Here is a 115,343-nt window from a genome sequence, read left to right on the forward strand (position 1 = left end):
CTTCAAGCTTCGGTATTCAGGCGGCGGTGTGTCTGCATTTAGTCACGCAGCAGAAACCGGACATTCCGGTGATCCTGACTGACACCGGCTATCTGTTCCCGGAAACCTATCAGTTCATCGATACGTTAACCGAACAGCTGAACCTGAATTTGCAGGTGTTCCGCGCGGAGCATTCTGCGGCGTGGCAGGAAGCGCGCTACGGCAAACTGTGGGAGCAGGGCGTCGAAGGCATTGAGAAGTACAATCACATCAACAAAGTCGAGCCGATGAATCGTGCGATTCAGACGCTCGGCGTGCAGACCTGGTTCGCCGGTCTGCGTCGCGAGCAATCCGGCAGCCGTGCGCATCTGCCGGTGCTGGCGGTGCAACGTGGTGTGTTTAAAATCCTGCCGATCATCGACTGGGATAACCGTCAGATCTTCCGCTATCTGCAAGACAACGGCCTGAGCTATCACCCGCTGTGGGATCAGGGCTACCTTTCCGTCGGTGACACGCACACCACGAAGAAGTGGGAAGAAGGGATGAAAGAAGAAGATACGCGATTTTTTGGGCTTAAACGCGAATGCGGGCTGCACGAATAAATCCCCGTCATACTTCGGGTTGCAGATGCGTTGGCTGCGCGCTCTTCCCCCGGTCACATAGTAATCTATGCTCCCGGGGATGCGTTTGCTTGCCGCCTTCCTGCAACCCGAATTATTTAGGGGATTCCTGTTATTAGCGTCTCAACTCCCCCTATTCGGGTTGCAGATGCGTTGGCTGCGCGCTCTTACCCCGGTCACATAGTAATCTATGCTCCCGGGGATGCGTTTGCTTGCCGCCTTCCTGCAATCCGAATTATTTAGGGGATTCCTGTTATTAGCGTCTCAACTCCCCCTATTCGGGTTGCAGATGCGTTGGCTGCGCGCTCTTACCCCGGTCACATAGTAATCTATGCTCCCGGGGATGCGTTTACTTGCCGCCTGCCTGCAACCCGAATTATTTAGGGGATTCCAGATAAGAATCCCTTAAATTGTCCTCTTAATCAGGCGTGTTTCGCCGGTTTCGCCAGATCCCTCAGCAGCGGATAAAGCACTTTCACCGTATCGCGTGAGCGTTTTTCAATGCGGCCCGGCAGGGCTTTATCCAGATATTGCAGATTGTCGAACTGGCTTTGATAACGCGTGGTGCCCAGCGGGAAATGGCGGGTGATGGCACGTTGCTGTTCGCCGTCTTTTTTACCCAGCGCAAAGTTGGTTGCGGTGACGTTCAGCAGGGGCAGACGGGCGTTATCCAGCGCGCTGATGCCGTCACAGCAATGCGCGCCTTCGTGGCTTTCCGCCGGGATCCCCAGACTGCGTGCAATGGCCAGTGCCCGTACGCGGGTCAGTTTCGCCACCGCGGCGGAGGTGTTTACGCCGCTGTTGAAATACAACCGGTCGCCGGTGATCAGCGAATTCAGGTTGATGACCAGAAGGGTGTTTTTCTTCTCTTCGGCGCTCATGCGGTTCACAAAATCTTCCGCCCCTTTTGCGCCGGTCTCTTCCGCACTCAGCGCCACGAAACGCAGACTGTAATGCGTCGGGATGGCCTGCATCCGCTCCGCCAGTTCCAGCATCACACCGACGCCTGAGGCGTTATCATCCACGCCCTGCAAGGTCAGGCCGCCGAGATTATGGTTGGTGTCGTTATCGCTTTGCGGCACGTAGGTATCAAAATGCGCCATCACGATAATTTGCTGCGGCACCTCTCCGGCGCGGGCGGCAATCACTGACGTGGCATGAATATTCTGCCAGTTCTTTTTGCCTGCGTTGTTGGTGTACAGATAGCGGGTATCGAAGCCGCGTAAATCGCTCTTATAGCCTAATTTATTGAATTGCTGATTCAGATAATCCGCCGCGATAAGTTCTGCGGGACTGCCGGCCATGCGACCGGGAAAGTAGGTGGCGATATGGCGAATCTGCTGGCTGGCGATCATGCCCATCGCCGGAAGCGGGGCGGACGCCGCCAGCGCATGACCCAAACCGGCACAGCTGAGGCTCAGGGCCAGCAGTGTCCGCGTCATGCGTGAAAAAGAAAACATAGCCAAAAATCCTTATTTGCTGGTCAAAACGACCGGAAGGCAATCAAACAACAGGCCGCGTGGGGCGGTCTTACTGGGGCTACAGTATGCGATTGTCTGCGTCATTAGACAATTTCCCGTTATCCCAAACCGCTCTTTTTGCCGGGCTATATTCCATTTAGTAACTATTCATTCCTTTTCGTCATTTCAGATCAAATATTGCCTGCACGTATAGTTTGTTTATTAATCCTGATAATCAATTAAGGCTTTTGTGGACTATCTACCAATATTTGCCGACCTCAAACAACGCCCTGTGCTGGTTGTGGGAGGTGGCGAAGTCGCTGCTCGCAAAATCGATCTTCTCCTGCGGGCGGGTGCGCAAGTACGGATAGTCGCACAGGCACTTTCTCCCGAACTGGAACAACGCAGACAGGCCGCTGAAATCAGCTGGTCAGCTCAGGCTTTTCTGCCGGAACAGCTCGATGATGTGTTTCTGGTGATTGCCGCCACTGATGACGCTGCGCTGAATGCAGAAGTGTTTGAGCAGGCGAACCGCCGTCATCTGCTGGCTAACGTCGTGGACGATCAGCCGAAGTGCTCTTTCATTTTCCCCTCGATTGTCGACCGTTCGCCGATCGTGGTGGCGATTTCGTCCAGCGGCAAAGCCCCCGTGCTCGCCAGAATGCTGCGCGAAAAGCTGGAAACCTTGCTGCCAACCAGTCTGGGACAAATGGCCGATATCGCCGGACGCTGGCGCGACAATGTCAAAACGCAGTTCAGTTCCATGCGTGCGCGCCGTCGTTTCTGGGAACAGCTGTTTTCCGGGCGTTTTGCCAGCCTTGCTTCTTCGGGAAAGCTCGCAGAAGCCGAACAAGCTCTGCAACAACAGTTAGAAAGTGCGGAAGACATCTCGCACAACGGCAATGTCACGCTGGTCGGCGCGGGACCGGGTGATGCAGGATTGCTCACCTTACGCGGGCTGCAGGTGATGCAGCAGGCCGATGTGGTGCTTTACGATCATCTGGTCAGCGAAGACGTTCTGGATCTGGTTCGCCGCGATGCGGACAAGATCTGTGTGGGTAAACGCGCGGGCAGTCATTCTGTCGCGCAGGAAGAAACCAACCGTCTGCTGGTCGAACTGGCGCAGCAGGGGAAAAAAGTCGTGCGCCTCAAGGGCGGTGACCCGTTTATTTTCGGTCGAGGCGGCGAAGAATTACAGGCGGTGCAGGCCGCGGGCATTCCTTTCCAGGTGGTGCCGGGCGTGACGGCAGCGGCGGGCGCGACGGCGTATGCCGGGATCCCGCTGACGCACCGTGATTACGCGCAGAGTGTGATATTCGTGACCGGCCATTGCCGCCCGGAAAATAACGGCGTGCAGTGGGAAACCCTCGCGAAAGGCCAGCAAACATTGGCGATTTACATGGGTACGCTCAAGGCCGCTGACATCAGCCAGCAACTGATCGCCCATGGTCGCGCAGCAAATACGCCCGTCGCGGTTATCGGACGGGGAACGCGTTCTGATCAGCAGGTACTGACCGGAACACTCGATAATCTTGAACATCTGGCTCAACAGGCGCCGACGCCGGCGTTACTGGTGATTGGTGAAGTGGTATCACTTCATCAGCAACTGGCCTGGTTTGGGCATCATCCTGAGACTGACGGCACTCAACGTCCGTCGGTTGTGAATTTGGCTTAAAGGATCTGTTATGGACGAAAAACGACTGACTCATTTGCGGCAACTGGAGGCGGAGAGTATCCATATCATCCGTGAAGTGGCTGCTGAATTCGCCAACCCGGTGATGATGTACTCCATCGGGAAAGATTCCTCGGTGATGCTGCATCTGGCACGTAAAGCCTTCTTCCCGGGTACCTTGCCGTTCCCGCTGCTGCATGTGGATACCGGCTGGAAATTCCGCGAAATGTACGAATTCCGCGACCGCACGGCGAAGAACTACGGTTTTGAACTGCTGGTGCATAAAAACCCGGAAGGCGTGGCAATGGGCATCAACCCGTTCGTGCATGGCAGTGCCAAACACACCGATATCATGAAAACCGAAGGTCTGAAGCAGGCGCTGAATAAATACGGCTTTGATGCGGCTTTCGGTGGCGCACGCCGTGATGAAGAAAAATCCCGTGCCAAAGAGCGTATTTATTCGTTCCGTGACCGCTTCCACCGCTGGGATCCAAAAAACCAGCGCCCGGAACTGTGGCACAACTACAACGGCCAGATTAACAAAGGCGAAAGCATCCGCGTGTTCCCGCTCTCCAACTGGACTGAGCTGGATATCTGGCAGTACATCTATCTGGAAAACATCGAGATCGTTCCGCTGTATCTGGCCGCGCCGCGTCCGGTTCTGGAGCGCGACGGGATGCTGCTGATGGTCGATGACGATCGTATTGATCTGCAACCGGGCGAAGTGATCGAGAAGAAAATGGTGCGTTTCCGCACATTAGGTTGCTGGCCGCTGACCGGTGCCGTTGAATCCGGGGCGCAAACGCTGCCGGAGATCATCGAAGAAATGCTGGTGTCGACCACCAGTGAACGTCAGGGACGCGCGATCGACCGTGATCAGGCCGGTTCGATGGAACTGAAAAAGCGTCAAGGGTACTTCTGAGGAGCCGCAGCTAATGAATAACGCAATTGCACAACAAATCGCGGAGCAGGGCGGCGTCGAAGCTTACCTGCACGCTCAGCAACACAAAAGCCTGCTGCGCTTCCTGACCTGCGGCAGCGTCGATGACGGCAAAAGTACCCTGATCGGTCGTCTGCTGCATGACACTCGTCAGATCTACGAAGATCAGTTGTCTTCACTGCATAACGACAGCAAACGTCACGGTACCCAGGGCGAGAAACTGGATCTGGCGTTGCTGGTGGATGGCTTACAGGCCGAACGCGAGCAGGGCATCACCATTGACGTGGCTTACCGCTATTTCTCTACCGAGAAACGTAAGTTCATCATCGCTGACACGCCGGGGCACGAACAGTACACCCGCAACATGGCGACCGGTGCATCGACCTGTGATCTGGCGATCTTACTGATCGACGCCCGTAAAGGCGTGCTGGATCAAACCCGCCGTCACAGCTTCATTGCGACCTTGCTCGGGATCCGCCATCTGGTGGTGGCCGTCAACAAAATGGATCTGGTGGATTACAGCGAAGCGGTTTACGAGCAATTTAAACAGGATTATCTGGATTTCGCTCAACAACTGCCGACCGATCTGGACATCAAATTTGTGCCGCTGTCGGCGCTGGAAGGCGATAACGTCGCCACGCCAAGCGGGAAAATGAGCTGGTACACCGGCCCGACGCTGCTCGACGTGCTGGAAACCGTCAACATCATTAACATCCGTGAACAGCAGCCGATGCGCTTCCCGGTGCAGTATGTGAACCGTCCGAACCTCGATTTCCGGGGTTATGCCGGTACGCTGGCGTCCGGCTCCGTGCGTGTCGGTCAGAAAGTGAAAGTGCTGCCGTCCGGTGTGGAATCCACCGTGGCGCGCATTGTGACTTTCGATGGCGATTTGCAGGAAGCCTGGGCAGGCGAAGCGATTACGCTGGTGCTGGCCGATGAACGTGACATCAGCCGTGGCGACACGCTGGTGGACGCAGAAGAAACCGTCAAACCGGTACAGAATGCCAAAGTCGATGTGGTGTGGATGGCTGAACAGCCACTGAGCGTGGGCCAGAGCTACGACATCAAAGTCGGCGGAAAAAAAGCCCGTGCGCGGGTGGAAAATATCGAATATCAGGTCGAGATCAACACCCTGACGCAGCGCGTGGTGGAAAACCTGCCGCTCAACGGTATCGGCCTGGTGGAACTGACTTTCGACGAACCGCTGGTGCTGGATAACTACCAGAGTAACGCGGTGACCGGTGGCATGATCTTTATTGATCGCCTGACCAACGTGACGGTCGGTGCCGGTCTGGTGCGTGAAGCCGTTGAACAGGTTTATCAGGAATCGGATAAATACAGCGCATTTGAGCTGGAACTGAACAGTCTGGTACGCCGTCACTTCCCGCACTGGGGCGCACGCGATTTACTGGGTGGCAAATAAGATGGCCTCACCGGACGGCGCTTTACGCAAAGATGAGAACGTTGTCTGGCATCCGCACGCGGTGACGCGTGCGGATCGCGAAAAGCAACATGGTCATCGCGGCGCGGTGTTGTGGTTCACCGGGCTTTCTGGCTCGGGGAAATCCACCGTCGCCGGTGCACTGGAGCAGGCATTGCATGCTCAGGGGGTCAGCACCTATCTGCTGGATGGCGACAATGTCCGCCACGGACTTTGCCGCGATCTGGGCTTCACTGACGATGACCGTCGTGAAAACATCCGCCGTGTGGGGGAAGTGGCAAAACTGATGGTGGATGCCGGACAGGTGGTGCTGACCGCGTTCATTTCGCCACACCGTGCCGAGCGTGACATGGTGCGTGATTTGCTGGAAGACGGTCAGTTTATTGAAGTGTTTGTGGATACGCCGCTGGCGATCTGCGAGGCGCGGGATCCGAAAGGGTTATACAAGAAAGCCCGTGCCGGAGAGCTGAAAAACTTCACCGGTATTGACTCCGAATATCAGCCGCCGGAGACCCCGGATGTGCATCTTGATGGTGAACAATTGGTAACACAATTGGTGCCTCAATTATTAGAAGTGATGCGCCAGCGCGCTATTATCAATCCCTGAATGTTGCCGGCCAAACGCCACAGAGCGTGCCGGTTTACACTGAAATACAGGGATCATCTATGCAGGCATTACTCAGCAGACTTGTCAGCCGGATCCGTGTGGATCGTCGCGGGGAACTCAGCCCGCGGACACACGTGCTGGCACAGACAACTGACAATCCGGATACTGAAGAACCGTCTTACTCCATGCAGGGCGGGTTTATCGGTTTCGTCTTCTACTGGCTGGCCTTTGCGATCCCTTTTCTGGTTTACGGTTCCAATACCCTGTTTTTCCTGCTTTACACCTGGCCGTTCTTTCTGGCGCTGATGCCGGTTTCCGTCCTGATAGGTATTGCGTTCAGCATGTTCTTTCGCGGTTGCTGGTTTAAAAGCGCAGTGGCGAGTGCGATCTGCGTCATTGGCATGTTCTGGACGGTCTTCTCCTTCCTGTCTGGCTGGTGATTTTTTCTGGCGGTTTTCCCTGCAAATTCCCTTCACGATGTAACCCATTGTGTCATTCTCACCCATAATTGCGTGCGTAAGTCTGATTCTCACCGGCATTTGCCCTGCCATAGTGGAGTCAGAGGGAAAGTTGTGGGATGATTGTCCAGCTTTTTTAGGGGGCGGGGATGGGCAAACTAACACTGCTATTACTGATTTTACTTGGCTGGCTACAGTATTCGCTGTGGCTGGGTAAGAATGGTATTCACGATTATGTACGTGTAAATGATGACGTTCAGGTGCAACAAGTTAATAACGGCAAACTGAAATCACGTAATGATCAACTTTTCGCAGAAATCGACGATTTAAATGGTGGTCAGGAAGCGATCGAAGAACGCGCGCGCAACGAACTGAGCATGATTAAACCCGGCGAGACTTTCTATCGTCTGGTGCCTGACAACAAACGTGCGCCGGGCAGCACCGTTTCGCAAAACAACCTGAATCAATAGCCATGAGTCATACCGCAGTTTCCCTTCCAGAGGTCATTGCCGTGTTACCGGCTGCCGGTATTGGCAGCCGTATGCAGGCAGAATGCCCCAAGCAGTACCTTTCTGTCGGCGGTAAAACGCTGGTAGAACATTCCATTCTCGCTTTGCTGCAAAGCGGCAAAGTCAGTCAGGTTATCGTGGCATTAAGCCCGCATGACACGCACTTCCATCAGCTTCCCATTGCCGGTGATCCGCGTATCCGCGTGGTGACAGGCGGTGCGGAACGCGCTGAGTCGGTGATGGCCGGACTGGACGTCGCCGGAGACCACGGCTGGGTGCTGGTGCATGACGCCGCGCGGCCATGCCTGCACCCAGATGATCTCAATAATCTGCTGGCGATTGCGGCCACCAGTAAAGTGGGCGGCATCCTCGCCGCGCCGGTGCGTGACACCATGAAGCGGGGCGAACCGGGCATTGCAGCGATTGCCCATACGGTTGACCGTCAGGATCTCTGGCATGCGCTGACACCGCAATTTTTCCCGCTCGAATTACTGAAAACCTGCCTGCGCCGTGCACTCAATGAAGGTGCGGTGATCACAGATGAAGCCTCGGCAATGGAATATTGCGGTTTTCATCCTATGCTGATCCCGGCACGGGCCGATAATATTAAAGTCACCCGACCAGAAGATCTGGCGCTGGCTGAATTCTATTTAACCCGCTTATCCCAGGAGGAGAACGCATAATGCGTATCGGTCACGGTTTTGATGTACATAAATTTGGCGGCGAAGGCCCGCTGGTGATCGGTGGTGTGCGTATCCCTTATCCGCAGGGTTTACTGGCGCATTCTGACGGTGACGTGGCGCTGCACGCGGCCACGGATGCACTGCTCGGCGCGGCTGCGCTGGGGGATATCGGCAAGCTTTTCCCGGATACCGATCCGGCCTTCAAAGGCGCTGACAGCCGTGAACTGCTGCGCGAAGCTTATCGCCGTATCCGTGCGAAGGGCTACAAGCTGGGCAATCTGGACATCACGATCATTGCCCAGGCACCGAAAATGGCGCCGCACATCCCGCAGATGCGTGTGTTTCTGGCCGAAGATTTGCAATGCCATATGGATGACGTCAACGTAAAAGCCACCACCACCGAACAGCTGGGTTTTACCGGCCGTGGCGAAGGTATCGCCTGCGAAGCCGTTGCCCTGCTGATTAAGGAATAATGTTGTGGAAGATTACCGCATGATAGATATGTCCCGACTCACCTGGTTACTGGGTGAGCCTGTTGCCACCGGCCAGCTGAAAGCCAATCCCGAAGACTTTATTGTCGAAGAGGATCTGGGTTTTGAGCCGGACGGCGAAGGTGAACATCTGTTGGTGCGGATCCGCAAGAATGGCTGTAACACGCAGTTTGTCGCAGAGCAGCTGGCGCGGTTTGCCAAAGTGCATCCGCGTGACGTCAGTTACGCCGGTCTCAAAGACCGCCATGCGGTCACCGAACAATGGTTTTGCCTGCATCTGCCGGGCAAGGCTGATCCGGATTTAAGTCAGTTTGACCTTGAAGGCTGCGAAGTGGTGCGTGCCTCACGCCATCGCAAAAAAATGCGTATCGGTACCCTGAAAGGTAATGCGTTTACGCTGGTGCTGCGTCAGGTCAGCGATATCGCGGATATTGAAGCACGTCTGGAAAAAATCACCCAACAGGGCGTACCGAACTATTTCGGCACCCAGCGCTTTGGTCGTGGCGGCAATAATCTGGTGCAGGCGAAACGCTGGGCAACCAACGAAGCCCGTCCGAAAGAACGCGCCAGGCGCAGCTTCTATCTTTCCGCCAGCCGCAGCGCGATGTTCAATATCGTCGCCAGTCAGCGTCTGGCCGACGGCACCGTGCGTCAGCCAATGCTGGGTGATGCCCTGCAACTGAGCGGGCGCGGCAGCTGGTTTGTGGCGAAAGCCGAAGAGTTTGCATCGCTGCAGCCGCGCGTTGAAAGCGGTGAACTGCTGGTGACGGCACCTTTACCCGGTGACGGTCCGCTGGGCACGCTGGAAGACGCCGAAGCGTTCGAGCAAACCTGTCTCAGCGACCAGACGGATTTGCTGTCACTGCTGAAACGCGAGCGCGTCGAACCGGCACGTCGTGCCATCATGCTGCAACCTTTGCAGATGCAATGGCAGCGCTGGGATGACGTCACTCTGGAACTCAAATTCTGGTTACCGGCCGGCAGTTATGCCACCAGCGTGGTGCGTGAACTGATGAATCTGGATGAAGCTGATGCGGATATTACTGAGTAACGACGACGGCGTTCTGGCTCCCGGCATACAGGCGCTGGCGTCCGCGCTGCGTGAGTTTGCCGACGTGAAGCTGGTGGCCCCTGACCGTAACCGCAGCGGCGCATCGAATGCGCTGACGCTGGACGGCCCGTTGCGTATTCAGTCTTACCCCAACGGCGATACTGCCGTAATTAATGGTACGCCGACCGACTGTGTGTATCTTGGCGTCAATACGCTGATGCGTCCGAAGCCGGATATCGTGGTCTCCGGCATTAACGCCGGACCGAATCTGGGCGACGACGTGATTTACTCCGGTACGGTCGCCGCCGCGATGGAAGGCCGTCATCTGGGCTTTCCTGCGCTGGCGGTCTCGCTGGACGGTCATCAGCATTACGACACGGCGGCGATCATCACTTGTCGCATTCTCAGGGCGCTGGCGCGTGAGCCTTTGCGTACTGGCAAAATTCTGAATATTAACGTCCCGGATCTGCCGCTTTCGCAGATTAAAGGGATCAAAGTGACGCGTTGTGGTAGCCGTCATCCGGCCGAGCAGGTATTTTGTCAGCAGGATCCGCGCGGTCAGGACTTGTACTGGATTGGCCCGCCGGGCGATAAGTTTGATGTCGCACCTGATACCGATTTTGCTGCCGTGGCACAAGGTTATGTTTCAGTGACGCCACTTCAGGTGGATTTAACTGCCTATGCGGCTCAGGATGTCGTGGTCTCATGGTTGGAAAAGGCCGGGGTGAGCGCGAATGGTGAATAAGCCGATGTACAACCTGCTGGAACAACTGCGCCAGCAGGGCATTCATGATGAAAAACTGTTGCATGCCATTGAATCTGTGCCGCGTGAGCGTTTCGTGGACGAGGCATTTCAGCACAAAGCTTACGAAAACACCGCGTTGCCTATTGGCTCCGGCCAGACGATTTCCCAGCCTTATACGGTGGCGAGAATGACCGAACTGCTGCGCCTTGAGCCTTCTTCCCGCGTGCTGGAAATTGGCACCGGTTCAGGCTATCAGACCGCCATTCTGGCGCATCTGGTCGGGCATGTTTTCTCGGTTGAACGCATCAAAGGCTTGCAGTGGCAGGCGAAAAGACGTCTCAAGCAGCTTGATTTGCATAACGTTTCTACCCGTCATGGCGACGGCTGGCAGGGCTGGCCTTCACGCGGTCCGTTTGATGCCATTATTGTCACCGCCGCACCCCCTGAAATACCTCAAGATTTACTGCAACAACTCGATGATGGCGGGGTTTTGATCCTGCCCGTGGGTGAAGAAAACCAGACATTGCAACGGGTCACCCGGCGTGGTGATGAGTTTGTCGCAGAGACTATCGAAGCCGTTCGTTTTGTCCCGCTGGTCAAAGGCGAACTGGCCTGAACAGCAGCCCGCAGGACTAACCCCTTAAAATTTAAATACAACTGTTATATGGTGCTGTACTGGCGATGTTGATAGCATCCACTACAGTTTTTTATGGCACAGCGGCATTCGGGCGAAGACCTGAGTGAGCGTGTTGCCTGCCCGCACCGTGTCCGATGACACGTAAAGCGCCAGCTGGCGCGGTGTGCGAGGTTAAAGAGATATTCTGAGATTGCCGTAACGGGGGAAATATGAGCACGGGAAGCCCAATAAAAACACTAAGCCGCATTGCAGTGTGTACTTTTATCAGTGCCTGGATGGCGGGATGTACGAACAATTCAACCACGTCCGCACCTATCAGCAGCGTCAATGGCGGTGGTAGCAGCGGCAATAGTAGTCAGAATACTCCGAATTCCGCTCCGCAAATGGCACCTGCCGTGGGGCCTGGTGGACACATTGTCTACAACCGCAGCTACAACTCTATTCCTAAGGGAAGTTACAGCGGCAGCACCTATCAGGTGAAGCGTGGCGACACCCTGTTCTATATTGCCTGGATCACCGGCAATGACTTCCGTGACCTGGCCGCGCGCAATAATATCCCTGCGCCATACAGCCTGGAAGTGGGGCAAACCGTCCAGATAAATAACGTCTCTTCGGCGGCCAGTACGAGCAGCACGACGGCCGTCACAGATGCGACAAATGGCGGTGTTCCGAAAGTACCAACCGGGGGAATGCTCACAGGTTCTGTGGTTGCATCTCAACCAACTACCACGTATTCTGACTCTTCTGGTAAACAGAATGTAGGCAAGATGTTGCCTTCATCAGGTGCAGTTACCACCACAACACCTGTTGCTGTAGCCAGCACTCCCGTCGCCACTTCAACAAATAATGGCGGTCCGGTTTCCTCCTGGAAATGGCCGACTGACGGGAAAATTATCGATAATTTCTCAGCTTCTGAAGGGGGAAATAAGGGGATCGATATTGCTGGTTCGCGTGGACAATCTGTCGTAGCAACCGCCTCGGGGCGTGTGGTTTACGCGGGTAATGCTCTGCGCGGTTACGGTAATCTTATCATCATCAAACACAATGATGATTACCTGAGCGCCTATGCACATAACGATACAATGCTGGTCCGGGAACAACAAGAAGTGCAGGCGGGACAAAAAATAGCGACTATGGGTAGCACCGGAACCAGTTCAGTAAGATTGCATTTTGAAATTCGTTACAAGGGGAAATCCGTAAACCCGCTGCGTTATCTTCCGCAGCGATAAATCGGGGCAGAGCATTGATTCTGCCCTCGGGACCACGGGTAGGAGCAGCTTATGAGTCAGAATACGCTGAAAGTTAACGAGTTACATGATGATGTAGATTTCGACGAGAACAGCGCTGAAGCCTTTGACGAGAAAGCAATAGTCGAAGAGACTGCCGACAACGATGCTGAAGAAGAATTGTTGTCGCAGGCTGTAAGCCAACGAGTGCTGGATGCCACTCAACTGTATCTCGGTGAAATCGGTTATTCCCCTCTGCTTACCGCAGAAGAGGAAGTTTATTTCGCACGACGCGCGCTGCGGGGAGATGTGCCTTCCCGCCGCCGTATGATTGAAAGTAACCTGCGTTTGGTGGTTAAGATTGCCCGCCGCTACAGTAACCGCGGTCTGGCACTGCTGGATTTGATCGAGGAAGGTAACCTGGGTCTGATCCGTGCGGTTGAAAAATTCGACCCTGAGCGCGGTTTCCGTTTCTCTACCTATGCAACATGGTGGATCCGTCAGACAATCGAACGGGCGATCATGAATCAAACCCGTACTATTCGTCTGCCAATTCACATCGTTAAAGAACTGAACGTTTACCTGCGTACCGCACGTGAACTTGCACATAAACTGGACCATGAACCGAGCGCGGAAGAGATTGCAGAGCAACTCGACAAGCCGGTACATGACGTCAGCCGTATGTTGCGCCTGAATGAACGCATCACTTCTGTAGATACCCCGTTGGGTGGTGACTCAGAGAAAGCGTTGTTAGATATTCTGGCGGATGAAAAAGACAACGGCCCGGAAGACACCACACAAGACGACGATATGAAACAGAGTATCGTGAAGTGGTTATTCGAGTTGAATGCAAAACAGCGTGAAGTGCTGGCGCGTCGTTTCGGCCTGCTGGGCTATGAAGCGGCAACGCTGGAAGATGTGGGCCGCGAAATTGGCCTGACACGTGAACGTGTTCGTCAGATTCAGGTAGAAGGTTTGCGTCGCCTGCGTGAAATCCTGCAGGGACAAGGGCTGAGCATTGAAGCGCTGTTCCGCGAGTAACTGACGCGTAAAACAGTCGCTGCATCATGCATGATCAGTAAGAACGAAAATAAAAACGGTGAGTTAATACTCACCGTTTTTTTATGCGCGCTGATCAGGCCAGCGTACGCTTACACCATGTCTTTCAGACGATAAATCCATTCCAGCGCCTGACGTGGCGACAGGGAATCGGCATCCAGTGCTTCCAGCGCTTCGACCGCCGGAGACACCTCTTCCGTCAGCAGGGCCAGCTGCGGACCGTCCACTTTGCTGGCTGCCGCATTATTCGATAACGTTTCCAGCTCTTTCAGTTTCTGACGCGCACGCTTAATCACATCGCGCGGCACACCGGCCAGTGCGGCCACGGCCAGACCGTAACTTTTGCTGGCGGCACCGTCCTGCACACTGTGCATAAAGGCGATGGTGTCACCGTGTTCGATGGCATCCAGATGCACGTTGACCGTGCCTTCCATTTTCTCTGGCAACGTGGTCAGTTCGAAGTAATGGGTGGCAAACAGCGTCATGGCCTTGATACGGCTGGCGAGATTTTCCGCGCAGGCCCATGCCAGCGATAAACCATCGTAGGTGGAGGTTCCGCGCCCGATCTCATCCATCAGCACCAGACTGTTTTCAGTGGCGTTATGCAGGATATTGGCGGTCTCGGTCATTTCCACCATGAAGGTCGAACGTCCGGATGCCAGGTCGTCTGCCGCCCCGACGCGGGTGAAGATGCGATCCACCGGCCCGATGACGGCGGCTTCTGCCGGTACATAGCTGCCGATATGCGCCATCAGAACAATCAGTGCCGCCTGACGCATGTAGGTACTTTTACCGCCCATGTTCGGACCGGTGATGATCAGCATGCGTCGCGCCGGAGACATGTTCAGCGGGTTGGAGATAAACGGCTCACTCAGCACCTGTTCCACTACCGGATGGCGGCCGCCGGTGATGTTGATTCCCGGTTTTTCGCTCATGGTCGGACAGGCGTAATTCAGTGTGTATGCGCGTTCCGCCAGATTGCTCAGCACATCCAGTTCGGCCAGCGCGCTGGCGCTTTGCTGCAACGCAGACAGGTGCGGCATCAGCAGATCGAACAGCTCTTCATACAGCGCTTTTTCCAGAGACAGGGCTTTGCCTTTGGAGGTCAGCACTTTGTCTTCGTACTCTTTCAGCTCAGGAATAATGTAGCGTTCAGCATTTTTAAGCGTCTGGCGACGGACGTAATGAATCGGCACCAGATGGCTCTGACCCCGGCTGACCTGAATGTAATAACCGTGAACGCCGTTGAAACCGACTTTCAGCGTATCCAGCCCCAGCTTTTCACGTTCGCGGATCTCCAGACGATCAAGATAATCCGTCGCGCCGTCGGCCAGCGCGCGCCACTCATCCAGCTCGGCATTATAGCCCGGGGCGATCACGCCACCGTCACGCACCAGCACCGGTGGGCTTTCGATCACAGCGCGCTCAAGCAGTTCCACCAGTTCGGTAAAGTCACCGGTTTGCTCAACCAGCGTTTTGACATGTGCGGCTTCGGTTCCCTGCAAGATCTCACGGATTTCCGGCAGTTGCTGCATCGCATGGCGCATACGGGCCAGGTCACGCGGGCGGGCGCTGCGCAGGGCGAGACGTGCAAGAATACGTTCGAGATCGCCGACCTGACGCAGCACCGGCTGTAAATCGGCGGTGATATCCTGCAATGCGCCGATGGCCTGCTGGCGATGGGTCAGCAGTTTGATGTCGCGGCTGGGCATGTGGATCCAGCGTTTGAGCATACGGCTGCCCATCGGGGTGACGGCCTGATCCAGCACGGCGGCCAGTGTGTTCTCGACGCCACCGCCCAGATTTTGCGTCAGCTCCAGATTCCGGCGCGTGGCTGCATCCATAATAATGCCGTCCTGCTGGCGCTCCATGGTGACACCACGGATATGCGGCAGGGCGGTGCGTTGCGTATCTTTCACATATTGCAGCAGGCAACCGGCGGCGCGTAATGCCTGCGCAGCCTGTTCAACCCCAAAGCCGCTTAAATCGCGGGTACCAAATTGCAGGTTCAGCTGCTGTTTGGCGGTTTCCAGTTCGAATTCCCACATCGGGCGACGACGCAGGCCACGGCGGGAGGCAATCAGCGGCATGGCTTCAAAGCTTTCCGGATAGAGCAATTCCGCCGGATTGGTGCGTTGTAATTCCGCTGCCATGGTTTCGAGATCGTCAGGCTGTGCGACGCGGAAACGGCCGGAACTGATATCCAGCGTGGCGTAACCAAAACCACGGCCATCCTGCCAGATTGCGGCCAGCAGATTGTCATGACGCTCGCTCAGCAGAGCTTCATCACTGACCGTCCCCGGCGTGACAATACGCACAACCTTACGCTCAACCGGCCCCTTGCTCAGCGCCGGATCACCAATCTGTTCCGCAATCGCGACAGATTCACCGAGTTGCACCAGTTTCGCCAGATAGCCTTCTACCGCATGATAAGGCACGCCCGCCATCGGGATCGGCTCACCGGCAGATGCGCCACGTTTGGTCAGGGAGATATCCATCAGCTGCGATGCGCGTTTTGCATCGTCATAAAACAGTTCGTAAAAGTCACCCATGCGGTAGAACAACAGAACCTCCGGGTTCTCTGCTTTGAGACGCAGATACTGCTGCATCATCGGCGTGTGGGCATCCAGGTTTACATTATTTGTCATAGACTTAATCTTTTTAATCCATTTTTCGATGCGATGGGTTTAAGGATTTTTTCTGTTGCGTATCTTAGCCCAGCGGGCAAGAAGCTGTCACAACTAAAACTGGAAAGCATCGCGCAAAGCTGACATGTAACATGCCCCTCATTTGCAGAGCGTAGCGTTTTGTGAATTTGAGCATGTCGATATGGCGTATTAATACCTTTTTTATTTTTTATGAGAATAATAATAACAGGCATGATAATCATAAAATTGTGCCGTTATATTAATGCGATTGTTGTCAGGTGATATTAATAATAACAACTGCATAAAATGAATTAAGTGTTTCGATGAATGTTTTACTCCTCTGCTAGGGTGATGGCTGTTCCCGGATGACCTTATTAATACGGGATTTTTCACACTGTTTACCCATCTTTGCGGAGAAGTATTATGCAATTGCAATTCAAATTAAACATGACCAACGATGCGTGGTATCCCACTCTCGATTTGAATGAAATTAAATCAACGTCAGGCAACGCGGTTGATATTAAAGAAAAATTAGTGATCGTATTTTCAGCACCGGGAAAAATCACTGCCGGTGATATTAACGTCGAAACTAATCCGTGGAAACCACTCGGTATTAAGGTGGAATCAACAGACGTTGGCGGCGGAATTTTCGATGTCAAAGTGATCGTCGAACCGACTGACGGTCAGCCTGTCGGCGACGCTATTCAGAAAATCCATATGGGGCTGAACGTCTCTTCTGCCGATTCGCCTGCCTGGTCTGATTTCCGTGAAACCTTTGCGCTGGCCGCAGACGAAGAGCCGGGTGTGACCGGTGAGCTGTCAGTCAGTTGCCCGCCGCTGCCCGCCGGATTAAAAAATACCGCAGTCGAACTGCGTCTGGTACGCGGCGACAAGACTCTGCGTGTTTTGCCGGGGTTTGGTCACGTGTCTACTTTCTCCGTCAACGCCGGGAATTACACTGTCATTGCGACAGATTTAAGCACGGATGACGGCACGATCCGTGTTCCTGTTAATATTGGTCAGGCAGAAATCACCATTGATAAAGGCCGCACCACGTCGCTGGCCATCACCTTCGGCGCAGTGGACCGCAGTACGACCATTGATGTCGCCCTGAATTTCTCAGGTCTTGCCGGTTTACGCGATGAAGAACTGACGCTGATTTGCAGCGAGAATGGCACGGATAAACTGAGCCTACCGGTACGTTCCGGCCAGCAATATCGTCTGGAACATTTACCTGTTTCAGGCCGGTTTGAAATCCGCCTCGCCGATTTACGTCTGAACAATGTTCATTATCTGTTTGATGATTACGACGGTCAGTTCGACGGTCAGTATCACAGCATTAATTACACCCAGGCACAGGTCAGCCAGCGTGGCGATTCACAGTCCAATGCGGCGAAGCTGACGGTCAGTGTGAAGGCAGATGCTGCGGTCAGTAAATCCCTGACACTGCGATTGACGGACAATTCCGTTCCGCCACGTCAGTACCGCTTTGATGCGATTGCCGCGCAAAATGGTAACATTGAGCAGGCGGTTCTGGTTGCGCCGGGTGCTTATACCGTGGTTTCCGACACCTTTATTCTCGATGGCGTCGTGCATTACGTGGATGTCAGCCCTCAGCCTTTACTGGTCAGCGCGAATGCACCGGCACAGCTGAATGTGGCGGTAGTGAAAGGGGCGAATCTGCGCGTGAAAGGTTTCCCTGAGTACCTCACCTTTGGTGCCTGCGCCAATATGGTACCGACTAACGTGGATGATTTTGCCGCGGCGCGCGTCTCTTCAATTTTCAAATATTCCGGTGATGACGGCATGGGCGATGCGGGCGATTATCTGTCACCGTCTAAAGAACCGACGCTGCAAATTATTAAAATGGCGCGTGACGTTTCCGCCAAACTGAATGAACCCGTGTTGCCGCTGATGGTGTCTTATACCTGTAACCTGTCACTGGGCGATGTCACGAATATTATTGCCGATCCGGTTCGCCATAAATTCAGCTTCGCTAACTTTATTCAGTCTCTTCAAATGGCACAGTCGCAGCAGGATGCGGAACATCCGGTGCCAGCCGGTTACATTGTCAATCCGGATTATCTCGGCGAATGTCAGAAATACGGTTTCCTGCCGACGTATGAAATTCCGGTACGTCAGCCGCTGAGCGAGGCACTGGCTCATCATAATATTCATGTGCAGGTTCCGGCGGGCATTACCAACAGCCTGAAAGGTTATATCCGGGCAGTGAACTGGCTGACGCGCGTGGTTGCGCCGGATGTGGTGCTCGGCTGGCAGGTCAACCTGTGGGGCGTCGCCGGTTCCCAATGGGTGTACAAAGATTTCAGCTATGACGATGTGTTTGATGCCGCTGACGGGCAACATAAAAAAATGACGGTTGATCCGTTCACCGCAGGCAGACTGACGGCGCAATATGCGCTGCTGGTCGGCGTGTTTGATGACATCGAATATATCCGCGCAGACGGTTCGCCGGATGTAGCAAAAGGCGCGGATTTTATGGCGGCCGACCGTTACGAAGCGGATGATTTCACTATCCGTTCATATGCCAATGGCTATTGTTATTCGCCATACGAATGGGAACGCACCTTTGATTTCTGCGCTTCGTTAAGCCGCCATCTGCGTCAACCGGTTCTGCCTTGGCAGATCCCGGCCAGCCATCTGCCGACTTCTGCTGATGAGGTGAATGCTGATTTCAATACGCAGAACTGGGGCAGCGGCGGCAGCTACCTGATGGGGCATGCTGAAATTGGCACCTTAGTTGAGGCGATCAACGGGCGTCTTCTTGCGTTGCCGTTTGATGCCGCATATGTGGCTACGATGAGCAACAACACCCGTGAACTGTTCTCGCGCCATTCCTGGGATCTTTCCGCGCCAAAATATCTGGATTTCCCGTCACGGGGGATTTTCCATGTGCAGCTGGGCGGTGGCGCCACCACCGGGGTGATCAGCGGCGTGGGCGATACCAGCAGCTGGATGCGCAACAAACTGAAAACCTATCGTGATAATCCGGTGAAATTTGAGGAAAGCAGTGCGCTGAAATCAGGCAGCCAGTGGCGTTCTAAGTCGCCAGTGACGAAGTAATCTGACGGCGTTTTTACCGCAGGCGGGTCCGGTACAGCGGGCCCGCCCCCCGGAATCATTGTTCCTTGTAAAGACGGTGATTTTCAGTTTTTTCGGCTCTGATAATGCTCTACCATATCCGTACCTCTTTTATTGCATGGTTACGGATATCCGATGCGCCACCTGGCAGTCATTCTTCCCCTGGTTCTTACACTTTCTGCATGTAGCAGTCACAAGCCCGCGCCACAGCCTGAAGGCCCGCGCAACCCTTTCTCCGATGGAAGAAATGCCAGCGCGAATACGGTTCCTGACGGCGGTTTTCTGCTGCAACCTGAGCATACCGGTGCGGTTCAGACCGGTGATTTCGCCTATGATCCGGCCATGAATCAGTTCGTCGACAAAATGGTGCGCGAGCACGGATTTGATCGTCAGCAATTGCATGATGTCCTGTCGCAGACCAAACGTCTGGCCTTTGTGTTAAGGCTGATGGATCAGCAGGCGCCTTCCGGCCCGCCATCGACGGTGCCCAACGGCGCGTGGAACCGCTATCGCAGCAAGTTTATTACGCCGGATAACGTCCAGAACGGTGTGGTGTTCTGGAATCAATATCAGGATGCGTTGCAGCGCGCCGAGCAGGTTTACGGCGTGCCGCCGGAAATCATTGTCGGCATTATCGGCGTGGAAACCCGCTGGGGACGCGTGATGGGCAAAACTCGTATTATCGATGCGCTGGCGACCCTGTCCTTTGCTTATCCGCGCCGGGCGGAGTACTTCTCCGGCGAGCTGGAAACCTTCCTGCTGATGTCACGGCGTGAAGGCGATGATCCGCTGAGCCTGCGCGGTTCCTTTGCGGGTGCAATGGGGTATGGTCAGTTTATGCCATCCTCTTATAAAGATTATGCCGTCGACTTCAACGGTGACGGTCATGCCAACCTGTGGGATCCGATTGATGCCATCGGCAGCGTCGCCAATTATTTCAAGGCGCACGGCTGGACGAAAGGCGCGCCAATCGCAGTACCGGCGGCAGGGCAGGCACCTCTGCTTGAGAATGGCTTCAAAACCAAATATCCGTTGTATACGCTGAAAGCGGCGGGACTGAGCCCGCTCGGTTCGCTGGGTAATTATCAGGAAGCCAGCCTGCTGCGCCTTGATATGGGCACTAATTACCAGTACTGGTACGGGCTGCCGAACTTCTACACCATCACCCGTTATAACCACAGCGTGCATTATGCGATGGCCGTGTGGCAGTTGGGCGAAGCAGTCAAAGCCGCACGCTAATCCCGGTTGCGTTGATGTCTGAAGGGCCGCAGCGAGTGGCCCTTCTTTTTTCATGCCAATTCTGAATACATCGCGCAAAACGCTTCGCCGGGACTCACAGACCGGAAGAGAAATGCTAACATCGGGTCTGGTTCAGATGACCCGTCAGGAGGGGATATGAGCGAAAAACGTTTACATGAACTGAGTGTGGAAATCGGCGTCGCGCTGAAAGCGAAAGGGGAGTGGATCACCTGTGCAGAATCCTGTACCGGCGGTCTGATTGCCAAAGCCATCACCGATATTGCGGGCAGTTCTGCGTGGTTTGATCGCGGATTTGTCACCTACAGCAATGCCGCCAAACATGAACTGCTGGGTGTTTCCGAAAGCACACTGGAGCAATATGGCGCGGTCAGCGAGCAGGTGGTGCATGAAATGGCGCAGGGCGTCCTGCATGCAGCGGGCGCGGATATTGCGGTGTCGGTCAGCGGTATCGCCGGCCCTGACGGCGGTTCAGCAGAAAAACCTGTCGGCACTGTCTGGTTCGGATTTGCCGGAAAAGACGGCCGGGTTCTGACGGCAAAACAGCAGTTTTCCGGCGATCGCGAAGCAGTGCGTTTGCAAGCTGCTGTTTTTTCGCTACAAACTGCATTGCGCGAGTTTATTAAAAATTAGTCTTGATACTGTATGAGCATACAGTATAATTACTGCCAATTACCTGTACATAAATTATATTCAGTGATGCAGGCGGGATGTTCCCCTGTATCAGACGAGGAGTAAAAATGGCTATTGATGAGAACAAGCAAAAAGCGTTAGCTGCAGCACTGGGCCAGATTGAAAAGCAATTCGGTAAAGGCTCCATCATGCGTCTGGGTGAAGATCGCTCCATGGACGTTGAAACGATCTCTACCGGCTCTTTGTCTCTGGATATCGCGTTAGGTGCCGGCGGTTTGCCAATGGGCCGTATCGTTGAAATCTATGGCCCGGAATCTTCCGGTAAAACCACGCTGACCTTGCAAGTTATCGCGGCTGCACAGCGTGAAGGCAAAACCTGTGCGTTCATCGATGCAGAACACGCCCTGGACCCGATCTACGCTAAAAAACTGGGCGTGGATATCGATAACCTGCTGTGTTCTCAGCCAGATACCGGCGAACAGGCTCTGGAAATCTGTGACGCGCTGACCCGTTCAGGCGCTGTTGACGTGATCATCGTTGACTCCGTCGCCGCACTGACACCGAAAGCGGAAATCGAAGGCGAAATTGGTGACTCTCACATGGGCCTCGCGGCACGTATGATGAGCCAGGCGATGCGTAAGCTGGCCGGTAACCTGAAAAACGCCAACACCTTGCTGATCTTCATCAACCAGATCCGTATGAAAATTGGTGTGATGTTCGGTAACCCGGAAACCACCACCGGCGGTAACGCCCTGAAATTCTACGCTTCTGTGCGTCTGGATATCCGCCGTATCGGCGCGATCAAAGAAGGCGATGTGGTTGTCGGTAGCGAAACGCGTGTGAAAGTGGTGAAGAACAAAATCGCTGCGCCATTTAAACAAGCTGAATTCCAGATCATGTACGGCGAAGGCATCAACATTAACGGCGAGCTGATTGATCTCGGCGTGAAGCACAAGCTGATCGAAAAAGCCGGTGCATGGTATAGCTACAACGGTGAGAAGATTGGTCAGGGTAAAGCGAACTCCTGCAACTACCTGAAAGAAAACCCGAAAGTGGCTGCCGAGCTGGATAAAAAACTGCGTGATATGCTGTTGAGCGGTACCGGTGAACTGAGTGCTGCGACCACGGCTGAAGATGCTGACGACAACATGGAAACCAGCGAAGAGTTTTAATTTCGCGGTTGTCTGACAAAGACATTTGAAGGGCAGGGGACTTTGTCCGTAACTTTCAAACGTCGCTAAAATGCCAGTCTGGTTCCCAGACTGGCATTTTGCATATAAGGGGAAAACCTTATGTCCGATGAAAACTTACCTGATAAAAAAATCATCGACCTGAAAAGGCTGCTGGAAGAAGTGGCGCAAAACAGCGAGTCCACACTGTTTGAGCCACAGAAAAAGGACGGCGATGCCGCGAAAATCAACACGCTGATTAACCGCGCCATGCGTTTGCTGTCTCAGCGTGACCACGGCGAAGCCGAATTGCGCCGCAAATTACTCATTCCGCCAATGCCGTTCGTCAAACCTCAAAATAAGAAAAGCAGCTGGTCTTCGCGTAAAAAACCGGAACACAATGAGTTTGCCGACGAAGAGACGGTGCGCGCTAAACCGGCTCCGCGGCCGGTGCCGGAAGAGATCCCGGAAGAACATGTGCAGACCGTCATCGATTATTGTTATCAGCATCACTGGCTTGATGATGCCAAATTTGCCAGCCGCTATATTTCTGGCCGAAGCCATAAAGGTTACGGCGCGCAGCGCATCCGTTCGGAATTACTGCAAAAAGGTGTCGATAAAGAAACCATCCAGGTGGCGCTGGAAAATACGGAAGTCGACTGGTGTGTTCTGGCGAGGGATCTGGCGGTCAGAAAATTTGGTGAAAATTTGCCGACTGACTGGAAAGAAAAATCAAAAGTTCTGCGTTATTTGCTCTATCGGGGCTTCTTTCAGGAAGAAATACAGTCTATTTATCGCGATTTTGACGATTGACCGCATACGGTATTTTACTTCCCCGCGCAGAAATTTTATCTTATCCGCACTTTTTCGTTCGTGAGCTGTACAGATTGCTGCCATATGCAGCGTTATCCGGCTCAAGAGCCGTTCTTCCAGCATGATTCCGGGATATTTATGAGCAAGAGCACCGCTGAGATCCGTCAAGCGTTTCTCGATTTCTTCCATAGTAAGGGACACAACATTGTTTCAAGCAGTTCGCTTGTCCCGACAAACGATCCGACACTGTTGTTTACCAATGCCGGGATGAACCAATTTAAAGACGTTTTCCTCGGTCTGGATAAGCGCGATTACAACCGCGCTACCACGTCTCAGCGTTGTGTCCGCGCAGGCGGTAAACACAATGACCTCGAAAACGTCGGTTATACCGCACGTCACCACACCTTCTTCGAAATGCTGGGTAACTTCAGCTTCGGCGATTACTTCAAGCACGATGCCATCAACTACGCCTGGGAATTACTGACCGGCGAAAACTGGTTCAATCTGCCGAAAGAGAAGCTGTGGGTTACCGTCTACGAGACCGATGACGAAGCTTTTGAAATCTGGGAAAAAGAAGTCGGCGTTCCTAAAGAACGTATTATCCGCATCGGCGATAATAAAGGCGGCGCCTTCGCCTCTGACAACTTCTGGCAGATGGGTGATACCGGTCCTTGCGGCCCTTGTACCGAGATTTTCTACGATCATGGCGATCACATTTGGGGCGGCCCTCCGGGTTCTGCTGAAGAAGATGGCGACCGTTATATTGAGATCTGGAACCTGGTCTTCATGCAGTTCAACCGTCAGGCTGACGGTACCATGCTGCCGCTGCCAAAACCTTCCGTTGATACCGGGATGGGGCTTGAGCGCATCACCGCGGTGATGCAGCACGTGAACTCAAACTACGACATCGATCTGTTCCAGAAACTGATCGCGGCTGTCGCGGAAGTTACCGGTGCGACCGATCTGACCAGCAAATCCCTGCGCGTTATCGCTGACCATATCCGTTCCTGTGCGTTCCTGATTGCCGATGGCGTGATCCCATCCAATGAAAACCGTGGCTATGTGCTGCGTCGTATCATTCGTCGTGCGATCCGTCACGGCAACATGCTGGGTGCGCAAGACACGTTCTTCTACAAACTGGTTGCTCCGCTGATTGAGGTGATGGGCCCGGCGGCGACAGAACTGAAAGAACAGCAGGCGATGGTTGAGCAACTGCTGAAAACCGAAGAAGAGCAGTTTGCCCGTACTCTGGAACGCGGCCTGGCGTTGCTGGACGAAGAATTGTCCGCTCTGAAAGGCGATACGCTGGACGGCGAAATTGCTTTCCGTCTGTACGACACCTTCGGTTTCCCGCTGGATCTGACCGCGGATGTTTGCCGCGAGCGCAATCTGAAAGTTGACGAAGCCGGTTTCGAGAGAGCGATGGACGTTCAGCGTCGTCGTGCTCGTGAGTCCAGCGGCTTCAGCGCAGATTATAACAGCATGGTTCGCGTGGATGGCGTCACTCAGTTCTCCGGTTACGAACATCTGCAACGCCATTCCAAAGTGATCGCGCTGTTTGTTGATGGTCAGCCAGTGAATGAGATTGAGGCTGGCGTTAACGCGATTGTCGTGCTGGATGACACGCCGTTCTACGGTGAATCCGGTGGTCAGGTGGGCGATAAAGGCATCCTGAAAACGGCATCAGGCATTTTCTCCGTCTCGGATACCCAGAAATACGGCAAAGCGATTGGCCACCAGGGTTCCCTGAACGCCGGTAAACTGAGCATCGGCGACAGCGTCGAGGCGGAAGTTGACGCCGCGCGCCGTGACCGTATTCGTCTGAATCACTCTGCGACCCACTTGCTGCACGCCGCGTTGCGTCAGGTTCTGGGCAAACATGTGGCTCAGAAAGGTTCTCTGGTTAATGACAACTATCTGCGTTTCGACTTCTCGCATTTTGAAGCCATGAAACCTGAAGAGATCCGCCAGGTCGAAGATCTGGTGAATGCCCAGATCCGCCGCAATTTGCCTGTTCAGACCACCATCATGGATCTGGAAGAAGCGAAAGAGAAAGGCGCCATGGCGCTGTTCGGTGAGAAATACGAAGACAGCGTTCGTGTGCTGAGCATGGGTGATTTCTCTACCGAACTCTGTGGTGGCACGCACGCCAGCCGTACCGGTGATATCGGTCTGTTCCGTATTCAGAGCGAATCCGGTACCGCAGCAGGTGTTCGCCGCATTGAAGGGATTACCGGTGAAAATGCCATCAATGCCCTGCATCAGCAAAGCGATTTGCTGCAGGATGTGGCACATCTGGTAAAAGGCGATGTGAACAGCATTACCGATAAAATCCGTACCCTGATTGAACGTTCACGTGTGCTGGAAAAAGAACTTCAGCAGGTGAAAGGTCAGCAAGCCGCGCAGGAAAGTGCATCACTGTCCAGCCAGGCGAAAGAAGTGAAAGGCGTTAAGCTGTTGGTTCGTCAGCTGGATAACGTAGAGCCTAAGATTCTGCGTACGATGGTTGATGATCTGAAAAATCAGTTAGGTTCAGTGATTATTGTTCTGGCGACCATTGCGGATGACAAAGTCAGCCTGATTGCCGGTGTCACGAAAGATCTGACCGATCGCGTTAAAGCAGGCGAGCTGATTGCCTCCGTTGCCCAGCAGGTGGGCGGCAAAGGCGGTGGTCGTCCTGATATGGCGCAGGCTGGTGGTAGTGATGTGCAGGCGTTACCTGCTGCTCTGGCAACGGTAGAAGCCTGGGTTGAATCTAAGCTGTCATAAGAAATAAATCGCTCACCCGGAAAACGCCATAATCTGTTGTGCTGTATGGCGTTTTCAGTCTTAATGGCAGGGTGGGCTTCGCGATTAAAGTCGCGACAATGATGATATCGGCTAAACTTAAAGTACTCATGGCTGAAGTTGCAGGCTGCTTACATTTTATGTAGGGGTCATGGCTTACGTTTTACCCGCTTATGATCGATAATGGCCGGGAAACTGAGAGACCCGACTCTTTTAATTATTCAAGGAGCAAAGAATGCTTATTCTAACTCGCCGAGTTGGTGAAACCCTCATGATTGGCGATGAGGTTACTGTTACCGTTTTAGGTGTTAAAGGTAATCAGGTGCGCATTGGTGTGAATGCGCCAAAAGAGGTCTCTGTTCACCGTGAAGAGATTTACCAGCGTATCCAGGCTGAAAAGTCTCAGCAGACGAGTTACTGATTTACGAGGCGTCTCGTCAATGGCGAGGCGCTGATCCTCTTTTGTGCGCGTTATTGATTTTCCTTTCCCTGTTTTCCTGCTTTTTTCGTTTTTTCATTTCCCTCCGTGATGTGTTCCTGATCTGCCATTCCTGAAAATGAAGACGTTTTTTCTGCGTTTACGCCCTGTCTTTGTCTTCAAACTGCGCAGGTTGCGCGTGAAATGTCCAAACGGGTGATTGTTAGGAAAAAAGGGTTTGACTTATAAGGGCCAGAAAGTAATATGTGCGCCACGCAGTGCCGATGAGCTTGAACAAAGTTAGTCAGCACACTCGCAAGAGGCGTATGGTGAGGTGGCCGAGAGGCTGAAGGCGCTCCCCTGCTAAGGGAGTATGCGGTCAAAAGCTGCATCCGGGGTTCGAATCCCCGCCTCACCGCCATTTAAAATGCACCCATAGCTCAGCTGGATAGAGTACTCGGCTACGAACCGAGCGGTCGGAAGTTCGAATCTTCCTGGGTGCACCATACTTTCCTGAACGTATGTTGATTTGCAATCAAATGAGCGTGACGGGCAAAAGCGAAAGCGGATGCAGTACGGAAAAATGGTCAGGTAAATCTGCAGTAAGAATCAAAATGCACCCATAGCTCAGCTGGATAGAGTACTCGGCTACGAACCGAGCGGTCGGAAGTTCGAATCTTCCTGGGTGCACCATTCTTTCTCTTAGTATTTCCCGAAAAACTCAGCACGACCCCAATGCACCCATAGCTCAGCTGGATAGAGTACTCGGCTACGAACCGAGCGGTCGGAAGTTCGAATCTTCCTGGGTGCACCATATTCTGAACATGTTTGAGCGACGACTTTCGTATAAGGTCCTCCGGCATGAAGGTAGCACGAATGAAGATAACGTTGCTTTAGCAACGGCCCGCAGGGCGAGGCCCCGCCGAGTCATCTTCCTGGGTGCACCCTATTTTGTGTATGTTGAAGATGTATTTGTCGTTCAGCATGAGAAAAACCCGCTTCGGCGGGTTTTTTGCTTTCTGCATTTTGCCTCCTGATTTTACCTCTTCCTTTTCATTTCCCTGATGTTTCCTACGTGTTCGGATGTGCTGTAGGTGTGGACAAAATGCGACTTTCGAAAGACTTTGCGCTAAAGTAGTTTTCCTGTTTTTTCGTGATCATGGAGCTTTCGATGTACGATCGATACGAAGGGCTAATATTTGATATGGATGGCACCATATTGGATACCGAACCTACGCACCGTAAGGCATGGCATCAGGTATTGACCAAATACAGCATGCAGTTTGATGTCGAATCCATGGTTGCTCTGAATGGTTCTCCGACCTGGCGCATCGCCAAGTTTGTTATCGACAGCAATAATGTCGATATGGATCCCCATCTGCTGGCCGCAGAGAAGACCGCTGCCGTGCAGGAAATGCTGCTCGATACCGTCCGGCCTCTGCCTTTGGTGGATGTCGTCAAAGCCTATCATGGCCGCCGGCCGATGGCAGTCGGGACGGGCAGTGAGCACTGGATGGCGGATGCCCTGTTACGGCATTTAGGGCTGCGTGATTGCTTTGACGCCATTGTGGGCGCGAATGACGTGCAGAACCACAAACCTGCGCCAGATACCTTTTTGCGTTGCGCTGAGCTGATTGGCGTGCCTCCTGAAAAATGCGTCGTCTTTGAAGATGCAGATTTCGGTATTGAGGCAGCGAAACGCGCCAATATGGATTTTGTGGACGTGCGTACGCTGTGAGTAGCGCCGTGGCGCTGGCTTCCTTATTTGGCAGCAGTTTTTTAAGCGCCACATTATTGCCCGGAAATTCAGAAGTCTTATTAGTGGCTTTATTGTCAGCTGGCAGCGCAATGCCAGCGGCACTGGTTTTGTCTGCATCTGTTGGCAATACCTTAGGTGGCATAACCAACGTCATCATCGGACGCTTTCTGCCGCAGCTTAAGCCTCAGCGTGGATTACACGTTGCACAGGGCTGGCTGAAGCGCTTTGGACCTGCCGCGTTATTGCTGAGCTGGTTACCGGTGATAGGCGATGTGTTGTGCGTGTTAGCAGGTTGGCTGCGAATGCCGTGGGGGTCTGTGGTCTTTTTCATGTTTATCGGAAAGGCCGTGCGTTACGTCCTTTTGACGGTTGTTACGCTGGAAGGGCTCTCATGGTTCAGTTAGATTGGCATCAGCTATCAATTATGGTCACATCTATGCAGACTCAGTATGCTTGCAAATTAATGGTTTCACCGAGCGGGAGGTCAATTTGATCCCGGATGTATCTCAGGCGCTTTCCTGGCTGGAAGCCCACCCTCAGGCATTAAAAGGTATTCGTCGCGGTATTGAGCGTGAAACATTGCGGGTTAATCCCGATGGTTCATTAGCGACAACCGGACACCCGGAATCTTTAGGTGCGGCACTGACGCATCGCTGGATCACCACCGATTTTGCTGAAGCCTTATTAGAATTCATTACGCCCGTCGATGACAATATTGAGCATCTGATGGCGTTTCTGCGTGACATTCACCGTCACGTGGCCCGTGAGCTTGGCGACGAGCGTATGTGGCCGTTCAGCATGCCGTGCTTTATCGAATCCGGACAGGATATCGAACTGGCACAATATGGTTCGTCGAACGCAGGACGTTTCAAAACGCTTTACCGCGAAGGTCTGAAGAACCGCTACGGCGCGCTGATGCAGGTCATTTCCGGTATCCACTATAATTTCTCTTTGCCACTGACTTTCTGGCAGGAGCGGTTAGGTGTGACCGATGTTGAAAGCGGCAAAGAGGCCATCTCTGCTGGCTATTTCAAACTCATCCGTAACTATTACCGTTTCGGCTGGGTGATCCCGTATCTGTTCGGGGCGTCGCCTGCGATTTGTTCTTCATTCCTGAAAGGGCGTGAAACAGATTTGCCATTCGAATATACCGAAGGCGGATTGTGTTATCTGCCTTATGCCACCTCGTTGCGTCTGAGTGATTTGGGGTATACCAATAAATCACAGAGCAATCTGGGCATCACCTTTAACGACCTTACGACGTATGTGAAGGGCGTGAAAAAGGCTATCCGCACGCCATCGGCGGAGTATGCGGAAATGGGCGTGAAAAAGGACGGGAAATATCTTCAGCTGAACACCAATGTGTTACAGATTGAGAACGAACTTTATGCGCCAATCCGTCCTAAACGTGTCACCAAATCGGGTGAAACGCCTTCTGATGCACTGATGCGCAGCGGGATCGAATACATTGAAGTCCGCTCGCTGGATGTCAATCCGTTCTCTCCTGTGGGCATTGATGCAACCCAGGCACGTTTCCTGGATCTGTTTTTGGTATGGTGTGCATTAGCCGATGCGCCGGAAATGAGCAGTGATGAACTGCTTTGTACGCGCAAAAACTGGAACCGGGTGATCCTTGAAGGTCGTAAACCGGGGCAGACGATTGGTATCGGCTGTCACGATGAACGTCAGCCATTAGCCAGCGTCGGTAATGCTTTGTTTGCCGATCTGAGCCGTGTTGCGCAGGTCATGGATAAACAAAACGGCGATAATCAGTATCAGGATGTTTGCAAAGAGCTGGTCGCGGCGTTTGATGATCCGGAACTGACGTATTCGGCCCGTATCCTCAGGGATCTTAAACAGCAAGGCGTGGGGAATCTCGGGCTGGAACTGGCGGAGAAATACCGTCAGATGCTGGTGAGTGAACCGCTGGAAGTGTTGGATGAGAGTGCTTTAATGGCTGAGCAGGACGGTTCCTGGCAGCGTCAGCGCGCACTGGAAGCCGGCGATAAGCTAAGCTTTGAAGAATACCTGGCTGCGAATGCAGGCAGTAGCGTTGAGTAGAAAAGAAAAAGGCCACAATTAATGTGGCCAAATAAACATCTCTGTTTACAGGGATGATGATAACAAATGCGCGTCTTTCACTAATTAAGACCCGCGTGCTGGGAAAAGGTTTCCTGAGTTCGTAAAAAAAATTAATTTATTTAGGAGAGGTGACGATATGCCACTGTTGGATAGCTTTACCGTAGACCATACCCGTATGGTAGCACCTGCTGTTCGCGTCGCAAAAACCATGCATACCCCGCACGGTGACACCATTACCGTGTTCGATCTGCGCTTCTGCCGCCCGAACATTGAAGTAATGCCTGAACGTGGTATTCATACCCTTGAGCACCTGTTTGCAGGGTTCATGCGTAACCACCTGAATGGCAGCGGTGTTGAGATCATCGATATTTCTCCGATGGGCTGCCGTACGGGTTTCTACATGAGCCTGATTGGTGTGCCGGAAGAGCAACGCGTGGCGGATGCCTGGAAAGCCGCGATGGCGGACGTTCTGAAAGTGAAAGAACAGCGTCAGATCCCCGAGCTGAATGAATATCAGTGCGGTACTTACGAAATGCATTCCCTGAAAGAAGCACAGGAAATCGCGCAACACATCATCGATCATGATGTTGTCGTAAACCGTAACGATGATCTGGCTCTGCCAAAAGAGAAACTGTCCGAACTGCACATCTAGTCGTTTTTGGTTGGTGCTGAAGACAAAAAAGACGCGAAATTCGCGTCTTTTTTATGTCTGAAATTCAGAGGCTCAGCGCTGATTTACGCTGCTTTGCAACGGTTGCAAGGGGCGAACCTGCACCTGTTTGATCATGTTGTCCTGCACATCGAGAATTTCCACTTCATAATCTTCAATACGCAGGCTGGTGCCGATGGTCGGAATATCCTCCAGCACTTCCAGCAGCATACCGTTGATGGTTCTCGCTTCCTCTGCGGGCAGATGCCAGTTAAACGCTTTGTTCAGCTCACGGACGTTCGCACTGCCTTCAATCAGCACGGACCCGTCGCTTTGCGGCGTGACTTCTTCAGCTAGCGTCGGTGACATCGACGTCGTGAAGTCGCCGACGATTTCTTCAAGGATATCCTCAACCGTTACCAGCCCCTGAATATCACCGTATTCATCCACCACGATGCCCACTTTCTTTTTATTCCGCTGGAATTTTACCAGCTGAATATTCAGCGGCGTGCCTTCCGGAATGTAGTAAATCTCGTCGGCGGCGCGCAGCAGGTTTTCTTTGGTGAACTCTTTTTTCTCGGTCATCAAACGGTAAGCTTCACGCAGGCGCAGCATACCGATCGCATCATCGAGCGAGTCGCGGTAAAGCACAATGCGGCCATGCGGCGAGTGGGTGAGCTGGCGAATGATCGACTTCCAGTCGTCATTGATATCAATGCCGACGATTTCATTGCGCGGCACCATGATGTCATCAACTGACACTTTTTCCAGATCCAGCACGGAAAGCAGCATGTCCTGATTACGGCGTGAGATATTCGAGCGTGACTCGTTCACGATGGTACGCAGTTCTTCTTTGCTGACGGCATCGCTGAGGCTGGCAGTGGTCTTGATGCCGAACATTCTCATCAGCAGACGCGAGAGACTGTTCAGGATCCACACCAATGGCATCATGATTTTTTGCAGCGGACGCAACAAAATGCTGCTCGGAAACGCGATGCGCTCAGGATTCAGTGCGGCAAAGGTTTTGGGCAGGACTTCTGCAAACAGCAGCACAACAAAGGTCAGCACACCGGTAGCAATCGCCACGCCGGCATCGCCATACAGACGGATGCCCACAATCGTTGCCAGAGCGGAAGCAAGAATGTTGACCAGGTTGTTGCCGATAAGCACCAGACTGATCAGTTGATCCGGGCGTTTTAACAGCTTTTCGACGCGACGCGCCGCGCGGTTACCCTGTTTGGCCAGGTGACGTAACCGGTAACGGTTGAGTGTCATCATACCGGTTTCGGAGGCTGAAAAATAAGCCGAAACCACCACCATGATGATCAATGTGATGATCAGGGTTGTTGTTGAGACGTGCTCCAACGGGTATTCCTTTTAATTAATGAACCATGATTTGCTGGATCAGGCGACTGCCAAAATAGGCAAGAGTCAGGAGGATGGCGCCCGCCATGCTGAACCATACCACGCGGCGGCCACGCCAGCCTTCGTGATAATGGCCCCATAACAGGACGATATAAACGAACCATGCCAGTATCGATAAAACGGCCTTGTCGATATTCTCCGGGCTGAACAGGTTGTTCAGATACAGTAATCCGGTGCACAGCGTCAGCGTCAGTAAAATGACACCAATCTGGGTGATGTGAAAAAGTTTGCGCTCGATGCTCATCAGCGGCGGCATGTCAGCCGTAAACGTCAGGCGCTTATTCTTCAGCTGATAATCGAGCCACGCCAGTTGCAGCGCGTAAAGTGCGGCGATCATCAGTGTGGCATACGAGAATAATGCCAGACCAATGTGAACCAGCAGGCCTTTGCTTTCTTCAAGATGAGTGATGAACTCGCCCGGAAGAAAGGTCACGAACGCCAGATTAATCAGCGAGAAACTGTAAACAATCGGCAGGACAAACCAGCCACGATTGCGCGAGGCGACGATGGTCATCACCGTGCCAATGATTAAACTGACGACCGATCCAATGTTCACCAGACTGAGGTTCTGGCCGGTGCTGACATCGAAAATACGTTGTTGCAATGCTACGGCGTGGCAGATCAGGGCCACCACCACGGAAATCAGTGCTAAACGCCGGTATGCGCTGTTCTTCCGGATGATGCTCGGAATTATCAGTGCAAGGCTGAGCAGATAGGCCAACATGGCGACGAGAGCAAAAACTGACATAGCGTTTCGGTAGCATCGAAAAGTGAATGAGAACCGCAGTATAACGTTACCCGCGTCACGCTCCAACCTATCTGAGATGCCAAAGCAGAGATCGTCCGCGCTTCGTGTTATAATCCCGCAATTACGTCGCAAAAGCGGCCTGTCATTACGTTGAGCAAGAGACGATGTTTGAGAATTTAAGCGATCGATTGTCGCGCACACTGCGCAATATCAGCGGCCGCGGGCGGCTGACCGAAGAAAATATCAAAGAGACATTACGTGAAGTGCGTATGGCGTTACTGGAAGCGGACGTTGCGCTGCCGGTCGTGCGTGACTTCATCAACCGGGTGAAAGAAAGCGCTGTTGGCGTTGAGGTCAATAAAAGCCTCACCCCGGGTCAGGAATTCGTCAAAATTGTCCAGAAAGAGCTGGAAACCGCGATGGGCGAGGCTAACACCGAGCTTAACTTAGCGGCGCAGCCTCCGGCTGTGGTTCTGATGGCAGGTTTACAAGGTGCCGGTAAAACGACCAGCGTCGGTAAACTGGCGAAGTTCCTGAAAGAAAAGAAAAAGAAAAAAGTGCTGGTGGTGTCCGCCGACGTTTATCGCCCTGCGGCGATCAAACAGCTGGAAACCCTGGCGCAGCAAGTTGAAGTGGATTTCTTTGCGTCCGATGCGCAGGAAAAACCGGTGGATATCGTCAGCCGCGCACTTCAGCAAGCCAAACTGAAATTCTACGACGTTCTGATTGTCGATACCGCCGGCCGTTTACACGTCGACGAAGCAATGATGGACGAAATCAAACAGGTTCATGCCGCGATTAATCCGGTCGAAACCCTGTTTGTTGTCGATGCCATGACGGGTCAGGATGCCGCAAATACCGCGAAAGCGTTTAATGAAGCGCTGCCGCTGACCGGCGTGATCCTGACTAAAGTCGACGGTGATGCCCGTGGCGGTGCTGCGCTGTCGATTCGTCATATCACCGGCAAACCGATTAAATTCCTGGGTATGGGTGAAAAAACCGATGCGCTGGAGCCCTTCCATCCGGATCGTATTGCCTCCCGTATTCTGGGCATGGGCGACGTTCTCTCGCTTATCGAAGATATTGAGAGCAAAGTTGACCGCGCACAGGCTGAAAAGCTGGCGAGCAAACTCAAGAAAGGCGACGGCTTTGACCTGACCGACTTCCTCGAGCAGCTCAAGCAAATGCGTAATATGGGCGGCATGGCGAGTATGATGAGCAAACTGCCGGGTGTGGGTCAGCTGCCGGATAACGTCAAATCCCAGATGGATGATAAAGTGCTGGTGCGGATGGAAGCGATCATCAACTCGATGACGCTGAAAGAGCGCGCCAAGCCGGAAATTATTAAAGGTTCCCGTAAGCGTCGTATCGCGATGGGTTCCGGCATGCAGGTGCAGGACGTCAACCGCTTACTTAAGCAGTTCGATGATATGCAGCGCATGATGAAGAAAATGAAGAGTGGCGGCATGGCGAAAATGATGCGTGGCATGAAAGGTATGATGCCACCGGGTTTCCCTGGCCGTTAATCGACGTCACTGCCTATATATCAGCCATATAGGCGGCTCATGCAAAATGGTGGCTAAGGTTTCTACGCTTTAGATTGCTTTTTGCGCCAAAATGAGTAAAATTTTCGGGCTTTTTATATTGCAACCAGACCCCGTTCCCCGATGGGGTCTGGTTGTTTTATTAACTAAAGAGGATGTTATGGTAACAATTCGTTTAGCACGTGGCGGCGCAAAAAAGCGTCCGTTTTATCAAGTAGTAGTGACCGACAGCCGCAACGCTCGTGACGGTCGTTTCATCGAACGCGTAGGTTTCTTCAACCCATTGGCTTCTGGCCAGGCTGAAGCACTGCGTATGGATCTGGACCGTGTTGCCCATTGGGTTGGTCTGGGTGCTACCGTTTCTGATCGCGTTTCTGCGCTGATCAAAGACGCTAAGAAAGCAGCTTAATCTGTCGCGGTGGTGGCAATGAGCAAGCAATCCAATCCAGTGGTACCCGCTGAGCCGTTAGTACTCGGCAAAATGGGTTCAACATACGGCATTCGTGGTTGGCTCAGAGTGTTTTCATCCACCGAAGACGCTGAAAGCATCTTCGATTACCAGCCCTGGTTTATCCAGCGTGCCGGTAAGTGGCAAGTTGTCGAGCTGGAAGGCTGGAAACGCCACACTCAGGATCTGATTATCAAAGTCAAAGGCGTTGATGATCGGGATGCTGCGAATCTTCTGACCAATTGCGAAATTGTCGTCGATTCAAAGCAACTGCCTCCACTGGAAGACGGTGACTACTACTGGAAAGACCTTTTTGGTTGCCAGGTAGTGACAACTTCCGGTTACGAACTGGGCAAAATCATCGATATGATGGAAACCGGTTCTAACGATGTGATGGTAGTGAAAGCCAACCTGAAAGATGCCTTCGGACTCAAGGAGCGGTTGATTCCGTTCCTCGATGGGCAGGTTATCAAGAAAGTCGATCTCGCTACTCGCACTGTTGAAGTAGATTGGGATCCTGGTTTTTGACCTCCGTAGTGTTTATTCATGTAAAACATGTAAACAAGGTCTGGTTGAGCGGTCAAACATTTGGAAGGGGTAGGCTATGTGGATCGGTATAATTAGCCTGTTTCCTGAAATGTTCCGCGCAATCACGGATTACGGGGTAACTGGCCGGGCAGTTAAGAATGGCCTGTTGAGCGTAAATTGCTGGAGTCCTCGTGACTTCGCATACGATCGACATCGTACCGTGGACGAACGCCCTTACGGCGGGGGTCCCGGAATGCTGATGATGGTGCAACCTTTACGGGAAGCGATTCATGCAGCAAAAGCAGCGGCAGGCGAAGGTGTGAAAGTGATTTATCTTTCACCTCAGGGTCGCAAACTGGATCAAACCGGTGTTTGCGAGCTGGCGGCGCATCAGAAAATTATTCTGGTTTGTGGCCGTTATGAAGGGATCGATGAGCGCATAATCAAAACCGAAATTGATGAAGAATGGTCAATTGGCGATTATGTTCTTAGCGGTGGAGAGTTGCCGGCAATGACTCTGATTGATTCAGTCTCCCGCTTTATACCGGGCGTTTTGGGTCGTCAGGCTTCAGCAGAGGAAGATTCTTTTGCTGACGGATTGTTGGATTGTCCCCATTATACCCGCCCTGAAGTGTTGGAAGGCATGGAGGTACCGTCAGTTTTACTGTCGGGAAACCACGCTGATATACGTCGCTGGCGCCTGAAACAGTCGCTGGGTCGAACCTGGCTTAGAAGACCTGAACTTCTGGAAAACCTAGCTCTGACTGACGAGCAAGAGGTGTTGCTGAGAGAGTTCCAAAAGGAACATCGGCTCAGTCAACAAAACTATGAAGGGAACGCCAAAGCGTAACGCGAGGCCGTCCCGATATATCAGTTTACCTAGGGTAAGAGACATATTATGAGCAATATCATTAAACAAATCGAACAAGAGCAGATGAAGCAAGACGTACCTGCATTCCGTCCAGGTGATTCCCTGGAAATTAAGGTATGGGTCGTTGAAGGTTCTAAAAAGCGTCTGCAGGCATTCGAGGGCGTGGTTATCGCTATTCGTAACCGCGGTCTGCACTCTGCATTCACTGTTCGCAAAATTTCTAACGGCGAAGGTGTTGAGCGTGTATTCCAGACTCACTCCCCAGTAATCGATAGCATTACTGTTAAACGTCGTGGTGCCGTTCGTAAAGCTAAACTGTACTACCTGCGTGAGCGTACTGGTAAGTCTGCTCGTATCAAAGAGCGTCTTAACTAAGGTATCGCTAACGCGACATCTACTAGTTAATATAGAACAAGGGGTTAGCCATCGGCTAACCCCTTTTTTTGCATCAATGACCCCATATTGACTACGCAGCAGCAGGCTGGCCACCCGGTTTTGAGATAACCCGGGCGACAGATTCATGTGTTGCGAAAGTACAGCTGCACTCGATGTTCTGACACTGGTGATAGCGTTCTTTCGTGGATTCACTCAGATAACGGCTTGAACGTGTATGGGCAACCTTTCCACAAAGCGGACAATGCATCATAAAAACCTCCGGCATGACAAGTAAGCGATAAGGTGATTATGAAACCCATAACTCGCAAAAGCAAGTTTAAATTATGTTATTGAGGATTCGTAAGTGATATCTGCAATGTAAATCTTCAGATTCAACGTGGTAGTAAAGCCTTTCTCATTAACATTATGCACTGCGGACTCAATCACCCAGCGTTGACTGTCGATCTCATCTTTAAAACCCTGGACGTTTACCGGCGATTGCGCACTGAGATCGGCGCGTCCCAGGGCAAGTTTGATGCTGAAGGAGGACGAATCAGTTTGTATCTGACTAAACACAGAGTCTGCAGCCCGTTTTGCCGTGTCCTCGTCAGGAAAGATTTTGGCGAGCTGCAGGATATTTTCTGCCGTTCCGGCGGTATAACTCTTATCAGCGGTGCGGTTAAGCGCAATATTACTGCTCGTCGCCGTTTTAACATCGTGCCATTGGGCCTTCACGCCGCTATAGGCCCAGGTATCTGTCAGCTTATAGGTATAGTTATCTCCGTCACTGCGGATCAGGGTCTTCCAGGGAAGCGCCTGGCCCGACGCGGTGCGACCTGTTCCCGCTTTAAAAAATAAGATTGACCCATTTTTCACCGTGACCTGAGCGCCGTAATTTTGCGCCAGACGACTCAGGAAATAGGCATCTGTTTCAGTCGTCTGATCGATATGCGGTATCTTAATGCTGTCGAGTTCCTGCGGGATCACCGGCAACGATAAGGCATTCCGCCCAGAAATAATCCGCACAATTGCACCCAGTGTGTAATCGTCATAGGACTGGCTGCGCCTGGTAGCAAAAGAGCCACGAAAATCTGCACTGCGGGCGGTCACGTCAATTTTATCGGGGGAGCCGGAGTAGACCACTGTATCGACCGTAAAATAGCCGCAATCGTATAAAGCTTGTTTTGACCACCCGAGATGCAGGTGCAAGATGGCCCCCCTGACAGGCATCTGCAACAGACCATCACTGTCGTCGAATGTCAGGCTTAGCATGTCCGCCTCAAAACCGCTTTTATCTGTTACCGACAATTTAATAATGCGGTCGGAGATATTTTCCTCGAGGACCTTATTTTTAATCGCCAGTGTAAATACCGGCGCAATCCTTGCCCCGGCAGGTATTTGCAAATCGGTCAGCATAGTCAGACTCCCGCAACGAAGTTGCTGATTGCAGAACTGGCCTTGTTATATAAACCTTCGGCCTGGGTGAGTAAATCGCCGAACATCGCCGCCTGAGATTCATCGACACGCCTTAACACCAGGCCAAAACTGATACTGCGTGCCTGACCGATGGAGTTAAGTTCCGTGTTGGTATTGTTCATACTTTCAATAATATACATGCCGTAGATTGTTCCGTTGCCTTCAATCAGCGGCCATGCCCGTCCGGAATCCGCCATCCCCTGAAGTGTCTGAAGATAGCTGACTCCCCCGGTGACTTCGGGAAGCAACTGTCCTGACAATGTGATGGTTTCTTTTCCCAGCCCGAGAAATTGCGAAACAGGGCGTTGTCCGAAGCGGGGGTTATCACCCCAGCTGTAATTTGTCTGTCGGGCAAGCGTCTGATAGGGAAGGGTATTTAATTTAAAAACGAATAAACCCAGCGACATCATCATGAGTAGATCCCTCCGTTAGCAAACCGGTTGTAGGAATTATTGGTGGCATTCCATTCACGTTCATTGAAGACATCGTTGACCAATGATTGGATCTGCTGCTTATCGGTGTCGGGTGTGGCTGTAAAGCTGACGTTGACCGTCGTTGCCCGGTTATCTGTCAGATTATTGGCCACGCTGGTTTTGGCCGGCTGATACAGGTTCAGTGCTCCGCCGGTGGGGGAAATGCTGTCAACCGGCGGTGTCGTCATATCCGCGCCTGCATCAGAACTGTCATTGCTAAAAATGGAGTCCCATCCTTTTTTCGCCCAGATAAAGAGTTCTCCGATTTGCGAGACAGCTTTATTGAGCGTGACAAAAACCTCTGCGATCGCTTCCCCGACCTCTTTGCCTATATTGCTGAAACCGCTCAGTTGATCCTGACTGAATTTAATCGGTTCAAATAAGTCGGTGATCCAGCCCAGCGCCGTGCTGAACGGGGCAAACGCCTCACTGACCGGCCCCATCACCGACGTAAATCCTTCGATCACGCCCCCGACAAAGGCACTGATCGGCTCCCAAAGTTTGACCACTGCCACTCCGATCCCGGCAATCAATGCGATGACCGGCAGAAGCGGTAGCCCGATGGCGGTAAACGCCGCGGCAATCATGCCGCCGGTGCCGGTGAACAGCGTGCCCAGCAAACCGGCGCCAGCCATCAGCATATTGATCCCGCTGAGCACCGGCACTATGACTGTGCCGAGAGAGCCCAGCCCGCCGATAATGCCGGTGATGCCTAATGCCAGGCCGAGCAGTGTATTCACCAGCAGCGGATTATCGGCGATCCAGGTATTCAGCGTACCCAGCCAGCTTGTTGCGGTTTGCGTGAGTTCGCGCAGGGCGGAACTTTGCCCGGCAAACAGATTGATGCGCAGGGTGTCCCAGGTCGCAAACAGTTTGCTGATGTCGCCATCCAGATTATCGCCTTTGACGGTAACGGCCATTTGCGCAGCGGGTGTCGCGCCGTTCAGTGCCGCAGATGTCTGGGTCAGCACCTGACCGGCATCCATTCCTGTATTGGCCAATGCCTGCTGTCTGGCGACAACGTCGGCGGGAGAATGGCCTGACGCGGCCATCGACAGGCTTTGCTGACGCAATGCGGCCAGCTGTGGATCATCATTTTTCAGCCTGAGCGTCGCCTGAACTTCAGAAAGCCCGGCTTCGAGATCAGACGCCGGTTTGAGGAAGTTTTTCGCCAGCTCTAATTTCGGTTGTGCGAAGGCGACAAGTGAAGAGCTGGTATTTTTCAGCCGGTCAATTTTCTCTCTACGCTGCTGGTATCGTTGTCCTGCTTCCCGTCCTTTTTGTTCCAGAACCTGCGGGCGCGATGGCTGAATGCTTTCCGAATAGGACGTCCTGATTGTTTCTGTCATCTCGTCATAAGCCTGTTTTTCAGCCGGGGTAAAAAGAGACCCGCGCAGCCGTAACGAGGCGTCAGTCATGTCTTCCGACATCCCGGTGAAAACATTCTTTTTGGGTACTGTCGTAAATTGTTGCCAGATATTGGCCGTCGCCTTACGTAGCGGCCCCAGCTGTTGGTTCATTTTCTCAAGCGTGGTGGGTAACTGTTCGAGATTACTCATCTGTTTTTACTCCGCTGCGTTGCAGTGCCTTATGACGCCAGTTCAACAGATCGGTAAGTGACATGCCGTCCATCTCGGACGGCGGCCAGTGAAAGATCACCGCGATATCTGCCATCAGATCATCGACAGTGAGGCGGGGCGCAATGTTTACGCCTCCGGTTTCTGCGATAAAAAACCGATCACCTTGCCTGCCAGCGCAATCAGGTCAGGCAGTTCCAGACGTGAGCACTCTTCTTTGGTCAGGTTCGGCGTGGTGATACGAGGCAAAATGGTGATCAGTGCATCGACATCGGCGTTTGCCAGCGCGGCAAGACCGATACCCCGCAGGCTGCCTGCGGTCGGTTTGGTGACCAGGATTTCCGCGATGCTCGTATCGCCGCGTTTTAACGGCACATCCAGGATCACGGTGTTGTTGTTTTCAGTCTGGCTCATGTGTTTTCCTGCTTAAATCTGAAATGAAGCCGGCAGAAACACTGCCGGCTCAGGGAAGGGAATTACAGGCCGAGCGCAGTGCGATGCTCAGCCAGACGGTCAACGCCGTTGACCACTTCGACCATATTGACGGTGTCGATCTCAATCAGCTCTTTGCCATCGATGGTGAGTTTGAAATAGGTACATTGGGTGGTGACTTTGGTTTCTGTGTCTTCGCCCTGTTTGTACTCACCGAAATCAAACTCTTTATGACGGCCGCGCATCATGACTTCTACCGCAGAGACATCACCGGTGTCGTCACGTTGCAGGGAACCGGCAAAGCGCAGCGGAATATCCGATGTGCTGCCCCATTGCTGCAACACCAGCTCATCCAGGCCGCCGATGGACCATTCAAGGGTCAGCGCGTCGTCATCCAGACCGAAATCCACGGCGACGGAACCGCTCATACCACCGCCGCGATAGTTTTCCAGCTTGCGGGTCAGTTTTGGCAGAGTCAGGGAAGAGACCAGACCGAGGTAGCTGTTCCCGTCATTGAACAGGTTCAGGTATTTTAATTTCTTAGGAAGTGCCATGAGTTCTCGTCTCCTTAGCTGTTAATGGACGCGGCAAAGTTCACCAGATAGGAGTCGGTGATACGCTGGCGCAGGGTCAGATCTTCCAGTGGAGGAACCGGGGTATAGTCATAATCGATATACAACTTACCGGCTTTCAGGGTTTCCGCCGTGTTAGCGTTTTCGTCGTACCAGCAGTCGCCATCAATGATGTAACCCGCTGATTTCATTTCACGCATTTTGGCTTTGATGCCGTCGATCATGTCGCGCACCAGGGACGGCGTCATTGGTTTATCGACGGCCCACATGTGGGCTTCGGCCATGGTGTCAGCCAGAACCTGCGCAGTACGGGTGTAGTTCTCAAACAGGAATAACGTGTCATCGCTGCAGGTACGGTTACCCCAGAAACGGAAACCGTCTTTGCGCACCAGCGTGGTCACGCAGGCTTCATTCAGCAAATCGGCATCGGTGCCGGTGGCCTGCAGATCCCAGAAAACGCTGGCAGAAAGGCCGGTGACGCCGTTAACGCCGACGTTCGACAGTGTTTTATGCCAGCCGGTTTCCTGGTCGATTTTGGCGCGCAGGCCCAGCGCACGGGCGGTGGCATAAGCGATATCAGACTGGCTGGTGGCGGTATTCCAGTTCACAAAGTCCGGCCAGATCAGCATCAGTTCGCGCTGGCTGAAGTTTTCGCGGTAGGCGATCGCATCGGAAATGGTTTTTGCGCCATACACGCCGACATAACCGAAAGCGCGCAACTGCTGACAAACGCCAGCCAGCGCGGTAGCGACTGCCAGATTATCCAGCCCCGGAACGCCCAGAATGCGTGGCTTAACGCCCAGCTCCGCCTGTGCAGACAGCAGCGCTTTCATGCCGGTGTAGCGGCCATTGGCATCCAAACCGCCAATAATATTGCTGGTGGTCGCATCTTCATCTTCGCCGGTGGCAACACGTACCACGACGGTGACGGGTTTGCACTGATCAGCAATCGCCAGCAGCGCGGCACGTAAAGTCCCGCTGGTGCCCGCTTTGCCGCTGGCCGCGAGAACATCGGTGATCAGAACCGGTGTGTTAAGGGGGAACGTGGCCGCATCTGCATCTTCTGCAGTACAAACCATGCCGACAATAGCGGTAGAAACGGTAGAAATAACGCGGGTGCCATCGTTGATTTCAACGACACGTACGCCGTGATGATAATCAGCCATCAGGGTGACTCTCTCTGTTGTGGGTGGTGAAGCAAGGATGCCGGTTCACAGCAGTAAGCGCATTCGATCAGGGGCGTGGGGGCGTTGGCACAACAGCGGGGGGAAAGAGAATAATAAAAAAGCTCCCGAAGGAGCTTTTGATCAGGCCGGAATGTCGGGCCAGGTAATGTCAGGCGCCGTGGACAAATCTAACCGGTTTAAGGCGACACGGTAAGTTTTCCAGGCTTTGAGTAGAGTCTTTTCTTCTTCTGTAGAAACTCCTAGATCCCATGCATCTTGAAGAGGAGCAAGAATTGTCAATGAAGATGCTAATAGTAAATTTCTTTCTTTTTCTGCTAATTCATTTACAGAAGGTTCAAGGCTTGAGAATTCACCATTAACAAACATATACCGATGATCTATTATATCTTTTGGAATTCTTTCCTTATTTATTTCTATAATTGTAACACCCTCTGAAAGGGTGAGGAAATTAGGGTCTTTAGCCCATGTCCTCACGACTTTATCTTTACCTAATGTTATGAAATGGTTTTTACCTTTCCATTCACGATCCCTCAATTCGTACCAGTCGTTCCCGCCTTGATCTTCAAAATATATAATTGGTAATGTTAATCCTTCTTCAAAAGCTTGTTTTGTTATTTTGATGTTTTTGAATATGATCATGTTTTAGTTCCCCACCTGACGCCATTGGCCACTCGCTGTTCTTACCATCAGGGCTCGATAATACTTACCCATTGCACGGCAATCACCCAAATCTGAACGAATATTCAAGCCAGTCATAAAACAACCGGCCGGGGCCTCCCAAACAACTTGTGTAGTATGAGCACCATTTTCAAGTGCCTGACTACCTCTTTGGACGTCATATATATATCGACTGTCCGTTTCGACTTTGGAATAAGCGTTGTTTTTTGCCATGTATGCGGAATCTGATTGTGTCTTGGTATAATAACGGTTATCAAAATTTGAATAGTTTCCCGGAGTGATAGTTCCGGCGCAACTAAAAACACCATCAGAATATACGGAAATACCTGTGCCAAAACTCACATCTCCCGTAGCAACATTGATCCGAATTGGGCGCAGATCATTGTAACTTCCATACTAATTTCCGGCATTAGTCAACATGAGATACAGCGAAGAGCCATCCTGCCGCCAAAATGATCCATAATTTCCCTGAACAATTCGATAACTATTGGCGTAAGTGGATTGAAATTCCGCCGAGTTCCTCAATACACCTTTAATATCGTTGCTTCCTGCAAGAGGAATAGCCCCAATGTTTCCCGGAGTGAGGTTTATATCTGTTGTACCGTCGAAAAGTACTCCAGATATTTTCCTCGGAGTTGCTAATTTCAACGCTGCAACAGCCGTACCGCCTACTGGTAGTGCGCCAATATTTGCAGGAGGGATGCTGATATCCGCCGTTCCATCAAACGGCACACCCGCAATTTTGCGTGCTGTCGCCAGCCGGGTTGCCGCAACGGCTGTGCCGGCAGAAGGCAGGCGTCCGTTGGCATTATCATTGGCTGATTTTGCCAAATCATTTGCTACCTTCACCGCTTTCGGCGTCGCCGCCAGAACTTCACTGGTGCTGTCAACGGCGTTGCTCAGTTGCACAAAACCTTTGGCGGTTAGCGTACCGTCCGGGTGACGGCGTGAGGCTTCGTGATCGGCCAGCAGGTCGTTGACGTACTCTTCGGTGGCGACAATCAGGGAATCATCAATGGTCAGGCTGACGGCATCGGTGTTGGTGACGACGATCACCATCCGCAATGTCTGGGTGCGGCCGGAGCCTTCCTCGAGCGTCGGTTTATAAGTATCGGCCATATTGCTGACGGCAATCAGCGTGCCGTCGGCGGCGTAAAGCCCCATTTCACGCATCCAGAAACCGCCGACGCTGGCAGGAATGATCGCCTCGGCAATGATCCAGTTCGCGTGTTTGCTGTCTGTTTTCAGGGAGTTCAGTTTGATGCGATAGGTTTCTTTCACCAGTGTGGTCTGGGTGGAAACCGGGACTGTGGCGCTGCCACCGCCATCACCGACGGCCATCTGAGTGATGTTAATGTCCTGACCGCTCTGGATGGCGGCGGCGATGCGCGCCTGTCCCAGGTCAGTGACGACAGATTTGAATGTGCTCATGGTGTTCCTTATCAGCCAGGATAAATAGTGAGGGTGTCGGCGTCATAAGCCGCTGCACCAAGGAAGACTCTTCCGGGAATAGTCTGGGTAATCGTCAGCCCGGTCAGGTGCCGGCTGGCGGGTTTGGCATCGTTGATTAAACGCTCCATTTCGTTGTACATCGCCTCGTCAATTCCCGTCTCCAGCACGCCGATGTCCAGACGGAACGTGCCGGGCACATCGCCGGTTTCCCACCACTCGTTCACGTTGATGACGTAACCCAGCGGCTCAACCACACGACGGATCGCGCTGATGGTGCCTTTATGCTGATGGATGAACCAGGCGGTTTGAATCACGTTTCTTTTCGTCGCAACGGGCCATTCGCTGTCCCAGCTGTCGACCGAAAATGCCCAGGCCAGATAGGGCAGAAAAACGGCCGGGCAGGTAAGGGGATTCCATAACGTGCGCAGCGGAACCGGGACGCGCTCAAGTAACGCACAGGATTGCGCGGCAGCGACTTCCAGATCTGTCGAGCCTGAAGGCAGCAGCCGGTCACTCATCAGAACCTCCGATGACGATGGAATAACGCGTGCACAGCGATGCCTGCGTTTTATCTAACACCAGATCGGCGGCGGGCTTCGTCAGTTCCACACGCTGAACGCCTTCGACATGTAACGCGGCGTAAATCGCGGAGAGACGAATGTCGCGCCCCAGACGATGCTGATCGGAAATGTAGGTTTGCAGCTGCGCTTCTGCCGCCTGCTGGATAGGCTCGGACTCCGGTCCCGGGTAAAGGAACAGCGCCGCGTCGATTTCATAGGGGACAATGCTGGCGGATTGCACGACCACGCGGTCAGCCACAGGACGGACTTCTTCGTCATTCAGCGCGGCCAGAATGTTGGCGATAAGGTCGGCGCTGGCAATCCCGTCGTTATCGTGAGAAAGCAACGTCACCAGAACATTCGCCGGTGAAGGGCTGGTCACCGAGACATCGGCGAGCCGCCCGTCAGCGGAACGCGCATGATATTCATACGCGCCAGTCGGACCAGCGACGCTCAAGCCTTCGAACGCCTGCGGAATGCGCATGCGCAGATCCGTATCAGACTCCAGAACGGCCGCCGTTGGCGGGATGGTGGTGCTGTCCGCCGCATGCAATACCAGACGCTCAACATTGAAATTCGCCGCCAGCTGATCCAGATCGCTGCCCGTGGCATAGGCAACCATCACCGCGCGCGCCGCTTCGTTCACCCGCTGGCGCAGGATCAGTTCGCGGTAGGCATTCTCCTGTAACAGTTTGACCAGGGGTTCGGATTCAAACGTCAGTGTGCGGCTGATGGCTTCCCGCTGGTCGGCGGGATAGAGGGAAATCAGCGTCGTCTTACGCTCTTCAAACAGACTTTCATAATCCAGTTCTTCGACCACATCGGGGGCCGGTAACTGGCTCAAATCGATCGTTGCCATAGTGTCAGCTCACAGGAATATTCAGGGAAAAATCCGTCGCCGTATCGCTACGGTTTCCGGTCAGTTCAACCACCATCTTGCCGGTGTAATCCGTGCTGAAAGTGATTGCTGTCAGTGAGACGCGTGGCTCCCACTGCAACAGGGCGGTGTAGCAGACGGCCATCATCTGCAGCCGCAGCGCTCCGTTCTGCGGCTGGTCGATCAGCTCAGACAGTAATGAACCGTAATCGCGGCGCATCACTCTGGAGCCGACCGGCGTGTTCAGAATGTCGCTGACGGACTGGCGGATATGGTCGAGATCTTCGATGGCCATCCCGCTGTTTCTGTCCATACCTGCGTACTTTGCATTGCTCATTGCGGGCCTCCGGTCTGACCGTTACCAGATTGCACACCGCTGTGACGATGGAGATGCACAATGATGCCGTTAGAGATCAGGCTGCCGCCGCTGTGGGTGATATTCCCGGTCAGCGTGCCGCCCTGTTTGACTTCAAGGGAACCGGTGGTGAGCTTGCTGGTACACACCACTTCCGGCGTATCCAGCGTGATGCGGGTGCTGGCCGTGCAGCGGACTTCAGGCGCCGTCACGTCCACTTTTTGTGAGGCGTTTATCACCGCGGTTTTAATGCCGGTGACCTTCAGCGCGCTGGTCTTCGGTTCGTATTCAAAAATGGCGCCGTCCGGGAAGGCCAGATGAATGGCATCCGCCGAAGCAGAAGGCGCAGGTGAGGCATCGGAAAATACGGCCGGTAAAACGAATGCCGTATTCAGTTCGCCGCCCATTGAGAGCAGCAAAACCTGTTCACCGACAGACGGGGCCCACCAGCTGCGCGTACGGCCAGCACGGTGGGTTATCCACGGCAGCCACGCGGTCACATTGTCGCCGGTACTGACGCGACAGCGCGCATTGGCCAGATCCAGTTCTGAGACTTTGCCGATGCGCACCAGGTTGTTGACCAGCCGCATCATGTCGTTAAGTTGAAGTGTCGTATTCATGGGATAAAGGATGCCGTTTCACAGGGTTAGGCGACAACCGGTGGCCGTTCGCCAGCGGATGGCACAACAAACGTCAGCGGGTTATACCGTCCAGCTGCTGATCAATACCCCATTGAGGTAGACCTCACGGGGAAGCGCCACATTGGCGGGTAAAGGCGGTTCAGGCAGGTGGGTGATGGTGCGTATGTTTTCCTGATCAGACACCTGAACGCGCTCGGTAAGCTGCAGGGTCAGCACCAGGTTTTTCTCCTGCTGGGTGAAGGTGAAATCACTCAGACGGTGGCTGGCATTTCCCAGGATTTCCGGCTGATTGACCTGCAGCCAGTCGAGGATGACGACCACCATCTGATCGACCAGAGCTTCGCTGACTGTCGTGTCGCCGCTGACGGTCAGGGTCAGCGGGTAGCGATATTCAAAAGAAAGCGAAGCGGCGGATGTCGCCACCACATGACCCGCGCCTGTGGCGATCACCAGTTGCCCGGGTGAGGCCGCCAGCAGCGGTACCTGTTCAATCAGCCGTTGTTGCAATTGCATCGGTTTTTGCATGTTGTGCCTCCTGACACTTTTTGATGGTTTCAATCTGTAAACCGCAGTTCAGCAGCGCCGACTCCAGTTGCAGAATGTCGGCACTCAACGCTTCGTTAGTGGCCGGATGACTGGCCGGTACCGGGCAGGAGCTGACTGCCGGACAACCAACGTAAATAATCGCTGGCGGAGCCGAAGGCCGGTCGCTCGTGCAGCCTGCTAATATCAGCAGGCAGCTGGCTGTCAGCCCACAGACGGGTTTGCGGATCATGGTGAAGGCTCCTCTCTCTTTGCTGTTCCCGCGATTGCATCACCTGGCGGGCACTGTTCAGATCTTCGCGTAATACCCGTTCAGCCTCTTCACGCAGACGCATTTGCTGGTTCAGTTCGGCGATCAGCCGCTGCCGTTGTTGCAGCTGATTGTGCAGGGCGTCTTGTTGCTGACGGGCGCTGTTAAGGTCGTGCTGTAACGAGCGGTTGGAGAGCAACAGGACGGCAATCAGCAGGGCCATTGCCGTCATCGCTGCCGGTAACAGGCGCATTCAGGCTCCTCTCAGGCAGACGCTGCGTTCGGCGTTTCGTCTGCGTTCCAGCCCGCGGTTGCGTTCGCCGTTGACGAAAACCCAGCGCGACAGTTGTTCGCAGGCGTTGCGCCATTGCTGCCGGTTAATGAAAAACGCCAGGGTGGACTGACAGGCAGCACCGGTGCCGACGTTAAAGGCGAAGGACACCACGGCATCGAAAACCGGTTGCGGCATGTTGACCGGCATACATTTTTTGATGCGGCGTTCTGTTTGCTGAATATCCAGCAGCAGGTTTTCCGCCGCCTGATGTTCGGTAATGGCCTGCGCGGGTTTCACTCCTGCGGTATGGCCAATGCCGCTGGTCCATACTCCGGCGCTGCACTGATAGGGTTGCAGCTGGCAGCCTTCAAAATCGGTGATCAGTTTTAACCCCTCTTCAGAGACCTGCAGGGAGAGATAGCCGGACAGGGCGGCCATCAGCCCGAGAACCACGGCGGCGCTGCAACGTTTAAGAGTTGAGGTTTTCATAGGTCTCTTTGCTCAGGCCGCTGCGTGACAGCAACTGATAGCTTTTGCGCCGGTAATACCAGTTGATCAGGAAGGTGCCGATCCCGACGGCGGAACCGACCAGAAAGGCCACATCCTGCGAGGTCAGGCCTGCCAGCCAGGTCAGCGACGTGGCAATGAAATAAGCGCAGGCTGAGCTGATGCGTTCGGTATTCAGTCCCATAATTTGAGGGTTTCCTGAACCGGTTGTTCTGCAATGTCAGGCATCTCGACCGCCGTACCGTGCGGTAACAGTGGTCCTAAATCAGCAATGCCTTTATTGGCGGCATAGACCTTTTCGACAACAACGGCTGTGCGGTTGTAATAACGCCAGCACAATGAATCAAGGGTATCACCCTGTTCTGCATAGACTTTCATGGGTTTTCTCCGCATGTGGATGAGATCGTCAGGAGGTGAGATCAGTCTGCGGAAGGGGACGCGAAGCGGCAATCTGAGAGGGATGTGAAACGACTGGCACAACAAGCAGTAAGGGGAATTGGCGGGGCGCTTAGTCCGGAGGAAACCGGTCGGGCAAGCGCCAGTTGTGTTGAGTATTACCGCCGCAGGATCGGGTGATCAATGGGGATCGTCAGTACTCCCGTTGCCATACAATGCGTCCTGTGATTCATCGGTCAGCGCCTGGCCGGCCAGTTCTGAGATCAGGGACATCATGACCAGAAACTCTTTGGGATTGCATTGCGCTGTCTGTGAAATGTCTGCGATCAGTTGTATCCTGGACAACGTTAGCTGTTGTTTAGTCAGGTTTTCCATTTTCTCCCCTCGCCAGATACTGTGTTTATATACAGTATTCTTTAATTGAGCTAATACGTCAACACATAACGCTTTTTAAATAAGATAATTCATTGAATTAATACGTTAATTTTCATTCTCTTTGATTTTGTAGGGTTTATCTCTTTTTCGGATATCGGCGGCGATCCACAGTTATTGACAGAACTCCAAGGCGAGCGGATCTGCGGGTTTTTCGCCAAAGCGGGGCGATGACGGATAATCCGCCATTGTTCGGTATGGGTGAGGAAAATGAGTGAGGCTCCCAGATGCGGGGCGTAAATGCCGACAACTTTGTGACGCCGCTCGTCATAGGCATTTTTTTCTTCGCTGAGCTGGCGGGCGACGCGAACGGTTTGTTCCTTTCGGAGAATATGGATCCCGCCCTGCGCCTGAATATAACCCGCAAAATCACCCTGATCGGCGGCCGCGCGGACGTCTTCCACCCGGCTGTCAAACCGGCTGCTCAGACTCTGGTGCCTGATGCGGCGGCATTCGCGCCATGCGCCGACGGAAGGAATGCCAATGGCGTGAAACTGCGGGATGCGCCATGTCGATGCCCAGGCGGTGACGGCGGTAGCTACATCGGTCAGCAGGCGTCCGGAGTCAAAATCGGTTTCGCCATCGAGCGCGTAACCATCAATATTCTTGGCCACGTATTTGGCGATATATCCCGCAGCGCCGCCCCGGTTCAGCGGCTTGCAATTGAAACGTGACTCTGCCGCGCCGGGTTCATCCGGATCGTCTTCCAGCGCGTAACGGCGCATGACTTCGGCCACTTTTTGTTGCTGCTCCGGCGGTGTGAACAACATCATATGCCAGTGCGGCGTGCCGTCGTGATGCGGTTCGACGACACGTACGCCATACACTTTAAGATTGCGGTCTTTAAAGGTGGTGCGGATTTTGGCCCAGACGGCCACCAGATAACGTTGTGCATCCTTGGGCGTAAAGGCGTGCTGATCCCATTTCCGGTTAAACAATGGCGCTGAACCCCCGCAGTTCATTTTCAGCGGGTGATATTTTGAGGGGGTGGTCAGGGTGATAAACAGCCCGCAGTCCCGCTGCTGATCCGCCACATCTTCCACCCCGGCAATCAGCGTCATCAGTTCCATGCGGCGAAGTTTAGGGTTGGAGACGCTGGCCAGTACAGTGTCCAGCAAACTCAGCGTTTCCCCCGATTCAACATTTTCCAGCTGGCATTGCTTCAGGTAATTGATGGCGGATAAGCGGCGCGATACCACATCGCGAATGGCATTTTTGCTGGCATACGGCGATGTTGCCCGGCTCACATAGCCGCAGGCGATCATCAGCGCTTCCCGCCAGAGCCGCTGTTTTGTACGCAGTTGTTTCTCCCACCAGTCACCACTGACCAGACGTGACACCGCTGCGACCGCAGACTCTGCACACATCCGGCCTTTTTGCCAGGCGCGCCAGAAGAGAGGCTGGACGCCGCAGGCGCGGGCCATCGTCGCAACATGCCCGTAAATCTCATGTTGTGTCGCGTCCTGCAGCAAAATATCGGATTGGTCAGGGCGGTTTTCCAGCCAACGTTCGCAGTGATATTCGTAAGCATCCAGCATGTTTACCGCCAGCCTGTTTGCCAGACGTTTCAGGGCATCGTCATTAAGGTCGGGCAGGCGGTTAAACAGGTCTTCTTCGGTGAGTAGCTTTTGCGAGATCTGACGATTGACTCTGTGACGCGCATTCACCTGCTGAATACGTGGCCATAAACGCTGTGTAAAAACCGTCATCAGAAAATGCACCGCCGCGCGGACACCCTGCGTGTCCAGCAGCCAGGTATAGCGCTGATGCAAAGGAGTACGCAGACAGCGGGGCAGTGTCGCCAGCTGAGAAAGGGCGGTTTGCTGACGCTGGCAGATATCGCGGGTCAGCGGCTTGTCCAGCGGGGAACTGAGCGCCGGAAGGGGGGCGTTCCACCACCAGACGCCATCAAAAGGTTTCCGGCCTGTACGGTTAAAAGGCGGGGGCGGCGAAGGGGCAATCCTGCCTCTGTTATTATCTGGCATTAAGGTTATTTCCGACAAAGAGAATACCTTCCGGAAATAACGTTATTTCCAGTAAAAAGGCGACTTTATTGATTAAAATGAGAAAGTGTTATACCGGACGATAATTCTTTCTTTTTATCTCATCTATTTCCTGACATTCAATACACCGTTGTACGCCGGGAATGATTTTCCGGCGTTGCTCAGGGATCGCGGCATCGCAATCCGTACAGTAAAAGGCGGAGGCAACAGACTGTGCGCGGGTTGCCCGTAAAATCTGCGCCTCAAGTATCTTTAACTGATATTCCTGTGATTCATCTATCCAGTCTGCCATCAGTTAAATTTTCCTTTAAAAAACGCCGTGAAATGGCGGAGGGATAAAAGTGCCTGAACAATTTTTAATTGCTCCTCAGGTGTTAACCGGGAATAAGGCAACAGGGTATGACGGCGTTTAAGGCCAGCATGAAAACATAACGTGAATTTCCATTTTTCAGTGGCATGATCGAAAATAAGCTCAGCCGGATTTTTATGCTCAGTGAAATAGATTTCTTTCAGATGGGCTATCTGACGCAGCCCCGTCTGACGCTGTTGCTCTGTTCCTAAAAACATCGCGTCTCCTTATTTCTCCACGGCACCGTAAATTTGGTATCATGGTCATCTGACGGTACATTACATAATCAATCTAAACTTGCATTTGCAAGTTGTCAAGATGATATTTACAGATTCAGGGGTTTTCGCCAGATGCAATTAGATGAACTTGAAGGTGGAAAAGCCGTCCTGACGCGTATGCTTCAGGCTTACGGCTTTAGCATGCAGAAAGAACTGGGGGATCTGTACGGGTTGTCATCTGGCACGATAAGTACCTGGGTAAGAAGAAATTATTTTCCCGGTGACGTAGTGGTGGCCTGTGCGCTGGATACCGGCGTTTCCTTGCGCTGGCTGGCAACAGGCAAAGGCTCAATGCAGGATGCGAACCCTTCTGCGTCCGCCGTGCCAGGAGATGTCCGCCAGCTTAAAAAATTGAGATTGCGCGGCGGAGCACTGGAAGAAGAAGGCGTCTGGGCGGTCGACTCTTCACTGCTGGATGACTCGCTGACCCTGCCTGCGTATGTCGTGAAAGGCAATCATTCATGGATTGTCGATCTGGGCAGCACGCATCCGGGCAATGGCCGCTGGCTGCTGGATATCGACGGTGATCTGGATGTTTACGATGTGGCCCGTATTCCCGGCAACCGCCTGAGCGTGACGCGTCAGGAAAGTCATTTCGAATGTGGTGTCGATGAAGTGACAGCGTCAGGACAGGTGTTTATTACCCTCGATCGTAACCTTTAATTTCGTTTCCTCAGCAGCGTCCTGTTGCTGAGGGCATTTCTGACGTTGTGCCCCCTCCGCACTATCCTGAAACTCCCTTTTCGCAGCTGATAAACCGTATGTAATATTTACGGTACACACCTTTTGGCTCAGAAGGTCTTTATGTAAATTTAACTTTCCATTTATCGGGTTTAAAGGTGGCATTGGTAATGTTAAGTTTACAACTAAGGCTTGCTAAGTTTACGTGCTGTGTTAATGTTGTCCGCAGATGCCTCCGTGGCAGCCCATTTTCCTTATAGCGGAACACGACCATGCAAAAAGACGCCCTGAATAATGTTCATATCACTGCTGAACAAATCCTGATTACTCCTGAAGAGCTGAAAAACCGTTTTCCTTTAAGTGTCAGCGACGAAAACAGCATTTCCGACGCACGTAAAACCATCGCCGATATCGTACATGGTCGCGATCCTCGTCTTCTGGTGGTGTGTGGTCCTTGTTCCATTCATGACGTTGATGCGGCGCTGGATTACGCGCGTCACCTGAAAACGCTGGCCACCGAACTGAGCGATCGTTTGTACATCGTGATGCGGGTTTACTTTGAAAAACCGCGGACTACGGTGGGCTGGAAAGGGTTAATTAACGATCCGCACATGGACGGCACGTTTGATGTGGAAGCGGGGCTGCACATTGCCCGTGATTTGCTGCTGCAACTGGTCGGAATGGGTTTGCCGCTGGCGACAGAAGCACTGGATCCTAACAGCCCGCAATACTTAGGCGATCTCTTCAGCTGGTCAGCAATCGGTGCGCGTACTACTGAATCTCAGACTCACCGCGAAATGGCGTCTGGCCTTTCCATGCCGGTGGGCTTCAAGAACGGCACTGACGGCAGCCTGGGCACGGCAATTAACGCCATGCGTGCGGCGGAGATGGCGCACCGTTTTGTGGGGATCAACCAGGCCGGTCAGGTGTGTCTGTTACAGACTCAGGGCAACCCGGACGGGCATGTGATTTTGCGCGGCGGCAAAACGCCAAACTACAGCGAGCAGGATGTTCAGGCCTGTGAAAAACAGATGACCGGCGCGGGACTCCGTCCTTCCTTGATGATAGATTGCAGTCACGGTAACTCAAACAAAGACTATCGTCGCCAGCCTGTTGTGGCTCAGTCCGTCATCGATCAGATTAAAGCCGGTAACCGCTCTATCACCGGGCTGATGCTGGAAAGTCATCTGAACGAAGGCAGCCAGTCTTCTGAACAACCGCGTTCAGACATGAAATACGGTGTGTCTGTTACGGATGCCTGCATTAACTGGGAAACGACTGAAGACCTGTTGCGTAAGATGCATCAGGAACTGGGCGATGCGCTGGCGGCACGAATCGCAGGAGAGTAAGTTTTTATGGTGGCAGAACTTAACGCATTGCGCGATCAGATCGACGACGTCGATAAAGCGTTGTTGGATCTCTTATCACGGCGTCTGGCGCTGGTGGCAGAAGTCGGGGAAGTCAAAAGCCGTTATGGTTTGCCGATTTATGTGCCTGAACGGGAAGCCGCCATGCTGGCTTCACGCCGTCAGGAAGCGCAGAACCTCGGTGTTCCGCCGGATCTGATTGAAGATGTTTTGCGCCGCGTGATGCGTGAGTCTTACTCAAGCGAAAACGATAAAGGCTTCAAAACGCTGCATCCGGCACTGCATCCGGTGGTGATTATCGGCGGGAACGGTCAGATGGGGCGCTTGTTCACCCGTTTGCTGGAGCTTTCCGGTTATCAGGTGAAAGTGCTGGAGCAGGAAGACTGGCCGCAGGCAGAAACGCTGCTGGCGGATGCCGGTATGGTGATCGTCAGTGTGCCAATCCACCTGACCGAAGACGTGATTGCCCGCCTGCCGAAACTGCCTGATGACTGTATTCTGGTGGATCTGGCGTCGGTGAAAAACCGTCCGTTACAGGCGATGCTGGCAGTGCATGAAGGGCCGGTGCTAGGTCTGCATCCGATGTTTGGGCCTGATGTCAGCAGTCTGGCAAAACAGGTCGTGGTGTACTGCGATGGCCGGGAACCACAGGCTTATCAGTGGTTGCTGGAGCAGTTGCAGGTCTGGGGCGCACGGTTGCATAAAATCAGCGCCGTCGAGCACGATCAGAATATGGCGTTCATTCAGGCATTACGCCATTTCGCGACCTTTGCGTATGGCATGCATTTGTCGGAAGAAAACGTGGAAATCGAGCAGTTGCTGGCGCTCTCTTCACCGATTTATCGCCTCGAACTGGCGATGGTCGGGCGCCTGTTTGCACAGGATCCTCAGCTTTACGCGGACATTATTATGTCGTCAGAAAGTAATCTGGCACTGATCAAACGTTACTATCAGCGTTTCGGCGATGCCCTTGCTCTGCTGGAAACCGGTGATAAACAGGCGTTTATCGATAAGTTCAGGCAGGTTGAGCACTGGTTCGGCGATTATGCGCCGCGTTTCCTGAAAGAAAGCGGTGCGTTATTGAGACAAGCTAACGACAACCGTAAGTAAGTTGTCCGGTAATGAAAAAGGGCGCTGCCATTGTGTGCAGCGCCCTTTTTTTGCCTGAAATTACAGGTCTACGGAAACGACGTTTTCGCCTGGATAACAGCCGAGAACTTTCAGCGAGCGGGTAATAGGAGCCAGATCCTTCAGCGCCTTTTTCATCTCTTCTGACCGCAGATTGGCCTGCACATCGATATAAAACATCTCTTCCCACGGGTTGCCGTTAATCGGGCGTGATTCCAGCTTAGTCATGATGATGCCCTGATCGCGCAGCACCAGAAGCGCATTCACCAGCGCACCCGCCTGCTGGCCGGTGGCCATGATCAGCGTGGTTTTGGCCGGCACCTGATCGGTCACTTCAATCGCTTTGCGCGCCAGAATAATGAAGCGGGTGATGTTTTCCTGCTGGTTTGCCAGATTATGTTCAAGCACCTGCAGTTTATACAGCGCGCCACCGGCTTCGCTGCCGAGCGCCGCCACGTGTGGAGAATTGGCCGCGGCCACTTTTTCCATCGCCGCCGCAGTGCTTTCGCAGTATTCAATTTTCCAGTGCGGGAAGCGGTTGATGAACTGACTGCATTGCTGGAAAGGCTGAGGATGGCTGTAAACCGTCTGGATCTGCGACAAATCAGTGTCCGTCGCCACCAGCACGCAATGGTTGATAGGGTTCGTCAGCTCGCCAACAATCGACAGGCTGGTGTGTTGCAGCAGGTCATAAACATCATTGATTGAGCCGGAACTGGTGTTCTCAATGGGTAACACGGCATAGTCGGCCTGACCCGTTTCTACCTGCGAGAAGATATCCTGGAATTTCTGGCAGCCACATTCAATGAACTGATCGAAATGGCGGGCGGCAAACTGACGGGCGGCGAGATGTGAATAGGAACCTTTCGGGCCGAGGAACGCGATGCGGGCGGAGTCTGAAGGGGTGTTATTCAGATGTTGTTGCAAAAGCGCCTGTTGCGTGAGGACTGAATCCTCAATGATCAGCTGATAGACGCGGGTAATGTAATGGCCGTCCAGGCCCTGCTTTTTCCCTTCCTGAATCAGCGTATTAATCAGTTCTGCTTCGCGTTCTTTGTCGCGGATAGGGCGGTGAGAGTGCATCTTGGATTGCGCGACTTCAATCGCCATTGTGCGTCGTTCTGCCAGCAGGGCCAGCAGTTTCAGGTCTAACGCGCTGATGCGTTCGCGCAGTGCCAGTAAGGAGTTCTCGGTCATGTTATTACCCTTTTAGATGTTCTTTCTTTCAGCAAAATGTGTAAAACGCAGGCATAAAAAAAGCCCCCTTTTCAGGAGGCTTTGTTGTTCGTCTTCGCATTCATTCTTTCGCGACGAAACGCCTCCCAATCAGGGGAAGGTAAAAAAGAATGCGAAGAAAAACAGACGGGTGTTCATGTGTGCGTGGTTTCCATATGTTTACGTTGAGTCTTAAAGTAACCGCTGGGTTTTCCCTGTGTCAATAACATTTCCTTCAGGCACAAAAAACGCGCCCCTCAGAGCGCGTCGTTAATGGCATATCGGATAACCCGGTTATTCCTCTTCCTGCACCGGTTCCAGATTGAGTTCTTTAACGCCGGATTCTGCACGGCGCGCTTCACCCTTGTGCTGCGCTTTGTTGAGCTGACGCTCAAGCTTGGTGGTCATTTCGTTAATCGCAGCGTACATGTCATCGTGTGTGGCACTGGCAACCAATTTTCCGTTCGGGGTACTGATGGTCGCATCGGCAACAAAACCCTGAGGTTCTTTCGACAGGATGATGTGTGGGTTAATGAGCTGAGTTTGCCATTTATCCAGTTTTTTCAGACGGCCTTCGATGTGTTCACGAATAGCAGCAGTGATGTCCATTTGTTTACTGGTAATGTTGACTGTCATATAACTTACCTCTCTTCTTTCCGTCTCCGATGAATCCAACATACCAGCCTTTTTTATGAAAAGCGTGCTGAAACGCGTGGTTTTTTGTCACTTTTTGTCAACGTTGAAGTTTCTGTGACTCAGGGTAATTTCTGGCCGGAAAGGCCTTGAGAGTTATGCTGCGAGCAGGCATGATTGATGGGATCAGTATGTGATTCATTCCTATGTTTCTGCGTTTTCCCCCTGCAAAAGCCCAAAAAAAAACGGCAGCCTGAGCTACCGTTTGTGTACGGACATGTAAAATTACGCAGCGCTGTTGGCAGCAATAATTTTTGCGACTTTATCAGCCTGAGTATTCAGCTGCAGTTCGCGGTAGGCATTTTCCATCAACGGCAGCGCGTCATGCGTGGCCTTCGTATCCGGATAATCTTTCAGCATTTGCTCAACACGGTTAACGACAGCGACGTAAGCACCGCGTTTAGTGTAGTATTGCACCACTGACAGCTCGTATTTCGCTAAACGATCTTTCAGGAATACCAAACGTTTAGTCGCATCAGTGGCGTACTGGCTGTTTGGATACGTGTGGATCAGCTGGCTGAAATCACGGAATGCCGCACGGGCATGCTGTGGATCACGGTCAGAACGATCAACACCGAAGAATCCTTGCAATGCGCTGTCGTCCAACGCCATATCGGTTAAACCACGCATATACATGACGTAGTCGATATTCGGATGGGTTGGGTTCAGACGCATAAAGCGATCAATAGAAGCCTGAGCCATAGGCAAGTCAGCAGACTTGTAATAGGCATAAATCAGATCTAACTGAACTTGCTGCGAGTAAGGCCCAAACGGATAGCGGTTATCCAGCGCTTCTAATTGCGCAATAGCGCCTTTAAAGTTACCGTCCTGCAGCTTTTGCTGGGCAGTGGCATAAAGGACGTTAGGCGGGTTATCGGGAACCGTTTCTTTGGAACTGGAGCAACCGACCAGCGCCAGGCTCAACGTGGCTGCTGCCACCAGATATTTCACACGCGTCATGACGTTTTGATTATCCTCAGGTGTTATTCTGGGAGACTGTCCGTTAAGCTCCCGACAAAGACCAGCTACAATAGCACATTATTTTAAACGGCATCGCCGTGAAAACCCAACGTTAACCAAGAAGCTGCATATGGCACAACAAGTACAACTCACCGCAACGGTGGCCGAATCTCAACTCGGTCAACGGTTAGATCAGGCTTTGGCCGAATTGTTCCCTGATTATTCAAGATCTCGCATAAAAGATTGGATCCTTGAAGACAGGGTGACGGTCAATGGCAAAAAAGTGACCAAACCAAAAGAAAAAGTGTTGGGTGGCGAGGCTATCGCAATCGATGCGCAAATTGAAGAAGAAGCGCGTTGGCTGCCACAAGATATCGCTTTAGATATCGTGTATGAAGATACTGATATTTTGGTCATCAATAAACCCCGCGATCTGGTTGTTCATCCGGGCGCAGGGAATCCCGACGGTACGGTACTGAATGCGTTGCTGCATTATTATCCGGCAATCATTGATGTTCCGCGTTGCGGCATCGTGCACCGTCTGGATAAAGACACCACCGGTCTGATGGTGGTCGCCAAGTCGGTGCCCGCTCAAACCCATCTGGTGACCGCACTTCAGGCCCGCGAAATTACCCGCGAATATGAAGCGGTGGCAATTGGTACAATGACGGCAGGCGGCACAGTGAATGAGCCGATTGCGCGCCATTCCACCAAGCGTACGCACATGGCGGTTCACCCGACGGGTAAACCGGCGACCACGCACTATCGCATTATGGAGCATTTCCGTGCCCATACCCGTCTGCGTCTGCGTCTGGAATCCGGTCGTACGCACCAGATCCGTGTGCATATGGCGCACATTAACCATCCGCTGTTAGGCGATCAGCTGTATGGCGGCCGTCCGCGTCTGCCAAAAGGCGCGTCCGAATCGTTCATTAACATGTTGCGCGGATTCGATCGTCAGGCTCTTCATGCGACTATGCTGCGTCTTTACCATCCGGTCACCGGGATTCAGATGGAATGGCATGCGCCAATTCCTCAGGATATGGTTGATCTGATTAATGCGCTCAAAGCAGATACTGAAGAGTTCAAGGATCAGATGAACTGGTAATGAGCGCCCTTATCCAGCCTCAGTGGCCGCAACCGGCATCGGTGCGGTCATGTGCAACAACCCGTGAAGGAGGCGTCAGTTTGCCTCCTTACGGGTCGCTCAACCTCGGCAGCCATGTCGGGGATTCTCCTGAAGATGTCGCTGCGAACCGCCAGCGTTTAATCGAACTTGGCGGTCTGCCTGCTGTGCCACACTGGCTGGAGCAAGTTCATGGCACCGATGTTATTCGTTTAACGACCGAAACGCCCCCTGTCTCATTACTGATTGCCGATGCGGCGTATACCCGCGAGCGCGGCGTTGTCTGTGCGGCAATGACGGCAGATTGCTTACCGGTGTTGTTCTGCAGTAAAAACGGCGATGAAGTGGCGGCGGCCCATGCGGGCTGGCGTGGCTTGTGTGCGGGAATATTGGAAAATACGGTTGCCTGTTTTGAGGCTGCTCCCGCAGACATCATGGCGTGGATGGGACCGGCAATCGGCCCTGCGCATTTTGAAGTCGGCGGAGAAGTGCGTGACGCTTTTATGGCTGAGAACAGTAATGCATCCGTTGCTTTTACCCCTGCGGGCACCAAATTTATGGCGGACATTTACCTGTTAGCCAGATTGCGTTTACAGTCCGCCGGTCTCACCGCTATTTATGGCGGCGAGTATTGCACTGTGACCGACCGCACCCAATTTTACTCTTACCGGCGCGACGGAATTACCGGACGGCTGGCAAGTTTAATTTGGCTGATATAACCTATCGAATCAAGACGATCCATTACGCATAGCAGCAGTCCTCCGAATATACTGCCAAGATAACCTTGAAAACGTGAGGGTTGACCTCATCTAATCTCCAGTAGCAATTTTGTTCAGTATTGGAGGTGTTATGCGTCTGGATCGTCTTACCAGCAAATTCCAGCTTGCCCTCGCGGATGCCCAGTCACTCGCGCTCGGGCGCGACAATCAATTTATCGAACCTGTTCACCTGATGAGTGCATTACTCACTCAGGAAGGCGGCACCGTGCGCCCGTTATTAACCGCTGCTGGGGTTGATACCCAGAAACTGCGCACGGACGTTGATCAGGCTTTGGGGCGTTTGCCGCAAGTTGAAGGTACCGGCGGTGATGTTCAACCATCCCATGAACTGGTACGTGTTTTAAATCTTTGTGACAAATTGGCACAGCAACGTGCTGATACTTTTATTTCTTCCGAACTGTTTGTTCTGGCCGTGATGAAAGACCGTGGTTCTTTAACTGATGTGTTAAAAGCCTGCGGTGCAACGGCCGAGAAAATCACAGCGGCTATCGATCAAATGCGTGGAGGTGAGAAAGTGGATGACCAGAATGCCGAAGACCAGCGTCAGGCATTGAAAAAATTCACTATCGATCTGACCGAACGTGCCGAGCAGGGCAAACTGGATCCGGTCATCGGTCGTGATGAAGAAATTCGACGGACCATTCAGGTTCTGCAACGTCGTACCAAAAATAACCCGGTGCTGATCGGTGAACCAGGCGTCGGTAAAACTGCGATTGCAGAAGGTCTGGCACAGCGCATCATTAATGGTGAAGTACCGGAAGGTCTGAAAAATAAACGCGTGCTTTCTTTAGATATGGGCGCACTGGTGGCCGGTGCTAAATACCGTGGGGAATTTGAAGAGCGACTGAAAGGCGTTCTCAGTGATTTGTCTAAACAGGAAGGCAGCGTCATTCTGTTTATCGATGAATTGCACACCATGGTGGGTGCCGGTAAAGCCGATGGTGCCATGGACGCAGGAAACATGCTGAAACCTGCGCTGGCGCGGGGTGAGCTTCACTGCGTGGGCGCGACGACATTAAATGAATATCGTCAGTTTATTGAAAAGGATGCGGCGTTAGAACGTCGTTTCCAGAAAGTGTTTGTCGCTGAGCCTTCTGTTGAAGACACCATCGCTATTTTGCGTGGTCTGAAAGAACGCTATGAACTGCATCACCATGTGCAGATTACTGACCCGGCAATCGTTGCGGCGGCCACATTGTCGCATCGCTATATTTCCGATCGTCAGTTACCGGATAAAGCGATCGACCTTATAGATGAAGCGGCATCGAGCATTCGTATGCAGATGGATTCCAAACCAGAATCTCTGGATCGTCTCGAACGCCGTATTATTCAGCTGAAACTGGAACAGCAGGCCCTGAAGAAAGAGTCTGATGATGCCAGTGTGAAACGTCTGGAGATGCTGGAAACTGAGCTGAGCCAGAAAGAGCGTGAATATTCTGAGCTGGAAGAAGAGTGGAAAGCCGAGAAAGCGTCCCTCACCGGCACGCAGAATATTAAAGCTGAACTGGAACAGGCTAAGATCACGCTTGAACAGGCGCGCCGTGTGGGCGATCTGGGGCGCATGTCAGAATTACAGTACGGGAAAATCCCTGAACTGGAAAAACAATTGGCAGCGGCGACGCAGGCTGAAGGCAAAACCATGAAGCTGTTACGCAACCGCGTCACAGATGTGGAAATTGCCGACGTGCTGGCGCGCTGGACCGGTATTCCGGTTGCCCGGATGCTGGAAAGCGAGCGTGAAAAACTGTTGCGTATGGAAGAAGAGCTGCATAACCGTGTGATAGGCCAGAATGAAGCGGTGGAAGCGGTATCAAATGCGATCCGTCGTAGTCGCGCAGGGTTGTCAGATCCAAACCGTCCGATCGGGTCATTCCTGTTCCTCGGTCCGACCGGTGTGGGTAAAACAGAGCTGTGTAAGGCGCTGGCGACATTCCTGTTTAACAGTGATGACGCAATGGTCCGCATCGATATGTCCGAGTTTATGGAGAAACACTCCGTTTCGCGTCTGGTCGGCGCGCCTCCGGGTTATGTCGGTTATGAGGAAGGCGGTTATCTGACAGAAGCTGTCCGCCGTCGTCCTTACTCTGTCATCTTGTTAGATGAAGTTGAGAAAGCGCATCCGGATGTCTTCAACATCTTATTGCAGGTGTTGGATGACGGCCGCTTAACTGACGGGCAGGGCAGAACGGTCGACTTCCGTAACACGGTTGTCATCATGACCTCTAACCTGGGCTCTGACATTATCCAGCAGCACTTTGGTGAGGCCAGCTATGCGCAGATGAAAGAATCGGTAATGGAAGTGGTCACACACAGCTTCCGTCCGGAATTCATCAACCGTATAGATGAAGTGGTCGTGTTCCATCCATTGGGTCATGCGCATATTAAAAATATCGCCAAGATCCAGCTGGAACGTTTGTACAAACGTCTGGAAGAACATGGCTACACAGCCACCCTGACCGATGCGGCTCTGGAATTGCTGGGGAATACCGGATTTGACCCGGTTTATGGTGCGCGTCCGTTGAAACGTGCCATCCAGCAGGAGATTGAGAACCCGCTGGCGCAGCAAATCTTGTCAGGTAAGCTGATTCCAGGTAAGCCGATTACTGTCGATGTGGAAAATGACCACATCATCGCAAGGCAGTAATGAGGTCATCAGGAAGCTAAAACGGGCTCCGGCGTCATCCGGAGCCCGTTTTTTATGCATTACTTGTTCGTTATTAATTCATTTGATGAATTTATGAACGCTTGGTAAGAAAAGTGAAATTAGCCCTTGCGGCCTGCTGAGAACTCCCTATAATGCCGCTCCATCGACAGGGAGCAACGTGAACAACATCACGAAGTGACCGGGTCGGAAAGATTAAAAACAGTGATGACCGGATGAAATAAACGGTTGACACTGAATGAGGAAAGCGTAATATACGCCACCTCGAGTTAGCAAGCGAAAGCGCGCAACTCACTGCTCTTTAACAATTTATCAGACAATCTGTGTGGGCACTCACAAGACGATATCAGCCACCTCGGTGGCAAAAAATATCAAGTCTTAAAGAGTGACCAAGCAGTAATTCATTTAGTTGACTTGTTCAACTATAAGAGTACTACGAAAGTTAATTTTTGAGCATCGCTTCACTTGTTGAAGCAAATCGAACTTTTAATTGAAGAGTTTGATCATGGCTCAGATTGAACGCTGGCGGCAGGCCTAACACATGCAAGTCGAGCGGCAGCGGGAAGTAGCTTGCTACTTTGCCGGCGAGCGGCGGACGGGTGAGTAATGTCTGGGAAACTGCCTGATGGAGGGGGATAACTACTGGAAACGGTAGCTAATACCGCATGACCTCGCAAGAGCAAAGTGGGGGACCTTCGGGCCTCACGCCATCGGATGTGCCCAGATGGGATTAGCTAGTAGGTGAGGTAATGGCTCACCTAGGCGACGATCCCTAGCTGGTCTGAGAGGATGACCAGCCACACTGGAACTGAGACACGGTCCAGACTCCTACGGGAGGCAGCAGTGGGGAATATTGCACAATGGGCGCAAGCCTGATGCAGCCATGCCGCGTGTGTGAAGAAGGCCTTAGGGTTGTAAAGCACTTTCAGCGAGGAGGAAGGGTTCAGTGTTAATAGCACTGAACATTGACGTTACTCGCAGAAGAAGCACCGGCTAACTCCGTGCCAGCAGCCGCGGTAATACGGAGGGTGCAAGCGTTAATCGGAATTACTGGGCGTAAAGCGCACGCAGGCGGTTTGTTAAGTCAGATGTGAAATCCCCGAGCTTAACTTGGGAACTGCATTTGAAACTGGCAAGCTAGAGTCTTGTAGAGGGGTAGAATTCCAGGTGTAGCGGTGAAATGCGTAGAGATCTGGAGGAATACCGGTGGCGAAGGCGGCCCCCTGGACAAAGACTGACGCTCAGGTGCGAAAGCGTGGGGAGCAAACAGGATTAGATACCCTGGTAGTCCACGCTGTAAACGATGTCGACTTGGAGGTTGTGCCCTTGAGGCGTGGCTTCCGGAGCTAACGCGTTAAGTCGACCGCCTGGGGAGTACGGCCGCAAGGTTAAAACTCAAATGAATTGACGGGGGCCCGCACAAGCGGTGGAGCATGTGGTTTAATTCGATGCAACGCGAAGAACCTTACCTACTCTTGACATCCAGAGAATTCGCTAGAGATAGCTTAGTGCCTTCGGGAACTCTGAGACAGGTGCTGCATGGCTGTCGTCAGCTCGTGTTGTGAAATGTTGGGTTAAGTCCCGCAACGAGCGCAACCCTTATCCTTTGTTGCCAGCACGTAATGGTGGGAACTCAAAGGAGACTGCCGGTGATAAACCGGAGGAAGGTGGGGATGACGTCAAGTCATCATGGCCCTTACGAGTAGGGCTACACACGTGCTACAATGGCATATACAAAGAGAAGCGAACTCGCGAGAGCAAGCGGACCTCATAAAGTATGTCGTAGTCCGGATTGGAGTCTGCAACTCGACTCCATGAAGTCGGAATCGCTAGTAATCGTAGATCAGAATGCTACGGTGAATACGTTCCCGGGCCTTGTACACACCGCCCGTCACACCATGGGAGTGGGTTGCAAAAGAAGTAGGTAGCTTAACCTTCGGGAGGGCGCTTACCACTTTGTGATTCATGACTGGGGTGAAGTCGTAACAAGGTAACCGTAGGGGAACCTGCGGTTGGATCACCTCCTTACCTAAAGATACGCATTGTGCAGTGTCCACACAGATTGTCTGATGAAATTAATGAGCAAGAGCACCTGTTGATGCAGTGAGGGCAACCTTACGCTGATACGAAAAGTGCCAAACCATGTATGTGGTCTGGTACGGAATTTTCGTGTCCCCATCGTCTAGAGGCCTAGGACACTGCCCTTTCACGGCTGTAACAGGGGTTCGAATCCCCTTGGGGACGCCACTCCGATAATGTGTGAAAGACATTATCAACTGTTCTTTTATGAACAGAAAATAACTTAAAGATGACTTTAATGAGTCGTGTTTAAGATATTGCTCTTTAACAATCTGGAACAAGCTGAAAATTGAAAGTTTACAGCTGAACATCACTCTCCGTAGAAGTACTGAGTGATGGATTAGTCTGTAACAGAGTCTCTCAAATAATCGCAGCGCGATGTTGTCTTTAAGACACCTTCGGGTTGTGAGGTTAAGCGACTAAGCGTACACGGTGGATGCCTAGGCAGTCAGAGGCGATGAAGGGCGTGCTAATCTGCGAAAAGCGTCGGCAAGGTGATATGAACCGTTATACCCGACGATACCCGAATGGGGAAACCCAGTGTGTTTCGACACATTATCATTACATGAATACATAGTGTAATGAGGCGAACCGGGGGAACTGAAACATCTAAGTACCCCGAGGAAAAGAAATCAACCGAGATTCCCCCAGTAGCGGCGAGCGAACGGGGAAGAGCCCAGAACCTGAATCAGGGTATGTGTTAGTGGAAGCGTCTGGAAAGTCGCACAGTATAGGGTGATAGTCCCGTACACAAAAATGCATACGTTGTGAGTTCGATGAGTAGGGCGGGACACGTGACATCCTGTCTGAATATGGGGGGACCATCCTCCAAGGCTAAATACTCCTGACTGACCGATAGTGAACCAGTACCGTGAGGGAAAGGCGAAAAGAACCCCGGCGAGGGGAGTGAAATAGAACCTGAAACCGTGTACGTACAAGCAGTGGGAGCCTACTTTGTTGGGTGACTGCGTACCTTTTGTATAATGGGTCAGCGACTTATATTTTGTAGCAAGGTTAACCGTATAGGGGAGCCGTAGGGAAACCGAGTCTTAACTGGGCGTCAAGTTGCAAGGTATAGACCCGAAACCCGGTGATCTAGCCATGGGCAGGTTGAAGGTTGGGTAACACTAACTGGAGGACCGAACCGACTAATGTTGAAAAATTAGCGGATGACTTGTGGCTGGGGGTGAAAGGCCAATCAAACCGGGAGATAGCTGGTTCTCCCCGAAAGCTATTTAGGTAGCGCCTCGTGAACTCATCTTCGGGGGTAGAGCACTGTTTCGACTAGGGGGCCATCCCGGCTTACCAACTCGATGCAAACTACGAATACCGAAGAATGTTATCACGGGAGACACACGGCGGGTGCTAACGTCCGTCGTGAAGAGGGAAACAACCCAGACCGCCAGCTAAGGTCCCAAAGTCATGGTTAAGTGGGAAACGATGTGGGAAGGCACAGACAGCCAGGATGTTGGCTTAGAAGCAGCCATCATTTAAAGAAAGCGTAATAGCTCACTGGTCGAGTCGGCCTGCGCGGAAGATGTAACGGGGCTAAACCATGCACCGAAGCTGCGGCAGCGACACTTAGGTGTTGTTGGGTAGGGGAGCGTTCTGTAAGCCGTCGAAGGTGAACTGTGAGGTTTGCTGGAGGTATCAGAAGTGCGAATGCTGACATAAGTAACGATAATGCGGGTGAAAAACCCGCACGCCGGAAGACCAAGGGTTCCTGTCCAACGTTAATCGGGGCAGGGTGAGTCGACCCCTAAGGCGAGGCTGAAAAGCGTAGTCGATGGGAAGCTGGTTAATATTCCAGCACTTGGTGTTACTGCGAAGGGGGGACGGAGAAGGCTAGGCTAGCCGGGCGACGGTTGTCCCGGTTCAAGCGTGTAGGGGTGTAGTCCTGGTAAATCCGGATTACTTTAACCCTGAGGCGTGATAACGAGCCACTACGGTGGTGAAGTAGTTGATGCCAAGCTTCCAGGAAAAGCCTCTAAGCTCCAGGTAACACGAAATCGTACCCCAAACCGACACAGGTGGTCAGGTAGAGAATACTCAGGCGCTTGAGAGAACTCGGGTGAAGGAACTAGGCAAAATGGTGCCGTAACTTCGGGAGAAGGCACGCTGGCGCGTAGGTGAAGGGACTTGCTCCCGGAGCTGAAGCCAGTCGAAGATACCAGCTGGCTGCAACTGTTTAATAAAACACAGCACTGTGCAAACACGAAAGTGGACGTATACGGTGTGACGCCTGCCCGGTGCCGGAAGGTTAATTGATGGGGTTATCCGTAAGGAGAAGCTCTTGATCGAAGCCCCGGTAAACGGCGGCCGTAACTATAACGGTCCTAAGGTAGCGAAATTCCTTGTCGGGTAAGTTCCGACCTGCACGAATGGCGTAATGATGGCCAGGCTGTCTCCACCCGAGACTCAGTGAAATTGAACTCGCTGTGAAGATGCAGTGTACCCGCGGCAAGACGGAAAGACCCCGTGAACCTTTACTATAGCTTGACACTGAACATTGAGCCTTGATGTGTAGGATAGGTGGGAGGCTTTGAAGCGTGGACGCCAGTCTGCGTGGAGCCAACCTTGAAATACCACCCTTTAATGTTTGATGTTCTAACTCGGCCCCATAATCTGGGGTGAGGACAGTGTCTGGTGGGTAGTTTGACTGGGGCGGTCTCCTCCTAAAGAGTAACGGAGGAGCACGAAGGTTAGCTAATCACGGTCGGACATCGTGAGGTTAGTGCAATGGCATAAGCTAGCTTGACTGCGAGAGTGACGGCTCGAGCAGGTACGAAAGTAGGTCATAGTGATCCGGTGGTTCTGAATGGAAGGGCCATCGCTCAACGGATAAAAGGTACTCCGGGGATAACAGGCTGATACCGCCCAAGAGTTCATATCGACGGCGGTGTTTGGCACCTCGATGTCGGCTCATCACATCCTGGGGCTGAAGTAGGTCCCAAGGGTATGGCTGTTCGCCATTTAAAGTGGTACGCGAGCTGGGTTTAGAACGTCGTGAGACAGTTCGGTCCCTATCTGCCGTGGGCGTTGGAAGATTGAGAGGGGCTGCTCCTAGTACGAGAGGACCGGAGTGGACGCATCACTGGTGTTCGGGTTGTCATGCCAATGGCATTGCCCGGTAGCTAAATGCGGAAAAGATAAGCGCTGAAAGCATCTAAGCGCGAAACTTGCCTCGAGATGAGTCTTCCCTGTGGCTTTAAGCCACCTGAAGGGACGTTTAAGACTAAGACGTTGATAGGCTGGGTGTGTAAGTGCAGCGATGCATTGAGCTAACCAGTACTAATGACCCGAGAGGCTTAACCTTACAACACCAAAGGTGTTTTAGCAGAGACTTTGAAGTAGATTTTCAGCTGATTGTTCCGAGATTGGTTCGTATGGCGGTGTGTGGTGAGAACTCATGACACGATGCGGTATGAATGAAACAGAATTTGCCTGGCGGCAGTAGCGCGGTGGTCCCACCTGACCCCATGCCGAACTCAGAAGTGAAACGCCGTAGCGCCGATGGTAGTGTGGGGTCTCCCCATGCGAGAGTAGGGAACTGCCAGGCATCAAATAAAGCTAAAAGCCCCGCACGAAAGTGTGGGGCTTTTGGCTTTACTGCTATCAGGTGGTTGGCTACACGAGAAGAGAGCAGGACAAAAGGCAAAGCCTTTTGAACGTTGCGCAGCAACGGCCCGAAGGGTGAGCCACGGAGTGGGTCATCAACTGCCAGGCATCAAATAAGTGGAAAGCCCTGTACTGACGTACAGGGCTTTTTGCTATGGGGGATTTGACGACTAATACAGCCTTAATCGCGCTTCCCGTCACAAAAAACGACGCAACTCCAGGTAATAACCAAATTAATTTCCCTTATGTATTCATTCGTTGCTTAACTCAATATTTCTAATCGAATAATAAGTAGCAGCCTCACACATTCCGAGTGAGCGTTGTCAGGAGAAAGTAATATGATGGATACTCTGGGATCCCAGCCTGATCATCACGATCAGCAAGATAAGAAGAAACGTATTTTCGCTATTGTGGGGGCATCTTCAGGAAATCTGGTGGAATGGTTTGATTTCTACGTCTACTCTTTTTGCTCGCTCTACTTTGCCTCTTCATTTTTCCCCAGCGGAAACAGCACAACTCAGTTATTACAAACGGCGGGTGTTTTCGCTGCCGGGTTCTTTATGCGTCCTATTGGCGGATGGTTATTTGGCTATATCGCCGATAAACACGGCCGCAAGAATTCAATGATGATTTCGGTCTGCATGATGTGCTGCGGTTCACTGGTCATCGCCTGTTTGCCTACCTACGCGACGATAGGTAGCTGGGCACCCATCTTATTGCTCATCGCCCGTCTGTTTCAGGGGCTTTCTGTCGGTGGGGAATACGGCACCAGTGCCACGTATATGAGTGAAGTGGCGATTAAAGGCCGACGCGGCTTTTATGCTTCTTTTCAATATGTGACGCTGATTGGCGGGCAATTACTGGCTCTTCTGGTGTTGGTAATATTGCAGCAAATCTTCTCGAATGATGAACTCAAATCCTGGGCATGGCGGATTCCCTTTGCACTGGGTGCTGTGCTGGCTGTCGTCGCCTTATTCCTGCGTCGTTCACTGAATGAAACGTCGGATAAACAGACCCGTGAACACAAAGATGCAGGTACGCTTTCAGGATTATGGAAGCATAAAAAAGCGTTCATGATGGTACTGGGATTTACGGCGGCAGGCTCTCTGACGTTCTATACCTTCACGACATATATGCAAAAATATCTGGTGAATACTGCCGGAATGGATACCAAAACCGCCAGCGCATTAATGACTGTCGCCTTATTTGTCTTTATGTGTTTACAGCCCATTATTGGCGGACTGTCGGACAAAATAGGTCGCCGCAGTTCAATGCTGATATTCAGCGGGCTGGCGACCGTATTCACGATCCCGATTTTATATATTTTGCAAACCGTTACCAGCCCTTATATCGCGTTTGGCTTGATTGTTTTGGCGCTGCTGATCGTCAGTTTTTATACCTCAATCAGCGGATTATTAAAGGCAGAAATGTTCCCGCCGGAAGTCAGGGCACTAGGCGTGGGATTATCGTATGCGGTGGCGAATGCTGTTTTTGGCGGCTCGGCGGAATATGTCGCGCTGACATTTAAATCCTGGAATATAGAGGAAGTCTTTTTCTGGTATGTCTGCGTAATGTGCTTCATCGCGTTGATTGTTTCGATGAAATTGCATCGCAAAGGTAAGGAAATACAGCTGTAATTTACGCAAAAGAAAGTGCAGGGACGCACTTTTAATAACGGGTCAGATGATACGCGCTGTACCCGGTGGCGGCACCTGCAATATCCCAGGCGAAATCTTTCCAGCTCCAGCCACTGCCTCCTTCCCGGCTGTCGTACAGCTCTTTGGTTGCGCCGAGCCCGACAGAAAACAGCAGTCCGAATGAACGGCTGCGCGCTTCATTCCAACCCTGATGATCACCGTAGGCCGTGCCTGCTGCGGCTAATACTGCTGAACCGACAAAATGTTCTGCCTTATCTTTTCCGGTCCACGGATCATTCGCATAATGGGTACATCCGCTGCATCCCAATATCAGCGCGATAAAAGATAATCTGAAGGTCACAATAGAACGTTGAGTCATAACGTGGAATTCCAGATAAAAAAAAGCCCGATCAGAATAATCAGGCTTTCAGTATAGCCAATTACAGGATCCGGCTGATTAATCTGTCAATACGTATTCTGCGCAGGCGCCGGATGAGCTTACGGACTTTAACCGGGTAATTTGGAATACTTTCCAGTTCCATATAATGAGAAACCACATGCGTATGCTGGCGAATTTCTTCCAGCTCTTTATGTCGCGCTTCTGCGAGTTCTTTATGCGGATCGTGGATAAGAATGGCATTCTCAAGATCCAGACGCCAGGCGCGGGGATTGAGGTTATTTCCGGTGATCAGCTGCCAGCGGTCATCCACCCACATTCCCTTGAGGTGATAGCTGTTATCGCCGTCTTTCCACAGGCGAACTATCAGCTGTCCGCTGTCAACAAAACGTTGTAAACGGCTCAGGAAGCGACGCAGGTTAATCTCGTACAAATACGGCAAGGCACCGATAATTTTAAACGGCTGATCCTGCGGGATGTAAAAATCGTTCGCGGTTTTATCACCGACGATAATTTCGACCTGCTTTCCACGTCGCAACAGATGAATAATATTGCGTGCCAGCATGGCAGGCATATTGAAATAAGGCGTACACAGCGTCAGCTTATGATCCGTACTGGCCATGAGATGGTGGATAGTCCGGTTCAGCTCATTCTGCTTCCCAAGACCGACAATCGGCGTCACCGCCAGCTCATCATTTCCTGCGCTGTCCTTGAAATGATATCCACTGGTGCGGAGGTTTTGGCGGAACTGACGCGTTTCGTTTTTGATCTCAATGCTTTTTGGGCGATCTTCACGATCAAGGCGCTGAACGGCAGCCGCGGTCAGGATCGATTTTTTCATAAAGTCGATCATGGTATTTGCCAGCGGTGCGTTGGTCAGTAACTGATAGCGGTCGTAGCGGTATTTTTCATGGCGATGCAGATAAACATCATTGAGGCTCGCACCGCTGTAAATCACCTGATCGTCAATCACAAAGCCTTTGAGATGCAAAACGCCCAACGCTTCACGGGTATTGACCGGAACGCCGTACACCGGCACGGAAAGCTCAGGGTGCTCTTTAGCCATGCGACAATACCAGTCAGCATTGGTATTTGCTGCAGCCGCGCCAATGCGGCCACGCTGAGCGCGGTGCCAGTCAACCAGCACACAAATCTCCAGTTCCGGACGCTGCTGCTTAGCGGCATAGAGCGCCGACAAAACATCACGACCGCCATCATCGTTCTCTAAATAGAGCGCGACCAGATAAATCCGTTGGGTGGCGTGAGCAATGGCTTCGAGCAGCGTCTTACGGAAATCTGCAGGGCAGTAGAGCGTTTTTACAGCATCAACCGTTTGGGGGAGTTTAGGCAGTTGAGCAAGGTGTTGTTGATGTTTATTACGTTTAAATTTTGACAACATCACAGTGCGCTTCTTCTCTCTTCATGTAATGGCTTTAGCGGCACAAGCAGACGATGGTAACCGCACAATCGGTCGATAATACCATTAGTCCTGTCCCATGTGCGCATCTTTTGCCTGTTCATGGCGCAGGCTCACGGTTTTCTGCTGTGAAATGCGGGTCTTTTCCAGTGTCAGTGAGAGGTTCACAATGCCGTCCTGGATCTGAATATCGACGTCGAATTCCAGTTTTCTGGCCAGCGTGATCATGCCACGGTTATTGGGCATGGTAATGCCGGTCAGACGTTGCAGGCCGTGCTCTGCCGCGTAATGGATCATCTTATCAAGCAGTCGCCTTCCGAGTCCCAGACCTTTCAGATCCGACCGCACCAGTACCGAGAATTCAGCATCAATATTATCCGGGTCTGAGACCGCCCGGGTGACGCCAATAATTTCGTTTTCATTATTCACAGTGCGAATGGCGACGAAGGCCATTTCCCGGTCATAGTCGATCTGGGTCATGTTCGCTAAATCTTCATGCGTGAACTCATTGATCTCACTGAAGTAGCGGTAATACAGATCTTCTTTGGTTACTTTCAGTATAAACGCTTTCAGCAGCGGCTCGTCCTCCGGCAGGATAGGCCGGAACAATGCGGGTGAGCCGTCTTTCAGTATCACGCGCTCTTCCAGTTCACGCGGGTAGGGGCGGATCGCCAGCCCTGATGCCGTTCCCTGCGCTGACAGCTGCATCGACACATCCAGCAGGCTGAGTTCACTGCCGGAAATCAGCAGGGGATGGATATCCAGTCGCTGGATTTCCGGGCAATCGATAATCAGGTTCGAAACATTCACCAGCAACTGACTCAGTGCCGGAATATCCAGAGGATGCAGGGCATTGCGGCCGCGGATTTTGCCGCTTTTGAGCGCCTGAACCACCTGATAACGCGCCAGCGTCATGTTCAGCGGTGGCAGGGAAATCACCGCCTGTCTTTCAGGAAGCCAGTCAGTACCGCCTTCGGCCAGCATGATCAGCGGGCCGAAGACCGGATCCTGTTCGACCACCACACGGAGTTCCTGCGACCCAGGCCGGTTCGCCATGGTTTGCACCAGCAGTCCCTGGATCCTTGCCTGCGGAAAAGCCTGTCTGGCGCGGTCAAAAATAGCGTTGGCGGCCTGCTCAACTTCGGCCGGTGTACGCAGATACAGCATGACGCCCTGAACTTCAGAATTATGCGGAATATCCGGGGAGCGCAATTTCAGTGCCACCGGATAACCCACCTGACTGGCGATATTAACGGCTTCGGCACTGTCGCTGGCAATCCATGTCGGCAGCACATTCATGCCGTACGCCTGCAATATCGCCCGGACCTCATGCGTATCCAGTTGCGTGGTGCCTTCCGCCAGCGTCCGGGCGATCAGCTGATGCGCCTGATCGGTGTTTTGTTCCAGATCCGCCGGAAGCGCCGGGGTTTCCTTCAGCTGTTTCTGGTTGCGGCGATATTCCACCATGTGCATAAACGCGGTCACCGTGCCTTCCGGCGTGCGGTAGGTCGGGATCCCGGCTTCGGTGAACAGCTTGCGGGCTTCCTGCGACGAAAACTCCCCGCACCAGTTGGTCAGCAGCGTGATGTATTTGCCGCGTGAATGCTTCTGGACGGCGTCAATAAGATGACTGGCGGTCACTGTGCCATGTGCCGCTGCGCTGGGCGCGTGGATCACCAGCAGCGCATCGTAATCGGTGCTGTCGAGCAGTGCGGTCATTACCGCCTGATAGAGCTTTGGCGTGGCGTCATCGTGTAAATCCAGCGGATTCGAGACGGCGATATTGTCAGGCAGAACGGCACTCAGTGTTTTACAGGTCTCATCACTCAGTTTCGCCAGTTTGCCGTTACGGGCAAGCAACTGATCCAACGCCATGGCAGCCGGAGCGGCACCGTTACTGATGATAAGTAAACGCTCACCCCGCAAAGGCCGCATATGACTCAGGGTTTCGACGGCGGAAAACAATTCATGGGTATCCTGCACGCGCAGCAAACCGGCGCGCTGGATCGCTGCATCATAGGCGGCATCGAGGCTCAGCGGGCTGTTGAGTAATTGCTGCGCCTGACCGCTGCGACCACTTTTGATCACCAGAATCGGTTTATTACGGGATGCACTGCGCGAGGCGGAAAGAAAACGCCGCGCATCGCTGATGTGTTCCAGATACAGCAGAATGGCGCTGGTTTTACTGTCGCGGGCGAGGAAATCGAGCAGGTCGTCCACATCAATATCCAGGCTGTCACCCAGCGACACGAAATAGGAAAAACCCACGGCGCGCTGCTGTGCCCAGTCGAGAATGGTATTGGCGACGGCCGCCGATTGCGAAATAAACGCCAGCTTGCCGGGAAGAATGGGCACGGGTGAAAAACTGGCATTCAGTTTTTGCCAGGGTGCGAGAATACCCAGACTGTTGGGGCCGAGCAGGCGCATCGAAAAACGCTGGGCGCAGGTTTTCAGATCGGCGAATTGCTGCGGCTGTGAGGAAAGCACAATGACGGTTTTACAGCCCCGCTCACCGAGCTGTTCGAGCAGCGCAAGATTACGGTCAGCGTGGGTACAGAGAATGGCGAGATCGGGCGACATCGGCAGACTGGCGACATCCCGCCAGGTCAGTACGCCGCACACCGCGCGATAAGCGGGCGTAACCGGCAGCACGGGGCCATTGAATCCGCTGTCGAGCAGATTACGCATCATCAGATATCCGGCCCGCCCCGGTTTATTGCTCGCGCCAATGACCGCGATAGATTCAGGTCGTAATAAGGCTTCCAGTCCGCGCTGACTCATAACGTCTCCGGTTCATCATCTTCCCATGATTCTAGAGGCTTTCTTCGTTCTTTGCTGTGAGCTGATGCACCGGATGATGGGGTTTCCCGGCCAGATACTGGGTGCGGAAATGGGTAAAGTGGCGTGAAAGGCCTGCCGAGGCGTCGAGATCACCGGCTTTTTCCAGCAATGCGGCGGCCACTTCGACGGTGCAATGCAGTTCCGGGCGTGAGGCTTCACGCAGGATATAGCCGGAGCTGGCGCTTACATCGAGAGAGAAAACCGGCAGATTATCCAGATACGGGCTTTTGCGGAACATCTTGCGGGCTTCGTTCCAGGTGCCGTCGAGCATAATGAACAAAGGCGGTTTGCTGCCTGCCGGCACGTCGGTAAACACCTGACGCGGCGGTTCGGCGAAAGAAGCCGGAAACACCACGTAAGCCTGACGTTCCGGGTCGGCAATCGCTTCCAGCAGCGCCGGATCGGTTTGCGTGCGTGACCACAAAAATGCCTGAGTATCCGGCAAGACATCTGCGATTAACCGGCCGGTATTGCTCGGTTTCATCGGCTCAGTGTCAAACATCACCAGACAAAAACGGCTGGCGGCCTGATGGATTTCGCGGGTGGCGCAGATGCAGTTACGTTTGGGTAACAGGCACGACTGACAGCGGATGGCCCGTGAACCACGCGCAAGAAAAGGGCGGGTGGATCGGGCTAAACGCTGCTCACGCAGGCGAAGGACGGCGTTGTCTGACATAGGCATTCCGGTATGCGAAAAACGGCTATTCTAATCGCCCGGCAGCAGCAGGCAAGTGGCTTGTGTTCTGAACGGAAAAAGGCCCGTGCGGTGACGGGCCTTCGGCAGGGCTTTATGATGGCTTATGCGTTACAATGATTCATTAAGCCAGTTGTTGAACGGCGCTTTAGGCATGGCACCACTCAACATATCGACCATTTTGCCTTCATTAAACACCATAATGGTCGGAATACTGCGGATACGGAACCGCGCGCTCAGTTCAGGTTCAGCTTCGGTGTTCACCTTGATGAAGCGGATTTTACCGGCGCGTTCCTGAGCCACATCTTCAAAAATTGGCGCGAAGTTAACGCAAGGTCCACACCACGGTGCCCAGAAATCGATGACCACCGGCAGATCATCCTGCAGGTATTTATCCAGCGTGGCAGCGGTTGCGTGAACCACATCGCCTTCAAAAAGTGCATGACCGCAGCGACCGCATTTTGCGCCGTCGTCGATACGATCCTCAGGCAGGCGGTTGGTGGACTGACATGATGAACAAACCGTATTCATAAAATAGCCTCTACATTGCTTAACGTGAGAATGGTATCAACCACAACCCCGGTTTTATCCTTAAAAACGGTAAAGAACACGGCTGATATGTTGCTTGTATGTTGTAAGTATGGGGTTGGTACGTCACGTAAACAACGTGGTTTATTCAATGATTACGATAGTTTTTAGCTTTTGGTCCAAAGCCTGTGGCGTAGCTCACAGACATCAGGTAATCTTCGCGCCCTGCGCGTAGGTGGAGAGAAAAATGAACGATTCATTCAGTGGCAAGAACGGCAAAGTCAAAGTGATGTACGTCCGTAGTGACGACGACGGCGATAACCGCAATAACGATAAACGTCCTTCTAACAATAAAGGACGTCCGGGCGATAAACCTCGCCAGGGTTCCCGTCCAGACGATGCCCGCCGCAATGAGCGTCGCAGCAGCGATTCCCGTGGTGATTCCCGCGGCCCGGCACCACGCCGTGGTGATGATCGCCCGCGTCGTCCTGCGCGTGACGACGACGGCCCGTACTCTTCGCCGTGGAAAACGGTCTCCCGTCCACCGGCGGATGAATCCGTCCCGGATCACGGCGGTATCAGCGGCAAAAGCTTTATCGATCCTGAACAGCTGCGTCGTCAGCGTCAGGAAGAAACCCGCGTGTATGGCGAAAACGCCTGTAAGGCCCTGTTTGCCAGCCGTCCGGACGCTATCGTCCGTGCATGGTTTGTGCAATCCGTGACCCCGCGTTTTCGTGAAGCACTGCGCTGGATGGCGGCGAACCGCAAAGCCTACCATGTGGTTGAAGATGACGAACTGGCGAAAGCGTCCGGTACCGAACACCACGGCGGCGTGTGTTTCCTGATCAAAAAACGTCAGGGTCTGGATGCAGAAACCTATCTGCAAACGGCTCCGGCGAAAGACTGCGTACTGGCGCTGGAAAACGTCGGTAACCCGCATAACCTCGGCGGTATCATGCGTTCTTGTGCGCATTTTGGTATCAACGGGATGATGGTTCAGGATCCGGCTCAGCTGGAATCTGGCGCGGCAGTCCGTACCGCGGAAGGCGGCGCGGAACACGTTAAAGCCATCAGCGCGGATAACTTCCTTGAAGTGCTGGAAACCTTCCGTAACGCGGGATACACCATCGTGACCACGTCCAGCCATAAAGGTACGGCGCTGGGCAAAGCACAGTTACCGGCCAAAATGGTGCTGGTGCTGGGTGAAGAGAGCGACGGTTTGTCTGACAGCGCCTGGCAACAGGGCGACCTGAGCGTGTCAATCGGTGGTACCGGCAAAGTGGAAAGCCTCAACGTTTCCGTGGCATCCGGTATTTTGCTGGCAGAATGGTGGCGTCAGAACCAGGCATAATTGCCCGGTTTCAGCCATAAAAAACGGACGCATAATGCGTCCGTTTTGCTTTCTGACATTCAGGGAATACCTGACTCAGTGCGCGCCACCGGCTCCGCCACCACTGGTGAATGGCGGTCGGGCGAACCAGATCAAGACCAGCAGCACCAGGAATGCGCCGCCGGATAACCAGAAAATCTCATTGGCAGAGATGATAAGTCCCTGATTCGTGATCTCCCGCGCTATCCAGCCTGATGCCTGCTGATGGCTCATCCCGATGCCTTCGAGCTGCTGATAGGTCTGCGTCGCCGCCGGATTAAACGGCGTGATGTTTTCCGTCAGCTGCGCGTGGTGCAGCGATTCACGGTTCGACCACAGGGTTGTGGTGATCGACGTACCAATCGAACCGGCCAGCGTACGGATAAAGTTCGACAAACTCGATGCCGCCGCCATACGTTCAGGCGGTAAGCCGGACAGAATAATGGTGGTCAGTGGCATAAAGAAGCAGCCGACCGCGAAGCCCTGAATAAACTGCGGCCACGCTGATGCGCCAAAATCCATCCCCGGTTCGAACGTATATGCACGCCAGAAGAAGCAGTAGGCGTACATGATAAAGCTGAAGGTCACCAGCTTTCGCATGTCCAGACGGTGCGCGAAACGCCCGATAATCGGCGACATCAGTACCGGTAAAATCCCTACCGGCGCGGACGCCAGACCGGCCCAGGTGGCGGTATACCCATAGACCTCTTGCAATAGCTGCGGCAGCAGGACAATCGCGCCGAAGTAGAGCATGTAGGCCAGGCTGATACACAGCACGCCAATGGTGAAGTTTCGCGATTTAAACAGTGACAGGTCGACGATCGGATGGTCGTCGGTCAGTTCCCAGACCACAAGGAAACAGAGCGCGACCACTGCCACGACCGCCAGCACGATAATTTCCGTCGAGTTAAACCAGTCGAGTTCTTTACCCCGGTCGAGCATCACCTGCAAGGCACCGATACCCAGCACCAGCAGCACCAGCCCGACACTGTCGATGGGTCTGATCTGCGTGGCGGTTTCGCGGCCCTTCAGTGTTCTCAGCGTCAGGAACACCACCGCAATACCGATCGGCACGTTGATAAAGAAGATCCAACCCCAGTGATAGTTATCACTGATATACCCGCCGAGGATCGGCCCGCAGATCGGGGCGACGATCACCGTCATCGACCAGAGCGCGAGCGCGGTACTTCGCTTGGCTGGCGGATAGTTATTCAGTAACAGACTTTGCGAAAGCGGGATCAGCGGACCTGCCACCACGCCCTGCACCACACGGAAGAAAATCAGCATTTCCAGGCTGGTCGACATACCGCACAGCCACGATGCAATTGCAAACAGCACCGTTGACCACAGGAAGAGTTTGACCTCACCAATGCGTTTTGCCAGCCAGCCGGTGATCGGGATTGAGATGGCATTCGCCACCCCGAACGACGTGATAACCCAGGTGCCCTGCGAGTTCGAGGCACCCAGATTCCCGGCGATGGTCGGGATCGCCACGTTGGCGATCGTCGAGTCCAGCACCTGCATAAAGGTAGCCAAAGACAAAGCCACCGTCATCCAGGCCAGCGGGGCGCCTACCAGCGGTTTATTTGCCACGAAGGCCTCCGGATGTTTTAGCCTGCATTGGCATGGATAACGTCAGCAATAATGGCGTTGACCGGTGCCAGATCCAGTGTCAGCGCGGTCGTCTGATACAGCGGTTCGCTGCGGACTTTATCGGCCAGCACCAGACCCTCACGATTCTGCGTATCAACCGTTACCAGCGTCGATAAACCGATACGCAGCGGATGTTCAGCCACTTCCTGATCGTTAAGTTCGATACGCACCGGCAGGCGCTGAACCACTTTGATCCAGTTGCCGGTGGCATTCTGTGCCGGTAACAGCGAGAACGCGCCGCCGGTGCCCATGTCCATACCGACGACTTTGCCGTGATATTTCACGTCATCGCCGTACATGTCACTGACCACGGTCGCCATCTGGCCAATACGCATATTTGCCAGCTGGGTTTCTTTAAAGTTAGCGTCGACCCAGATGTGATGCGCCGGAACCACGGCCATCAGGGAGGTTGTCGGGCTAATTTGCTGACCAATCTGTACGGCACGACGTGAGACGAAACCGTCAATCGGGCTGCGGACTTTGGTGCGTTGCAGGGCAAGCCATGCATCGCGCACCTGAGCGGCGGCCTGAAGAACCTGCGGCTGCTTATCGACCGGCGTATCCAGAATCATCGCCTGATTGGCGTTGTATTGCTGAACGGCGACATCGTATTGCGCTTTCGCGGTATCGACGGCGTCACGGGCGTGTTGCAGTTCTTCACGGCCAATCGCATCGACATTACCCAGCACGATGCGGCGCTTGAGGTCAGTCTGCGCCTGTTGCAGTTGCGTCTGACGCAGCGCGATATTGGCCTGATATTGTTTACCGTTGATGATCAACTGATGCGTCTGACGCACGCTGTTCGCCAGCGCCGTTTTTGAGCGTTCGAACGCCTGCTCTGCATCGGTCGGGTCGATGGTCACCAGCACGTCACCTTTTTTCACAAAGTCGGTGCTGTCGAAATTGACGTCGGTCACGCTACCCGACACCTGCGCCATAATCTGAACCTGATTACCGGCCACATACGCATCGTCGGTGGACTCGAAATGACGTAACACCAGCAGCCAGTAGAACAGGTAGGCGATGGCAATAATAATGAAAATCCCGGTTAACAAGAGCATCGCGACTTTGCGCGTTTTCTTCTTATTTTTCGGAGCTTGCGGCGTTGCCTGAGTATCGGCATTTGCGCTCATGGTCTTCTCCACACTGAGTCTTTTATTATGATTTTTGGTCCGCAGCCGGGGCCTGATAGCCACCCCCAAGCGCACGGATGAGACTGATTTTTGCCTGCATCAACTGACTGCTGGCCGTAAGTTGCGCCTGTTGTTGTTGCAGAAGCGCTGACTGGCTGGTTAACAGCTCATCCCGTCCGATGACGCCAGCGTTGTATCTTGCATCCGAAACGCGATACACCTCATCCAGCGATTTAGCGGCAGAAGACGCCTGCTGCAATTGTTCAGCGCTGCTTTTCGAGACAGTAATGGCATCCGCAGTTTGCTGGATGGCGTTCAGGATGGTCTGGTTATACGACTCAACAGACTGGTCATATAACGCGGACTCTTCGCCCAGTTTGGAGCGCAGTGCACCGGCGTGGAAAATCGGCAGCGAAATGGCGGGCGCGATATTCCAGGCGGTACTGGCCGCTTCAAACAGATTCGGGCTGGTGCCGCCGTAATTGGTGGTCGTCAGACCGCCGAAGGCACTGATGGAAAGGCTGGGATAAAATTCTTTTTTCGCGGCACTGACACGCTGGGACCAGGATTCCACCAGATCACGCTGTGCAGCGATGTCCGGGCGTTTGCCGAGTAAATCCAGCGTCAGCTCCGCTTTCGGTGCCAGCGCGTCAGGGGAAGGCAGCGCCACGGCGTGCAGTCCGTCCATTGCATCCGGGCCACGTCCGGCCAGCGCAGAAAGCTGATGTCGCAGCTGTTCTGTCTGCGATTTCAGATTGATGATCTGTTGTTTGGCGCTGTCGGCCTGCGCCTGGGTTTGTTGCGGAATTTCAATGCCGTACACGCCTGCCTGATACTGCGCTTTGCGCAAATCGGCCAGACGCTGATTGTTATCCACTTCGTGTTGCAGAACATCCTGCAAAGCAAGATTGGCCTGCAACGCATAATAGGCTGACGCCACAGAACTGGTCAGCGTCAGAGCGGCTTCAGCCTGTTCGGCACGGGCGGAGTCCACCTGTGCTTTCGCGGCATTCACCTGATTGCGGTATTTCCCCCACCAGTCAAACTCATAGCTCAGATTCAGCCCGAGGCTGTTGCTGCTGTCGTAAATTGGCGCTTCGGGATAGCTGGTCAGGAACGGCGGGATCGTGTTTTTTGCCACACGTTCACGACGCGTTGAACCATTCAAATCCAGATAAGGGCCATTGGCGGCATTGGCTTCTCCCATCACGCTTTGCGCTTCGCGCACGCGGGCGGCGGCCTGACGCAATGAAGGCGAATTCTGCAACGTCGTGGTCATCAGATTATCGAGTTGCGGGTCATTCAGACTGCGCCACCACTGAGGGCCGAGGGTCAGGGAACTGACTTTTGCCTGCTGCAGATGAAGCTGTTGCGTATCCAGCAGCGACGACTGAGGAGCAATATTATTACCGGAGGCGCAGCCAGCCAATATCAAAACGGCAAACAGCGGCGTAAGCCTCCGGCGAGCTTGGAGTGACATGTGTGGTTTACCTGAACTGAAATCTAGAATTGTTGTAGTGCTGTCGCATCCATCTGATCAAGGCGGGTTAACAGTTTGCGCGTCAGGGTTTCTAACTGCTTCTGTTCATCGGCGTCTAAGGTCGACCAGAGAAAATGCAGGCTCTTATGTTGAGGCGGCAGTAACTTCTGAATAAAGGCTTCACCGTCGGGCGTCAGGTGCAAATGCAGGCACCGGCGGTCGTTATCGCTTTCACGGCGTTCGATCCATCCGCGCTTTTCCAGCTCATCCGCAATACGGGTGGCGTTGGTGCGTGAAGAACCCAGCGCAGAGCTTAGCTCAGAAGGCTGAATGCTGTGACTTTCCTGCGCATCAAGAGTCAGTAACGCCATAAACAGCGTTTCATTAATCCCTTGTGCTTTCAGCATTTTATTACGGTTTTCAAGCAATTTACTTTGCATGTGCATACACAGGCGGGTCAGCAGAATTTCCTGATAAGGGAAATCTTTTTGCTTCTTAGCCCGGAAATTTAACATGTTTTCAATTGGCGCGAATGAACTGTCCATATGAGAAGCCTCATTAGTTACGAATGACATAGTAACGACGGTAATTAATAATATCAATGTCATGAATCACCAATTCTTTAGCAATTAGTGTTATTCATAACTCCGGTGAATTATTCGATGTTTAATGTATTAGGCAGAGTTTGCCCGGTTGTTGCTTTACGGTAAAAAATAGCCTCATCCCGCCAGCAGCATCACCTTGAACACCAGGCCGTACACCACAGCGCCGGTCAGTGTGGCAATAATGATGCTTTTGGTTCGCCAGAAAATCAGCGCGAGCACCACAAAACCGGCCAGTGAGGGCAGCAGTTTTTGCGGATCGCGCAGGATTTCAGGCGTGCTTGACACCACCAGTAGCGCGCAGATTGAGGCGATACCAATGCTGTCGAGCACGCGGGATAACGGGCCACTTTTCAGTCCTGATTTCTGTCGTGCGCCAAGACGCAAAGGCAGATACCGGAACAGATAATTGACGGTGCCGACCAGCAGACACACCAGAATGACATCAGTGCTCATCTGAGGTGATCTCCGTGGCAGAAGGGGATACCGGACGTTGCAGCAGGGCCGCAATGCACCCCGCGCCCAGACCGCAACCGATGGCGGCGGGGATCGACCCGAACAGCAGCCCGCCCAGCGCACCGGCCAGCGAGGCAACAAACACCAGGCTTTGCTGGCGCTTAAACGCCGCCAGCAGAAAACTCAGGAACAGCGCCGGTAACATAAAGCCGAGTGCGGCTTCGATGGCCGGGAAATTCTCAAGCGGACCATTACCGAACAGCGCACCTATGGCGGTGCCGAACACCCACGAAAGCCAGGAAGACAGCGCAATGCCGCACATCCAGTTTTCGCTCCAGCTGCGTTTATCGCGGATCAGTTTGGCGGTGGCGGCCGCGAACACTTCATCGGTCAGGCCAAATGCCCAGAGTGCGGTTTTTCTGCCATTGAGTTTGCTCACCAGCCGGTTACGCAGCGACGGGCCGTACAGCACGTGACGCACATCCATCGCCATCACGGTCAGGGCGGAAACCCATAACGACATCCCGGCACTGAGCAGCGCGGTGATCACAAACTGGCTGGCGCCAGCATAGATGAGAATGGAAAACAGCAGACTTTCAGCGGGAGTGAAACCCAGTTTGACTGCACTGAGTCCGAAGGCAAACGCGACAGGCACATAGCCAATCACAATGGGCAGGCTATCGGTAATACCTTGTGCGAAGGTGGAAACACGGACGGGGTCGGGTGCTTCGAGATCTGGATTGGTTTGCATGGGTGTTTAAAACATTGTGAAACCGGATGGTTGCCGGCGAATAATTCATGGCGTAAACATTACCAGACTGTAAGTATCGTTAACACCCTTTGGTTCAAATAAATTTCTCCAATGATTATTCGCAAGCTAATCAGGAGGGGTGATGGTTCCCTCCTGATGTAGTTTCGTACGTTATCAGGCCAGCGTGTACTTATGGCCTTTCCACCAGACCAGTAAATTCAGCACACACATGAGGGTGCCTGCTGCCGAGACCCCGTACCAGCCCGCCGCCTGATAGGCCGAAGCGGATACCAGGGAACCCACTGCACCGCCAATAAAGTATGTCGTCATGTAACCTGCGGTCAGGCGGTTACGCGCTTCCGGCAGGGTTTTATAAATCACACTTTGGTTGGTGATATGCACTCCCTGAACCGAAAGGTCCAGAATGATGATGCCAATAATCAGCGAAATCACTGAGTGCTGCCCGTACGCAGTGGCGGCCCACGACAGCAATAACAGCACCAGCCCGACCGTGGTGGTCAGATGCGCTTTGCCCTTGTCCGCCAGATTGCCTGCACGGGTCGCCGCCAGCGCCCCGGCAGCACCCACCAGGCCAAACAGACCAATGACGCCTTCAGAATAGTGATAGGCCGGACCCGCCAGCAGGAACGCCATCGACGTCCACAGAATGCTGAAGTTGGCGAAGCAGAACATGCCAATCAGCGCACGGGTGCGTAATACCGGCGTATGGATAAACAGCGTAAAAATGGATTTCAGCAACTGCGGATAATTCAGATCGGTTTTCTGATGATGCTTTGGCAGCTTACGCCACAGCACCAGCGCCATCACGATCATCAGCCCACTGGCGACCCAGTACACCGTCCGCCAGCCGCCCAGCGACGCCAGCGCACCGGCAACGGTTCGCGCCAGCAGAATGCCCAGCAGCAGGCCGGACATAATCAGCCCGACGACTTTACCGCGACGCTCCGGCTCCGCCAGTGTGGCGGCCAGCGGCACCAGAATTTGTGCCACGACGGAGAACAGTCCGGTCAGCGCCGTCCCGACCAGCATGATGGTCAGCGTCGGTGCCATCGCGGTGATCAGCAATCCGGCAGCGGAAAGCAGAGTCATCAGCACAATCAGCCCGCGACGTTCAAACATATCGCCGAGCGGCACGATAAACATCAGGCCGCAGGCGTAACCGAGCTGCGCCACAGTCACAATAAAACCGGCCTGATTGACCGACAGGCTGAACGCACGCGCAATGGTGTCGAGCAGCGGTTGCGGATAATAGTTACTGGCGACGGCAAGCCCGGTGGCCACCGCCATCAGAATAATCAGCGCCGGGCTGAGCGGAGAATGTGTGGTCGTTTTTTTCATAATGAGACTTAACGGATCTTATTGAAGGAGCAGGGAAATGCGAAAGACGATTATCGTTTTGGTTGAAATATTAAACCAATGAATAGTTTTAATGGCAACTATCTGATTTTGTAATAGACATGTTCACACAAAAAAACGGGCGGAGATTTCTCCCCGCCCGCTGGTCTTACTGAGTCTGTAACGGCGTTATTTTGCTGCTGCGGCGGCTTCTTTTACCCAGCCGTCGAACTGTTCCTGGTGGGCTTTGATCCAGCCGTCGGTCTGTGCATCGATATCGGCTTCTGAATTTTTACCGGCATGCATAGCGGCGTTCTGCGCATTGATGTCTTTCAGCGGCAGTTTCATGATGGCAAACAGTTTTGCCGCCGCCGGATTTTTCTCAGCCCAGGCTTTGTTCGCCACGATATGCATGGTGCTCACCGGGAAACCGTAGTTTTTGCCGTTTGGCAGTTTGGTATCGGCGTTTTTATCCCCCGGCACTACCGAGAACGGCACCTGCATCCACAACACGTCTTTGCCCGGGATCAGGACATTGCTGACCCAGTACGGCGTCCAGGTGTAATAGAAGATCGGTTTCCCTTCTTTGTAACGGGTGATGGTGTCGGCGATCATCGCAGAGTAGTTACCCTGATTGTGGGTCACGGTGTCTTCCAGACCGTAGGCTTTCAGCTGCTCATTCAGCGCCGCTTCACAGCCCCAGCCCGGCGTACAACCGGTCAGATCGGCTTTGCCGTCACCGTTGGTATCAAACAGTTTCGCCAGTTTCGGATCTTTCAGCTGTTCGATATTGGTGATGTGGTATTTCTCGGCGGTTTTCTTATCGATCAGCCAGCCCTGCGCGGCACCGGTCACGTAGGTACCTTCACGATAAAACACCTTGTCGCCACCGGCGGCTTTGTACATTTCATCATGCAGCGGCGACCAGTTGACGGCGGTAAAGGTCGCGTCACCGGCGGCAAGGGTGGTGTAGCCGACGTTGTAATCGACTTCGCGGGTCGGCTGAACGTCATAGCCCAGTTTTTCCAGCGCTTTATTCACCAGCTCGGTCTGAAATGTCTCTTCACTGATGGTGCTCTGGATAGGTGTCACGGTGACCCCTTTACCCGGCAAATCGGCGGCGAAGGTGGTGGCTGTGGCAAATGTTGTGAGGGCGGCAACCGCCCAGATTCCTGTCTTTTTCATAAATTCCTCAGATTTTATCATGCGTTATTTTGCTGCAGCGGCAGCTTCTTTGATCCAGCCATCGAAGGTCGCCTGATGTGCTTTGATCCAGCCATCAACGTGTTGCTGGATATCCTCAGAAGACGATTCCCCTTCATGCATCCGCAGGTTTTGCGCATTCACGTCGGCCAGTGGCAGTTTCATGATGGCGAACAGCTTCGCGGCCGCCGGGTTTTTCTCCGCCCAGGCTTTGTTCGCCACGATGTGTTCGTTATTGACCGGGAAGCCATAGTTCTTGCCGTTCGGCAGCGTGGTATCCATGTCTTTCAGTGAACCCGGATTCGCCGAGAACGGCACCGTCAGCCAGACCACGTCTTTGCCCGGTTTCATTTCGTTGCTGACCCAGTACGGTGTCCAGGTGTAATACAGCACCGGTTTGCCGGATTTAAAGCGGGTGAGGGTATCGGCGATAATGGCCGAATAGTTGCCCTCGTTTTGCGTCACGGTATCGCTCAGGCCGTACGCTTTAATTTGCGTATTGATCACCTGACCGCAGACCCAGCCCGGATTACACCCGGCCATATCGGCTTTGCCGTCGCCGTCGGCGTCAAACAGTTTGGCGATTTTCGGGTCTTTCAGCTGCGACAAATCGTGGATGTGGTATTTTTCGGCGGTCTTTTTGTCGATCAGATAACCCTGCGCCGCGCCGCCAATAAAGGTGCCCTGACGGTAAAATTTCTGGTCGCCACCGGCGGCGGCATACATATCTTTTTGCAGCGGATCCCAGTTCACAGCCATGTAAGTGGAATCACCGCTGGCGATGGCGGTATACGCCACGTTGTAATCCACTTCGCCGGTTTGCTGAACGTCGTAGCCCAGTTTTTCCAGCGCGCGGTTAACCAGTTCGGTCTGGAAAGTTTCTTCTGCAATGGTGCTTTGCAACGGTTTAACGACCACGCCTTTGCCCGGTAAATCGGCGGCGAAAGCGGCGGGAGTCGCCATGGATACTGCGAGGATGAGTGCTTTGATCTGTGTCTTATTCTGAGTTGTGCGCATGGTGAACCCTTATTCTTTTCCTCTTCATCATTCAGGCTGCCTCTGCGTTGGCTGCCTTCATTCACCCCGGTCACTTACCAATGTAAGCTCCCGGGGATTCATTCAGTTGCCGCCTTGATGCCGCCCGAATGATTTTGAGGATTGTTTATCAATACGTAAGAGTGGACTGCGTTGTTTTAGCTTTTGAGAGTTCCCGGCAGCGAACCGCCGGGAAAAATGCAGTGTGTGGATCAGGCTTTCTTCGTGAAAGGCTTCATCACCAGACCGACAGGACCGCGGGTGAACCAGCGGTGACCGCCTTTACTGCGGCTGTCGCGACCCATTGACTGGGTGAGACGGTCGAGAATAATGGCGAGGATAACGATACCCGCGCCACCGACGGACGCCAGACCCATGTCCAGACGACCGATACCGCGCAGAACCATCTGACCCAGACCGCCAACGGCGATCATCGAGGCGATCACCACCATCGACAGCGCCAGCATCAGCGTCTGGTTAATACCGGCCATGATGGTCGGCATCGCCAGCGGCAACTGAACTTTAAACAGCATCTGACGCGGGCTGGAACCAAAGGATTTCGCGGCTTCGATCAGATCTTCCGGCACCTGGTTGATACCCAGAATGGTCAGACGTACCACCGGTGGCAGGGCGAAGATAATCGTCACCACCACGCCCGGCACGTTACCGATACCAAACAGCATGACGATAGGCACCAGATAGACGAACGCCGGTGTGGTCTGCATGGCATCCAGCAACGGCCTGATAATTTTGGCCGCCTTCTGGCTGCGCGCCAGCCATATCCCGAGCGGAAGGCCGATCAGAATACAGAAGAACAGCGAGGTCAGAACCAGCGCCAGCGTCACCATCGCCTGTGACCAGGCACCGATCGCACCGATCAGCACCAGAGAAACCAGCGTGGCGGCACCCATACCGAAACCGGCCATCTGCCAGGCCAGCAGGGCAAAGACCAGGATCGCAATCGGCGCAGGCAGAGATTCCAGACCGTGCTGGAAACCGCTGAGAACGAAATCGACCGGGACACGGATCCCCTGGAACACCGGACGGAAGTTGCCGACCAGCCAGTCGATCCCGTCGGTGACCCAGCGGTCGAGCGGGATCAGCGTGCTGTGGAACGGATCGAGAATATTAAAATGCTGATGATGTTCCGGTGCGACGCTCAGCCAGTCGTTGGTCTGCGCGGCGGCGTGGTGCGTGGCATCCGGTGTGCTGGTCGCGGCATCGCTGCCGCCGCCCCACGGATCACTGCTGCCCGCATCGGCTGGCGCGGCATTTGTGGCGGCATCCGCCTGAGGCGCAACACCGCCGCTGGCGTTGTCGGCACTCCACGGATCCACCGAAGGATCTAACGTTTGTGCGGCCTGTGCGTGCTGAGTAATGGTGTTATTTATGGTTGAAGTGCTCATTCGTTACCCCCTTCTTTATCCAGAGCCTGAAGCAGCATGGCTTTGGAAATAATGCCGATATAGTTATTGTCCTCATTGATCACCGGCACAGCGCAAGGCGCGGCGGCGACATGAGAAATCAGTTCGCTGAGCGGCATGTCTGCCTGCACCGGTGCCGGAGATTCCAGCAGGGCGCTTTCCAGCGGCTGATTGGCTTTCAGCGCGGTTTTCAGCGACTCGATCGACACCACGCCGATGAATTTCTGTCCACGTTCAAGCACATAACCATATTCGCGGTCTTCGTCTTCCAGCAGCTTGAGGGCGGCACGGGGACCAAAACCGGGGGTTTTACGAATTAGCGCGCCACGACGGCGGGCAATGTCTTTGGCGCTGAAGACCTGACTGATATCGACGCCACGGAAGAAGGTGCGCACATAGTCATTGGCCGGATTGTTCAGAATGTCTTCCGGTGTGCCGACCTGCACCACTTCGCCGCCCTGCATAATGGCGATGCGGTCGCCGATACGCATGGCTTCGTCCAGATCATGGGAAATAAACACGATGGTGCGCTGATGCTGAGCCTGAAGCTTCACCAGCTCATCCTGCATTTCGGTACGGATCAATGGGTCGAGCGCTGAGAAGGCTTCATCCATCAGCAGAATGTCAGGGTTGTTGGCCATGGCGCGGGCTAAACCGACACGCTGGCGCATCCCGCCGGACAATTCATCAGGATAGGAGTTGGCATAGTTTTCCAGCCCGACCTGACGCAGCGCGTCAATCGCTTTGGCATTGCGCTCCTCCACCGGCACACCGGCGAGTTCCATACCAAACGCGGTGTTGTTCAACACGGTCAGGTGTGGCATCAGCGCAAAGGACTGAAACACCATACTGATTTTACTGCGGCGCACCTGGCGCAATTTTGCTTCTGAGATTTTGGCGATGTCTTCGCCGTCGATCAGGACTTCGCCACGGGTGGGCTCTATCAGACGATTGAGAAGGCGTACCATGGTGGATTTACCGGAACCGGATAACCCCATGATGACGAAGATCTCGCCTTCTTCAATGGCCAGACTGGCATTCTTAACGCCAAGTGAAAGACCGGTTTTCTCAAAAATTTCTTCTTTACCCTTGCCTGCGTCAATCATCTTGAAAGCGCGATCCGGGTTTTCGCCAAATACCTTATAAAGATTCTTTACTTCGATTTTAATTGCCATGCAATGTGCATTCCTTGGATATAAATAGCCGTATCGGCTCGATGTCTAGTTTTTGTGTTGGACCGTATAAGATTTTGCCTGTAACAAAATAGTGAACGGCATATACCCTAACACATCGACATTCTGAGACAAGTCTCAATGTTTCCGGAGGATATTCGTGATTGTGTTTCTGGTGGCGTATTTATCTGTATTTTCACTGTTTAATTTCGGTAAGAATGCGCTGACAATTAATGACAAATTATCTGCTATTCACATTTTCGATTTACGCCTAATTTCCGGCTGTGAATCTTTGTCGGAAATATAACTAATATATTGATTTTAAATGATTTAATAACTTGTGACTTTGTGGGGGTTTAGAACGGGATAATTGCGTGATCCATCGGGAGATAATGCAAATTTCCCGATGCGGATTTACAGGTGTAAATAGAGATTTCAGAATTGCGTGAAAGCCGCAAATTTACCGGTTGTCTGAAAGCTGAATGCACAGCGAAATAACGACGTGAAACAGGGGGGAGGGCGGAAATTTGCCGGTGAGAACACCGGCAGAGGGCGTGAAATGCGTCACGCAAAACCGCCATAATTCGGACTCAGGATGCGGATTTTTCTCCGTCTGCTATTTTGCGATACAGACGCCTCGGATGGCCGATATTTCCGTACTGCATCTCCACGGCGATAAAGCCAATTTCCACGCAATATTCCAGATACCGGCGGCCGGTGGTTTTGCTGATCCCCACTTCTTCCACCACCTGTTCCACGGACCAGCTGACGTCAGGTTTTGCGGTGAAAGCGCGCTGAACCAGTTCCAGCGTATTCGGCTCGATGCCTTTGGCGGAAGGGGCTGACGGCGTATCAGTGGCGGGCAGATTAAACAGTTTATCCAGCGCCCGCTGATCGACCACTTTGACACTGCGCAGGGTTTGCACCAGTTGCATAAAGCGTTCGAGCGAACTGCGCAGACGATGGAATGACACCGGCTTGATGATGTAATCGAACGCGCCGCTGCGCATAGCCTGACTGCAGGTTTGCATATCACTGGCCGCCGTAATAAAAATCACCGAGCAATCGAAGCTCTTCAGTAACGGGCTGTCGATCAGATCCACGCCCTGACCGTCCGGCAAATAGTTATCCAGTAAAATCAGTCGCGGCTGATGCAACCGCAGCAGGGAACGCGTCTGCTCCAGCGTGGCGGCGATGCCCACCACGCGCAGATTGAAATTTTGCTCGATAAAATCCCGGTGCAGACCGGCCAGATGCGGCTCATCTTCCACAATCACGACATCGAGTGCGCTGCTGTTATTCATGTTTCATTCCTGTTGACGCATCCGCCGGATACGGGATAAAGACGGAAAATATCGTACCTTGCGGCGTATTGTCTGAGATTTCGATGCTGCCACCGGCCTGACGGACGTAACCCGCCACCAGATACAGCCCGATACCATGTTCCGCGCCGGTGGCCTGATGGTCGTCTGACGGCTTGGTGGTGACGCCCTGTTCGAACAACCGCGGCTTCAGGGCGTCATCCACGCCGCTGCCCTGATCCGCCACTTCTATCAGCAGTTCGTTATTGCGGTCTGAAATATACAGTTCCACCGGAGAAGAGGGCGTCAGGGCATTGAGCGTGGCGTCCGTGGCGTTATCAAGCAGATTACCGATCACCGACATCAGCTCGGTTTCGCTGATGGCCGCCGGAATGCGGATCAACTGACAGGCGGGATCGAAACGCAGCTCCACGCCTTTTTCCCGCGCACTGACGTATTTCCCCAGCAACAGGCCACACAGCGCCGGTGAGGTAAAACGGGCGGAGACGAAATCCAGTACCGCCTGCGCGCCTTCGGACTGCGCCTGAATGTAATGCATGGCGTCGTCGTAACGCTGCATTTGCAGCAAACCGGCCAGCGTGGCGGTCCAGTTCAGTTGCTCGTGACGCATGATGCGCAGATTATCCGCGTAGCGTTTCACCTGACTCAGCTGGCTGCTCAGGGTATTGATGTCGTTTTTATCGCGGAAACTGAATACCCAGCCGCTTTCCGCGCCGGGTTCCAGCTCAATCGGCACGCGGTTGACGATCACCTGCCGCTGATTGAGCACGGTAATCTGATCATGCTGGCTGTTGTTGTCACTGATGCCACTTTGAGTAAAGAACGCTGGCGGCGTGTGCAGCACTTCCGCCAGAGGTTTACCCAGCAGTTCGTTTTCGGGCTGGCGGATATCGAGTAACTCGCGCGCGGCCCGGTTAATCAAAATCAGCTGCTTTCCGGCATCAATCGCGAATACGCCTTCATACATGGCTTCCAGTAAGGCTTTTTGCTGGCGCACCAGCAGGGCGATAGCTTTTGGCTCCAGCCAGAACATCTGTTTTTTGACGTTGCGGGTAAATATCCACGAAAAAATAAACAGCAGTAATAACAGCAGCAAGCCGTATAACCCGGCCTGCGCCAGACGGTGACCATTAATATTGTCGATATAAGAGGTGAGATAACCGACGGAAACAATCCCGATCACCCGGTTATTGTCATCGAGGATCGGCGCCTTACTGCGTAATGACACCCCGATACCGCCCTGCCGCACGGAAATAATGGTTTTACCGGCCAGCACTTGCGCGTTATCACCGCCAATCATCGGCAAATCGATGCGCTCCGGCGATTCTGAATGATAAAGATGCAGCTCGCGGGTATCGCCGATCACGATATAACTGGCATCGCTTTTATCGCGTAAGGGCTGGATAAGTTTCGCGATGCCGGGAATATCACGCGCCAGCACTTTCTGCGCCAGCCCCGGCATCAGCGCGATCTCACTGGCCTGAACGCGGGCGCGTTGCCCGAGATCGTGATGCAACTGACGGTCGATGATGTGAAACAAAATAGCGCCCAGCAGCACCAGCAACAGGCAGGAAAATACCACCAGAGACAAAAAGAGTTTTACCTGAAAAGGTAATCTGAATTTCATACGACCTGCTGCAACACGAATCAAAGACACACATTGAATAAGCGTATCACGGCGAAATGAGGGCGGTAATCGGACAAAGACAGAGTTGTGAACAGGCAATAAAAATAACGATGAATTCTCACAGTAATAACAGGGTTAATAGCGGCTTTTACTACTAATCTGATAATCCTTATAAAACAAGGTGCATTAACTCCATAAACACCATAACAACCTTTATCCCTGCGGTTTTAATTTGAACAACCTCACATCCGGCTGACCGGCTGTTTTCTTATGCTCAGACCATCAATAAGAAAAGTATTTATAAGAAAGAGGCCATGTCATGAGCACAACCGACGATTCCTACATCGCAGTGAAAGAAACAAAAACCTCCGGCATTTCGCTCAGGCAAAAGTGGTGGCACATTCTCGATCATTACAAAATCGGGATTATTCCGCTGCCTTTCTTCCTGCTGGCGGGCGTGCTGATCCTGCTCGACTGCCTGAACGGTAAGTTGCCAAGCGACATCGTGGTGATGGTCGCCACGCTGGCCTTCTTCGGCTTTGCCTGTGGCGAGTTCGGCAAGCGCCTGCCGGTGGTCGGAAAGCTCGGCGCGGCAGCCATCTGCGCCACCTTTATCCCTTCAGCGATGGTGCATTACGGCCTGCTGCCGGATGTGGTGGTGGATTCCACAGTCAAATTCTATAAATCCACCAACATTCTCTACCTTTATATCTGCTGCATTATTGTCGGCAGCATCATGAGCATGAACCGTCAGGTGCTGATCCAGGGGTTTATGCGGATTTTCATCCCGATGCTGTGCGGCGAAGTGGTCGGCATGATTGCCGGAATGGCGATGGGCACTGTTTTAGGTTTACCGCCGATGCAGACCTTCTTCTTCCTGATCCTGCCGATCATGGCGGGCGGTGTGGGTGAAGGCGCGATCCCGCTGTCGATGGGCTACGCGACGATTTTGCATATGGAGCAGGGCGTGGCGCTCGGACGCATTCTGCCGATCGTGATGCTCGGCGGTCTGACGGCCATCGTGCTGGCGGGCGTACTGAATCAGCTCGGAAAACGTTTCCCGCATCTGACCGGTGAAGGTCAGCTGATGCCGTCGGATAAAGGGCAGTCGGGCAGCGGCACGGACGAGTTTGACGGGAATCCGGGCGTCAATGCGCTGGCCTGCGGCGCGCTGCTGGCGATCCTGTTGTATATGGTCGGTATGCTCGGTCAGAAATGGATCGGTCTGCCTGCGCCGGTCGGCATGTTGTTTGCGGCGGTGCTGGTTAAACTGGCTAACGGCATTTCGCCGACCATTCAGCATGGTTCGATGGCGGTGTATAAATTTTTCCGCACTGCCGTGACCTATCCGGTGCTGTTCGCGGTGGGCGTGGCGATCACGCCGTGGCAGGAACTGATCAACGCTTTTACCCTGCAGAATCTGCTGGTGATTGTCACCACCGTGCTGGCGCTGGTCGGTACCGGTTTTTACGTCGGTAAGAAGATCGGCATGCATCCCATCGATGTGGCAATTGTCTCCTGCTGTCAGAGCGGGCAGGGCGGCACGGGCGACGTGGCGATCCTGACCTCCGGCAACCGCATGACCCTGATGCCATTCGCGCAAATCGCCACCCGCATTGGCGGCGCGATCAACGTCGCGGTCGGATTATTCGTCCTCGCCAGGTTCTTCGCATAACGCCTTTCTCCACCCCTTCAGCCGAAGGGGTTGGTTTTCCTGAGGAAAAATGCCGAGTCCAATTTTGGACTCGATTTGACCTGATTATTTATTGTTCGCTGGTTATTATTTGCGCACTCAGCGACGAGTCACCCGCCCCGTGAGCAGGTTCCCACGTAAGGAAAAAGCTTTATTTTTTGATGAAAGAATCCACGCATGTTCCGTATTAAATCGCTTGTTTCTGCCTTACTGCTTCTTATTCCAGGTTTATTTAGCGCCAGTACCTTTGCCTTTGATATGCCGAAAGAATTTGAGTCTATGGACGCCTACAAATTTTTCCATAGCGAACTTTTTGATGGAAAAGGTTCTACCGTGACTGCGGTCAATACGGGCAATTCACAAAATATTAAAAGCGCCCTGCTGGCGGAATATCCGCGCTGGAAGGGGACCCATTACCGCTGGGGTGGCACCACCCACAAAGGCGTGGACTGCTCGTCGTTGATGCAGCATCTGTTTAATGATTCCCTGCAAACCCATCTGCCGAGAACCACCTTTCAGCAAATAAAAAACGGCAAAAGGGTGAGTAAAAATAACCTGGAACCGGGAGATTTAGTTTTTTTCAAAACGTCGCCGGGCGATCGTCATGTCGGCGTGTATGTCGGGGACAATCAGTTTATTCATGCGTCGAAAATTCAGGGCGTTACGATTTCGTCACTGGATAATCAATACTGGATCGATCATTACGAAACGGCACGACGTCTGGCACTGATCAGCTAAAAAAAGGGCGGATCCCTGAGAGGAGATCCGCCCTGACTGTTTCAGGTTTTACTTATCTGACGAAGCCTGCCACAGATTCAATTCTCCATCTGCCACATGCTGATCAATTGCCGCCAGTTCTTCCGCGGTGAAACGCAGATTCTCCAGCGCCCTGACGTTTTCATCCAGTTGCCCAGGGCGGCTGGCACCAATCAGCACCGAGGTCACGCGCTCATCTTTCAGCAGCCAGCTCAGCGCCATCTGCGCCATCGTCTGTCCGCGCTGTTGCGCCATCTCATTGAGCAACCGCAGGCTGTTCAGGTTTGCCTCTGACAGCATCTTAGCATTCAGCCCGCGCACCTTATTCCCCTCCACCTGCATACGCGAGCCGTCAGGGATGCCGTTAAGATACTTCCCGGTCAGCAACCCCTGCGCCAGCGGCGTAAAGGCAATGCAACCTGCGCCATTTTGGTCCAGCGTATCCAGCAAACCACTCTTATCCACCCAGCGGTTCAGCAGATTGTACGACGGCTGGTGGATCAGCAGCGGCACTTTCATCTCACGCAGTAACTCCGCCATGATCTCGGTACGTTCCGGCGAGTAAGAGGAGATCCCGACATACAACGCTTTGCCACTTTGCACAGCGTAAGCCAGCGCCGCCGCGGTTTCTTCCATCGGCGTTTCTTCATCCACACGGTGTGAATAGAAGATATCGACATAATCCAGCCCCATGCGTTGCAGGCTCTGATCGAGACTGGCCAGCAGGTATTTGCGCGACCCGCCGGAACCGTACGGGCCGGGCCACATGTCGTAACCGGCCTTGGTGGAGATGATCAGTTCATCGCGATACGGGGCGAAATCCTGCTTCAGCAAACGGCCAAAATTCTCCTCGGCCGACCCCGGAGGCGGTCCGTAGTTATTCGCCAGATCGAAATGAGTGATGCCTAAATCAAAGGCTTTTTGCAGTAAGGCGCGTTGCGATTCCAGCTGACTGACATGACCAAAGCTGTGCCACAGGCCGAGAGAAAGTGCCGGGAGTTTTAAACCGCTCTGACCGCAGCGGCGGAATTGCATGGTTTCGTAGCGGGAGGGGGAGGCCGTGTAAGGCATGATGTTTCCTTTTCTGAGCGTAGGGTTTTGAAACACTGTTTCTATACTAACGCTGAGAAAAATAACGGCAACATCAGAAAGTGGGTTTTAGCTCCCTCCCCTGCGAAGGGGAGGGTTGGGGTGGGGTATTAATGGCCACTGAGTCGCTGACCCACACCCCATCCCAACCTTCCCCTCGTGAGAGGGGAAGGAGCACAAGCAAACCTTGCTCTTCGCGAGGAGAATCAGAAATCCCAGTCCTCATCTTCGGTATTAACGGCTTTGCCGATCACATAGGAAGAGCCGGATCCGGAGAAGAAGTCATGGTTTTCGTCGGCGTTTGGCGACAATGCGGAGAGGATCGCCGGATTCACATCCGCCATGCTGGCCGGGAACAGGGCTTCGTAGCCGAGGTTCATCAGCGCCTTATTGGCGTTGTAATGCAGGAATTTCTTCACGTCCTCGCTCCAGCCTACGCCGTCGTACAGCTCTTCGGTGTAGCGGATCTCGTTGTCGTACAGATCCTGAATCAGATCAAACGCCTGCTCCTTGATCTGACGCTGACGTTCTTCGCTTTCCAGCGCCAGGGCTTTCTGGAATTTATAGCCGATGTAGTAACCGTGAACCGCTTCATCACGGATGATCAGGCGGATCAGATCCGCGGTGTTGGTCAGCTTGGCGCGGCTCGACCAGTACATCGGCAGATAGAAACCGGAATAGAACAGGAAGGATTCGAGGAACACGCTGGCGACTTTCTTCATCAGCGGATCTTCGCCGTCGTAATACGACAAAATGATCGCGGCTTTGTTTTGCAGCGCGACGTTTTCCTCGCTCCAGCGGTAGGCTTCATCCACGTCCACGGTGGCGCACAGCGTCGAGAAAATCGAGCTGTAAGAACGCGCATGCACCGCTTCCATAAAGCAGATATTCGAGTAAACCGCTTCTTCGTGTGGCGTCACCGCATCTTTCATCAGCGTCGGTGCGCCGACCACGTTCTGCACGGTATCCAGCAACGTCAGGCCGGTAAACACGCGGATGGTCAGCTGTTTCTCTTGGGCGCTCAGCGTCGCCCAGGACGGAATGTCGTTCGATAACGGCACCTTTTCCGGCAGCCAGAAATTCGACGTCAGGCGGTTCCACACTTCCAGATCTTTATCGTCCTGGATTTTGTTCCAGTTAATGGCTTTGCTGACCGGCTGTGGCACTAACAATTGTTTTACTGCGCTCATCTTTTAAGTCCTTTCAATCGGTTACAGCGTGCAGGAAACGCAACCCTGAACTTCGGTGCCTTCCAGCGCCATCTGGCGCAGACGGATGTAATAAATGGTTTTGATGCCTTTGCGCCAGGCGTAAATCTGTGCTTTGTTGATGTCGCGCGTGGTGGCGGTATCGCGGAAGAACAGCGTCAGCGACAGCCCCTGATCGACGTGCTGCGTCGCCTCGGCGTAGGTATCAATGATTTTTTCCGGGCCGATTTCATAGGCATCCTGGTAGTAATCCAGATTGTCATTGGTCATGAACGCCGCCGGATAATACACACGGCCAATCTTGCCTTCTTTGCGGATTTCCACGCGGGACACGATCGGGTGAATACTCGACGTCGAATTATTGATGTATGAAATAGAACCGGTCGGCGGCACCGCCTGTAAATTCTGGTTATACAGCCCATGCTGCATCACGGACTCTTTCAGCGCCGCCCAGTCTGCGGTGGCCGGGATGGCAATCCCGGCGTCGGCAAACAGTTCACGCACACGCTCGGTTTTCGGCTGCCATTTCGCGGCTAAGGCGTCATCGACATATTTGTCGAAATAGCGGCCGCTGGCGTAGGTAGAATCTTTGAATCCTTTAAACGACTGCTGGCGCTCGATAGCGATCTGATTTGATGCGCGGATCGCATGGAAAGCCACGGTACAGAAATAGATATTGGTGAAATCCAGACCTTCTGCCGAGCCGTAGTAAATACGCTCGCGACACAGATAACCGTGCAAATTCATCTGGCCGAGGCCGATGGCGTGCGAATCCTGATTCCCCTGATCGATAGACGGCACCGAACGGATATGGCTCATGTCCGACACTGCCGTCAGCGCACGCACCGCCATTTCGACAGTATTGCCGAAATCCGGTGAATCCATCGCCGAGGCGATATTCAGTGAGCCGAGATTACAGGAAATGTCTTTGCCAATTTCCTGATAAGACAGGTCTTCGCCGTAGATCGTCGGCGAATTCACCTGCAAAATCTCCGAACACAGGTTGCTCATATTGATGCGACCTTTGATCGGATTGGCGCGATTCACCGTGTCTTCAAACATCATATACGGATAGCCGGATTCAAACTGAATCTCCGCCAGCACCTGGAAGAATTCGCGCGCGTTGATTTTGCTTTTGTGAATGCGTTTGTCATTCACCATCTCGCGGTATTTCTCGCTGATGCTGATTTCAGACATCGGCACGCCGTACACTTTCTCCACGTGATACGGCGAGAAAAGGTACATATCTTCGTTGTTCTTCGCCAGTTCGAACGTGATATCCGGAATGACCACACCGAGCGACAGCGTTTTAATACGGATTTTTTCGTCGGCGTTTTCGCGCTTAGTATCGAGGAAACGCAGAATATCCGGGTGATGAGCGTTCAGATACACCGCGCCCGCGCCCTGACGCGCGCCGAGCTGATTGGCGTAAGAGAAGGCATCTTCCAGCATCTTCATGATCGGAATAACGCCGGAAGACTGGTTTTCGATGCGCTTGATCGGCGCGCCCACTTCACGGATGTTGGTCAGCATAAAGGCCACGCCGCCGCCGCGTTTGGAGAGCTGTAAGGCCGAGTTGACCGAGCGACCGATAGATTCCATGTTGTCTTCAATGCGTAACAGGAAACAGGATACAAGTTCGCCGCGCTGTTTTTTTCCGCAGTTGAGGAATGTCGGCGTTGCTGGCTGGAAGCGGCCGGAAATGATCTCATCAACAAAATGGCGGGCGAGCTGAATATCGCCGCGTGCCAGCGTCATCGCCACCATGCACACGCGATCTTCATAACGCTCAAGGTAGCGCTTGCCGTCAAAGGTTTTCAGCGTGTAGCTGGTGTAATACTTGAATGCGCCCAGAAAGGTCTGGAAGCGGAATTTTTTGGCGTAAGCCTGTTTGAATAACGCTTTAATATCGTCAAACGCGTACTGATCCAGCACGGCGGCCTCGTAATAGCCTTCTTCCACCAGATAACGCAGTTTCTCCGCCAGATTATGGAAAAACACCGTGTTTTGATTGACGTGTTGCAGGAAGTATTGGCGCGCGGCCAGGCGGTCTTTATCAAACTGGATCTGGCCGTTAGCGTCGAACAGATTCAGCATCGCGTTAAGCGCGTGATAATCCGGGCTGCTGGTGCCGGGGTCGGTAATTGCTAGTTCTGTCGCTGCCAAAATTCTGTTACTCCCTGTCTGACCTTTGCAACGTCTTCCGGCGTTCCCAGCAATTCAAAGCGGTACAGGTAAGGCACCTGACACTTCTGGGAAATAATCTCACCGGCAATGCAATACGCTGCGCCGAAGTTGGTGTTACCGGCGGCGATAACGCCGCGGATGAGTGAACGGTTATGTTCATCGTTCAGAAAACGGATCACTTGTGTCGGCACCGCGCCTTTGGACGATCCGCCGCCGTAACTCGGCACCACCAAAATATACGGTGTGTCGACACGCAATTTTTCAGGCTGACGATCTATCGGGATGCGGATCGCCGGCAATCCCGTTCTGCCGACGAAGCGATGGGTGTTTTCTGAACTGCTGGAAAAATAGACCAACGGATTCATCCGCCGGTCCTCAGAACGCGTTCTGAAGCTGGCGCAGGGCGCTGATTTTGTCCGGACGGAAACCAGACCAGTGGTCGTCACCGGCCACAATCACCGGCACCTGCTGATAACCCATCGCACGCACCTGACCGAGCGCCTGCTCATCCTGAGTTAAATCGACCACCTGGTAAGCGATGCCTTGTTTATCTAATGCACGGTAAGTCGCGTTGCACTGGACACAGTCTGGTTTACTGTAAATAATAATGCTCATGATTCGTATTTCCATCTGGTGAGAAATCAGAGACAATTTTTGCCTTCCCGCTGTGCGGCTGACTGAGCCGGGGGAAAGACGCGAGAGTCGGTGCCATCGTGGCGTCCCGATGAAGTGAATACTAGATGTGGTGATTTAAATTTTCAACCACACAATATGTAGATTTTCTAAATTTGCTTATTGCAAAAACGGCAAAGCCCGCAGGCAGCGGGCTGGAGAGGAAAAACTTTTTTGATCGGATTTGTTGCGCAACGCAAGGCAATGCGACGGTCAAAAAACAAACACTATATTCTCAAAAATTTACTGGCGCATCCCCACGGCGAGACGGTTAAACGCATTCATCAGGCCGATGGCGAAGGTCAGTTCCGAGATTTCCACGTCGCTGAATTGCGCTTTCAGCGGCTCAAAGGCCTTGTCCGGTGCGCCGGTTGCCGCCACTAAGGTCAGCGATTCTGCCCACGCCAGCGCCGCACGTTCGCGTTCTGAATACGCATGGCTGACCTGCCAGCCCGCCAGCTGATCCAGTCTGGTTTGCGCGACGTCCATTTTGCGCAACGCTTTGGAATGCATATCCAGACAATACGCACAGCCGTTGATTTGTGACACACGCAGGAACGCCAGCTCAATGATGACGTTATCCAGCGGACCGTTTTCCAGTGCGCCAAGCGCGGCTTTCATCGGCTCCATCACGGAAGCAGACAGAGAATAGTAAGGCAGGCGAAGTGCAGTCATGATGATTTCCTCTGGGATTTTCGGGCTAAACAGCGACGCACAGTGCGCCTCAATGACCGCTACTTTACGCTGCGTATGGTCTATACTACAGGGCCATAAAATGTCTATTTAAACAGGTCATGATGCGCGGCTTCAGTCTTTCCTTTCAGCTCGATTCCCGGCACAAAGCACCGCTTTACCGGCAGATTTATCAGCGGGTAAAACAGGCGATCATGGCCGGGCAACTCAGGCGCGACAGCCGTGTGCCGTCAGTGCGGGCACTGGCCAGCGAACTGGGTGTTGCACGCGCCACGGTGGAAAATGCCTATGGCCTGCTGATGGCGGAAGGTTTTCTGCAAAGCCGCGGGCAGGCCGGAACGGTGGTCAGTGCGCCGGAAAGTTTGTCCGCCCCCGCGCCCGCGCCGGTCAGGAAAGACGCCGTACGTAAGCCGATCAATCCGATGTTGCCTTCCGTTTCTTCCCTGCCGTTCCAGCTCGGGCTTCCGGCGCTGGATGCGTTCCCGCGCGCGATCTGGTCGCGCATTGTCTCGCGGCAAATCCGCCACACCAGCATGAATGATTTAGGCCATCCGCCGCTGGCAGGCACGGACGTTTTACGCCACGCCGTCGCCCGCTATCTGCAACTTTCCCGTGGATTTACCTGCCGTCCGGAACAAATATTTATTTGCGGCGGTTATGCGCCGGTGCTGGATCTGATCATCGGCAGCCTGCTGCAACCGGGCGACGGTGTCTGGCTGGAGGATCCGGGTTATCCGGTGACGCAGGCATTTTTCCGCGCGGCAGGTGCGGTGGCGATGGCGGTGAATGTCGATGACGAAGGCATGAACGTGCCGCAGGCGGTGAAGCAGTTTGCGAATGCGCGCTTCGCGGTGGTGACGCCTGCGCATCAAAGCCCGACCGGCGTGACCATGAGTTTAACGCGGCGCATGGCGCTGCTGGACTGGGCGGCAAAGCAACAGGCGTGGATTATCGAAGACGATTACGACAGCGAGTTCCGTTATCACGGCCAGCCCTTACCCTCGCTGAAAAGCCTCGACACGCAGGGAAGGGTGATTTACGCAGGGACATTCAGCAAAGTGATGTTTCCGGCGCTGCGTTGCGGCTATGTGGTGGTGCCGGAAAGTCTGGTGGAAAAAATCGAGGCGTATTGCCCGCTGCGAATTTGCGGCACGCCGCCGTTGGTGCAAAGCAGTATCGCGGAGTTCATCGAGCAGGGGCATTTTTACCGGCACCTGAAACGTATGCGTCAGTTGTATGCCGAACGGCGCGGCTATCTGGAGCAGGCGCTGACCGCCGCGTTTCCGGCGAACCTGTTACGTGTGAGCCAGCAGGTGGGCGGGATCCAGCTTTGCGCAACGCTGAGTGCCGGCCTGGATGATGCGCTGATCGCGAAAAATGCCCGTGAACAGGGGCTGGCGGTGCAGGCGCTGTCTGACTGGCGGGTTGAGCACCGCGAACGGGGCGACGCGTTACGTCCGAACGGCCTGCTGATGGGGTTTCCGAATATCAGCTCGCAGGCGCAGGCGGACGAACTGGTGCAGCGGCTGGCGCAGGTGGTGGCTGACAGCCGCTGATCAGTGCGGCATCCGCCGGGCGACCAGCGTGAATTTATAATCATCGGTGCGGAAGGTATTGCGGCTGAATTCAAACACCGTGCCGTCCGCCAGAAATCCTTTCGAAATCTTCTGCAAAATCGGCTGATCCGCCCCCACGCCCAGCAGCGAAACCATCTCTTTGGTCGGCATCAGCGGGATAATTTCCTGCTCGCTGCGGTCAATCACCAGATGTTTGGTCTGCTCCATCCAGGCATATTTTGATCCCTGCATGACTTCGTACGTCAGATCCGGGAACAGATCCAGCGGCATCCAGGTTTCTTCCAGCGTCACCGGCTTGCTGGCGATATAGCGCAGCCGTTTGATGTAATACACCCGCGCCTGTTCCGGCAACGCCAGCGCTTCGGCGAGGCCCATCGGCGGTTTCACAATTGAGAACGCCAGCACTTCGCTGTGCGAGGGAATATCCAGAGGCTGTAACTTCTCGTCAAAGCTGGTCAGCTGATAAATATCGTAATTGACCTTGGCTTCCTTCACGTACGTCCCGCTGCCCTGCACGCTTTCCAGCACACCCTGTTCCACCAGCAGCTTAATCGCCTGCCGCACCGTCACGCGGCTGACGCCAAACTGCTCGCGCAGACGCAGTTCTGTCGGCAGCGCATCGCCTGTTTTGATTTCCCCGCGCTGGATCTGATCGCGGATCTGCGCAGCGATCTGACGGTAAAGCGGCTGATTACTCACGTTTCAGGTTCCTGTCTGGCTGTTTCGCACGAGTGTAGCAGTTCGCCGACATGACAAAAACCAGACAACTGAACGAAAGATCTTCTATCTGGATCACATTCATCTCTTGCGGGTTTGATGTTTAATACAAATATAATACAACAATAATACAAATATTGAATTTTCATCGATTCAGACAGGACAACTTTATGGATCTGACATTACTGACCTCGCCCGAACTGATACACCTCAATACTCTCTTTGCCAGCCGCGAACAGGCGATCGCGTTTCTTGTTCAGCAACTCGACCAGCAGGGGATCCTTGATAACGCACAGGATTTTTTGCAGGCGGTGACGGAACGTGAACACGAAGGCCCGACCGCGCTGGGCGAAGGGCTGGCCGTACCGCACGGCAAATCAGCCAGCGTACGGCGTGCGGCTTTTGCCCTGGCCACGCTGGAAAACCCGCTGCCGTGGCAGGGCGTGGACGGCGAAGAGCCGGTAAACATGATCTTCCTGCTGGCGATCCCTGAGGCGGAAGCCGGATCAACCCATATGCATCTGCTGACGGCGCTGACCACGCGGCTGGTGGATGATGACACCCGTGCGGCGCTGCTGGCGGCGCGACATGTGCCGCAGGTACTGGCGCTACTGGGCGCGGAGCCCGCGACGGAAACCCCGCATCCGCAGGTTCTGCCTGACGATGCGCCTCTGGTGGTGTGTGTGACCGCCTGTCCGGCAGGCATCGCGCACACTTACATGGCGGCGGAATATCTGGAAAAGGCAGCGAAAAAACTGGGTATCCGCATTCAGGTTGAAAAGCAGGGGGCCAACGGTATTGAGGATCCGATCACGGCCGCGCAGTGTGATCGCGCCGTCGCCTGCGTTTTTGCCGCCGAAGTGGCGATCAAAGACAGCCAGCGTTTCGCCGGGATCCCCTGCGTGCAGGTGCCGGTGGCGGAACCTATCCGCCGCGCCGACGCGGTGCTGCAACAGGCGCTGGCGATGCAGCGAAAACCCGGTGAAACCGTGGACTGCACGCCGGACCAGCCGCACAAAACCAGTGTGAAAGCCGATTTAAAACAGGCGCTGCTGAGCGGGATTTCCTTTGCGGTTCCGCTGATTGTCGCCGGTGGCTCGTTGCTGGCGGTGACCGTACTGATCGCGCAACTGTTTGGCTGGCAGGAACTGTACGCGCAGAAAGAGTCGTGGCTGTGGATGTACCGTCAGCTCGGCGGCGGCATGTTAGGCATCCTGATGGTGCCGGTGCTGTCGGCTTACACGGCGTATTCACTGGCGGATAAACCGGCACTGACGCCGGGATTTGCTGCCGGACTGTGCGCCAACATGATCGGCGCAGGTTTTCTCGGCGGTGTGGCGGGCGGGCTGATTGCCGGTTATCTGATGCGCTGGATGAAAAAACACGTCCGTCTGAGTGCCAGCTTCAACGGCTTCCTGATGTTTTACCTCTATCCGGTGCTCGGCACGCTGGCGACCGGCAGCATCATGCTGTTTGTGATCGGCGAACCGGTGGCGTGGCTCAACAGCAGCCTGACCGCGTGGCTGAACGGATTATCCGGCAGCAACGCGATTGTGCTCGGCGCGCTGATTGCTTTCATGTGCTCCTTTGATCTGGGCGGGCCGATCAACAAAGCGGCCTATGCTTTTTGCCTCGGCGCGATGGCAAACGGCGTTTACGGCCCGTACGCCATTTTCGGTGCCACCAAAATGGTCTCGGCCTTCACCGTGACTGCCTCAACCCTGATCGCACCACACCTGTTCAAATCCTTTGAAGTCGAAACCGGAAAATCCACCTGGCTGCTCGGCCTTGCCGGGATCACCGAAGGGGCGATCCCGATGGCGATTGAAGATCCGCTGCGCGTTATCGGCTCCTTCCTGACGGGATCGGTCGTCACCGGTGCGATCGTCGGTGCGGCAGGGATCGGCCTTTCCACGCCGGGCGCGGGCATTTTCTCCATGTTCCTGCTGCACGACGGCGGGCTGGGCGGCTGGCAGGCGGCGGCCATCTGGCTGGGTGCGGCACTGGCCGGCACGGTGATTTCGACGCTGGTGCTGCTGAGCTGGCGTGGTTACGCGGTGCGGCACGGGCAATTTTCTAACGATGCCTCTGCATAAACTCCCTGATTTATTCACATTGCGCCCTGCCTTGCAGGGCATGAAAGGAACGATGTTATGACTGTTTCCCGCGTTCATCTGACGCCGCACATGCACTGGGATCGCGAGTGGTATTTCACCACCGAAGCCTCGCGGATCCTGCTGGTCAACAATATGGCGGAGATCCTCGATCGTCTGGAAAACGACGCCAGTTATCCGTTTTATGTGATGGACGGACAAACGGCGATCCTCGAAGATTATTTCGCCGTCTGCCCGGAAAACCGCCCGCGTGTGAAGGCGCTGGTTGAAGCCGGAAAACTGATTATCGGCCCGTGGTATACGCAGACCGACACGATGGTGGTCAGCGGCGAATCCATCCTGCGCAATCTGCTGTATGGCATGCGCGATTGCCGCGAGTTCGGCGAACCCATGAAAATCGGTTATCTGCCGGATTCCTTCAGTATGTCCTCCCAGCTACCGCACATCTTTAACGGTTTTGGCCTGCAACACGCCATGTTCTGGCGAGGATGCTCGGAACGTCATGGTACGGATAAAACCGAATTCCGCTGGCAGAGCCACGACGGCAGCGAAGTCACCGCACAGGTGCTGCCGCTGGGTTACGCTATCGGCAAATATTTACCGGAGGATGAAGACGCGCTGCGCGAGCGGCTGGATAAATACCTGCCGGTGCTGGAAGCGGCATCGCTGACCGGCGATATTTTGCTGCCCAACGGCCATGACCAGATGCCGATACAACAAAATATCTTTCCCATCATGGAGATGCTGCGCCGGATCTATCCGCAGCGCAGTTTCCAGCTCAGCCGTTTTGAAGAGATCTTTGACCGTATCGACGCCATCAAACCGCAACTGGCGCTGTTGCGCGGGGAGTTCAACGACGGTAAATACATGCGCGTTCACCGCACCATTTCCTCGACCCGCATGGACATCAAACAGGCGAATGCCGCGATTGAGAACAAAATCGTCAACGTGCTCGAACCCTTATGTTCTCTCGCCTGGCGCTTAGGTTTTGATTATCACCACGGTCTGATCGAAAAGATGTGGAAAGAGATCATGAAGAACCACGCGCACGACAGTATCGGTTGCTGTTGCAGCGATAAGGTTCATCAGGAAATTATGTCGCGGTTTATTCTTGCCGACGACATGGCCGAAAACCTCATTCAGTTCACGCTGCGCAAAATCATCGACAACCTGCAACCCGACGGCCATACCGTTGACCGGCTGGCGCTGTTCAACTTCTCCCTGCATCCGCGTCAGGAAACGGTCAATACCACGATCCGCATCCGCGCCTCGTCTTTCAGCCTGACCGACGATCAGGGTCATGAGGTGCCGTATTTCATCCGCGACGCCCGGGAGATCGATCCGGGGCTGGTAGACAGACAGATCGTGCATTACGGCAATTACGATCCGTTTATGGAATACGACATCCAGCTTTGCGCCACGCTGCCTGCGATGGGGTACGTGACGCTGAACGTGACGCCGCATCAGCCGGGTATTTCACTGCCCGCGCCACAGGGCGATCAGGCGCTGGAAAACGATTATTACCGCGTGACGGTTAACCCGAACGGCACGCTGGATATTCTTGATAAACAGACTTTCCGCCGCTATCAGCAGGTGCTGGAACTGGAAAACGGCTCTGACGACGGCGACGAATACGATTATTCTCCGGCGCGCGACGAGTGGCTGCTCACTTCCGGTCACCTGACGGCAGAGGTCAGCTACCAGCATCAGCCGTGGCAAAGCACCGCGACCATTTCGCTGAACATGCCGCTCCCCCGCACGCTGGAAGATCGCGCTGTGCGGACGCTCAGCAGTGAAATGCCAGTGACGATCACCGTGACGCTGGCGAAAAACAGCCGCCGGATTGAGATCGACATGGCGCTGGAAAACCGCGCTGACGATCACCGCCTGCGGGTACTGATCCCGACGCCGTTTGCCAGCCAGACAGTGGTGGCTGACAATCAGTTCGGCTGCATCACCCGTCCGGTGGATGACGCGGCCATGGCAAACTGGGAAGCGGAAGGCTGGAAAGAAGCGCCGGTGCCGGTGTGGCAACTGATGAATTTTGCGGCGTTGCAGGACGGGCATCAGGGACTGGCGTTGTTTACCGAAGGGTTGCGCGAGTTCGAAGTGGTGGGAGAAAAGCGCGATACCTTCGCGCTGACGCTGTTCCGTGCCGTTGGCGTGCTCGGCAAAGAAAACCTGCTGCTGCGACCGGGGCGTCCTTCCGGTATCAAAATGCCGACGCCGGATTCCCAGATGCCCGGCCAACAGCGTTACCGTTTCGCGCTGTTGGGTTTCAGCGGCGATCACCTTCAGGCCAGCGTGATGCAACATGCGCGGGATTACCTGACGCCGGTGCGCACCTACAACAAGATCCCATATGACGCGATGAAGCTGAATCTGACGGACAACAAGACGCCGTCGCGTTACAGCCTGATGCAAAAATGCATTTCGGGCACGGTGCTGAGTGCGCTGAAAAAAGCCGAAGATGACGAGGCGCTGATTGTGCGGGTCTATAACCCGTCGGAAACGCAAAGCCTGGCGGACAGTGTGCAGATCAATACCGAAGTCACCGGCTGGCAGGAAGTCCGCATGGATGAAACGGACGTGAACACGGAAAATGGCAGCGGGCAGATGGGAGAATTTAAACCCTGTCAGTCGAAGAGTTTTCGCATTCATTTTTAACGTTGGCGGGATCAAAAAATAGAAAACGGAGCCCGAAGGCTCCGTCCTCTTTTTAGCAATTGCGCGGCAATGAGGGAGCCACGCGGAGGTCTCAGCTTTTTAAGGCATATTCCCGACACAGGAGTGAGACATCACAAATTGCCTTTTTACGTTAACGACGTCCCAGCAGGACACCGATAACGATACCGATAGCCGCACCGGCACCGACGCCGTACCACGGATTATCTTTCACATAATCGTTAGCTGTGGCCGCCGCATCACGTGCCTGCTGGCTTAATTTTTCGCTGTTGAAACGGGCGCGAGTCTCACGCAAAACACCCTGCGCTTTACTGCGAATTTTTTCCAACTCATCCTTAGATTTATCACCTGCGGACTGAAGCACTTCATCCAGCGTGTCCGCCAGCAGGGTTACGTCCTGATCGATATTTTTTTCTACTTTGTCTGTTTTCTTAAACATTTCGTCTCTCCTTGTGTGAACTGTAGGATTAAGCATAGACCATAATGTTGTACCAGATGGTTCTTTAAGGACAAAGGACTGTGATTAGCGGCCTTTTCAGACCATGACGCTGTCGCAGAAAGGCAGGCCGGACGCGGGCTGGCGTGACGCGGCTCAGATTTCTCTGCAAAACGAAACGGCGTTACAGCCAATAACATTTTTAGCCCGATTTGAGAGGAAAACCTGTTTATACTGTTGATTCCACTGTCTGTGATCTCATTTCGGGTCCGCCCATGTCTTTAAGTACGCTTCGCTCTAACGCTCTGCTCAACAAACGCATTTTGTCGTTCATGCTGTTCACTTTTGTCGTCTATCTGACCATCGGTTTACCGCTTGCTGTCTTGCCGGGATTTGTTCACAACACCCTCGGTTATAACTCGGTACTGGCGGGGCTGGTGATCAGCGTGCAGTATTTTTCGACGCTGATCAGCCGCCCGCATGCCGGACGTTATGCCGACCTGCTGGGGCCAAAACGGGTGGTGATTTTTGGCATGATCTGCTGCGGCATCAGCGGCATCTTTTATGTGCTGGCGTATCTGCTCTCCGCCATTCCGCTGGCGAGTCTGTTGCTGCTGTGCGTCGGGCGTATTTTCCTCGGGGTCGGCGAAAGCTTCGGCAGCACCGGCACCACGCTGTGGGGGATTGGCGCGGTCGGCGCGAAACACACGGCGCGGGTGATTTCATGGAACGGCGTGGCGACCTATGGCGCAATGGCGGTCGGCGCGCCGCTCGGGGTACTGCTTAATCACGGTTACGGGCTGATGGGCGTGGCGGTGTTAATTGTGGTTGCCGCCGCCTTCGCCGCGATCCTGGCCTGTATGAAAGCCGCCATTTCCGTCACCTCCGGTAAACGGATTGCCTTTAAAGCGGTGGTCGGGCGCATCTGGTTGTATGGCCTCGGGCTGGGGTTCGGCACCATCGGCTTTGGTGTCATCGCCACCTTTATTACCCTGTATTACGCCGATAAAGGCTGGAGCGGGGCGGCCTTTACGCTCACCTTATTCAGTCTCGGATTTGTCGGCGCCCGTCTCGTGTTCGGCAACATGATTAACCGTTTTGGCGGCCTGCGCGTCTCGCTGGTGTCCTTTGTGTTTGAAGTGGCGGGTCTGCTGATGATCTGGCTGGGACACGATCCGCTCTCGGTACAGTTTGGTGCCTTCCTTACCGGTTCAGGCTTCTCGCTGATCTTCCCGGCGCTGGGCGTCGAAGCGGTCAAACAGGTGCCGCCACAAAATCAGGGCACGGCGCTGGGGCTGTATTCCGCGTTTCTGGATCTCGGGCTGGGTATCACCGGGCCGGTTGCCGGGCTGATTATTTCGCATCTGGGTACGCCGTCTATTTATCTTGCTGCGGCATTTATGGTGGTGATTGCCTGGCTGCTGACGCTCAGATTGTGGGTGAACACTTCGCGGCAATCTCCCGCAGAATAGCCTTTTTCCTGGCAGGGTTAAGGCGTTTAGATAAATCCTAAATACGCCAAAATTTGGGATAAACGCATTGTCTGGCAGAGTTATTGCGGTAAGGTCGCCTTGCGGTTAAAGAAGCGAGGAGCAACCATGTATTTACGGCCAGATGAAGTGGCACGTGTTTTAGAAACCTCAGGGTTTGAACGCGATTTTGTTGATGATAAAGCTTACGGTTATCGCCGTGGCGAGCATTATGTGTATGTAAACCGGGAAGCGCGGTTTGGCCGGACTGCCCTGGTGATACACCCGGCGCTGAAAGAGCGCAGTGAGCGTTTTGCGGAACCGACAGCATCGTTCCGTAGCTGTGATGCGTACAAGAATTTCCCGCTGGATGTCTCCAGCGACAACGAAACCTACTATGGCATCTGCCACGGTTTCAGTTCACGCCAGATCCTGGCGAGTTATCTGGATAACGTTTTCAGATAATCCTCTGGCGATGCCGGGGATGCAAAAAAGCCGCTGAATCAGCGGCTTTTTTACGTTTAAACCAGATGGATCTGGTTATAGGTTTCGTTGTAGTTGCGCCGAAACTGCGCCAGTTCGAAGGGTTCAATATCCAGTTCAGCAAAATAGAACAGCGCCAGCTCGGCGTGTTCACTGCTTAACTGCGGCGACAGATGTGCGCGCACCAGAATGTTTCGCCAGCGGACGATATTCTCTTCCGAAGGATCTTTAATGAATGTCTGATAAATAAACACAACGTAGGCGGCTTTGCGGATCTCTTCAGCGTAGCCCCCGCTGATTGAGCGGATAAACATCTGGCTCTGACGTTTGCCCATTTCCAGCAACATGGAATCAATATAAACCGGCTTTATTTTCAACAGACTGGCGAGAGACGCGTTCGCTTTACGGGTGTCTGCCGTCATAAACCAATAACCCACAATAAAAACCACAACAATTGCAGCAAGCATAATCCATATCATTCTGGACTCTGGCCTCCGGCCTTTTCTGGCGTGATGTGAAAGGTGCATGCAACACCCGATGTGGGGAGTTTATCTGCTAATGACAGGAAATACGTGAAGGAGTGACAAAGAATTTGCGCCCGCTTCGCAGAATGTCATTGTAAGGTCATGGGATACAGATGAAATCAGCTAAAGTCGTGAACCATTAAAGGAGTAACGGATGGCCAGAAACATTGAAATTAAAGCCAGAATTGATGATTTTTCAGCGATGTATGAAAAACTTGCTCTGCTTGCCGACGGCTTGCCGGACATCATTGATCAGGACGATACCTTTTTTATCTGCCCGCACGGACGGCTTAAATTACGCACTTTTTCGCCTGATCGCGGCGAACTGATTTTCTATCAGCGTCCGGATCAGGCTGGCCCGAAAACCAGTTTCTACCAGCTGACCGAAACTCAGGATCCGGACAGTCTGCGTGAAACTCTGACGCTGGCTTACGGCGCTGCCGGGCGGGTCATCAAACAACGGACGTTATTTATGACCGGCCAGACCCGTTTGCATCTCGATCGGGTCAGACATCTGGGGGATTATCTTGAGTTTGAAGTGGTACTGGACGAGAGCGAAACGCCGGAACAGGGCATTGCGATTGCCGAAGACTTGCTGGAAAAACTGGGCATTGAACGTCAGGAACTGGTGGATCAGGCGTATGTTGATTTGCTCAATGCCAAAGGCAAACACCATCACGATTAAGTGAATCATCACCGCCTTGCGGATCGAAGGCGGTGATGTCAGTGAGTGTTACTTAGTTTCTTCCAGCGAATACGGCAGCGGCTGAATGCTCAGCTGGCTGGTGGCATCGTCGCGTACACGCAGGGTGGCATCGGCGTCCAGATCGTTATTCAGCACCGCCTGAACCCACAGGGTGCCGTCACTGAGCTGAACCGCTGCCAGAACCGTGCCGGTACGACGCCAGTTCTCACCCAGTTGCAGTTCGAGATCGTCTGCCGGGGCGGGCACTTTGCTGGCTTTACCGGCCAGCCAGTACAGTGCGCGCTTGTTCGCGCCACGGTATTTCGCCCGCGCGACCATTTCCTGTCCGGCGTAGCAGCCTTTGCTAAAACTGATGCCGTCGAGCGCCTGAATATTGGTGGCCTGAGGAATAAACTGGACGGCGTTAACGGTATCAATGACCGGGAAGCCGGCTTCAATATCCAGCGCCAGCCATTGCTGACTGTCGTTGCGCTGCGCCTGTTCACCCAGTTCTTCCACCACCTGACGGGCTTTTTCCGGGCTGGTGATGATCAGATAACGTTCTGCGGGCAGGGAGAAATGCAGCAACGTGGTTTCATCTTGTTGTACAACCTGCTGTTCAGCCGTCGGCAACGTTGAGAAAAGCCCTGTCAGTGCGGCACTGGCCTGAAAACCCGCCACGCCCAGCAACACCACATCATCGTCGGCGGCGAAGGTGACTTTGGAAAATACCGCGTATTTCTTCATTTCCGTGAGCTGTGCGTCACGCAAGTTACGGCGCTCAAGAAACGCCATGCCGTCGCCACGTTTGAACAGTCGCAAATCACTCCACATTTTCCCTTTGGCATCACAGTGCGCGCAGAGAATATGCTGATCCGCCGCCAGCGCATCGACATCTGCGGTGACCTGCCCTTGCAGATATTTCACCGTGTCTGCGCCGGTCATTGTCACCAATGCCCAGTCTTCCAGAGAAATTAATGTCAGCGGCAGGTGGGAAGACGCTGAAGGTTTTTGCGGTGGAAAGGGAAATTCGTTAGCCATTGTCTAATCCCGGTCTATGAAATGTGACTGATGCCTCATGGTAAAAGAGCCCACCGGCTTTGAAAACAGTTATTGGTGCCTTTTACGGGATGCCTTCCAGAGAATGTCAGGCAGGCAACAGGTTTGCATCAGGTTTTCCGGCACATCACGTAGATTGACAAATCAGGGCACTGAAAAGTTACGTGCAGGCGCAACGGGCTGTTAGAATCGCTTTCTATATAAAAGAATTCTCATTCTGTATCCCAAAAAGAAGAGTCTCGTTATGGAAAGCAAAAACCCACTGGATATTAATAATCGATCACGCGTTCACTGGGCATGCCGTCGCGGCATGCGCGAGCTGGATATCTCCATCATGCCGTTCTTCGAATACGAATATGATTCGCTGAGCGAGACCGACAAAGAAGTCTTTGTGCGTCTTCTGACCTGCGATGATCCTGATTTATTCAACTGGCTGATGAACCACGGCGAGCCGAAAGACAGCGAATTGCAGCGCATGGTTGCACTCATTCAGACACGAAACAAAGCCCGTGGCCCTGTGGCGATGTGATCTCAGGGTGTCCTGGCGCAGTCAGCTGATTTCACTGGGAAGTTATGGTGCAGTGATGTTGCTGATTTTGCTGGCACCCTGGCCTGCAGGTTACTGGCCGGTATGGATGACGCTGCTGTTGCTGGTGCTGTTTGAATGCATCCGCAGCCAGCGGCGTATTACGGCGCGCACCGGCGAAATTATTCTGCTGGAGGATCACCGTCTGTTATGGCGCGGTCATGAATGGCAGATTAAACAGCCCGTGTGGATGATAAGCAGTGGCGTGCTGCTTTCCCTGCGTCGTGAAAAACGCAAAGGCGGGCTGGCACAGGCGATGCGCAGTTCAAGGCAGCGGTTATGGCTGGCATCGGACAGCATGAGTCTGGAAGAGTGGCGGCGGTTGCGGCAGATTTTGCTCAGTAACTTGCCCGACAGCCCGGTCAGACCGGGCTGAGGTACTGTCATTTTTGACGGTTCTGAAAGGCAGGCGTTACAGCAGGGCGTCCATTTCCAGCAGGATTTGTTCACACCACTGTTGCAGGCGTTCTTCGGTGAGATCGAACTGATTCACATCGTCGAGCGCCAGGCCGACAAAATGTTTGCCATCGGCGCTCAGTGGTTTCGGGCTGGTAAATTCAAAGCCTTCTGTCGGCCAGAAACCGATGAAGCGTACGCCAAGGGGCACCAGCTGATGATAAAGCATGCCGAGCGCGTCGAGGAACCATTCGCCGTAGCCGAGCTGGTCGCCCATACCATACATGGCCACGATTTTGCCGCGTAATTTCAGCGTCGGAAGCTGATTCCAGACCGCTTCCCAGTCTTCCTGGATTTCGCCAAAATCCCATGTCGGGATGCCGAGGATCAGGATGCTGTAGTCTTCCATTCTGTCGGGATCAACATCTTTAATGTTGTGCAAATCGACCAGTTCTTCGCCCAAAATATCGCGGATTTTTTCCGCCGCCATTTCGGTGTAACAGGTGCTGGAACCGTAGAAAAGTCCAATCTTCATACTTGCTGCCATAACGTTATCAGAATACGAATGGCAGGCAGTGTAGCAGATTTGGGCGCATGAAAGGCATAATGGCCGTCGTGAGTAAGAGGAGTCGGAATGCCAAAACAAGACAATGTGAGCCCTCAGGATGTTACGCCTGAGCAGGTGACACAAGCGGTTAACGAGGCCGATCAGAGCCTCACCGAGCAGTTTCTCGATATGCTCTGGATCGAGCGCAATCTCGCGGAAAATACGTTGTCGTCTTACCGTCAGGATCTGAAATCCCTGCTGGGCTGGCTGCATCACAACAACACGGATCTGCTGCAGGTCAGCGCCGAAGACTTACAGTCTTTCCTCTCCGAACGGATTGAAGGCGGATACAAGGCAACCAGTTCTGCGCGGTTGCTCAGCGCCATGCGTCGTCTCTTTCAGTACATGAACCGCGAATCCGTACGTCAGGACGACCCGACCGCGTTGCTGTCTTCCCCAAAACTCCCGCAGCGTCTGCCCAAAGATCTCAGTGAGGCACAGGTTGACGCCTTACTGGCCTCGCCGAGCGTCGATGTGCCGCTTGAACTGCGGGATAAAGCCATGCTCGAACTGCTGTACGCCACCGGTTTGCGGGTTTCCGAACTGGTCGGGCTGACGCTCAGCGATCTCAGTCTGCGGCAGGGTGTGGTACGGGTTATCGGTAAAGGTAACAAAGAGCGGCTGGTGCCGATGGGCGAAGAAGCGGTGTACTGGATCGAAAATTATTTCGAACACGGCAGGCCGTGGCTGCTTAACGGTCAGTCACTGGATATCGTGTTTCCCAGCAACCGGGCGCAGCAAATGACACGCCAGACGTTCTGGCATCGCATCAAACACTATGCGATCCTTGCGGGCATTGATGCGGAACGCTTGTCCCCCCACGTTCTGCGCCACGCTTTCGCAACCCACTTATTGAATCACGGTGCGGATCTGCGCGTCGTGCAAATGTTGTTAGGTCACAGTGACTTATCGACAACACAAATCTATACCCATGTAGCGACCGAACGACTCAAACTGCTACATCAACAACATCATCCCCGTGCGTAATGTGCCGGAGAAAAAGGACGACATGATGAAAAAAGGTTTAATGCTGCTGACACTTCTGGCTGCGTGTATGAGCTCCGCGGTCCATGCTGACGAAGCCGCAATCAAAGCCACGCTGGGTAAACTGGGCATGAGCAGTGCCGGGATCCAGCCTACGCCGGTAACCGGGCTG

112 protein-coding genes, 5 tRNA genes, 3 rRNA genes and 1 other annotated feature (2 of these 121 cut by a window edge) are annotated in these 115,343 nt (G+C 53.5%); of the genes, 58 read left to right on the top strand and 62 right to left on the bottom strand.

Annotated features, from left to right (window positions below):
• Positions 1-581: the 3' portion of a phosphoadenylyl-sulfate reductase gene (locus J9880_RS10890; protein WP_013574005.1), read on the top strand. It extends 157 nt beyond the left edge of the window; the window shows 581 of its 738 coding nt (coding positions 158-738); the start codon falls outside the window, past its left edge; the stop codon is at positions 579-581.
• Between the two features lie 440 nt (positions 582-1,021).
• Here J9880_RS10890 and J9880_RS10895 read toward each other — a convergent pair whose 3' ends face one another.
• Complete coding sequence (locus J9880_RS10895; protein ID WP_131693260.1) at positions 1,022-2,059, bottom strand: aminopeptidase; 1,038 nt, start codon at positions 2,057-2,059, stop codon at positions 1,022-1,024.
• Positions 2,060-2,309: 250 nt separating this feature from the next.
• Between J9880_RS10895 and cysG the strand changes: the two genes are divergently transcribed.
• The 13 genes from cysG to rpoS all read left to right on the top strand — a co-directional run bounded on the left by cysG (position 2,310) and on the right by rpoS (position 13,560).
• Positions 2,310-3,734 carry a siroheme synthase CysG gene (gene cysG, locus J9880_RS10900; protein WP_232769313.1) on the top strand — a complete coding sequence of 475 codons (1,425 nt, stop codon included), beginning with the start codon at positions 2,310-2,312 and terminating at the stop codon, positions 3,732-3,734.
• Between the two features lie 10 nt (positions 3,735-3,744).
• A complete protein-coding gene (cysD, locus tag J9880_RS10905) occupies positions 3,745-4,653 on the top strand; it encodes a sulfate adenylyltransferase subunit CysD (protein WP_047609197.1) in 909 nt (302 codons plus the stop codon).
• 13 nt (positions 4,654-4,666) lie between these two features.
• Positions 4,667-6,094, top strand: a complete 1,428-nt coding sequence (gene cysN / locus J9880_RS10910; protein ID WP_131693258.1) for a sulfate adenylyltransferase subunit CysN — start codon at positions 4,667-4,669, stop codon at positions 6,092-6,094.
• A gap of 1 nt (position 6,095) precedes the next feature.
• Positions 6,096-6,719: an adenylyl-sulfate kinase gene (gene cysC / locus J9880_RS10915; RefSeq protein WP_095923518.1), complete on the top strand. Its 624-nt coding sequence runs from the start codon at positions 6,096-6,098 to the stop codon at positions 6,717-6,719.
• Between the two features lie 59 nt (positions 6,720-6,778).
• Positions 6,779-7,159: a DUF3561 family protein gene (locus J9880_RS10920; RefSeq protein ID WP_095923517.1), complete on the top strand. Its 381-nt coding sequence runs from the start codon at positions 6,779-6,781 to the stop codon at positions 7,157-7,159.
• Positions 7,160-7,326: 167 nt separating this feature from the next.
• Positions 7,327-7,647, top strand: a complete 321-nt coding sequence (gene ftsB, locus J9880_RS10925) for a cell division protein FtsB (protein ID WP_095923516.1) — start codon at positions 7,327-7,329, stop codon at positions 7,645-7,647.
• Between the two features lie 2 nt (positions 7,648-7,649).
• Complete coding sequence (ispD, locus tag J9880_RS10930) at positions 7,650-8,369, top strand: 2-C-methyl-D-erythritol 4-phosphate cytidylyltransferase (RefSeq protein ID WP_232769314.1); 720 nt, start codon at positions 7,650-7,652, stop codon at positions 8,367-8,369.
• Positions 8,369-8,842 (top strand): 2-C-methyl-D-erythritol 2,4-cyclodiphosphate synthase, encoded by a 474-nt coding sequence (gene ispF, locus J9880_RS10935; protein WP_015695903.1) that lies wholly within the window; start codon positions 8,369-8,371, stop codon positions 8,840-8,842. The genes ispD and ispF overlap by 1 nt, the downstream gene beginning before the upstream one ends.
• Positions 8,843-8,864: 22 nt before the next feature.
• Positions 8,865-9,911 (top strand): tRNA pseudouridine(13) synthase TruD, encoded by a 1,047-nt coding sequence (gene truD, locus J9880_RS10940; protein WP_232770466.1) that lies wholly within the window; start codon positions 8,865-8,867, stop codon positions 9,909-9,911.
• Entirely contained in the window at positions 9,892-10,656 is a 765-nt protein-coding gene (surE, locus tag J9880_RS10945; RefSeq protein WP_166654458.1) for a 5'/3'-nucleotidase SurE, read from the top strand. The genes truD and surE overlap by 20 nt, the downstream gene beginning before the upstream one ends.
• Positions 10,646-11,272, top strand: a complete 627-nt coding sequence (locus J9880_RS10950; protein WP_095923514.1) for a protein-L-isoaspartate(D-aspartate) O-methyltransferase — start codon at positions 10,646-10,648, stop codon at positions 11,270-11,272. Before surE ends, J9880_RS10950 begins: the two co-directional genes overlap by 11 nt.
• Positions 11,273-11,502: 230 nt before the next feature.
• Complete coding sequence (gene nlpD / locus J9880_RS10955; RefSeq protein ID WP_095923513.1) at positions 11,503-12,522, top strand: murein hydrolase activator NlpD; 1,020 nt, start codon at positions 11,503-11,505, stop codon at positions 12,520-12,522.
• Between the two features lie 51 nt (positions 12,523-12,573).
• Positions 12,574-13,560 (top strand): RNA polymerase sigma factor RpoS, encoded by a 987-nt coding sequence (gene rpoS, locus J9880_RS10960; protein ID WP_095923512.1) that lies wholly within the window; start codon positions 12,574-12,576, stop codon positions 13,558-13,560.
• 110 nt (positions 13,561-13,670) lie between these two features.
• Here rpoS and mutS read toward each other — a convergent pair whose 3' ends face one another.
• Positions 13,671-16,226, bottom strand: a complete 2,556-nt coding sequence (gene mutS / locus J9880_RS10965) for a DNA mismatch repair protein MutS (RefSeq protein ID WP_232769315.1) — start codon at positions 16,224-16,226, stop codon at positions 13,671-13,673.
• A gap of 423 nt (positions 16,227-16,649) precedes the next feature.
• Here mutS and J9880_RS10970 point away from each other — a divergent pair, with 423 nt between their 5' ends.
• The 15 genes from J9880_RS10970 to luxS all read left to right on the top strand — a co-directional run bounded on the left by J9880_RS10970 (position 16,650) and on the right by luxS (position 30,898).
• On the top strand, positions 16,650-19,310 hold the full coding sequence (locus J9880_RS10970; RefSeq protein ID WP_232769316.1) for a hypothetical protein: 2,661 nt from the start codon (positions 16,650-16,652) through the stop codon (positions 19,308-19,310).
• Positions 19,311-19,463: 153 nt separating this feature from the next.
• On the top strand, positions 19,464-20,567 hold the full coding sequence (gene mltB / locus J9880_RS10975; RefSeq protein WP_119823249.1) for a lytic murein transglycosylase B: 1,104 nt from the start codon (positions 19,464-19,466) through the stop codon (positions 20,565-20,567).
• Between the two features lie 156 nt (positions 20,568-20,723).
• Positions 20,724-21,218: a nicotinamide-nucleotide amidase gene (pncC, locus tag J9880_RS10980; protein ID WP_232769317.1), complete on the top strand. Its 495-nt coding sequence runs from the start codon at positions 20,724-20,726 to the stop codon at positions 21,216-21,218.
• Between the two features lie 107 nt (positions 21,219-21,325).
• Entirely contained in the window at positions 21,326-22,390 is a 1,065-nt protein-coding gene (gene recA, locus J9880_RS10985; protein WP_095923507.1) for a recombinase RecA, read from the top strand.
• 267 nt (positions 22,391-22,657) lie between these two features.
• Positions 22,658-23,200: a recombination regulator RecX gene (gene recX, locus J9880_RS10990; protein WP_408637234.1), complete on the top strand. Its 543-nt coding sequence runs from the start codon at positions 22,658-22,660 to the stop codon at positions 23,198-23,200.
• 138 nt (positions 23,201-23,338) lie between these two features.
• Positions 23,339-25,969, top strand: a complete 2,631-nt coding sequence (alaS, locus tag J9880_RS10995; RefSeq protein WP_232769318.1) for an alanine--tRNA ligase — start codon at positions 23,339-23,341, stop codon at positions 25,967-25,969.
• Positions 25,970-26,222: 253 nt separating this feature from the next.
• Positions 26,223-26,408 (top strand): carbon storage regulator CsrA, encoded by a 186-nt coding sequence (gene csrA / locus J9880_RS11000; RefSeq protein ID WP_013574027.1) that lies wholly within the window; start codon positions 26,223-26,225, stop codon positions 26,406-26,408.
• Positions 26,409-26,733: 325 nt separating this feature from the next.
• Positions 26,734-26,826 (top strand) — tRNA-Ser (locus J9880_RS11005).
• Between the two features lie 8 nt (positions 26,827-26,834).
• Positions 26,835-26,911, top strand: a tRNA-Arg gene (locus J9880_RS11010).
• Between the two features lie 110 nt (positions 26,912-27,021).
• A tRNA-Arg gene (locus tag J9880_RS11015) sits at positions 27,022-27,098 on the top strand.
• Between the two features lie 44 nt (positions 27,099-27,142).
• Positions 27,143-27,219: transfer RNA gene (locus tag J9880_RS11020), tRNA-Arg, on the top strand.
• Between the two features lie 357 nt (positions 27,220-27,576).
• Positions 27,577-28,143, top strand: coding sequence for a fructose-1-phosphate/6-phosphogluconate phosphatase (gene yqaB, locus J9880_RS11025; protein ID WP_095923505.1), 567 nt, complete (start codon positions 27,577-27,579; stop codon positions 28,141-28,143).
• Positions 28,140-28,568 carry a YqaA family protein gene (locus J9880_RS11030; protein ID WP_232769319.1) on the top strand — a complete coding sequence of 143 codons (429 nt, stop codon included), beginning with the start codon at positions 28,140-28,142 and terminating at the stop codon, positions 28,566-28,568. The genes yqaB and J9880_RS11030 overlap by 4 nt, the downstream gene beginning before the upstream one ends.
• An 85-nt stretch (positions 28,569-28,653) precedes the next feature.
• Positions 28,654-30,225, top strand: a complete 1,572-nt coding sequence (gene gshA / locus J9880_RS11035; RefSeq protein ID WP_119823239.1) for a glutamate--cysteine ligase — start codon at positions 28,654-28,656, stop codon at positions 30,223-30,225.
• 157 nt (positions 30,226-30,382) lie between these two features.
• Positions 30,383-30,898, top strand: coding sequence for an S-ribosylhomocysteine lyase (luxS, locus tag J9880_RS11040; RefSeq protein ID WP_232769320.1), 516 nt, complete (start codon positions 30,383-30,385; stop codon positions 30,896-30,898).
• Between the two features lie 72 nt (positions 30,899-30,970).
• On the opposite strand, the gene J9880_RS11045 is transcribed toward luxS, so the two are convergent.
• Positions 30,971-32,260: an HlyC/CorC family transporter gene (locus tag J9880_RS11045; RefSeq protein WP_095923502.1), complete on the bottom strand. Its 1,290-nt coding sequence runs from the start codon at positions 32,258-32,260 to the stop codon at positions 30,971-30,973.
• Between the two features lie 16 nt (positions 32,261-32,276).
• Entirely contained in the window at positions 32,277-33,068 is a 792-nt protein-coding gene (locus tag J9880_RS11050) for a cytochrome C assembly family protein (protein WP_095923501.1), read from the bottom strand.
• 164 nt (positions 33,069-33,232) lie between these two features.
• On the opposite strand from J9880_RS11050, the gene ffh reads away from it, so the two are divergent.
• From ffh to rplS, 5 genes are all read left to right on the top strand, one after another.
• Positions 33,233-34,594 (top strand): signal recognition particle protein, encoded by a 1,362-nt coding sequence (ffh, locus tag J9880_RS11055; protein ID WP_095923500.1) that lies wholly within the window; start codon positions 33,233-33,235, stop codon positions 34,592-34,594.
• A gap of 178 nt (positions 34,595-34,772) precedes the next feature.
• Positions 34,773-35,021 carry a 30S ribosomal protein S16 gene (gene rpsP / locus J9880_RS11060; protein ID WP_015689395.1) on the top strand — a complete coding sequence of 83 codons (249 nt, stop codon included), beginning with the start codon at positions 34,773-34,775 and terminating at the stop codon, positions 35,019-35,021.
• Between the two features lie 18 nt (positions 35,022-35,039).
• The gene (gene rimM, locus J9880_RS11065; RefSeq protein WP_013574036.1) at positions 35,040-35,588 is read left to right on the top strand and encodes a ribosome maturation factor RimM; all 549 of its coding nucleotides are present in this window, start codon (positions 35,040-35,042) and stop codon (positions 35,586-35,588) included.
• Positions 35,589-35,664: 76 nt separating this feature from the next.
• Positions 35,665-36,438 carry a tRNA (guanosine(37)-N1)-methyltransferase TrmD gene (gene trmD / locus J9880_RS11070; protein WP_015689396.1) on the top strand — a complete coding sequence of 258 codons (774 nt, stop codon included), beginning with the start codon at positions 35,665-35,667 and terminating at the stop codon, positions 36,436-36,438.
• Between the two features lie 48 nt (positions 36,439-36,486).
• Positions 36,487-36,834 (top strand): 50S ribosomal protein L19, encoded by a 348-nt coding sequence (gene rplS / locus J9880_RS11075; protein WP_013574038.1) that lies wholly within the window; start codon positions 36,487-36,489, stop codon positions 36,832-36,834.
• Positions 36,835-36,925: 91 nt separating this feature from the next.
• On the opposite strand, the gene J9880_RS11080 is transcribed toward rplS, so the two are convergent.
• The 25 genes from J9880_RS11080 to J9880_RS11200 form a co-directional block, all read right to left on the bottom strand.
• Positions 36,926-37,105, bottom strand: a complete 180-nt coding sequence (locus J9880_RS11080) for an ogr/Delta-like zinc finger family protein (protein ID WP_015695930.1) — start codon at positions 37,103-37,105, stop codon at positions 36,926-36,928.
• Between the two features lie 71 nt (positions 37,106-37,176).
• A complete protein-coding gene (locus J9880_RS11085) occupies positions 37,177-38,250 on the bottom strand; it encodes a contractile injection system protein, VgrG/Pvc8 family (RefSeq protein ID WP_232769321.1) in 1,074 nt (357 codons plus the stop codon).
• 2 nt (positions 38,251-38,252) lie between these two features.
• The gene (locus J9880_RS11090) at positions 38,253-38,723 is read right to left on the bottom strand and encodes a phage tail protein (RefSeq protein ID WP_095923497.1); all 471 of its coding nucleotides are present in this window, start codon (positions 38,721-38,723) and stop codon (positions 38,253-38,255) included.
• Positions 38,720-40,342, bottom strand: a complete 1,623-nt coding sequence (locus J9880_RS11095; RefSeq protein ID WP_232769322.1) for a phage tail tape measure protein — start codon at positions 40,340-40,342, stop codon at positions 38,720-38,722. Before J9880_RS11095 ends, J9880_RS11090 begins: the two co-directional genes overlap by 4 nt.
• Positions 40,335-40,457, bottom strand: a complete 123-nt coding sequence (locus J9880_RS11100; protein WP_015689400.1) for a GpE family phage tail protein — start codon at positions 40,455-40,457, stop codon at positions 40,335-40,337. The genes J9880_RS11095 and J9880_RS11100 overlap by 8 nt, the downstream gene beginning before the upstream one ends.
• 32 nt (positions 40,458-40,489) lie before the next feature.
• Positions 40,490-40,774: a phage tail assembly protein gene (locus J9880_RS11105; protein ID WP_232769323.1), complete on the bottom strand. Its 285-nt coding sequence runs from the start codon at positions 40,772-40,774 to the stop codon at positions 40,490-40,492.
• A gap of 62 nt (positions 40,775-40,836) precedes the next feature.
• Positions 40,837-41,346: a phage major tail tube protein gene (locus J9880_RS11110; protein ID WP_095923493.1), complete on the bottom strand. Its 510-nt coding sequence runs from the start codon at positions 41,344-41,346 to the stop codon at positions 40,837-40,839.
• 14 nt (positions 41,347-41,360) lie between these two features.
• Positions 41,361-42,530, bottom strand: a complete 1,170-nt coding sequence (locus J9880_RS11115; protein WP_232769324.1) for a phage tail sheath protein — start codon at positions 42,528-42,530, stop codon at positions 41,361-41,363.
• 141 nt (positions 42,531-42,671) lie between these two features.
• Positions 42,672-43,190, bottom strand: coding sequence for a tail fiber assembly protein (locus J9880_RS11120; protein ID WP_195818088.1), 519 nt, complete (start codon positions 43,188-43,190; stop codon positions 42,672-42,674).
• Positions 43,191-43,193: 3 nt separating this feature from the next.
• Positions 43,194-43,571 carry a hypothetical protein gene (locus J9880_RS11125; protein WP_232769325.1) on the bottom strand — a complete coding sequence of 126 codons (378 nt, stop codon included), beginning with the start codon at positions 43,569-43,571 and terminating at the stop codon, positions 43,194-43,196.
• Between the two features lie 54 nt (positions 43,572-43,625).
• Positions 43,626-44,660 carry a phage tail protein gene (locus J9880_RS11130; protein ID WP_232769326.1) on the bottom strand — a complete coding sequence of 345 codons (1,035 nt, stop codon included), beginning with the start codon at positions 44,658-44,660 and terminating at the stop codon, positions 43,626-43,628.
• Positions 44,661-44,671: 11 nt separating this feature from the next.
• Positions 44,672-45,199 (bottom strand): phage tail protein I, encoded by a 528-nt coding sequence (locus J9880_RS11135; protein WP_232769327.1) that lies wholly within the window; start codon positions 45,197-45,199, stop codon positions 44,672-44,674.
• Positions 45,192-46,100: a baseplate assembly protein gene (locus tag J9880_RS11140; protein WP_195818090.1), complete on the bottom strand. Its 909-nt coding sequence runs from the start codon at positions 46,098-46,100 to the stop codon at positions 45,192-45,194. Before J9880_RS11140 ends, J9880_RS11135 begins: the two co-directional genes overlap by 8 nt.
• Positions 46,101-46,104: 4 nt before the next feature.
• Positions 46,105-46,455: a GPW/gp25 family protein gene (locus tag J9880_RS11145; RefSeq protein WP_095923479.1), complete on the bottom strand. Its 351-nt coding sequence runs from the start codon at positions 46,453-46,455 to the stop codon at positions 46,105-46,107.
• Positions 46,452-47,093: a phage baseplate assembly protein V gene (locus tag J9880_RS11150; RefSeq protein WP_095923477.1), complete on the bottom strand. Its 642-nt coding sequence runs from the start codon at positions 47,091-47,093 to the stop codon at positions 46,452-46,454. Before J9880_RS11150 ends, J9880_RS11145 begins: the two co-directional genes overlap by 4 nt.
• 81 nt (positions 47,094-47,174) lie before the next feature.
• On the bottom strand, positions 47,175-47,639 hold the full coding sequence (locus tag J9880_RS11155; protein WP_232769328.1) for a phage tail protein: 465 nt from the start codon (positions 47,637-47,639) through the stop codon (positions 47,175-47,177).
• Positions 47,602-47,850 (bottom strand): Rz1-like lysis system protein LysC, encoded by a 249-nt coding sequence (gene lysC / locus J9880_RS11160; RefSeq protein ID WP_229921257.1) that lies wholly within the window; start codon positions 47,848-47,850, stop codon positions 47,602-47,604. Before lysC ends, J9880_RS11155 begins: the two co-directional genes overlap by 38 nt.
• Positions 47,735-48,160: a transcriptional regulator gene (locus J9880_RS11165; protein ID WP_232769329.1), complete on the bottom strand. Its 426-nt coding sequence runs from the start codon at positions 48,158-48,160 to the stop codon at positions 47,735-47,737. Before J9880_RS11165 ends, lysC begins: the two co-directional genes overlap by 116 nt.
• Positions 48,161-48,670, bottom strand: coding sequence for a lysozyme (locus tag J9880_RS11170; protein WP_232769330.1), 510 nt, complete (start codon positions 48,668-48,670; stop codon positions 48,161-48,163). It abuts the gene before it with no gap.
• Positions 48,651-48,872, bottom strand: coding sequence for an HP1 family phage holin (locus J9880_RS11175; RefSeq protein ID WP_095923470.1), 222 nt, complete (start codon positions 48,870-48,872; stop codon positions 48,651-48,653). Before J9880_RS11175 ends, J9880_RS11170 begins: the two co-directional genes overlap by 20 nt.
• The gene (locus tag J9880_RS11180) at positions 48,863-49,066 is read right to left on the bottom strand and encodes a tail protein X (RefSeq protein WP_095923468.1); all 204 of its coding nucleotides are present in this window, start codon (positions 49,064-49,066) and stop codon (positions 48,863-48,865) included. Before J9880_RS11180 ends, J9880_RS11175 begins: the two co-directional genes overlap by 10 nt.
• 198 nt (positions 49,067-49,264) lie before the next feature.
• A complete protein-coding gene (locus J9880_RS11185) occupies positions 49,265-49,459 on the bottom strand; it encodes a hypothetical protein (protein WP_095923465.1) in 195 nt (64 codons plus the stop codon).
• Positions 49,460-49,548: 89 nt separating this feature from the next.
• Positions 49,549-51,501, bottom strand: a complete 1,953-nt coding sequence (locus J9880_RS11190) for a replication endonuclease (RefSeq protein ID WP_232769331.1) — start codon at positions 51,499-51,501, stop codon at positions 49,549-49,551.
• Positions 51,502-51,589: 88 nt separating this feature from the next.
• Positions 51,590-51,811: a TraR/DksA C4-type zinc finger protein gene (locus J9880_RS11195; RefSeq protein WP_095923461.1), complete on the bottom strand. Its 222-nt coding sequence runs from the start codon at positions 51,809-51,811 to the stop codon at positions 51,590-51,592.
• A complete protein-coding gene (locus tag J9880_RS11200; RefSeq protein WP_232769332.1) occupies positions 51,811-52,086 on the bottom strand; it encodes a hypothetical protein in 276 nt (91 codons plus the stop codon). Before J9880_RS11200 ends, J9880_RS11195 begins: the two co-directional genes overlap by 1 nt.
• 132 nt (positions 52,087-52,218) lie before the next feature.
• Here J9880_RS11200 and J9880_RS11205 point away from each other — a divergent pair, with 132 nt between their 5' ends.
• The 3 genes from J9880_RS11205 (at position 52,219) to tyrA (ending at position 55,304) form a co-directional block, all read left to right on the top strand.
• Positions 52,219-52,809: a phage repressor protein CI gene (locus J9880_RS11205; protein WP_131693241.1), complete on the top strand. Its 591-nt coding sequence runs from the start codon at positions 52,219-52,221 to the stop codon at positions 52,807-52,809.
• Positions 52,810-53,099: 290 nt separating this feature from the next.
• The gene (locus tag J9880_RS11210) at positions 53,100-54,176 is read left to right on the top strand and encodes a 3-deoxy-7-phosphoheptulonate synthase (RefSeq protein WP_195818094.1); all 1,077 of its coding nucleotides are present in this window, start codon (positions 53,100-53,102) and stop codon (positions 54,174-54,176) included.
• 6 nt (positions 54,177-54,182) lie between these two features.
• The gene (gene tyrA, locus J9880_RS11215) at positions 54,183-55,304 is read left to right on the top strand and encodes a bifunctional chorismate mutase/prephenate dehydrogenase (protein ID WP_232769333.1); all 1,122 of its coding nucleotides are present in this window, start codon (positions 54,183-54,185) and stop codon (positions 55,302-55,304) included.
• A gap of 60 nt (positions 55,305-55,364) precedes the next feature.
• Here the strand turns inward: tyrA and pheA are convergent, their stop codons facing one another.
• The 4 genes from pheA to bamD all read right to left on the bottom strand — a co-directional run bounded on the left by pheA (position 55,365) and on the right by bamD (position 58,190).
• The gene (gene pheA, locus J9880_RS11220; protein WP_095923450.1) at positions 55,365-56,519 is read right to left on the bottom strand and encodes a bifunctional chorismate mutase/prephenate dehydratase; all 1,155 of its coding nucleotides are present in this window, start codon (positions 56,517-56,519) and stop codon (positions 55,365-55,367) included.
• 53 nt (positions 56,520-56,572) lie between these two features.
• Positions 56,573-56,697 (bottom strand) — a sequence feature (Phe leader region).
• Positions 56,649-56,696 carry a hypothetical protein gene (locus J9880_RS25195; RefSeq protein ID WP_369794779.1) on the bottom strand — a complete coding sequence of 16 codons (48 nt, stop codon included), beginning with the start codon at positions 56,694-56,696 and terminating at the stop codon, positions 56,649-56,651. Its footprint overlaps the feature before it by 48 nt.
• A gap of 134 nt (positions 56,698-56,831) precedes the next feature.
• Positions 56,832-57,173, bottom strand: a complete 342-nt coding sequence (raiA, locus tag J9880_RS11225; RefSeq protein WP_095923447.1) for a ribosome-associated translation inhibitor RaiA — start codon at positions 57,171-57,173, stop codon at positions 56,832-56,834.
• A gap of 282 nt (positions 57,174-57,455) precedes the next feature.
• Positions 57,456-58,190: an outer membrane protein assembly factor BamD gene (gene bamD, locus J9880_RS11230; RefSeq protein WP_013574066.1), complete on the bottom strand. Its 735-nt coding sequence runs from the start codon at positions 58,188-58,190 to the stop codon at positions 57,456-57,458.
• A 130-nt stretch (positions 58,191-58,320) separates the two neighbouring features.
• Here bamD and rluD point away from each other — a divergent pair, with 130 nt between their 5' ends.
• The 8 genes from rluD (at position 58,321) to J9880_RS11270 (ending at position 70,091) form a co-directional block, all read left to right on the top strand.
• On the top strand, positions 58,321-59,298 hold the full coding sequence (rluD, locus tag J9880_RS11235) for a 23S rRNA pseudouridine(1911/1915/1917) synthase RluD (protein ID WP_047612788.1): 978 nt from the start codon (positions 58,321-58,323) through the stop codon (positions 59,296-59,298).
• On the top strand, positions 59,298-60,035 hold the full coding sequence (gene yfiH, locus J9880_RS11240; RefSeq protein ID WP_232769334.1) for a purine nucleoside phosphorylase YfiH: 738 nt from the start codon (positions 59,298-59,300) through the stop codon (positions 60,033-60,035). The genes rluD and yfiH overlap by 1 nt, the downstream gene beginning before the upstream one ends.
• Positions 60,036-60,165: 130 nt before the next feature.
• Positions 60,166-62,739: an ATP-dependent chaperone ClpB gene (gene clpB / locus J9880_RS11245; protein ID WP_095923443.1), complete on the top strand. Its 2,574-nt coding sequence runs from the start codon at positions 60,166-60,168 to the stop codon at positions 62,737-62,739.
• A gap of 505 nt (positions 62,740-63,244) precedes the next feature.
• Positions 63,245-64,785 (top strand): 16S ribosomal RNA (locus J9880_RS11250).
• Positions 64,786-64,928: 143 nt separating this feature from the next.
• Positions 64,929-65,004, top strand: a tRNA-Glu gene (locus J9880_RS11255).
• A 241-nt stretch (positions 65,005-65,245) separates the two neighbouring features.
• Positions 65,246-68,152, top strand: a 23S ribosomal RNA gene (locus J9880_RS11260).
• 127 nt (positions 68,153-68,279) lie between these two features.
• A 5S ribosomal RNA gene (rrf, locus tag J9880_RS11265) occupies positions 68,280-68,395 on the top strand.
• Together the 16S, 23S and 5S rRNA genes with 1 tRNA gene alongside form the textbook arrangement of a ribosomal RNA operon.
• Positions 68,396-68,792: 397 nt before the next feature.
• Positions 68,793-70,091, top strand: coding sequence for an MFS family transporter (locus J9880_RS11270; protein WP_119822929.1), 1,299 nt, complete (start codon positions 68,793-68,795; stop codon positions 70,089-70,091).
• Between the two features lie 31 nt (positions 70,092-70,122).
• Here the strand turns inward: J9880_RS11270 and J9880_RS11275 are convergent, their stop codons facing one another.
• From J9880_RS11275 to trxC, 5 genes are all read right to left on the bottom strand, one after another.
• Positions 70,123-70,470 (bottom strand): YfiM family lipoprotein, encoded by a 348-nt coding sequence (locus J9880_RS11275; RefSeq protein WP_095923439.1) that lies wholly within the window; start codon positions 70,468-70,470, stop codon positions 70,123-70,125.
• 61 nt (positions 70,471-70,531) lie between these two features.
• Complete coding sequence (gene pssA, locus J9880_RS11280) at positions 70,532-71,887, bottom strand: CDP-diacylglycerol--serine O-phosphatidyltransferase (protein ID WP_162928559.1); 1,356 nt, start codon at positions 71,885-71,887, stop codon at positions 70,532-70,534.
• Between the two features lie 84 nt (positions 71,888-71,971).
• Entirely contained in the window at positions 71,972-74,686 is a 2,715-nt protein-coding gene (locus tag J9880_RS11290) for a bifunctional acetate--CoA ligase family protein/GNAT family N-acetyltransferase (protein ID WP_232769335.1), read from the bottom strand.
• A 31-nt stretch (positions 74,687-74,717) separates the two neighbouring features.
• The gene (locus J9880_RS11295) at positions 74,718-75,422 is read right to left on the bottom strand and encodes a tRNA-uridine aminocarboxypropyltransferase (RefSeq protein ID WP_095923432.1); all 705 of its coding nucleotides are present in this window, start codon (positions 75,420-75,422) and stop codon (positions 74,718-74,720) included.
• Positions 75,423-75,551: 129 nt separating this feature from the next.
• Positions 75,552-75,971, bottom strand: coding sequence for a thioredoxin TrxC (trxC, locus tag J9880_RS11300; RefSeq protein WP_232769336.1), 420 nt, complete (start codon positions 75,969-75,971; stop codon positions 75,552-75,554).
• Positions 75,972-76,215: 244 nt separating this feature from the next.
• Here trxC and J9880_RS11305 point away from each other — a divergent pair, with 244 nt between their 5' ends.
• The gene (locus J9880_RS11305; RefSeq protein ID WP_095923430.1) at positions 76,216-77,319 is read left to right on the top strand and encodes a tRNA/rRNA methyltransferase; all 1,104 of its coding nucleotides are present in this window, start codon (positions 76,216-76,218) and stop codon (positions 77,317-77,319) included.
• A gap of 75 nt (positions 77,320-77,394) precedes the next feature.
• On the opposite strand, the gene emrB is transcribed toward J9880_RS11305, so the two are convergent.
• From emrB to J9880_RS11370, 13 genes are all read right to left on the bottom strand, one after another.
• Positions 77,395-78,891 (bottom strand): multidrug efflux MFS transporter permease subunit EmrB, encoded by a 1,497-nt coding sequence (gene emrB / locus J9880_RS11310; protein ID WP_229921262.1) that lies wholly within the window; start codon positions 78,889-78,891, stop codon positions 77,395-77,397.
• A 56-nt stretch (positions 78,892-78,947) separates the two neighbouring features.
• A complete protein-coding gene (gene emrA / locus J9880_RS11315) occupies positions 78,948-80,123 on the bottom strand; it encodes a multidrug efflux MFS transporter periplasmic adaptor subunit EmrA (RefSeq protein ID WP_095923425.1) in 1,176 nt (391 codons plus the stop codon).
• A gap of 25 nt (positions 80,124-80,148) precedes the next feature.
• Positions 80,149-81,603, bottom strand: coding sequence for an efflux transporter outer membrane subunit (locus J9880_RS11320; RefSeq protein WP_095923423.1), 1,455 nt, complete (start codon positions 81,601-81,603; stop codon positions 80,149-80,151).
• 23 nt (positions 81,604-81,626) lie between these two features.
• Positions 81,627-82,148: a transcriptional repressor MprA gene (gene mprA, locus J9880_RS11325; protein ID WP_095923421.1), complete on the bottom strand. Its 522-nt coding sequence runs from the start codon at positions 82,146-82,148 to the stop codon at positions 81,627-81,629.
• A 174-nt stretch (positions 82,149-82,322) separates the two neighbouring features.
• Positions 82,323-82,661, bottom strand: a complete 339-nt coding sequence (ygaH, locus tag J9880_RS11330) for an L-valine transporter subunit YgaH (protein WP_095923419.1) — start codon at positions 82,659-82,661, stop codon at positions 82,323-82,325.
• The gene (locus J9880_RS11335) at positions 82,651-83,412 is read right to left on the bottom strand and encodes an AzlC family ABC transporter permease (RefSeq protein WP_095923417.1); all 762 of its coding nucleotides are present in this window, start codon (positions 83,410-83,412) and stop codon (positions 82,651-82,653) included. The genes ygaH and J9880_RS11335 overlap by 11 nt, the downstream gene beginning before the upstream one ends.
• 174 nt (positions 83,413-83,586) lie before the next feature.
• The gene (locus J9880_RS11340; RefSeq protein ID WP_195818108.1) at positions 83,587-84,771 is read right to left on the bottom strand and encodes an MFS transporter; all 1,185 of its coding nucleotides are present in this window, start codon (positions 84,769-84,771) and stop codon (positions 83,587-83,589) included.
• A 186-nt stretch (positions 84,772-84,957) separates the two neighbouring features.
• The gene (gene proX / locus J9880_RS11345) at positions 84,958-85,953 is read right to left on the bottom strand and encodes a glycine betaine/L-proline ABC transporter substrate-binding protein ProX (protein ID WP_095925211.1); all 996 of its coding nucleotides are present in this window, start codon (positions 85,951-85,953) and stop codon (positions 84,958-84,960) included.
• Positions 85,954-85,977: 24 nt separating this feature from the next.
• Positions 85,978-86,934, bottom strand: a complete 957-nt coding sequence (gene proX, locus J9880_RS11350; RefSeq protein WP_408637235.1) for a glycine betaine/L-proline ABC transporter substrate-binding protein ProX — start codon at positions 86,932-86,934, stop codon at positions 85,978-85,980.
• Positions 86,935-87,218: 284 nt separating this feature from the next.
• A complete protein-coding gene (gene proW / locus J9880_RS11355) occupies positions 87,219-88,412 on the bottom strand; it encodes a glycine betaine/L-proline ABC transporter permease ProW (protein ID WP_232769337.1) in 1,194 nt (397 codons plus the stop codon).
• Entirely contained in the window at positions 88,409-89,605 is a 1,197-nt protein-coding gene (proV, locus tag J9880_RS11360; RefSeq protein WP_095923406.1) for a glycine betaine/L-proline ABC transporter ATP-binding protein ProV, read from the bottom strand. The genes proW and proV overlap by 4 nt, the downstream gene beginning before the upstream one ends.
• 587 nt (positions 89,606-90,192) lie before the next feature.
• Complete coding sequence (locus tag J9880_RS11365) at positions 90,193-90,906, bottom strand: response regulator (RefSeq protein WP_095923404.1); 714 nt, start codon at positions 90,904-90,906, stop codon at positions 90,193-90,195.
• Positions 90,899-92,551 carry an ATP-binding protein gene (locus J9880_RS11370; protein WP_232769338.1) on the bottom strand — a complete coding sequence of 551 codons (1,653 nt, stop codon included), beginning with the start codon at positions 92,549-92,551 and terminating at the stop codon, positions 90,899-90,901. The genes J9880_RS11365 and J9880_RS11370 overlap by 8 nt, the downstream gene beginning before the upstream one ends.
• Before the next feature lie 319 nt (positions 92,552-92,870).
• On the opposite strand from J9880_RS11370, the gene J9880_RS11375 reads away from it, so the two are divergent.
• Complete coding sequence (locus J9880_RS11375; protein ID WP_095923399.1) at positions 92,871-94,226, top strand: 2-hydroxycarboxylate transporter family protein; 1,356 nt, start codon at positions 92,871-92,873, stop codon at positions 94,224-94,226.
• A 195-nt stretch (positions 94,227-94,421) separates the two neighbouring features.
• A complete protein-coding gene (locus J9880_RS11380; protein WP_232769339.1) occupies positions 94,422-94,982 on the top strand; it encodes a C40 family peptidase in 561 nt (186 codons plus the stop codon).
• Positions 94,983-95,030: 48 nt separating this feature from the next.
• On the opposite strand, the gene mgrA is transcribed toward J9880_RS11380, so the two are convergent.
• The 6 genes from mgrA to J9880_RS11410 all read right to left on the bottom strand — a co-directional run bounded on the left by mgrA (position 95,031) and on the right by J9880_RS11410 (position 100,831).
• A complete protein-coding gene (gene mgrA / locus J9880_RS11385) occupies positions 95,031-96,071 on the bottom strand; it encodes an L-glyceraldehyde 3-phosphate reductase (protein ID WP_232769340.1) in 1,041 nt (346 codons plus the stop codon).
• A gap of 224 nt (positions 96,072-96,295) precedes the next feature.
• On the bottom strand, positions 96,296-97,279 hold the full coding sequence (gene nrdF, locus J9880_RS11390) for a class 1b ribonucleoside-diphosphate reductase subunit beta (RefSeq protein WP_095923393.1): 984 nt from the start codon (positions 97,277-97,279) through the stop codon (positions 96,296-96,298).
• A 21-nt stretch (positions 97,280-97,300) separates the two neighbouring features.
• Positions 97,301-99,463, bottom strand: a complete 2,163-nt coding sequence (nrdE, locus tag J9880_RS11395; protein WP_232769341.1) for a class 1b ribonucleoside-diphosphate reductase subunit alpha — start codon at positions 99,461-99,463, stop codon at positions 97,301-97,303.
• Positions 99,445-99,849 (bottom strand): class Ib ribonucleoside-diphosphate reductase assembly flavoprotein NrdI, encoded by a 405-nt coding sequence (gene nrdI, locus J9880_RS11400; protein ID WP_112289785.1) that lies wholly within the window; start codon positions 99,847-99,849, stop codon positions 99,445-99,447. Before nrdI ends, nrdE begins: the two co-directional genes overlap by 19 nt.
• A 10-nt stretch (positions 99,850-99,859) precedes the next feature.
• A complete protein-coding gene (nrdH, locus tag J9880_RS11405) occupies positions 99,860-100,099 on the bottom strand; it encodes a glutaredoxin-like protein NrdH (RefSeq protein ID WP_095923387.1) in 240 nt (79 codons plus the stop codon).
• Between the two features lie 300 nt (positions 100,100-100,399).
• Positions 100,400-100,831, bottom strand: coding sequence for a carboxymuconolactone decarboxylase family protein (locus tag J9880_RS11410; RefSeq protein WP_232769342.1), 432 nt, complete (start codon positions 100,829-100,831; stop codon positions 100,400-100,402).
• A gap of 122 nt (positions 100,832-100,953) precedes the next feature.
• Between J9880_RS11410 and pdxR the strand changes: the two genes are divergently transcribed.
• Positions 100,954-102,405 (top strand): MocR-like pyridoxine biosynthesis transcription factor PdxR, encoded by a 1,452-nt coding sequence (gene pdxR / locus J9880_RS11415; RefSeq protein ID WP_232769343.1) that lies wholly within the window; start codon positions 100,954-100,956, stop codon positions 102,403-102,405.
• Here the strand turns inward: pdxR and J9880_RS11420 are convergent, their stop codons facing one another.
• Complete coding sequence (locus J9880_RS11420; RefSeq protein ID WP_232769344.1) at positions 102,406-103,125, bottom strand: GntR family transcriptional regulator; 720 nt, start codon at positions 103,123-103,125, stop codon at positions 102,406-102,408.
• Between the two features lie 188 nt (positions 103,126-103,313).
• Between J9880_RS11420 and mngA the strand changes: the two genes are divergently transcribed.
• Positions 103,314-105,239: a PTS 2-O-a-mannosyl-D-glycerate transporter subunit IIABC gene (mngA, locus tag J9880_RS11425; RefSeq protein WP_232769345.1), complete on the top strand. Its 1,926-nt coding sequence runs from the start codon at positions 103,314-103,316 to the stop codon at positions 105,237-105,239.
• A gap of 57 nt (positions 105,240-105,296) precedes the next feature.
• Positions 105,297-107,924 (top strand): mannosylglycerate hydrolase, encoded by a 2,628-nt coding sequence (mngB, locus tag J9880_RS11430; RefSeq protein WP_232769346.1) that lies wholly within the window; start codon positions 105,297-105,299, stop codon positions 107,922-107,924.
• Positions 107,925-108,075: 151 nt separating this feature from the next.
• Here mngB and J9880_RS11435 read toward each other — a convergent pair whose 3' ends face one another.
• Complete coding sequence (locus J9880_RS11435) at positions 108,076-108,381, bottom strand: DUF883 family protein (RefSeq protein ID WP_095923377.1); 306 nt, start codon at positions 108,379-108,381, stop codon at positions 108,076-108,078.
• Between the two features lie 272 nt (positions 108,382-108,653).
• Between J9880_RS11435 and J9880_RS11440 the strand changes: the two genes are divergently transcribed.
• A complete protein-coding gene (locus tag J9880_RS11440; protein WP_119822903.1) occupies positions 108,654-109,850 on the top strand; it encodes an MFS transporter in 1,197 nt (398 codons plus the stop codon).
• A gap of 126 nt (positions 109,851-109,976) precedes the next feature.
• Positions 109,977-110,312, top strand: a complete 336-nt coding sequence (locus tag J9880_RS11445; protein WP_095923373.1) for a DUF2002 family protein — start codon at positions 109,977-109,979, stop codon at positions 110,310-110,312.
• A gap of 56 nt (positions 110,313-110,368) precedes the next feature.
• Here J9880_RS11445 and J9880_RS11450 read toward each other — a convergent pair whose 3' ends face one another.
• Entirely contained in the window at positions 110,369-110,809 is a 441-nt protein-coding gene (locus J9880_RS11450) for a DUF1198 domain-containing protein (protein ID WP_095923371.1), read from the bottom strand.
• 199 nt (positions 110,810-111,008) lie between these two features.
• Here J9880_RS11450 and J9880_RS11455 point away from each other — a divergent pair, with 199 nt between their 5' ends.
• Complete coding sequence (locus tag J9880_RS11455; RefSeq protein WP_095923368.1) at positions 111,009-111,539, top strand: class IV adenylate cyclase; 531 nt, start codon at positions 111,009-111,011, stop codon at positions 111,537-111,539.
• A gap of 48 nt (positions 111,540-111,587) precedes the next feature.
• Here the strand turns inward: J9880_RS11455 and ygfZ are convergent, their stop codons facing one another.
• The gene (gene ygfZ, locus J9880_RS11460; protein ID WP_095923366.1) at positions 111,588-112,580 is read right to left on the bottom strand and encodes a tRNA-modifying protein YgfZ; all 993 of its coding nucleotides are present in this window, start codon (positions 112,578-112,580) and stop codon (positions 111,588-111,590) included.
• Positions 112,581-112,860: 280 nt separating this feature from the next.
• On the opposite strand from ygfZ, the gene sdhE reads away from it, so the two are divergent.
• Together sdhE and J9880_RS11470 are read left to right on the top strand one after the other, a co-directional pair.
• Complete coding sequence (gene sdhE, locus J9880_RS11465) at positions 112,861-113,127, top strand: FAD assembly factor SdhE (protein WP_095925209.1); 267 nt, start codon at positions 112,861-112,863, stop codon at positions 113,125-113,127.
• Complete coding sequence (locus J9880_RS11470) at positions 113,108-113,560, top strand: protein YgfX (RefSeq protein ID WP_232769347.1); 453 nt, start codon at positions 113,108-113,110, stop codon at positions 113,558-113,560. Before sdhE ends, J9880_RS11470 begins: the two co-directional genes overlap by 20 nt.
• Before the next feature lie 36 nt (positions 113,561-113,596).
• On the opposite strand, the gene fldB is transcribed toward J9880_RS11470, so the two are convergent.
• Positions 113,597-114,115, bottom strand: coding sequence for a flavodoxin FldB (gene fldB / locus J9880_RS11475; protein WP_095923361.1), 519 nt, complete (start codon positions 114,113-114,115; stop codon positions 113,597-113,599).
• Between the two features lie 99 nt (positions 114,116-114,214).
• Here fldB and xerD point away from each other — a divergent pair, with 99 nt between their 5' ends.
• Together xerD and dsbC are read left to right on the top strand one after the other, a co-directional pair.
• Positions 114,215-115,174, top strand: a complete 960-nt coding sequence (xerD, locus tag J9880_RS11480; RefSeq protein ID WP_095923359.1) for a site-specific tyrosine recombinase XerD — start codon at positions 114,215-114,217, stop codon at positions 115,172-115,174.
• A gap of 25 nt (positions 115,175-115,199) precedes the next feature.
• Positions 115,200-115,343, top strand: partial view of a bifunctional protein-disulfide isomerase/oxidoreductase DsbC gene (gene dsbC, locus J9880_RS11485; protein ID WP_095923357.1) — the start only. The gene runs 576 nt beyond the window's last position; the window shows 144 of its 720 coding nt (coding positions 1-144); its start codon is at positions 115,200-115,202; the stop codon falls past the right edge of the window.

It is taken from the genome of Rahnella victoriana (assembly GCF_021276285.1).
In the GTDB taxonomy this organism is placed as follows: Bacteria; Pseudomonadota; Gammaproteobacteria; order Enterobacterales; family Enterobacteriaceae; genus Rahnella; species Rahnella victoriana.

Coding starts and splice junctions, on each gene's coding strand:
- J9880_RS11370 (WP_232769338.1), bottom strand. CDS start 92,551: ATGAAATTCAGATTACCTTTTCAGGTAAAACTCTTTTTGTCTCTGGTG.
- pdxR (WP_232769343.1), top strand. CDS start 100,954: ATGCGCGGCTTCAGTCTTTCCTTTCAGCTCGATTCCCGGCACAAAGCA.
- J9880_RS11080 (WP_015695930.1), bottom strand. CDS start 37,105: ATGATGCATTGTCCGCTTTGTGGAAAGGTTGCCCATACACGTTCAAGC.
- cysC (WP_095923518.1), top strand. CDS start 6,096: ATGGCCTCACCGGACGGCGCTTTACGCAAAGATGAGAACGTTGTCTGG.
- cysD (WP_047609197.1), top strand. CDS start 3,745: ATGGACGAAAAACGACTGACTCATTTGCGGCAACTGGAGGCGGAGAGT.
- nrdF (WP_095923393.1), bottom strand. CDS start 97,279: ATGAGCGCAGTAAAACAATTGTTAGTGCCACAGCCGGTCAGCAAAGCC.
- emrA (WP_095923425.1), bottom strand. CDS start 80,123: ATGAGCGCAAATGCCGATACTCAGGCAACGCCGCAAGCTCCGAAAAAT.
- J9880_RS11335 (WP_095923417.1), bottom strand. CDS start 83,412: ATGCAAACCAATCCAGATCTCGAAGCACCCGACCCCGTCCGTGTTTCC.
- J9880_RS11200 (WP_232769332.1), bottom strand. CDS start 52,086: ATGTTTTTAGGAACAGAGCAACAGCGTCAGACGGGGCTGCGTCAGATA.
- J9880_RS11455 (WP_095923368.1), top strand. CDS start 111,009: ATGGCCAGAAACATTGAAATTAAAGCCAGAATTGATGATTTTTCAGCG.
- nlpD (WP_095923513.1), top strand. CDS start 11,503: ATGAGCACGGGAAGCCCAATAAAAACACTAAGCCGCATTGCAGTGTGT.
- J9880_RS11275 (WP_095923439.1), bottom strand. CDS start 70,470: ATGACTCAACGTTCTATTGTGACCTTCAGATTATCTTTTATCGCGCTG.
- mltB (WP_119823249.1), top strand. CDS start 19,464: ATGCGCCACCTGGCAGTCATTCTTCCCCTGGTTCTTACACTTTCTGCA.
- J9880_RS11195 (WP_095923461.1), bottom strand. CDS start 51,811: ATGGCAGACTGGATAGATGAATCACAGGAATATCAGTTAAAGATACTT.
- rpsP (WP_015689395.1), top strand. CDS start 34,773: ATGGTAACAATTCGTTTAGCACGTGGCGGCGCAAAAAAGCGTCCGTTT.
- J9880_RS11340 (WP_195818108.1), bottom strand. CDS start 84,771: ATGAAAAAAACGACCACACATTCTCCGCTCAGCCCGGCGCTGATTATT.
- pssA (WP_162928559.1), bottom strand. CDS start 71,887: ATGTTGTCAAAATTTAAACGTAATAAACATCAACAACACCTTGCTCAA.
- rimM (WP_013574036.1), top strand. CDS start 35,040: ATGAGCAAGCAATCCAATCCAGTGGTACCCGCTGAGCCGTTAGTACTC.
- J9880_RS11290 (WP_232769335.1), bottom strand. CDS start 74,686: ATGAGTCAGCGCGGACTGGAAGCCTTATTACGACCTGAATCTATCGCG.
- J9880_RS11100 (WP_015689400.1), bottom strand. CDS start 40,457: ATGGCAGATATCGCGGTGATCTTTCACTGGCCGCCGTCCGAGATGGAC.
- mprA (WP_095923421.1), bottom strand. CDS start 82,148: ATGGACAGTTCATTCGCGCCAATTGAAAACATGTTAAATTTCCGGGCT.
- alaS (WP_232769318.1), top strand. CDS start 23,339: ATGAGCAAGAGCACCGCTGAGATCCGTCAAGCGTTTCTCGATTTCTTC.
- proW (WP_232769337.1), bottom strand. CDS start 88,412: ATGAGCACTTCAACCATAAATAACACCATTACTCAGCACGCACAGGCC.
- ygfZ (WP_095923366.1), bottom strand. CDS start 112,580: ATGGCTAACGAATTTCCCTTTCCACCGCAAAAACCTTCAGCGTCTTCC.
- mutS (WP_232769315.1), bottom strand. CDS start 16,226: ATGACAAATAATGTAAACCTGGATGCCCACACGCCGATGATGCAGCAG.
- recA (WP_095923507.1), top strand. CDS start 21,326: ATGGCTATTGATGAGAACAAGCAAAAAGCGTTAGCTGCAGCACTGGGC.
- J9880_RS11270 (WP_119822929.1), top strand. CDS start 68,793: ATGATGGATACTCTGGGATCCCAGCCTGATCATCACGATCAGCAAGAT.
- J9880_RS11095 (WP_232769322.1), bottom strand. CDS start 40,342: ATGAGTAATCTCGAACAGTTACCCACCACGCTTGAGAAAATGAACCAA.
- J9880_RS11210 (WP_195818094.1), top strand. CDS start 53,100: ATGCAAAAAGACGCCCTGAATAATGTTCATATCACTGCTGAACAAATC.
- J9880_RS11120 (WP_195818088.1), bottom strand. CDS start 43,190: ATGATCATATTCAAAAACATCAAAATAACAAAACAAGCTTTTGAAGAA.
- J9880_RS11450 (WP_095923371.1), bottom strand. CDS start 110,809: ATGATATGGATTATGCTTGCTGCAATTGTTGTGGTTTTTATTGTGGGT.
- ispD (WP_232769314.1), top strand. CDS start 7,650: ATGAGTCATACCGCAGTTTCCCTTCCAGAGGTCATTGCCGTGTTACCG.
- J9880_RS10950 (WP_095923514.1), top strand. CDS start 10,646: ATGGTGAATAAGCCGATGTACAACCTGCTGGAACAACTGCGCCAGCAG.
- trmD (WP_015689396.1), top strand. CDS start 35,665: ATGTGGATCGGTATAATTAGCCTGTTTCCTGAAATGTTCCGCGCAATC.
- J9880_RS11140 (WP_195818090.1), bottom strand. CDS start 46,100: ATGGCAACGATCGATTTGAGCCAGTTACCGGCCCCCGATGTGGTCGAA.
- proX (WP_095925211.1), bottom strand. CDS start 85,953: ATGAAAAAGACAGGAATCTGGGCGGTTGCCGCCCTCACAACATTTGCC.
- J9880_RS11050 (WP_095923501.1), bottom strand. CDS start 33,068: ATGTCAGTTTTTGCTCTCGTCGCCATGTTGGCCTATCTGCTCAGCCTT.
- raiA (WP_095923447.1), bottom strand. CDS start 57,173: ATGACAGTCAACATTACCAGTAAACAAATGGACATCACTGCTGCTATT.
- J9880_RS11445 (WP_095923373.1), top strand. CDS start 109,977: ATGTATTTACGGCCAGATGAAGTGGCACGTGTTTTAGAAACCTCAGGG.
- luxS (WP_232769320.1), top strand. CDS start 30,383: ATGCCACTGTTGGATAGCTTTACCGTAGACCATACCCGTATGGTAGCA.
- bamD (WP_013574066.1), bottom strand. CDS start 58,190: ATGACGCGTGTGAAATATCTGGTGGCAGCAGCCACGTTGAGCCTGGCG.
- J9880_RS11180 (WP_095923468.1), bottom strand. CDS start 49,066: ATGAAAGTCTATGCAGAACAGGGTGATACCCTTGATTCATTGTGCTGG.
- J9880_RS11130 (WP_232769326.1), bottom strand. CDS start 44,660: ATGAGCACATTCAAATCTGTCGTCACTGACCTGGGACAGGCGCGCATC.
- mgrA (WP_232769340.1), bottom strand. CDS start 96,071: ATGCCTTACACGGCCTCCCCCTCCCGCTACGAAACCATGCAATTCCGC.
- ygaH (WP_095923419.1), bottom strand. CDS start 82,661: ATGAGCACTGATGTCATTCTGGTGTGTCTGCTGGTCGGCACCGTCAAT.
- xerD (WP_095923359.1), top strand. CDS start 114,215: ATGCCAAAACAAGACAATGTGAGCCCTCAGGATGTTACGCCTGAGCAG.
- J9880_RS11175 (WP_095923470.1), bottom strand. CDS start 48,872: ATGGGACTGAATACCGAACGCATCAGCTCAGCCTGCGCTTATTTCATT.
- proX (WP_408637235.1), bottom strand. CDS start 86,934: ATGGCGACTCCCGCCGCTTTCGCCGCCGATTTACCGGGCAAAGGCGTG.
- yfiH (WP_232769334.1), top strand. CDS start 59,298: ATGAGCGCCCTTATCCAGCCTCAGTGGCCGCAACCGGCATCGGTGCGG.
- emrB (WP_229921262.1), bottom strand. CDS start 78,891: ATGACGGTGGCTTTGTCTTTGGCTACCTTTATGCAGGTGCTGGACTCG.
- clpB (WP_095923443.1), top strand. CDS start 60,166: ATGCGTCTGGATCGTCTTACCAGCAAATTCCAGCTTGCCCTCGCGGAT.
- J9880_RS11150 (WP_095923477.1), bottom strand. CDS start 47,093: ATGAATACGACACTTCAACTTAACGACATGATGCGGCTGGTCAACAAC.
- J9880_RS11115 (WP_232769324.1), bottom strand. CDS start 42,530: ATGGCTGATTATCATCACGGCGTACGTGTCGTTGAAATCAACGATGGC.
- csrA (WP_013574027.1), top strand. CDS start 26,223: ATGCTTATTCTAACTCGCCGAGTTGGTGAAACCCTCATGATTGGCGAT.
- J9880_RS11110 (WP_095923493.1), bottom strand. CDS start 41,346: ATGGCACTTCCTAAGAAATTAAAATACCTGAACCTGTTCAATGACGGG.
- recX (WP_408637234.1), top strand. CDS start 22,658: ATGCGTTTGCTGTCTCAGCGTGACCACGGCGAAGCCGAATTGCGCCGC.
- J9880_RS11145 (WP_095923479.1), bottom strand. CDS start 46,455: ATGAGCAATGCAAAGTACGCAGGTATGGACAGAAACAGCGGGATGGCC.
- trxC (WP_232769336.1), bottom strand. CDS start 75,971: ATGAATACGGTTTGTTCATCATGTCAGTCCACCAACCGCCTGCCTGAG.
- ffh (WP_095923500.1), top strand. CDS start 33,233: ATGTTTGAGAATTTAAGCGATCGATTGTCGCGCACACTGCGCAATATC.
- J9880_RS11305 (WP_095923430.1), top strand. CDS start 76,216: ATGAACGATTCATTCAGTGGCAAGAACGGCAAAGTCAAAGTGATGTAC.
- nrdH (WP_095923387.1), bottom strand. CDS start 100,099: ATGAGCATTATTATTTACAGTAAACCAGACTGTGTCCAGTGCAACGCG.
- J9880_RS11440 (WP_119822903.1), top strand. CDS start 108,654: ATGTCTTTAAGTACGCTTCGCTCTAACGCTCTGCTCAACAAACGCATT.
- pncC (WP_232769317.1), top strand. CDS start 20,724: ATGAGCGAAAAACGTTTACATGAACTGAGTGTGGAAATCGGCGTCGCG.
- J9880_RS11295 (WP_095923432.1), bottom strand. CDS start 75,422: ATGTCAGACAACGCCGTCCTTCGCCTGCGTGAGCAGCGTTTAGCCCGA.
- tyrA (WP_232769333.1), top strand. CDS start 54,183: ATGGTGGCAGAACTTAACGCATTGCGCGATCAGATCGACGACGTCGAT.
- J9880_RS11380 (WP_232769339.1), top strand. CDS start 94,422: ATGTTCCGTATTAAATCGCTTGTTTCTGCCTTACTGCTTCTTATTCCA.
- mngA (WP_232769345.1), top strand. CDS start 103,314: ATGGATCTGACATTACTGACCTCGCCCGAACTGATACACCTCAATACT.
- mngB (WP_232769346.1), top strand. CDS start 105,297: ATGACTGTTTCCCGCGTTCATCTGACGCCGCACATGCACTGGGATCGC.
- J9880_RS10920 (WP_095923517.1), top strand. CDS start 6,779: ATGCAGGCATTACTCAGCAGACTTGTCAGCCGGATCCGTGTGGATCGT.
- J9880_RS11155 (WP_232769328.1), bottom strand. CDS start 47,639: ATGCAAAAACCGATGCAATTGCAACAACGGCTGATTGAACAGGTACCG.
- J9880_RS11205 (WP_131693241.1), top strand. CDS start 52,219: ATGCAATTAGATGAACTTGAAGGTGGAAAAGCCGTCCTGACGCGTATG.
- J9880_RS11320 (WP_095923423.1), bottom strand. CDS start 81,603: ATGTCACTCCAAGCTCGCCGGAGGCTTACGCCGCTGTTTGCCGTTTTG.
- ftsB (WP_095923516.1), top strand. CDS start 7,327: ATGGGCAAACTAACACTGCTATTACTGATTTTACTTGGCTGGCTACAG.
- J9880_RS11435 (WP_095923377.1), bottom strand. CDS start 108,381: ATGTTTAAGAAAACAGACAAAGTAGAAAAAAATATCGATCAGGACGTA.
- J9880_RS10970 (WP_232769316.1), top strand. CDS start 16,650: ATGCAATTGCAATTCAAATTAAACATGACCAACGATGCGTGGTATCCC.
- J9880_RS11170 (WP_232769330.1), bottom strand. CDS start 48,670: ATGAAAACCTCAACTCTTAAACGTTGCAGCGCCGCCGTGGTTCTCGGG.
- J9880_RS10895 (WP_131693260.1), bottom strand. CDS start 2,059: ATGTTTTCTTTTTCACGCATGACGCGGACACTGCTGGCCCTGAGCCTC.
- J9880_RS11375 (WP_095923399.1), top strand. CDS start 92,871: ATGAGCACAACCGACGATTCCTACATCGCAGTGAAAGAAACAAAAACC.
- cysN (WP_131693258.1), top strand. CDS start 4,667: ATGAATAACGCAATTGCACAACAAATCGCGGAGCAGGGCGGCGTCGAA.
- pheA (WP_095923450.1), bottom strand. CDS start 56,519: ATGACCGAGAACTCCTTACTGGCACTGCGCGAACGCATCAGCGCGTTA.
- J9880_RS11185 (WP_095923465.1), bottom strand. CDS start 49,459: ATGGAAAACCTGACTAAACAACAGCTAACGTTGTCCAGGATACAACTG.
- rplS (WP_013574038.1), top strand. CDS start 36,487: ATGAGCAATATCATTAAACAAATCGAACAAGAGCAGATGAAGCAAGAC.
- J9880_RS11365 (WP_095923404.1), bottom strand. CDS start 90,906: ATGAATAACAGCAGCGCACTCGATGTCGTGATTGTGGAAGATGAGCCG.
- J9880_RS11085 (WP_232769321.1), bottom strand. CDS start 38,250: ATGCTGACCGATTTGCAAATACCTGCCGGGGCAAGGATTGCGCCGGTA.
- J9880_RS11090 (WP_095923497.1), bottom strand. CDS start 38,723: ATGATGATGTCGCTGGGTTTATTCGTTTTTAAATTAAATACCCTTCCC.
- proV (WP_095923406.1), bottom strand. CDS start 89,605: ATGGCAATTAAAATCGAAGTAAAGAATCTTTATAAGGTATTTGGCGAA.
- surE (WP_166654458.1), top strand. CDS start 9,892: ATGCGGATATTACTGAGTAACGACGACGGCGTTCTGGCTCCCGGCATA.
- J9880_RS11135 (WP_232769327.1), bottom strand. CDS start 45,199: ATGAGTGACCGGCTGCTGCCTTCAGGCTCGACAGATCTGGAAGTCGCT.
- yqaB (WP_095923505.1), top strand. CDS start 27,577: ATGTACGATCGATACGAAGGGCTAATATTTGATATGGATGGCACCATA.
- rpoS (WP_095923512.1), top strand. CDS start 12,574: ATGAGTCAGAATACGCTGAAAGTTAACGAGTTACATGATGATGTAGAT.
- ispF (WP_015695903.1), top strand. CDS start 8,369: ATGCGTATCGGTCACGGTTTTGATGTACATAAATTTGGCGGCGAAGGC.
- J9880_RS11410 (WP_232769342.1), bottom strand. CDS start 100,831: ATGACTGCACTTCGCCTGCCTTACTATTCTCTGTCTGCTTCCGTGATG.
- rluD (WP_047612788.1), top strand. CDS start 58,321: ATGGCACAACAAGTACAACTCACCGCAACGGTGGCCGAATCTCAACTC.
- J9880_RS11165 (WP_232769329.1), bottom strand. CDS start 48,160: ATGCGCCTGTTACCGGCAGCGATGACGGCAATGGCCCTGCTGATTGCC.
- nrdI (WP_112289785.1), bottom strand. CDS start 99,849: ATGAATCCGTTGGTCTATTTTTCCAGCAGTTCAGAAAACACCCATCGC.
- fldB (WP_095923361.1), bottom strand. CDS start 114,115: ATGAAGATTGGACTTTTCTACGGTTCCAGCACCTGTTACACCGAAATG.
- J9880_RS11190 (WP_232769331.1), bottom strand. CDS start 51,501: ATGCCAGATAATAACAGAGGCAGGATTGCCCCTTCGCCGCCCCCGCCT.
- J9880_RS11105 (WP_232769323.1), bottom strand. CDS start 40,774: ATGAGCCAGACTGAAAACAACAACACCGTGATCCTGGATGTGCCGTTA.